The 115,343-nt window shown below is 70.3% G+C and carries 98 protein-coding genes and 3 pseudogenes (2 of these 101 running past the window's edge); 50 read left to right on the top strand and 51 right to left on the bottom strand.

Translation table 11 applies throughout. The annotated features are described in order from the left end of the window. Window positions 1-953, top strand: partial view of a ricin-type beta-trefoil lectin domain protein gene (locus tag HJC40_RS27095; protein ID WP_250005002.1) — the 3' portion only. 307 nt of this gene lie to the left of the window's left edge; only the last 953 of its 1,260 coding nucleotides appear in the window; the start codon falls outside the window, past its left edge; it ends in the stop codon at window positions 951-953. A gap of 75 nt (window positions 954-1,028) precedes the next feature. Here the strand turns inward: HJC40_RS27095 and HJC40_RS27090 are convergent, their stop codons facing one another. The 4 genes from HJC40_RS27090 to HJC40_RS27075 form a co-directional block, all read right to left on the bottom strand. Next, complete coding sequence (locus tag HJC40_RS27090) at window positions 1,029-2,009, bottom strand: aldo/keto reductase (protein ID WP_250005001.1); 981 nt, start codon at window positions 2,007-2,009, stop codon at window positions 1,029-1,031. A gap of 206 nt (window positions 2,010-2,215) precedes the next feature. Further along, window positions 2,216-2,545 carry a DUF1330 domain-containing protein gene (locus HJC40_RS27085; protein WP_250005000.1) on the bottom strand — a complete coding sequence of 110 codons (330 nt, stop codon included), beginning with the start codon at window positions 2,543-2,545 and terminating at the stop codon, window positions 2,216-2,218. Between the two features lie 241 nt (window positions 2,546-2,786). Continuing rightward, window positions 2,787-3,659 (bottom strand): helix-turn-helix domain-containing protein, encoded by an 873-nt coding sequence (locus HJC40_RS27080; RefSeq protein ID WP_250004999.1) that lies wholly within the window; start codon window positions 3,657-3,659, stop codon window positions 2,787-2,789. 135 nt (window positions 3,660-3,794) lie between these two features. Further along, a complete protein-coding gene (locus HJC40_RS27075) occupies window positions 3,795-4,016 on the bottom strand; it encodes a hypothetical protein (protein WP_374272827.1) in 222 nt (73 codons plus the stop codon). Between the two features lie 227 nt (window positions 4,017-4,243). Here HJC40_RS27075 and HJC40_RS27070 point away from each other — a divergent pair, with 227 nt between their 5' ends. After that, entirely contained in the window at window positions 4,244-7,111 is a 2,868-nt protein-coding gene (locus HJC40_RS27070; protein WP_250004998.1) for a S8 family peptidase, read from the top strand. A gap of 578 nt (window positions 7,112-7,689) precedes the next feature. Then, entirely contained in the window at window positions 7,690-8,814 is a 1,125-nt protein-coding gene (locus tag HJC40_RS27065; RefSeq protein WP_250004997.1) for an FAD-dependent monooxygenase, read from the top strand. A 211-nt stretch (window positions 8,815-9,025) separates the two neighbouring features. Here the strand turns inward: HJC40_RS27065 and HJC40_RS27060 are convergent, their stop codons facing one another. Both HJC40_RS27060 and HJC40_RS27055 read right to left on the bottom strand, forming a co-directional pair. Then, window positions 9,026-9,805, bottom strand: a complete 780-nt coding sequence (locus HJC40_RS27060) for a hypothetical protein (RefSeq protein WP_250004996.1) — start codon at window positions 9,803-9,805, stop codon at window positions 9,026-9,028. Next, a complete protein-coding gene (locus HJC40_RS27055) occupies window positions 9,802-10,353 on the bottom strand; it encodes an RNA polymerase sigma factor (RefSeq protein WP_250004993.1) in 552 nt (183 codons plus the stop codon). The genes HJC40_RS27060 and HJC40_RS27055 overlap by 4 nt, the downstream gene beginning before the upstream one ends. 51 nt (window positions 10,354-10,404) lie before the next feature. Here HJC40_RS27055 and HJC40_RS45510 point away from each other — a divergent pair, with 51 nt between their 5' ends. Both HJC40_RS45510 and HJC40_RS27050 read left to right on the top strand, forming a co-directional pair. After that, window positions 10,405-10,527 (top strand): hypothetical protein, encoded by a 123-nt coding sequence (locus HJC40_RS45510; RefSeq protein ID WP_284043782.1) that lies wholly within the window; start codon window positions 10,405-10,407, stop codon window positions 10,525-10,527. 11 nt (window positions 10,528-10,538) lie between these two features. Beyond that, window positions 10,539-10,712, top strand: coding sequence for a hypothetical protein (locus HJC40_RS27050; RefSeq protein WP_250004990.1), 174 nt, complete (start codon window positions 10,539-10,541; stop codon window positions 10,710-10,712). Window positions 10,713-10,927: 215 nt separating this feature from the next. On the opposite strand, the gene HJC40_RS27045 is transcribed toward HJC40_RS27050, so the two are convergent. Further along, window positions 10,928-11,326, bottom strand: a complete 399-nt coding sequence (locus HJC40_RS27045; protein WP_250004988.1) for a MerR family transcriptional regulator — start codon at window positions 11,324-11,326, stop codon at window positions 10,928-10,930. Between the two features lie 53 nt (window positions 11,327-11,379). Between HJC40_RS27045 and HJC40_RS27040 the strand changes: the two genes are divergently transcribed. Further along, window positions 11,380-12,087 (top strand): SDR family oxidoreductase, encoded by a 708-nt coding sequence (locus HJC40_RS27040; RefSeq protein ID WP_250004985.1) that lies wholly within the window; start codon window positions 11,380-11,382, stop codon window positions 12,085-12,087. Window positions 12,088-12,210: 123 nt separating this feature from the next. After that, window positions 12,211-13,293, top strand: a complete 1,083-nt coding sequence (locus tag HJC40_RS27035; RefSeq protein WP_250004982.1) for an alpha/beta fold hydrolase — start codon at window positions 12,211-12,213, stop codon at window positions 13,291-13,293. An 89-nt stretch (window positions 13,294-13,382) separates the two neighbouring features. Here HJC40_RS27035 and HJC40_RS27030 read toward each other — a convergent pair whose 3' ends face one another. Further along, window positions 13,383-14,312, bottom strand: a complete 930-nt coding sequence (locus HJC40_RS27030) for an AraC family transcriptional regulator (protein ID WP_250004978.1) — start codon at window positions 14,310-14,312, stop codon at window positions 13,383-13,385. A gap of 121 nt (window positions 14,313-14,433) precedes the next feature. Between HJC40_RS27030 and HJC40_RS27025 the strand changes: the two genes are divergently transcribed. From HJC40_RS27025 to HJC40_RS27010, 4 genes are all read left to right on the top strand, one after another. Continuing rightward, on the top strand, window positions 14,434-14,916 hold the full coding sequence (locus HJC40_RS27025; protein ID WP_250004976.1) for a cupin domain-containing protein: 483 nt from the start codon (window positions 14,434-14,436) through the stop codon (window positions 14,914-14,916). 261 nt (window positions 14,917-15,177) lie between these two features. Further along, window positions 15,178-16,734, top strand: a complete 1,557-nt coding sequence (locus HJC40_RS27020) for an FAD-binding oxidoreductase (protein ID WP_250004974.1) — start codon at window positions 15,178-15,180, stop codon at window positions 16,732-16,734. A gap of 164 nt (window positions 16,735-16,898) precedes the next feature. Next, window positions 16,899-17,711, top strand: coding sequence for an ester cyclase (locus HJC40_RS27015; protein ID WP_250004971.1), 813 nt, complete (start codon window positions 16,899-16,901; stop codon window positions 17,709-17,711). 66 nt (window positions 17,712-17,777) lie between these two features. Continuing rightward, window positions 17,778-18,344, top strand: a complete 567-nt coding sequence (locus HJC40_RS27010; RefSeq protein WP_250004968.1) for a VOC family protein — start codon at window positions 17,778-17,780, stop codon at window positions 18,342-18,344. Between the two features lie 136 nt (window positions 18,345-18,480). On the opposite strand, the gene HJC40_RS27005 is transcribed toward HJC40_RS27010, so the two are convergent. Next, a complete protein-coding gene (locus tag HJC40_RS27005; RefSeq protein WP_250004965.1) occupies window positions 18,481-19,509 on the bottom strand; it encodes a hypothetical protein in 1,029 nt (342 codons plus the stop codon). 264 nt (window positions 19,510-19,773) lie between these two features. Next, window positions 19,774-21,963 (bottom strand): GDSL-type esterase/lipase family protein, encoded by a 2,190-nt coding sequence (locus HJC40_RS27000; RefSeq protein WP_250004962.1) that lies wholly within the window; start codon window positions 21,961-21,963, stop codon window positions 19,774-19,776. A 448-nt stretch (window positions 21,964-22,411) separates the two neighbouring features. Here HJC40_RS27000 and HJC40_RS26995 point away from each other — a divergent pair, with 448 nt between their 5' ends. Beyond that, the gene (locus HJC40_RS26995) at window positions 22,412-23,053 is read left to right on the top strand and encodes a class I SAM-dependent methyltransferase (RefSeq protein ID WP_250004959.1); all 642 of its coding nucleotides are present in this window, start codon (window positions 22,412-22,414) and stop codon (window positions 23,051-23,053) included. A gap of 37 nt (window positions 23,054-23,090) precedes the next feature. On the opposite strand, the gene HJC40_RS26990 is transcribed toward HJC40_RS26995, so the two are convergent. Beyond that, window positions 23,091-23,477 carry a helix-turn-helix domain-containing protein gene (locus tag HJC40_RS26990; protein ID WP_250004957.1) on the bottom strand — a complete coding sequence of 129 codons (387 nt, stop codon included), beginning with the start codon at window positions 23,475-23,477 and terminating at the stop codon, window positions 23,091-23,093. A gap of 109 nt (window positions 23,478-23,586) precedes the next feature. On the opposite strand from HJC40_RS26990, the gene HJC40_RS26985 reads away from it, so the two are divergent. Beyond that, window positions 23,587-24,339, top strand: a complete 753-nt coding sequence (locus HJC40_RS26985) for a TetR/AcrR family transcriptional regulator (protein WP_250004954.1) — start codon at window positions 23,587-23,589, stop codon at window positions 24,337-24,339. A gap of 43 nt (window positions 24,340-24,382) precedes the next feature. Here the strand turns inward: HJC40_RS26985 and HJC40_RS26980 are convergent, their stop codons facing one another. From HJC40_RS26980 to HJC40_RS26960, 5 genes are all read right to left on the bottom strand, one after another. Further along, window positions 24,383-25,021, bottom strand: coding sequence for a helix-turn-helix domain-containing protein (locus tag HJC40_RS26980; protein WP_250004952.1), 639 nt, complete (start codon window positions 25,019-25,021; stop codon window positions 24,383-24,385). A gap of 189 nt (window positions 25,022-25,210) precedes the next feature. After that, on the bottom strand, window positions 25,211-26,020 hold the full coding sequence (locus tag HJC40_RS26975) for a hypothetical protein (protein WP_250004949.1): 810 nt from the start codon (window positions 26,018-26,020) through the stop codon (window positions 25,211-25,213). After that, window positions 26,017-32,154, bottom strand: a complete 6,138-nt coding sequence (locus HJC40_RS26970) for an RHS repeat-associated core domain-containing protein (RefSeq protein ID WP_250004946.1) — start codon at window positions 32,152-32,154, stop codon at window positions 26,017-26,019. Before HJC40_RS26970 ends, HJC40_RS26975 begins: the two co-directional genes overlap by 4 nt. A gap of 23 nt (window positions 32,155-32,177) precedes the next feature. Beyond that, a complete protein-coding gene (locus HJC40_RS26965) occupies window positions 32,178-35,777 on the bottom strand; it encodes a LamG-like jellyroll fold domain-containing protein (RefSeq protein WP_250004943.1) in 3,600 nt (1,199 codons plus the stop codon). 50 nt (window positions 35,778-35,827) lie between these two features. Next, a complete protein-coding gene (locus HJC40_RS26960) occupies window positions 35,828-38,872 on the bottom strand; it encodes a hypothetical protein (protein ID WP_250004940.1) in 3,045 nt (1,014 codons plus the stop codon). Between the two features lie 469 nt (window positions 38,873-39,341). On the opposite strand from HJC40_RS26960, the gene HJC40_RS26955 reads away from it, so the two are divergent. Then, window positions 39,342-40,094, top strand: a complete 753-nt coding sequence (locus tag HJC40_RS26955; protein ID WP_250004936.1) for a FadR/GntR family transcriptional regulator — start codon at window positions 39,342-39,344, stop codon at window positions 40,092-40,094. Here the strand turns inward: HJC40_RS26955 and HJC40_RS26950 are convergent. The 6 genes from HJC40_RS26950 to HJC40_RS26925 form a co-directional block, all read right to left on the bottom strand. Beyond that, window positions 40,028-41,110 (bottom strand): aldo/keto reductase, encoded by a 1,083-nt coding sequence (locus tag HJC40_RS26950; protein WP_250004934.1) that lies wholly within the window; start codon window positions 41,108-41,110, stop codon window positions 40,028-40,030. The two genes, HJC40_RS26955 and HJC40_RS26950, sit on opposite strands and share 67 nt — an antisense overlap. Continuing rightward, complete coding sequence (locus HJC40_RS26945) at window positions 41,107-41,943, bottom strand: amidohydrolase (protein ID WP_250004930.1); 837 nt, start codon at window positions 41,941-41,943, stop codon at window positions 41,107-41,109. Before HJC40_RS26945 ends, HJC40_RS26950 begins: the two co-directional genes overlap by 4 nt. Further along, window positions 41,940-43,094, bottom strand: a complete 1,155-nt coding sequence (locus HJC40_RS26940; protein ID WP_250004927.1) for a mandelate racemase/muconate lactonizing enzyme family protein — start codon at window positions 43,092-43,094, stop codon at window positions 41,940-41,942. Before HJC40_RS26940 ends, HJC40_RS26945 begins: the two co-directional genes overlap by 4 nt. A 28-nt stretch (window positions 43,095-43,122) precedes the next feature. Further along, entirely contained in the window at window positions 43,123-44,034 is a 912-nt protein-coding gene (locus tag HJC40_RS26935; protein ID WP_250004924.1) for a carbohydrate ABC transporter permease, read from the bottom strand. A 5-nt stretch (window positions 44,035-44,039) separates the two neighbouring features. Next, window positions 44,040-44,885, bottom strand: coding sequence for a carbohydrate ABC transporter permease (locus HJC40_RS26930; RefSeq protein WP_250004921.1), 846 nt, complete (start codon window positions 44,883-44,885; stop codon window positions 44,040-44,042). An 83-nt stretch (window positions 44,886-44,968) separates the two neighbouring features. Then, a complete protein-coding gene (locus HJC40_RS26925) occupies window positions 44,969-46,345 on the bottom strand; it encodes an ABC transporter substrate-binding protein (protein ID WP_250004918.1) in 1,377 nt (458 codons plus the stop codon). Window positions 46,346-46,802: 457 nt separating this feature from the next. On the opposite strand from HJC40_RS26925, the gene HJC40_RS26920 reads away from it, so the two are divergent. Together HJC40_RS26920 and HJC40_RS26915 are read left to right on the top strand one after the other, a co-directional pair. Continuing rightward, window positions 46,803-49,148 (top strand): RICIN domain-containing protein, encoded by a 2,346-nt coding sequence (locus HJC40_RS26920; RefSeq protein ID WP_250004915.1) that lies wholly within the window; start codon window positions 46,803-46,805, stop codon window positions 49,146-49,148. 60 nt (window positions 49,149-49,208) lie between these two features. Continuing rightward, window positions 49,209-49,519, top strand: a pseudogene (locus HJC40_RS26915) (cellulose binding domain-containing protein); the annotation flags it as partial. Between the two features lie 64 nt (window positions 49,520-49,583). Here the strand turns inward: HJC40_RS26915 and HJC40_RS26910 are convergent. Next, a complete protein-coding gene (locus HJC40_RS26910; RefSeq protein WP_250004913.1) occupies window positions 49,584-51,533 on the bottom strand; it encodes a PAS domain S-box protein in 1,950 nt (649 codons plus the stop codon). A gap of 141 nt (window positions 51,534-51,674) precedes the next feature. Between HJC40_RS26910 and HJC40_RS26905 the strand changes: the two genes are divergently transcribed. Continuing rightward, window positions 51,675-51,878: a hypothetical protein gene (locus HJC40_RS26905; RefSeq protein WP_250004911.1), complete on the top strand. Its 204-nt coding sequence runs from the start codon at window positions 51,675-51,677 to the stop codon at window positions 51,876-51,878. Between the two features lie 927 nt (window positions 51,879-52,805). On the opposite strand, the gene HJC40_RS26900 is transcribed toward HJC40_RS26905, so the two are convergent. Beyond that, entirely contained in the window at window positions 52,806-53,327 is a 522-nt protein-coding gene (locus tag HJC40_RS26900; protein ID WP_250004909.1) for a hypothetical protein, read from the bottom strand. 378 nt (window positions 53,328-53,705) lie between these two features. Here HJC40_RS26900 and HJC40_RS26895 point away from each other — a divergent pair, with 378 nt between their 5' ends. Further along, complete coding sequence (locus HJC40_RS26895; RefSeq protein ID WP_250004907.1) at window positions 53,706-54,521, top strand: hypothetical protein; 816 nt, start codon at window positions 53,706-53,708, stop codon at window positions 54,519-54,521. Window positions 54,522-54,625: 104 nt separating this feature from the next. Here the strand turns inward: HJC40_RS26895 and HJC40_RS26890 are convergent, their stop codons facing one another. The 6 genes and pseudogenes from HJC40_RS26890 to HJC40_RS26870 form a co-directional block, all read right to left on the bottom strand. Continuing rightward, on the bottom strand, window positions 54,626-55,690 hold the full coding sequence (locus HJC40_RS26890; RefSeq protein ID WP_250004905.1) for a permease: 1,065 nt from the start codon (window positions 55,688-55,690) through the stop codon (window positions 54,626-54,628). Between the two features lie 257 nt (window positions 55,691-55,947). After that, on the bottom strand, window positions 55,948-56,292 hold the full coding sequence (locus HJC40_RS46680; protein WP_374272814.1) for a hypothetical protein: 345 nt from the start codon (window positions 56,290-56,292) through the stop codon (window positions 55,948-55,950). Between the two features lie 29 nt (window positions 56,293-56,321). After that, a pseudogene (locus tag HJC40_RS46675) lies at window positions 56,322-56,465 on the bottom strand (SDR family oxidoreductase); the annotation flags it as partial. A gap of 358 nt (window positions 56,466-56,823) precedes the next feature. After that, window positions 56,824-58,104, bottom strand: coding sequence for a hypothetical protein (locus tag HJC40_RS26880; RefSeq protein WP_250004903.1), 1,281 nt, complete (start codon window positions 58,102-58,104; stop codon window positions 56,824-56,826). Window positions 58,105-58,303: 199 nt separating this feature from the next. Beyond that, window positions 58,304-58,830: pseudogene (locus tag HJC40_RS26875) on the bottom strand (transposase); the annotation flags it as partial. A gap of 354 nt (window positions 58,831-59,184) precedes the next feature. Then, the gene (locus HJC40_RS26870) at window positions 59,185-59,562 is read right to left on the bottom strand and encodes a transposase (protein WP_250004900.1); all 378 of its coding nucleotides are present in this window, start codon (window positions 59,560-59,562) and stop codon (window positions 59,185-59,187) included. Between the two features lie 336 nt (window positions 59,563-59,898). Here HJC40_RS26870 and HJC40_RS26865 point away from each other — a divergent pair, with 336 nt between their 5' ends. The 5 genes from HJC40_RS26865 (at window position 59,899) to HJC40_RS26845 (ending at window position 65,830) form a co-directional block, all read left to right on the top strand. Next, entirely contained in the window at window positions 59,899-61,020 is a 1,122-nt protein-coding gene (locus HJC40_RS26865) for a ricin-type beta-trefoil lectin domain protein (protein ID WP_250004896.1), read from the top strand. Between the two features lie 3 nt (window positions 61,021-61,023). Next, window positions 61,024-62,658 carry a ricin-type beta-trefoil lectin domain protein gene (locus tag HJC40_RS26860; protein WP_374272811.1) on the top strand — a complete coding sequence of 545 codons (1,635 nt, stop codon included), beginning with the start codon at window positions 61,024-61,026 and terminating at the stop codon, window positions 62,656-62,658. Next, window positions 62,655-64,475, top strand: coding sequence for a family 43 glycosylhydrolase (locus tag HJC40_RS26855; RefSeq protein WP_250004893.1), 1,821 nt, complete (start codon window positions 62,655-62,657; stop codon window positions 64,473-64,475). The genes HJC40_RS26860 and HJC40_RS26855 overlap by 4 nt, the downstream gene beginning before the upstream one ends. A 123-nt stretch (window positions 64,476-64,598) precedes the next feature. Then, complete coding sequence (locus HJC40_RS26850) at window positions 64,599-64,910, top strand: hypothetical protein (protein ID WP_250004890.1); 312 nt, start codon at window positions 64,599-64,601, stop codon at window positions 64,908-64,910. A gap of 86 nt (window positions 64,911-64,996) precedes the next feature. Beyond that, the gene (locus HJC40_RS26845; protein WP_250004887.1) at window positions 64,997-65,830 is read left to right on the top strand and encodes a hypothetical protein; all 834 of its coding nucleotides are present in this window, start codon (window positions 64,997-64,999) and stop codon (window positions 65,828-65,830) included. A 6-nt stretch (window positions 65,831-65,836) separates the two neighbouring features. On the opposite strand, the gene HJC40_RS26840 is transcribed toward HJC40_RS26845, so the two are convergent. The 3 genes from HJC40_RS26840 to HJC40_RS26830 all read right to left on the bottom strand — a co-directional run bounded on the left by HJC40_RS26840 (window position 65,837) and on the right by HJC40_RS26830 (window position 68,840). Continuing rightward, window positions 65,837-67,039 (bottom strand): EAL domain-containing protein, encoded by a 1,203-nt coding sequence (locus HJC40_RS26840; RefSeq protein WP_250004884.1) that lies wholly within the window; start codon window positions 67,037-67,039, stop codon window positions 65,837-65,839. 102 nt (window positions 67,040-67,141) lie between these two features. Beyond that, entirely contained in the window at window positions 67,142-67,984 is an 843-nt protein-coding gene (locus tag HJC40_RS26835) for an alpha/beta hydrolase (RefSeq protein ID WP_250004882.1), read from the bottom strand. A gap of 301 nt (window positions 67,985-68,285) precedes the next feature. Continuing rightward, a complete protein-coding gene (locus HJC40_RS26830; protein WP_250004880.1) occupies window positions 68,286-68,840 on the bottom strand; it encodes an RICIN domain-containing protein in 555 nt (184 codons plus the stop codon). Window positions 68,841-69,226: 386 nt separating this feature from the next. Here HJC40_RS26830 and HJC40_RS26825 point away from each other — a divergent pair, with 386 nt between their 5' ends. The 8 genes from HJC40_RS26825 (at window position 69,227) to HJC40_RS26790 (ending at window position 74,703) form a co-directional block, all read left to right on the top strand. After that, window positions 69,227-69,538: a hypothetical protein gene (locus tag HJC40_RS26825; protein ID WP_250004877.1), complete on the top strand. Its 312-nt coding sequence runs from the start codon at window positions 69,227-69,229 to the stop codon at window positions 69,536-69,538. Between the two features lie 2 nt (window positions 69,539-69,540). Then, window positions 69,541-69,936, top strand: coding sequence for a nuclear transport factor 2 family protein (locus HJC40_RS26820; protein WP_250004874.1), 396 nt, complete (start codon window positions 69,541-69,543; stop codon window positions 69,934-69,936). A 46-nt stretch (window positions 69,937-69,982) separates the two neighbouring features. Next, window positions 69,983-70,450, top strand: a complete 468-nt coding sequence (locus tag HJC40_RS26815) for a MarR family winged helix-turn-helix transcriptional regulator (RefSeq protein ID WP_250004871.1) — start codon at window positions 69,983-69,985, stop codon at window positions 70,448-70,450. 109 nt (window positions 70,451-70,559) lie between these two features. After that, complete coding sequence (locus HJC40_RS26810) at window positions 70,560-71,264, top strand: alpha/beta fold hydrolase (RefSeq protein ID WP_250004869.1); 705 nt, start codon at window positions 70,560-70,562, stop codon at window positions 71,262-71,264. 129 nt (window positions 71,265-71,393) lie between these two features. After that, on the top strand, window positions 71,394-72,539 hold the full coding sequence (locus HJC40_RS26805; protein WP_250004867.1) for a low temperature requirement protein A: 1,146 nt from the start codon (window positions 71,394-71,396) through the stop codon (window positions 72,537-72,539). 157 nt (window positions 72,540-72,696) lie between these two features. Continuing rightward, complete coding sequence (locus HJC40_RS26800) at window positions 72,697-73,629, top strand: ABC transporter ATP-binding protein (protein ID WP_250004865.1); 933 nt, start codon at window positions 72,697-72,699, stop codon at window positions 73,627-73,629. 10 nt (window positions 73,630-73,639) lie between these two features. Further along, entirely contained in the window at window positions 73,640-74,359 is a 720-nt protein-coding gene (locus HJC40_RS26795) for an ABC transporter permease (protein ID WP_250004863.1), read from the top strand. A 35-nt stretch (window positions 74,360-74,394) separates the two neighbouring features. Further along, a complete protein-coding gene (locus HJC40_RS26790) occupies window positions 74,395-74,703 on the top strand; it encodes a GNAT family N-acetyltransferase (protein ID WP_250004860.1) in 309 nt (102 codons plus the stop codon). A gap of 16 nt (window positions 74,704-74,719) precedes the next feature. Here the strand turns inward: HJC40_RS26790 and HJC40_RS26785 are convergent, their stop codons facing one another. Further along, window positions 74,720-75,628, bottom strand: a complete 909-nt coding sequence (locus HJC40_RS26785; protein ID WP_250004858.1) for an alpha/beta hydrolase — start codon at window positions 75,626-75,628, stop codon at window positions 74,720-74,722. Window positions 75,629-75,725: 97 nt separating this feature from the next. Here HJC40_RS26785 and HJC40_RS26780 point away from each other — a divergent pair, with 97 nt between their 5' ends. Continuing rightward, on the top strand, window positions 75,726-76,157 hold the full coding sequence (locus HJC40_RS26780) for a MarR family winged helix-turn-helix transcriptional regulator (RefSeq protein WP_250004856.1): 432 nt from the start codon (window positions 75,726-75,728) through the stop codon (window positions 76,155-76,157). Between the two features lie 22 nt (window positions 76,158-76,179). Beyond that, window positions 76,180-76,938 (top strand): MerR family transcriptional regulator, encoded by a 759-nt coding sequence (locus HJC40_RS26775; RefSeq protein WP_250004854.1) that lies wholly within the window; start codon window positions 76,180-76,182, stop codon window positions 76,936-76,938. A 17-nt stretch (window positions 76,939-76,955) separates the two neighbouring features. Here HJC40_RS26775 and HJC40_RS26770 read toward each other — a convergent pair whose 3' ends face one another. Then, entirely contained in the window at window positions 76,956-77,723 is a 768-nt protein-coding gene (locus HJC40_RS26770) for an SDR family NAD(P)-dependent oxidoreductase (protein ID WP_250004851.1), read from the bottom strand. 109 nt (window positions 77,724-77,832) lie between these two features. Between HJC40_RS26770 and HJC40_RS26765 the strand changes: the two genes are divergently transcribed. From HJC40_RS26765 to HJC40_RS26740, 6 genes are all read left to right on the top strand, one after another. Next, entirely contained in the window at window positions 77,833-78,450 is a 618-nt protein-coding gene (locus HJC40_RS26765; protein ID WP_250004849.1) for a TetR/AcrR family transcriptional regulator, read from the top strand. A gap of 128 nt (window positions 78,451-78,578) precedes the next feature. Continuing rightward, window positions 78,579-79,475, top strand: coding sequence for an ABC transporter ATP-binding protein (locus tag HJC40_RS26760; protein ID WP_250004847.1), 897 nt, complete (start codon window positions 78,579-78,581; stop codon window positions 79,473-79,475). Then, a complete protein-coding gene (locus HJC40_RS26755) occupies window positions 79,472-80,221 on the top strand; it encodes an ABC transporter permease (RefSeq protein WP_250004846.1) in 750 nt (249 codons plus the stop codon). Before HJC40_RS26760 ends, HJC40_RS26755 begins: the two co-directional genes overlap by 4 nt. A gap of 82 nt (window positions 80,222-80,303) precedes the next feature. Continuing rightward, entirely contained in the window at window positions 80,304-81,458 is a 1,155-nt protein-coding gene (locus tag HJC40_RS26750) for a sensor histidine kinase (protein WP_250004843.1), read from the top strand. Continuing rightward, window positions 81,455-82,108, top strand: coding sequence for a response regulator transcription factor (locus tag HJC40_RS26745; protein ID WP_250004841.1), 654 nt, complete (start codon window positions 81,455-81,457; stop codon window positions 82,106-82,108). The genes HJC40_RS26750 and HJC40_RS26745 overlap by 4 nt, the downstream gene beginning before the upstream one ends. Before the next feature lie 81 nt (window positions 82,109-82,189). Continuing rightward, window positions 82,190-82,612, top strand: coding sequence for a MerR family transcriptional regulator (locus tag HJC40_RS26740; protein ID WP_308200951.1), 423 nt, complete (start codon window positions 82,190-82,192; stop codon window positions 82,610-82,612). A gap of 44 nt (window positions 82,613-82,656) precedes the next feature. On the opposite strand, the gene HJC40_RS26735 is transcribed toward HJC40_RS26740, so the two are convergent. Together HJC40_RS26735 and HJC40_RS26730 are read right to left on the bottom strand one after the other, a co-directional pair. Beyond that, complete coding sequence (locus HJC40_RS26735; protein ID WP_250005144.1) at window positions 82,657-85,389, bottom strand: AAA family ATPase; 2,733 nt, start codon at window positions 85,387-85,389, stop codon at window positions 82,657-82,659. A 132-nt stretch (window positions 85,390-85,521) separates the two neighbouring features. After that, window positions 85,522-85,956, bottom strand: coding sequence for a MarR family winged helix-turn-helix transcriptional regulator (locus HJC40_RS26730; protein ID WP_250004838.1), 435 nt, complete (start codon window positions 85,954-85,956; stop codon window positions 85,522-85,524). Between the two features lie 52 nt (window positions 85,957-86,008). Here HJC40_RS26730 and HJC40_RS26725 point away from each other — a divergent pair, with 52 nt between their 5' ends. Continuing rightward, window positions 86,009-86,731 (top strand): hypothetical protein, encoded by a 723-nt coding sequence (locus HJC40_RS26725; protein ID WP_250004837.1) that lies wholly within the window; start codon window positions 86,009-86,011, stop codon window positions 86,729-86,731. On the opposite strand, the gene HJC40_RS26720 is transcribed toward HJC40_RS26725, so the two are convergent. The 5 genes from HJC40_RS26720 to HJC40_RS26700 all read right to left on the bottom strand — a co-directional run bounded on the left by HJC40_RS26720 (window position 86,709) and on the right by HJC40_RS26700 (window position 91,128). Continuing rightward, a complete protein-coding gene (locus HJC40_RS26720) occupies window positions 86,709-87,401 on the bottom strand; it encodes a class F sortase (RefSeq protein WP_250004836.1) in 693 nt (230 codons plus the stop codon). The two genes, HJC40_RS26725 and HJC40_RS26720, sit on opposite strands and share 23 nt — an antisense overlap. A gap of 6 nt (window positions 87,402-87,407) precedes the next feature. Next, window positions 87,408-88,220: a hypothetical protein gene (locus tag HJC40_RS26715; RefSeq protein WP_250004835.1), complete on the bottom strand. Its 813-nt coding sequence runs from the start codon at window positions 88,218-88,220 to the stop codon at window positions 87,408-87,410. Between the two features lie 97 nt (window positions 88,221-88,317). Next, window positions 88,318-89,985, bottom strand: coding sequence for a serine/threonine-protein kinase (locus tag HJC40_RS26710; protein WP_250004833.1), 1,668 nt, complete (start codon window positions 89,983-89,985; stop codon window positions 88,318-88,320). A 118-nt stretch (window positions 89,986-90,103) separates the two neighbouring features. Continuing rightward, window positions 90,104-90,718 carry an ECF RNA polymerase sigma factor SigK gene (sigK, locus tag HJC40_RS26705; RefSeq protein ID WP_308200950.1) on the bottom strand — a complete coding sequence of 205 codons (615 nt, stop codon included), beginning with the start codon at window positions 90,716-90,718 and terminating at the stop codon, window positions 90,104-90,106. 212 nt (window positions 90,719-90,930) lie between these two features. Beyond that, entirely contained in the window at window positions 90,931-91,128 is a 198-nt protein-coding gene (locus HJC40_RS26700) for a hypothetical protein (RefSeq protein WP_250004831.1), read from the bottom strand. 57 nt (window positions 91,129-91,185) lie between these two features. Between HJC40_RS26700 and HJC40_RS26695 the strand changes: the two genes are divergently transcribed. Further along, a complete protein-coding gene (locus HJC40_RS26695) occupies window positions 91,186-92,349 on the top strand; it encodes an epoxide hydrolase family protein (RefSeq protein ID WP_250004830.1) in 1,164 nt (387 codons plus the stop codon). Window positions 92,350-92,390: 41 nt separating this feature from the next. Here HJC40_RS26695 and HJC40_RS26690 read toward each other — a convergent pair whose 3' ends face one another. Beyond that, window positions 92,391-93,737 (bottom strand): FAD-dependent monooxygenase, encoded by a 1,347-nt coding sequence (locus tag HJC40_RS26690; protein WP_250004828.1) that lies wholly within the window; start codon window positions 93,735-93,737, stop codon window positions 92,391-92,393. A gap of 182 nt (window positions 93,738-93,919) precedes the next feature. Here HJC40_RS26690 and HJC40_RS26685 point away from each other — a divergent pair, with 182 nt between their 5' ends. After that, window positions 93,920-95,167: a sorbosone dehydrogenase family protein gene (locus HJC40_RS26685; RefSeq protein ID WP_250004826.1), complete on the top strand. Its 1,248-nt coding sequence runs from the start codon at window positions 93,920-93,922 to the stop codon at window positions 95,165-95,167. A 241-nt stretch (window positions 95,168-95,408) separates the two neighbouring features. Then, window positions 95,409-96,452: a hypothetical protein gene (locus HJC40_RS26680; protein ID WP_250004824.1), complete on the top strand. Its 1,044-nt coding sequence runs from the start codon at window positions 95,409-95,411 to the stop codon at window positions 96,450-96,452. Window positions 96,453-96,590: 138 nt separating this feature from the next. Here HJC40_RS26680 and HJC40_RS26675 read toward each other — a convergent pair whose 3' ends face one another. From HJC40_RS26675 to HJC40_RS26660, 4 genes are all read right to left on the bottom strand, one after another. Continuing rightward, window positions 96,591-96,953, bottom strand: coding sequence for a VOC family protein (locus HJC40_RS26675; RefSeq protein WP_250004823.1), 363 nt, complete (start codon window positions 96,951-96,953; stop codon window positions 96,591-96,593). Beyond that, window positions 96,950-98,575, bottom strand: coding sequence for an MFS transporter (locus tag HJC40_RS26670; RefSeq protein WP_250004821.1), 1,626 nt, complete (start codon window positions 98,573-98,575; stop codon window positions 96,950-96,952). The genes HJC40_RS26675 and HJC40_RS26670 overlap by 4 nt, the downstream gene beginning before the upstream one ends. After that, the gene (locus HJC40_RS26665; protein ID WP_250004819.1) at window positions 98,572-99,357 is read right to left on the bottom strand and encodes an alpha/beta hydrolase; all 786 of its coding nucleotides are present in this window, start codon (window positions 99,355-99,357) and stop codon (window positions 98,572-98,574) included. The genes HJC40_RS26670 and HJC40_RS26665 overlap by 4 nt, the downstream gene beginning before the upstream one ends. Before the next feature lie 61 nt (window positions 99,358-99,418). Next, entirely contained in the window at window positions 99,419-99,790 is a 372-nt protein-coding gene (locus tag HJC40_RS26660; RefSeq protein WP_250004817.1) for a hypothetical protein, read from the bottom strand. Window positions 99,791-99,886: 96 nt separating this feature from the next. Between HJC40_RS26660 and HJC40_RS26655 the strand changes: the two genes are divergently transcribed. Continuing rightward, window positions 99,887-101,539, top strand: coding sequence for a thiamine pyrophosphate-dependent enzyme (locus tag HJC40_RS26655; protein WP_250004815.1), 1,653 nt, complete (start codon window positions 99,887-99,889; stop codon window positions 101,537-101,539). 48 nt (window positions 101,540-101,587) lie between these two features. Here the strand turns inward: HJC40_RS26655 and HJC40_RS26650 are convergent, their stop codons facing one another. After that, the gene (locus HJC40_RS26650) at window positions 101,588-104,926 is read right to left on the bottom strand and encodes a BTAD domain-containing putative transcriptional regulator (RefSeq protein WP_250004812.1); all 3,339 of its coding nucleotides are present in this window, start codon (window positions 104,924-104,926) and stop codon (window positions 101,588-101,590) included. A gap of 152 nt (window positions 104,927-105,078) precedes the next feature. On the opposite strand from HJC40_RS26650, the gene HJC40_RS26645 reads away from it, so the two are divergent. Together HJC40_RS26645 and HJC40_RS26640 are read left to right on the top strand one after the other, a co-directional pair. After that, entirely contained in the window at window positions 105,079-107,397 is a 2,319-nt protein-coding gene (locus HJC40_RS26645) for an NmrA family NAD(P)-binding protein (RefSeq protein WP_250004810.1), read from the top strand. 78 nt (window positions 107,398-107,475) lie between these two features. Continuing rightward, complete coding sequence (locus tag HJC40_RS26640) at window positions 107,476-108,453, top strand: AfsR/SARP family transcriptional regulator (RefSeq protein WP_250004809.1); 978 nt, start codon at window positions 107,476-107,478, stop codon at window positions 108,451-108,453. Here HJC40_RS26640 and HJC40_RS26635 read toward each other — a convergent pair. Next, window positions 108,340-109,740: an aldehyde dehydrogenase family protein gene (locus HJC40_RS26635; protein ID WP_250004806.1), complete on the bottom strand. Its 1,401-nt coding sequence runs from the start codon at window positions 109,738-109,740 to the stop codon at window positions 108,340-108,342. The two genes, HJC40_RS26640 and HJC40_RS26635, sit on opposite strands and share 114 nt — an antisense overlap. 212 nt (window positions 109,741-109,952) lie before the next feature. Beyond that, entirely contained in the window at window positions 109,953-111,962 is a 2,010-nt protein-coding gene (locus tag HJC40_RS26630; protein WP_250004804.1) for an ATP-binding protein, read from the bottom strand. Between the two features lie 68 nt (window positions 111,963-112,030). On the opposite strand from HJC40_RS26630, the gene HJC40_RS46255 reads away from it, so the two are divergent. The 4 genes from HJC40_RS46255 to HJC40_RS26610 all read left to right on the top strand — a co-directional run bounded on the left by HJC40_RS46255 (window position 112,031) and on the right by HJC40_RS26610 (window position 114,823). Continuing rightward, window positions 112,031-112,684 (top strand): response regulator transcription factor, encoded by a 654-nt coding sequence (locus tag HJC40_RS46255; RefSeq protein WP_250004802.1) that lies wholly within the window; start codon window positions 112,031-112,033, stop codon window positions 112,682-112,684. Between the two features lie 127 nt (window positions 112,685-112,811). Continuing rightward, window positions 112,812-113,477, top strand: a complete 666-nt coding sequence (locus HJC40_RS26620) for a DUF998 domain-containing protein (RefSeq protein ID WP_250004798.1) — start codon at window positions 112,812-112,814, stop codon at window positions 113,475-113,477. Window positions 113,478-113,501: 24 nt separating this feature from the next. Continuing rightward, a complete protein-coding gene (locus HJC40_RS26615; RefSeq protein ID WP_250004796.1) occupies window positions 113,502-114,644 on the top strand; it encodes a DMT family transporter in 1,143 nt (380 codons plus the stop codon). Continuing rightward, entirely contained in the window at window positions 114,539-114,823 is a 285-nt protein-coding gene (locus HJC40_RS26610; RefSeq protein ID WP_250005142.1) for an ester cyclase, read from the top strand. Before HJC40_RS26615 ends, HJC40_RS26610 begins: the two co-directional genes overlap by 106 nt. 70 nt (window positions 114,824-114,893) lie before the next feature. On the opposite strand, the gene HJC40_RS26605 is transcribed toward HJC40_RS26610, so the two are convergent. Further along, a protein-coding gene (locus tag HJC40_RS26605) for an epoxide hydrolase family protein (protein ID WP_250004794.1) crosses the window boundary here: on the bottom strand, window positions 114,894-115,343 show its 3' portion. 681 nt of this gene lie beyond the right edge of the window; only the last 450 of its 1,131 coding nucleotides appear in the window; the start codon falls outside the window, past its right edge — the gene reads right to left on this strand; its stop codon occupies window positions 114,894-114,896.

Raw genomic sequence — 115,343 nt, 5'->3', positions numbered from 1 at the left:
CCTGCCAGTTCACTTCCGGCCGCATCCAGACGGCCGGCAAGTTCACCCAGCAGTACGGGCACGTCGAGGCTCGCATCCAGGTCCCCAACGGCTCCGGCCTCTGGCCCGCGTTCTGGATGCTGGGCGGCGGCAACTGGCCGACCGACGGCGAGATCGACATCATGGAGGTCGTCGGCCGCGAACCGAACCAGCTGTTCGGCACGCTGCACGGCCCCGGCTACTCCGGCGGCGGCTCCTTCGGCGGCATCCTCAACGCCGGCTCGCCGTGGTATGAGGCCTTCCACACGTACGCCGTGGACTGGTCGCCCAACCTGATCGTCTGGACCGTGGACGGCCGCGAGTACTTCCGGGCCACGCCGGCCTCGCTGGCGGCGGCCAAGAACGGCGCGCGCTGGGTGTTCGACCACCCGTTCTTCATCATCCTCAACCTCGCCGTGGGCGGTAACTTCGGCCAGGGCAACCCGGCCGGCCTGCCCAACGAGAGCCGGATGCTGGTCGACTACGTGCACGTCAACACCACGACCGGCACGACGCCGCCGGCCGCCACGACGCCGCCACCCGCGACCGGGGGCGGCAACGCGCTCAAGTCGAGCCTGAGCGGTCGCTGCATCGACATCCCCGGGGGCAACCCGGTGGACGGGGCCCGCCTGCAGACGTACGACTGCAACGGCACCGCGGCGCAGCAGTGGGCAGCCAACGGCGACGGAACGATGCGCTCGATGGGCAAGTGCATGGACCCGGCCGGCGGAGCCCTCACCAACGGCACCCCGATCCAGCTGGTCGCCTGCAACAACAACGCGGTGCAACGGTTCACCCTGTCGGCCTCGGGCGACCTCCGGAACGTCTCGGCCAACAAGTGCGTCGACGTCAAGGACCGCAACACCGCCAACGGCGCCCAGCTCCAGCTGTGGGACTGCACCGGCGGCTCCAACCAGAAGTGGGCGCGCGCCTGACCCGCTGCACGACCCGGAACGCCGGCAGCCCTGGAGGCTGCCGGCGTTTTCGTGCTCAGGCCCGGCCGGTTCCGGTCAGCGGTCGATCGCGGACATGGTGGCCTCGTCGTGGCGGTCACCGGCGGCGGGTTCCAGCGAGTCGAGACGCTTGAGCTGGTCGGCGCCGAGTTCGATGCCGTCGGCGGCGGTGTTCTCCTCGACGCGGGACACCCGGCGGGTGCCGGGGATCGGGGCGATGTCGTCGCCCCGGGTCAGGATCCAGGCGAGGGCGGTCTGGGCCGGGGTGGCCCCGATCTCGGCGCCGATCGCCCTGACCTCGTCGACGAGCGCGAGGTTGCGGCGGAAGTTCTCCCCGGTGAACCGCGGGTTGGTCTTGCGCCAGTCGTCGTCGGCGAAGTCGTCGACGGTACGGATCCGCCCGGTCAGCAGGCCGTGCCCGAGCGGCGAGTACGGCACGAAGCCGATGCCCAGTTCGCGCAGCAGCGGCAGGATCTCGGCCTCCACGTCCCGGGTCCACAGCGAGTACTCGGTCTGCAAGGCCGTCACCGGTTGCACGGCGTGAGCGCGGCGGATGGTGTCCGGCGCGGCCTCGGACAACCCGAAATGCAGTACCTTGCCCTGTCTGATCAGGTCAGCCACGGCACCCGCGGTCTCCTCGATCGGAGTGTCGCGGTCGACGCGGTGCTGATAGTAGAGGTCGATGTGATCGGTGCCGAGCCGCTTCAGGGAGCCGTCGACGGCGGCCCGCACGTTCGCGGCGCTGCTGTCGGTCACGCCGGGCCCGCCGCCGGCGTGCGACACCAGCCCGAACTTGGTGGCGATCCGCACCTGGTCGCGGCGGCCCCGGACGGCTCGGCCGACGATCTGTTCGCTGAGGAACGGGCCGTAGATCTCCGCGGTGTCGAGGTGGGTGACGCCGAGGTCGAGGGCGCGGTGGATCGTGCGGATCGACTCGGCGTCGTCGAGACGGCCTTCGCTGGTGTAGGTGCCGGCCATGGTCATCGCGCCGAGGCCGATGCGGGAGACCTCCAGGCCGGCGAGGTGGGCGTTCTTCATGGTGACTCCTGGTGCTCAGGCCTGGTGGTGGAGAGGGCAGGCCGCTCAGGCGTTGTCGGAGGTCTGCCGTGCTCCAGACAACCGCCGTTCGCGCACGGGGAGAAGTTGCTGCCGTCAGGTGTACTGCCGGCCCACCCTTGAAGCGCGGGCCATCGCTCTCCGCCCGTCGGGTGACCGTGCGGGGCCGGACCCCGCACGGTCACCGCTCAGCCGCGCGTCGGGGCGACACCGGGCAGGAAGATCACCCGGCGGCGCAGGGCGGTCGCGGCGATCTCGCGGGCCGGGGCGTACTCCGGGGAGTCGTACCAGGCCTGCAGGGTCTCCATGTCAGGCCATTCGACGACCGCGACCACCACCCCGGCGTCCCCCTCGACGACCGTGGGTGAGGCTCCGAGGACGACGAAACGGCCGCCGAACTTGTCGACCGCGATCGGGGTCAACTCGGCGTAGCGCTGAGCGCCCGCCGGGTCGAGAACCTCGAGGACTTCGGTGATGCTGTACGCCGGCGTGCGGCCGGCGGTGGTGACGTCAGACATGGGTGTCTCCTCTGGTGTCCGTGTGTTCGGCTCGCGATCTCGGCCCAACTTCGATGTCGTTCAACATCAAACTTATAATGTCGCTTAACATCATTAAAAGTCAAGCCGGCACCGGCGGCAGAAGCCCCCGACCAGGCGGCGGCGCTGTTCTCCCGGACGATCGACGCACTGATCACCGGGCCGGCTCGACTTGGGGCGAACCGGCCCGGTGCGCCTGCCGGCCGTGCTACCCGCGCCGGCCTCAGGACTCGGGGGTCACGGGATCCCGGTCGCGGGTGGCGTCCCAGCTGGCCAGCATCCGCAAGGCGTCGTCGGCGGCGGAACCGGCCGGGGCGCTGAGCACAGTCATGGACAGGCCGGGGTCGGCGGTCAGGTCCATGGTCTCGAAGTTCAGGTCGAGCTCGCCCACGACCGGGTGGCGGAACTGCTTGATCCCCGTGCTGTGCAGCCGCACGTCGTGGGCGGCCCAGCGGGTCCGGAACTGCTCGCTACGGGTGCTCAACTCCCCCACGAGCTCGGTCAAGGCCTTGTCGTACGGGTCCCGGCCGGCTTCGGCCCGCAACATCGCCACGGTCGTGGTGGCGATCCGCTCCCAGTCGCGCCAGAAGTCCCGCGCCCGAGGGTTCAGGAATGCGAAACGGGCATGGTTCGCCGGACGGGCAGCGTCGTCGAACATCGGCGCGTACAGAGCCCGCATCAGCGAATTGGCGGCGATGACGTCGCCCCGGCCGTTGCTGACGAACGCCGGCAGGTCGGTCATCAGCTCCAGCACCCGCGCCACGCTGGGGCGGACCTGCCGCGCTGACGGCTTCCGGCGGGTCCGGGGGCCGGGACCGGCCGCGCGGGCCAGCGCGGCCAGGTGCTGCTGCTCGGCCTCGTCGAGACGCAGCGCGCGGGCCAGCGCTCCCAGGACACTGTCCGAGGCGCCGGCGAGGTCACCCCGCTCGAGCTGGGCGTAGTACTCGACGCTGACCCCGGCCAGATCGGCGACCTCGCTGCGGCGCAGCCCGGGCACGCGACGGTTGCGGTTGTAGCTCGTCAGCCCGGCCTGCTCGGGAGTGATCTTTGCCCGGCGGGAGCTCAGGAAAGCCTTGACCTCGTCGCGGTTGTCCATGCTCCCCACGGTAGGCCGGATCGCGCGGGCGAGTGGTGGGCTGCCGGTACACCCCTGGCGCACCGTGCGGCTCCGCGACACCGAACCCGAAGGCGCCTCCGTTGCCGCGATATCCATCAACGGCTGCGCATATCTCTACCTGTCGGCGGCCGGCTGGGCCGAGGTCACGACCAGGGGGGTGCCCTGCTGGCAGGTCGTGACCAGATCGGGCACGACCCGGCCCGTCACGGTGATCCGCAGGCCGGCCCGGACCACCGTACGATCGCCGCCCACCAGCAGATATCCGTCGAGCAGGAGACATCCGGGCTCGACTCCGGCCGTGACGGTCCCGGTCAAAGTGCGCAGATTCGTGGCCATGTGCTCATCCTCCGTCCGTACGGGAATCGACGCGACATCTTCCGGCGCATCGATGAAGACGCATAGGCTCCGGCCAATGTGAACGATTGTTCGCACCCCGGAGGATGCTCGTGTCAGCAAGAAGATCCGTTCAGATCGCCATAGCCGTCGCCGCGTCGGCAGCCCTCGTGGCCACCGGAGCCGACGTGGCCCGGAGCGCACCGGCGCCATCAACCAGCGTATATATCGTGCAGTTGGCGGCCCCGCCGGTCGCCGCGTACACCGGCGGCGTCTCGGGCATCCCCGCGACCCGGCCGGCGGCGGGCGCGAAGGTCAACTTGCGCAGCAGCGCCGCCCAGGCGTACCGGGCCCACCTGAAGACCGAACGGCAGCGGTCCCAGAAGCGGGCCGGCCTGTCGACCGGCGGCGCCATCTACGAGTACGACGTCGCGTTCAACGGCTACGCGGCGCAGATGTCGGCCGGCGCGGCCGACGCGCTGCGCCGCAGCCCGGACGTGCTGGCCGTCTCGAAGAGCACCGTGCACAAGGCCGACACCGTGTCCACGCCGGAGATGCTGGGGCTGACCGGCCGCAGCGGCGTGTGGCAGCGGCAGTTCGGCGGCCCGTCCAAAGCCGGCCTGGGCGTCATCGTCGGTGTGATCGACACCGGCATCTGGCCGGAGAACCCGGCGTTCGCCGCCCTGCCCAGCCCCCGCCCGGACCAGCGCACCATCGACGCGAAGTGGCGCGGCACGTGCCAGCAGGGCGAAGGGGCCGACCCGGCACGCAGGGTGACCTGCAACAACAAGCTGATCGGGGCCCGTTACTACACGCAGGGCGCGCTCGACGAGACGAACCCGGAGGAGTTCCGGTCGCCGCGCGACTACAACGGCCACGGCTCCCACACGGCCGGCACCGCCGTCGGTAACAACGGCGTGACCGCCACCGTCGACGGCCGCGACGTCGGCGACGCGTCCGGCATGGCCCCGGCCGCCCGGCTCGCCGTCTACAAGGCCCTGTGGGATCAGGGCTCCGGAAGCGGCAGCGGCACCACCGTCGACCTGGTGGCGGCCATCAACGATGCCGTGGCCGACGGCGTCGACGTCATCAACTACTCGATCTCCGGCTCCGCCTCGTCGTTCGTCGACCCGGTCGAGCTGGCGTTCCTCAACGCCGCCAACGCCGGTGTGTTCGTCGCCGCGTCCGCCGGCAACAGCGGCCCGGCCGCCAGCACGGTCGCGCACAACTCGCCGTGGATCACCACCGTCGCGGCCAGCACCCACGACCGCGGGTACGAGAAGTCGGTGACGCTCGGCAACGGCGCCACCTACGAGGGCATGGGCCAGGGACCGGCCGTCCCGTCGTCGCCGCTGATCGACTCGGTGCAGGCCGGGCTGGCCGGCGCCCCGGCCACCGAGGTCCAGCTGTGCTATTCGGGCCGGCTCGACCCGGCCAAGGTCACCGGCAAGATCGTGCTGTGCCTGCGCGGCGGCAACGGCCGTACGGACAAGAGCCTGGCCGTACGGCAGGCCGGCGGCGTCGGCATGATCCTGTACAACAACCCCGACAACTCGGTCAACGCGGACTACCACTTCGTGCCGACCGTGCATGTCAACAGCGCCGCCGGCTTGGCGATCAAGGCGTACGCGGCCACGGCCGGCGCCACCGCCGCACTGTCGGCCAGCACCCAGATCAAGGTCCGGGCCCCCGAGATGGCCGCCTTCTCCTCCCGCGGGCCGGCCCTGGCCGGCAACGGCGACCTGCTCAAGCCCGACATCACCGCACCCGGCGTCGATGTGGTGGCGCCCGTCGCGCCGCCGAACAACAACAACCGCACCTGGGACGCGTACTCCGGCACCTCGATGTCGAGCCCGCACATCGCCGGCCTGGCCGCGCTGATGATCAGTGAGAACCCCGGCTGGGCGCCGATGTGGGTCAAGTCGGCGATGATGACCACGGCCGGGCAGACCGACAACACGGGTCAGCCGATCCAGCGGGCCGGCGCGGCGGCGACACCGCTCGACTTCGGCGCCGGGCACGTCCGCCCGGCTCCCGCCTACCGGCCGGGCCTGGTCTACGACTCGTCCTACCCCGACTGGATCCGCTTCATCTGCGGCACCGGCAACACCGGCTCGGCCTGCGACCAGTACGGCTCGAAGGACCCGAGCGACCTCAACTACCCCTCGATCGCGGTCGGCGACCTGGCCGGCCGGCAGGTCGTCACCCGTACGGTGAAGAACGTCAGCAAGCTCCCGGGCATCTACGAGGCCAAGATCCAGGCCCCGGCCGGTACGACGGTGACCGTCTCGCCGAAGCGGTTCGTCGTGCTGCCCGGCAAGTCGGTGTCGTACAAGGTGACCGTCACCCGCACCGACGCGCCGGTCGGCCAGTGGTCGTTCGGCTCGCTCACCTGGGTCAACAAGGCCGGCGCGGGCGGCATCATCTCGTCCGACGTGCGCAGCCCGATCGCGATCCGGCCGGTGGCGATCGCCGCCCCGGCCGAGGTGGACGCGACCGGCGTCAGCGGCTCGACGGCGCTGGCGGTCACCCCCGGCTACACCGGCACGCTGACCGCCGCCCCGGCCGGGCTCGTCCCGTCCACCGTCGACCGGCTCCACCTGGTCGGCGCGGAGAGCGACTTCGACACCACCGCCCCCGCCACCGGGCCGGCCGTCGGCAAGGTGACGCTGACCGTGCCGGCCGGCACCCGGCTGGCCCGGGCGGCGACCTTCGACGCCGACCATCCGGCCGGCACCGACCTGGACCTGTTCGCCTATCAGGCCGGCACCAACACGCTGGTGGCGTCGAGCGGCGGCGGGACCGCTGAGGAGCAGATCCAACTGCCGCCGGGGTCGTACGACATCTACGTCGTGCAGTTCGCCCTCCCGCCCGGCACGACCGAGCTCGACGTCATCCACCACTCGTGGGTCGTCGGCGACGCCGCCGCGGGCAACCTGACCGCCACCCCGGCGAGCCAGGCCGTGACCCGGGGCGAGCCGGCCACGGTGACCGCGTCCTGGACCGGTCTCACCGCCGGCTCCCGCTATCTGGGTCTGGTCGCGTACGGCGACGGCACCGCACGGATCGGCCAGACGATCCTGCAGATCACCGCCTGATGTGATGCGGGGACACAGCCGATACCGGCTGTGTCCCCGCCCCGACCTCGCCCGCGGCGGCCCGACGGCCACCGCGGGTTTTCCGTGCGCACCGCGGACAGCGGCGCTGACTCTTCGTCGCCCGTCATTCCCCCATCGCCGAAGTCGGCCGATGAGAACGCGAGCACCATTGTGGTCCCCCCGGGAGGTACGCCAGAACCTGTCCGTCGCGGCCGTCATCCCTCCTTTGAGGAGAGGACTATCGGCGAGCGATCGAGATCTACCAGCGTCACGGCGCCCCGGTCCAGGCGGCCAGGTCTCTGCGTTCGCTCGGTGAAGTGTTCAGCCGGGCGAAAAGGCTGGAGGAAGCCGCGACGACCTCTCGGCAGGCGCTCCTGCTCGTCTCCGCCGTCGACGGCCCCAACGCCGACCAGCTCGCCCGCGCGCTGAACCGGCTCCTCGCCGGTGTCCGGACCCGCTGGACGGCGAACGTCGTCATGGCCGGTTCGGCTGGTCCTACGGTCAAACGTGCCCACCCTCGGTGAGGGTGCCCGGGTTAGCGTCGGAGGCGTTCCCCGTACGTGATCAGGAGGTCCCGGATGGCTGTGTCCACCAAGCCGAACGGTCGAATCATCGAGGCCGACGCCGGACGGCACGCCGTTGTCGCCGGGGCTTCGCTGGTCGGGCTCACCGCGGCGCTGGCGCTGGCCGGTCGCGGCTGGCGGGTCACGGTGCTGGAACGGTCGCGACAGAACGCCGACGGCATGGGGATCAGCATCGACCGCGCGCTGCTGGCCTCGATCACCCGGACGGACGTCTCGCGGCTCCCGACGATGGATGTCGGGTGGACCTCCACCGGCTGGGGCCTGCTGCACACGTTCCTGTCCGAGGAGGTCGCCCGGCGACCCACGATCACCGTGCGCCGGGGCGTCGCTGTCCGGCGCGTGACCAACGGCGCGCGTGGTGCCGGTGCGCTGGTGCACTCCGACCACGGCGACACGACCGCCGATCTGGTGGTCGGCGCCGACGGCGCGGCCTCGACGGTTCGCCGGTTCGTCGCGCCGGACGCGCCGGACGCCGTCTTCAGCGGCCTGGTCCTGTGGCGCGGCGTCGTCCACGAAGCCGACACCACGGGCGGCTTCCGGGCCGCGGATCTGAACTTCACCTTCCGGAGCGCACGCCCGGGAATGGTGGCCACCTACGGCATCCCCGGCACGGACGGCGGTACGGCAGCGGGGGAACGCCGAGGCGTGTTCATCGTCTTCGACGCGACCCGCGCGAGGCTGCTGCGGAACATCGGCAAGCTGGAGGGCACGCTCGTGCGCGGCACGGTGGGTGGCGGTGAGGTCGGTCCCGATCTGGTGGAGGAACTCGCCTCCGCCGCCGGCCGGTGGCCGAACCGGTGGCCCTCGGCGGCGGCGACCTTCCGGAGCAGAGCGTTCATCGGCACCCCGCTGGCCGAGTACCGGCCGGAACGGCTGAGCCGGGGAAGCGTGGTGATCGTCGGCGACGCCGCACACGCCGTCGGACCGACAACCGGCGCTGGGTTCCACAACGGGATGCTCGACGTCCGGACGCTGGCCGAAACCCTGACCGGTCCGGGGTCCGAGGATGTCCCGGCCGCGTTGCGGCGGTACGAGAAGATTCGGCTGGGGCCGGCGCAGGACCTGGTCGCCCGTTCCCAGCGATGGAGTCGCAGCCTCACCGCAGGCGCCGTCGAGTGACCGCTCGCTTCCAGGGTTCGGGGTGGGGCCGGGTCGTTCCGCCCCCACCCCTCTGTCGTTCTGCCGCCGTCAGCAGAAGAAGCGCAGAGAGCTCACAACGTCGTTGTCCTGCGGGTGCAGGTTCGATGCTCGACCGGGTGGTTGCGGGACTCGGCCGGCCTGGCCGCCCGACGGTGTCGGACACGGCGACCAGGCCGGCCGGTGCGGAGTCTCAGTCCCCCGGTGTGAGCTGAGACGGCTTGTAGTCGGTGGTGCCCTTCGCGGTGTGCACCCGCACGGTGAAGGCGTCCACCTGGCCCGCGGCCGGGCCCGGCCACCAGGCCCCCCACCACGTCGCCTTGGCGGTGGTGCGGATCACTGTGCCGTCGCCGAGGATGACGTCCACACCGGTGACCGCCGGGTCGATCCGGCCGACGACCGACGAGTACTCGTCGTCTCCTTCGCCGCGTGAGCTGTACGTCTCGATGGTGATCGGCTTCGCCGCGGTGGCCGGGCGTGACTCGTCCATCGCCATCGATGCCAGCGGCCGGTCGGTGTCGACGACCAGGCACTCCGCCAGGGCCGCGCCCTGCTTCACGATCAGCTGGGTGGTCACGCCGCGCTGGTCGGCCAGCACCACCTGGTCGGGAGTCACCGCTCCGGCGTTCAACCCCCCGACGCCTCCGCCGGCGCACGCTTTGGCCTGCGGCAGTACGGCGGCACCGGTCAACGAGCCGGGCGTCGGCATCCAGTCGGCGACCGCCCTCTCCGCGGTGCTGGGGAACAGCGCGGGCACGCCGACCACCCCGGTGACCGCGACGGCGGCCGCCGCGACCAGGCCGACAGCGAACCGGCGGGACGTCAGCACCCGGGCCCGCTGAGCCGGCTCTTCCCCGTTCATCATCCGCTCCACGGCCTGGCGGGACCGGTTCCACTCGGCCTGGCTCGGTTCCCGCTCCGCGGCCGGGTCGAGCGCGGTGAACTGCTGCAGATCGCTGAGATCAGTGTTCATGATTGCCCCTTGATGGCCTGCGGACAGGTGATGGACAGCACCGCATCGTCGGACGTGCCGACGTACGCGCTCAGCAGGCGCCGGCGCGCCCGGCTGAGCCGCATGGCGAAGGTGGACACGCGGACGCCGGCCACCTCGGCGGCCTGCTCGACGGTCAGGCCGTCGAACAGCACCAGAGCCAGGACCTCCCGGTCGGCCGGCCGCTGCGCCCGCCAGGCGCGCTGCAGATCGACCCGGCTGGCGGCCGCACCGGAATGGTCGTCCGCCGGGCCGTCCTCGGCGACCATCCGGACGTCGAGCGCCCGGCGCCGCAGCCAGCCGCGCGTCTGGTTGGCCAGCACCCCGCGGGCCACCCCGAACAGCCAGGGCCGCGCGTCGTCGGGCAGGTCGTCGTAGCGACGCCATGCGGTGAGGAAAACCGTCGAGACGATGTCTTCCGCTTCGGCGGGTGGCACCCGCCGTTCCACGAACCGCAGCAGATCGCCGTACGTCTGCGCGTGAAGCTGCCGGAAGCGTTCCTTCCGATCGTCGTTTGCCGTTGCCGTCATGCCCCCTACCTGTCCGGACCCCCAGCAACCATCACACCCCACTTCACCCGAATGTGCCGGCGCTCGCGAAGGGGTGCGGTCGAGCTGCACCTGTTCCCCGGCGCCGACCACGCCCGGATCAGCCCCCGCGAGCTCGACGAAGAGGTCACCGTCCTGCGCCGGGCACTGACCTGAGGGGTTGAGCCATGCCGGCCGGCCCGCTCGAACCCACCGGCGGCCGGATGATGTACCGGATCAACAACGTCTTCCGCTACGACGACCAGGGAACCCGGGCCGGGGAATGGGCCCAGTACGACAGCCGGCTCTTCCTCGAGACCCTCGGCGTCCGCCTGGTCCCGGCCTGGCCACAGGCGTCCTGACCCGTCCGTGCCGAAAGCCACGGGGAGTGGCCGGAACTGGGAGCTCACCTGGGACGGCCCCGTGCTGCGCGGGGTCGGCCAACGCCGCGGCGTGGTCGTCACCCGTGACCTCTCCGGCCTGTCCGGCGGCGAACCGGACGCGCTCATCATCCGTACCCGGGACCGTCTGGGCGTCCCGTTCAGCTGGAAGACCTATGAGCACGACCGATGTCATGTCATCGCGCGAGAGCTGTTCCCATCGCGAGGCGGCACTCCTGCGCCGACCGGCCCTCGGCCGAGGCCGCCGCGATCTCCCGGAGCTCGGCCAGCCGGTCGCGCGCGAAGACCATCTCGTCGATGCCGCGCTGGATCCGGTCGTGCTCGTCGGCCATGCGCTCCTGCATGGAAGGCGTCGCCACACCCGTGTCGAGGAAAGGCAGGATCTCCAGAATCGCACGACTCGGCAGACCGGCCGCGAACAAGCACTGCACGAACCGCACCCGGTCGACGGCGCACTGCTCGTACTCCCGATGCCCGCCCGACGTGCGGTCCGCCTCGATCAGCCCCTGCTGCTCGTAGTACCGCAGCGACCGCACACTCACCCCGGCACGCCGCGCGACCTCACCGATGCGCATGTGAGTCTCCTCAACTTGATTCTGACACTGATGTCAGGTTCTACCGTACCGGCATGCAGATCAACGGAGCCACCGCGCTCGTCACCGGAGCCAACCGCGGCATCGGCCGCCACCTCGCCGCTCAGCTCGCCGAGCGGGGCGCGAAGGTCTACGCCACCGCCCGCCGGCCCGAGACCATCGACCTCGACGGAGTCGAAAAACTCGCCCTCGACATCACCGACCCGGAATCCGTCACGGCCGTCGCCCGTGCCGCACAGGACGTCGATCTGCTGGTCAACAACGCCGGCATCAACACCCTGACACCACTGCTGGGTGACCTCGACCAGGTGCACGCCGAGATGAACACCAACTTCTGGGGCACCCTGTCGATGGCCCGCGCCTTCGCCCCCGTCCTGGCCACCAACGGCGGCGGCGCGATCGTCACCATCGCCTCCGGAGCCTCCTGGATGGCCATGCCCGACGCCGGGGCGTACGCGGTCAGCAAGGCCGCCGCCTGGAACATGAGCAACGCTCTGAGGTGGGAACTGGCCGGCCAGGGCACGTCGGTGATCTCCGTACACCTCGGCGCCACCGACACCGACATGGGCCACGGCACCCTGGACAAGAACGACCCGGCCGACGTCGCCCGCGCCGCGCTCGACGGGGTCGAGCAGGACGACTACGAGGTCGTCGTCGACGCACAGACCCGGATGGTCAAGGAGTGGCTGGCCAAGGACCCGAAGGGCTTCTACGCGCTGGTGACCCAGCTCCTCCGTGCCTGATCTCCCTGACAACACCGCCGTCGGCCGGACGTTCAAGGCCGAGTACGACGTCTGGCGCACCTTTCGACGCTCAGTCAACCAACCGCGAATTCTCCGGACGCGCCGGCAAGAAAGGCTGTACACATGTCTGGCAGTTTCTCCTCCTCTCCCCTGACCCGCCGTTCCGTGCTGACCGCGGGCGCCGCCATCGGCGCGCTCGCCGCGATCCCCGGCTCGGCGTCGGCCTCGACCGGCGATCGGGCTCCGGCCATCCCCGGCGTCCGCTATCGACACGTCGAAGTGGACGGCCTGCGCTTCCGTCTGGCCGAGGCCGGGTCCGGCCCGCTCGTGCTGCTGCTGCACGGATTCCCGCAGACCTCGTACGCCTGGCGGCATCAGCTGGTGGCACTGGCCCGGGCCGGCTTCCACGCGGTCGCGCCCGACCAGCGCGGTTACCCGGGCAGCGCGGCGCCGTCCTCGGTTCTCGACTACTCGATCCATCACCTGGCCAGCGATGCGGTGGGCATCATCAATGCCCTGGGCGCCAAGAACGCGGTCCTCGTGGGGCACGACTGGGGAGTCGCCGTGGCGCAGGCCGTGGCCCTCAACCGACCCGATCTGGTACGGGGGCTCGCCGCGCTGTCCGTACCGCTGGAGCCTCGCGGCGACGGCCCGCCGATGGCCGAGCTCCGCGCCGCGTTCGGCGACAACTTCTACCAGCTCTACTTCCTCAAGCCCGGTGCGGCCGAGCGGGAGTTCGAGCGGCGTACCGAGGACGTTCTCCGCAAGGCGCTCTTCCATCTGTCCGGGGACGCGCCGCAGGTCTCCGACCTCATCGTCGACTCCCGGGGCCTGACCGGCTCCCTGCCCCTGCCGAGGCGACTGCCACGCTGGCTGACCGACAAGGACATCCAGGTGTACGCGGACTCGTTCGCCCGCAGCGGCTTCACCGGCCCGCTCAACTGGTATCGCAACCGGGACCGCAACTGGGGCCAGACCGGGTCCTGGGCCGGCGCCCGGATCACCCAGCCGGTCCTGTACATCGGCGGCGACCGCGATCCCGTGGCCTACCTCTACGGCCTGGAGAACCTGCGCGGGGTGGTGCAGGCGGTGGCCACCGACGTCCGGTCCTTCACCGTCATGCCCGGCGTGGGCCACTGGATCCCCGAGGAACGCCCGGCCGAGGTCAGCGCCGCCCTGACCACGTTTGCCGCGGCCGTCAGCTGACCGGCACCGGCTCGGCAGCGGGACGCCGGTCGGACGTGGACGCACCGGCGTCCCGCCACAGCGGCGATACCGACCACCCTTTGAGCTTGTCACGCCCGGCCAGCGGTCCGCTCCAACCGATAACGGGACGGGGAGCGTCCTGTCACCCGTTTGAACGTACGGATGAAGGAGCTCTCCGATCCGAAGCCGAACTGGTTGGCGACCGCGCTCACGGTGCGGTCGGTGGACCGCAGCGCGCGGCCGGCCGAGCGAACCCGCCAGCGGATGAGGTAGTCCAGCGGCGGCATCCCCACCGTGGCCCGGAAATGCACCGCGAAGGCGGTCCGGGACATGGAGGATGCCGCGGCCAGATCGGCCACCGTCCACGGGCGGTCGGGACGGCCGTGAATGAGCTGCAGGGCCGGACGAAGCCTGCTGTCGGTCAAGGCACGCAGCCAGCCCGGCGAGTCGGTGTCGCCACGCTGCAGAACTGCCCGCAGAGCCTGGACGAACAGCACGTACGTGAGGTGCTCGCGCAGGGCCCGGCCGCCGGGGAGCTCGGCGGCCGTCTCCTGGGCGAGCAGCTCGAGCGTCGGGCGCAGCCCACGGGCTTCCGGCGTGCCACCGTGGATGACGGCGACCGGCGGCAGGTGGTCGAGCAGCAACGGGGCGATGCCGTCGTCGAAGGTGATGGCGCCGCTGATCGCCACCGTGTCCGCAGTGGCCCCGGCCGTCAGGTTGTGGCGAACCGGGTCCGGCCACACTGCCGCGAACACCGCCGTCCCGTCGGCGGGCTTAAGGCCGGGATCAGAACCGATGACGTACGGCAGTCCGCTGGTCAGCAGGTATCCCTCACCGGCACGAAGGGGCAGCGGCGCCGATCCGCCCGGGGTGAGCCACATGGCGCCGGAGAGCACCAGGCCGACCCGGATGTGCCGGAACTCGGCGAAACTCATGGCCCAGGCGCCGCCGGTCTCCAACCGGCAGGGATGAGCGGCTCTCACGTCGAGAAAATCCAGCGCGGCCGTCAGCGGGTCCACGTGTCCTCCTTCGCGGCCGAACGATATGTCAACTCAGCCGAACGCCGGGGCATGGCACCTGGTCCGGCTCCGCTCCACCATTGTCTGCAGTTCAGCAATTCACTTCTGGGAAAGGCTTCACGTGAGCATCGACGTACCCGGTCTCCACTTTCCGGCTTCTTCGGGAACTGACGTCTGGTTCAACGGGGACGTGCTGACCGTCAAACTGACGGCGGCCGACACCGGCGGCCGCGTCGGTCTGGTCAAGGCCTCGGTGCCTCCGGGGGGCGGTCCGGCGCCGCACCAGCACGCCGGGACCGACGAGACGTTCTACCTGATCGACGGCGAACTGGAGTTTCTCGACGGGGACCGCGTCTTCGCAGCCGGCCCGGGCGATGTCGTCTTCATCCCCCGCGGGACGACACATCGGTTCCACAACGCGGGCACGGCTCACGCCAGCATGGTGTTCTTCTATACCCCAGGCGGCGCCGAGCAGTTGTTCGTCGAAGGCGGCGACAAGGCGCAGCCGGGCGTGCAGGTGCAGCCGTGGGGGCCGGAACGCATCGACGACCGGCTGCTGGGCCTGCTGGAGAAGTACGACACCCAGCTGCCGAGCCCGAGCTGATTCGCGAGCGGGCCGGCGGACCGTCATGCCGTCCGGCCCGCATCCGGCCGAACCGTCCGTCCGATGACGACCTCGTCCAGCACGGCCATCAGCGTCGTCGGCCAGCCGCTCGGCGTACAACCCCAGCCTCCCCGACCCTCACCCGTCCGTCACGGTCGGCGGCGTGACGCTTCCTTCTGGCGCAAAGTGCCGGACCAGTCCGGCGGACACGCCAAAGGTTAGAGAGCCACCTGCTTGCGGGCTTGAACGCGCGCGCCAACAGTGACCTGTCGGCCCGCTTACACGGAGGATTTCAGCTGTGACGATGTCGGCGTCGTCACACTTCGCCGCCTGGCGCAGGCGTTCAATGCCGGAAGCACGTCGTTCCTTAGCTTTGGGTCAGTTGCCGCCGTCGGATCGGCGGCTGATCACCAACGCAAAGGACTCACAGCGATGGCTGTCCCGATCGATACGGCTGAGCTGTCCGGGGCTCTCACCGGTCCCACCTTCGTACCCGGACAGGTCGGATACGACGAGGAATGCTCGACCTACAACTTGCTGACGCCGCTGCGTCCTGTTGTCGCGGTGGGCGCGGCCACCGTCGCCGACGTCGAAAAGGCGGTTCGCTTCGCGGCCGCCAATGGTCTCGCCGTGGCGATCCGAGGAGGCGGCCACATCGTCGCCGCTCCTTCCGACAACAGCCTTCTGATCACCATGCGAAGGATGAGCGGCGTCTCCCTCGATGTCGAGGCCGCTTCCGTACGGGTCCAGGGCGCGGCGTTGTGGCAGGACGTCCTCGACGCCGTCACCCCGCACGGTCTGGCCCCGATGAGCGGCTCGTCCTCCACCGTGGGAGTCATCGGCTACCTGCTCGGTGGCGGCCAGAGCCCCACGCTGGGACGCCACCTGGGCTGGGCGGCCGAACACGTGACCGCCATCGAGATCGTCACCGCCGACGGCCGGGCCCGGCGTATCACCGCCGACAGCGACCCGGACCTGTTCTTCGCCGTCCGCGGCACGAAAGGCAATTTCGGGGTGGTCACCGCCGTCGAGATGCGGGTCTTCCCGATCACCCGCGTTTTCGGTGGCGGCCTGTGGTTCTCCGGTGACGACCTGCGCCCGGTGCTGAACGGCTGGCGCCGATGGGCCGCCACGGTCCCGGAAGAGATGACATCGTCCATCGCCATCCAGCGCCTGCCCCCGGACCCCGCTCTGCCCGAGCCGTTGCGGGGCGTGTTCGTGCTGCACACCCGCATTGCTTTCCTGGGGTCGGCCGCCGAAGGCAACCGGCTGATCGAGCCGCTACGCCGGCTGGCCCCGCTCATCATGGAATCGGTGGCCGATCTCCCGTACGCCCAGGCAGCGACCATCCACATGGACCCGCCCTCACCCATACCGTATGTCGACCGATCGATCGGTCTGCGAGAGCTGAATGCGGAGACAGTCGAGGCGTTCTACGAGGTGGCCGGCCCCGGCTCCGGCAGCACGCTGGCGAGTGTCGAGATCCGCGCGCTCGGCGGCGCCTTGTCCCGCGAGCCGCTGACCGCGGACGCCATACCGGCCCGAGCGGTGCCCTTCCAGGTCTTCGCCTTCGGCGTCGGCCCGCTGGAGCAGGCGCCGGCCAACCGGGTTGCCTTGGCCGAGCTGATCGACCGGCTGCGCCCGTGGGGCCACGAACGCCGCATGGTCGCCTTTCTCTCGCCCGACGAAGCAACCGATCAGAGCGCCATCCGCTTGTTGTACGGAGAAGACCTCTACGCACGCCTGGCGCAGCTCAAGAAGGTCTACGACCCGGCCAACATGTTCCGCATCAACCACAACATCGCCCCGGCGACGTAGTCCGGCAACGAGGCAGCGGCCGGCCATCGTCGCACAGCGACAGGTCGAGATCTTGCTGGCCTGCCGCCCCAGGTTGCTCGAACCAGGCTGTGGTGCAACCGAGTCTGACAGCTTTGGGTAAGGCGTTGAGCAGCGCATCCGTACAACTAGGCAAAGGAAAAGCGATGAACAGCACCGTCGATCGCACCGACATTGTCGACGCCCTCATCCGGGTCGGACAGCAGGGAATCGCCGGCGGCGACGAAACCGTCCTCGACGAGTATTTCGGTCCCGGCTTCGTCTTCCACGGCCCGGACGGCGACGCCGATCTGGCCGGGCTCAAGACCTTCTGGGCCGCCATGCGGGCTGCCTTCAGCGATTTCGCCGTCACTCGCGGCCACATGGTGGTCGAGGGTCAGTGGGTCGGCGCGCAGACCCGCATGTCGGGCCACTTCGACCAGGAGTTCACTGCGTCTCCGGTCGGAGTCCTGCCGCCGACCGGCCGGCCGTTCGCCCTCGACCTGCTCAACATCTTCCGCTTCGACGACGACGGCAAGCTCGTCGAGGAGTGGTGCCTGTACGACGTTCGCGGCATGCTCGCCCAGCTCCAGCCGGCGCCGCAGACCGACATTCCCGCGCTGTACCAGGGCTACATCGATGCCCTCAACGAACGTCGCGTCGGCACTCTGAGCAAGTACGTCCACGACCCGGTGATCGTGAACTCCACGCCCACCCCGCTGGCCGACTACATCGCGGTGATCGAGTCCAACATCGACGCGGTCCCCGACTTCCACTGGGGTATCGAGAATCTCCAGATCCAGGACGACGTGATCGCGGTCCGGTTCACCGACACCGGCACAGCGGTCAAGACCTGGTTCGGAATCGAGCCGACCGGACGCCCGTTCCGCATGCCGGAGATGGCCTTCTACCACGTCCGGGACGGCAAGATCGGCTCCGTCGAGTTCCTGCTCGACCTCGACGCCGTACGCGCCGCCTGACAACTGACCCGAGCGTCGCCGTCCAGCGCCGGGCATGACTTGCACCACCCGATCAAGGAGGCACCCATGCCCGACACCGTCGAGAGACTGACCGCGTTCGACCTGGCCCGCCCGGCGACCAACCAGCTGGCCCAGGGATTCTTCCAATGGTGTGTGGTCGCACCCGACCTGCAAGCCAAGTGCGCCGAGTTCGAGAAGGTCTACGGCCCGGCCGGGTTCTGGATCCTCGATAACGCGCCACTGCTGGAGACGACGCTGCGCGGCAAACCGATCGACGTACGCGTCGACATGGCCCTGGGCTACATCGGCGACACCAACATCGAAGTCATCAGTCCCCGCCCCGGCGGCGATCCCAACCTCTACACCGAGTTCCTCGATGAACGACCGGCCGGCGGATTCCACCATCTCGGCTTCCAGGTGTACGACTTCGACGCCGCGGTCGCCGATCTGACCACCGCTTTCGGCCCGATCGAACAGGCCGGAAACTTCTCGACCGGCGGCACTCATTTCGCTTATTTCGACTCGCGGCCGCTGACCGGCATCTACACCGAGATCCTCTGGTTCGACAACGCAACGATCGCGGCCATGGCCAACCTACGCGCCGGAAACCCTCCTTCGGTCCAGAAGCCCTGACACGATCCCGCACCCTCAACCAAGTGGCACAAGGCTCAACTCAAGGCCTACCTTGCGGCCGGGCAAATCAAGCCCGGCCGCAAAGCTTCGGCGGACATGCCGGCCGCGACACTCGCTCAGCGGGCCACGGCCGTGATTATGCGGCCATGTCGATGACCTCGCGGTGAAGCGCCAGTAATGCCGGCACGGTCTCGGGTCGGCGTCGACCGAATCCACACTCCGTCGCGACTCCGAAGTCCCCGGCAAGTGCGCGGGCGGCATCAATACGTCGCAAGGCTCCTTGCACGCCATCCGAAATGTGCAACAGACCGAGATACAGTTCGTCGAAGTGGGCGCGGGGCAAGGAGCCTAGAGGGCGAAAGTACTCTGCATCATCGCGATCGACGGGAACCGGCAGATGAAGCCACTGAACGCGACGATCGACCTCCGGCAGGAACGCCGTTGCCAACTCGACCATCAATCCAGTGTCTTTCGGCTGAATGAAGTGCCGATGGGCGACGTCCCCGTAGCAGAAATGAAAACCCAGTTCAACGTTCGGTGGGACGACGTCCGCCAGTGCCGACAATGAGGTAGCCACCTCTGATACCGGAGTGCGGCCCGCACGTGGCGGCGCGTTCCCACTCAGGAGTGCGACCCCCTCCATCGCAGCGAACTCCAGGGCCACATCCCACTGAATCGCAAGTTCGGCGTGTGGGATCCGGTCCGCGATCTCGTGTAACTCCCGGATCAGAGCTTCCCGGTACAAGGGCTCGAGGACTTGTTGGTCGGCCTCGTCCGGCAGCAGCCCGCCCATTGTCGCTCGAGGCGTCGGGAGGCTGACCTGGAAGCGCACATCCTGCTTGATCAGGCCGGCGGTCTTCAGCATCGCGAAAATCTGGTAAGAAGTGGTCGCGGCCTTCGCATAACCCAGCTCACCGAAGTGCACCTGCCCGACGTCCGCGCCGGCACGCACTCGGAACTGCGGCAATCCCGATACCACGAACTGCTCGAAGGTGTCCTGTGCGGCAAAAAGCGGGACTTGCCATCCGACCCACATCGCGCGGGGGCCGGTCTCGCCATCAGGTAGGCGCTTCAAAGCGTCGCTCAGCGTTCCAGCGGCGGCCCGGAAAACATCCTCGGCCGAAGCCAACGGTACGCTTCCCACCAAATGCGCGGACTTCTGCATTCATACCATCCTTGTTCACGGCGAATGGCGATCGCCGACTCATCGGGTTTTGTCAAGACGGATACGCCCGTGATCTCACTGTCAGCCAGATCTGCCGAAGCGCACGGGAGCACCCTGGCCGATCGGGGTTGCTGCAGGCCGGTGCGGCCGGCCCGGCCTGGGGAGACGTCGGCCGCTTCCGGCAGCGCCCCGCGGTGCGGGGAGGCGAAGTACCCTCCCCGCGCCGCGGAACCCAGCGCCCCGGCAGGGCGTCTGGGGCAGCGGTCAGCCCCGGTCGCCGCCGTTGTTCATCCAGGCGTCGACCGAGCCGTTGCTGCCCACGATCAGGTAGTCGTCGAGGCCGTCGCCGTTGACGTCGGCCAGGCGCAGGGCTCCGTCGAGACCGCTGGCGATGCGGCCCATCGGCGCCCAGCCCGGCAGACCGGACGAGTCGGCGCCGCCGAGGTTGCGCCAGCCTTCCATGGCGTTCTGCGAAGAGACGACCAGGTAGTCGTCGAAGCGGTCACAGGTGACGTCGGCGAACATGATGCGATCCTGGATGCCGCCCACTCCGGTCGCGATCTGGCCGCGGGGGTTCCAGCCGGGCACCCCGTTCTGGTCGCCGCCGACGTTCTGCCAGGCAAGCACGGCGGTGGACCGGTCCACCAGCAGGTAGTCGTCGCGCTCGTCACCCTTGATGTCCGCGAACTCCAGGATGCGGCCGCGAGCTTCCGGTACACCGGTGGCGATGCGGCCCTGCGGCACCCAGCCCGGCCGACCGACGGAGTCACCGCCGGTGTTGATCCACGCGTCGACCGAACCGCCTGACCCGACGACCAGGTAGTCGTCCTTGCGGTCACCGTTGATGTCGGCGAAGCGCACGGCGGTCGACGGGACGCCGACGCCTGCGGCGATGGGGCCGAGCGGGTTCCATCCGGGGACGCCGTTCTGGTCGCCTCCGGTGTTGCGCCACGCGTCGACCGAACCGTCGGTGTTGAGAACGAGGTAGTCGTCGCGGGTGTCACCGTCGACGTCGGCGAAGCGGATGTTCGGGCCGGGCCCCGTGCCGGAGGCGATCCGGCCCCGCGGCAGCCAGGCGCCGCCGGGCGCGGGGCAGGGCGACTGATCGCCGGCCGACGGTTCCTTGAGCCAGCCCCTCCTCCCCGCGGCCTGGATGCCCTCGAAGAAGGCATCGCCCATCTTGTCGTACCCGCGGTCGTTGGGGTGCAGACCGTCGGCCAGGTCGGCCGTGGTGACCGAACCCAGGTCGACGAGGCCGATCCGCCGGCCTTCGCTCTCGCGCTGGCGGACCAGCGCGCGGACACTCTGGTTGAAGGCGGCGGTACGGGCCTGGCCCGCGCTGTCGGCCATCGGCACCAGGGTCGCGACGACGACCACCGCGTCCGGGGCGTCGCGCTGGACCTGATCGACCAGCGCCGCGAGCCGGGACGGCGCACCGGCCGGGTCGATGTTGCGGGCCATGTCGTTCGTGCCCGCGTGCACCAGCACGACGCTGGGCCGGAACGCGGGTACGAACGAGCGGGCGGCGCCCGTGATCTCGTTGATCACCCAGCCCGAGTGCCCTTCGTGCTCCGGGTCGCCCAGGTTGCCCGATCGCACCGACCCGACGAGGTCCGTGCGGTACCCCGCGCCGGAGAGATTCTGCCGCAGCCTGGCCCGATACCCGTTGCCGGTGGAACTGCCGACGCCGTCGGTGATCGAGTCACCGAGGGGCATGACGCGGACGGCGACCACCGGGTTGCTCTGGCTCGGCCCCACTCCACTGGTCCGTTGAATCCAGTCGGCGACGTCCTCGATCGGCACGGCGAAGGCGACCGGGTCGTCGTCATCGGCGGCGACATACACGGCGAAGATCAGTGAGCCCGCCTTGACGCCACCACCGGAGTCGCCCGCCTCCGGATAGCCCTGATTGATGTCGTCCAGCGACAGCCGTGCGCCCTCCTCGCCATCCGGGTCCCGGGTGTCTCTGACCCGGAACGTCGCCACCTGCAGCGGCGACCGCATGTCCTCGGTGTCGGAGCCCCAGCCGCGCAAGGAGACGTTCTGGTTCACGGCGGGCACCCCCAGTCCGTACTCCTGGACCCAGGCCGGGTTGCTCACCGGGTCCTCGAGCTGCACCAGGGCGACGTCGGTGTTCGGCTCGAGATGAATCGACTCCAGCGTATGAGGCTCGCCCCGCCCGCCTTGACGATCCCCGATCAGAAACCCCGAGTTGGCCTCCGTCGCACCAGTGGTCGTGAAGCAGTGCTTGGCGGTCAGGACCCACTCCCGGCTGATGAGCGTTCCCCCGCAGGTGAACTCGGACGGATCGCCGATCCGCCCGCCTTCGGACACATAGAACTGAACTTGACCGTCCAGCGTGGCGGAGTTCTGACCGCCTCGGATGGCGTTGGCCGCCGGAGACGTCACCACCTCGGCCCCGGCCAGCACCAGGCCGACCGACAACACCGCCACGGCTCTGCCGCGGCGTCTTCGTGAAAGCTCCATCGTCAATCCCATTCGTCGATCGACGCGCGACCATTGCCGCGGCGTCGGATAGCGGCGTCCCCGCCAGTCCTTCATTTCCGATGACCCATGGTTCGGCCAACCGTCGCGACAGCAATTCCCTCATGGAGATTGGCCCTTGCGGGCGGCGGCGCAGCGGTGATCGGGTGGACGGGATTCCCCGTCCAGTTCTTGAAGGCTAAGCATCCTGAGATCGCCTGACCTTGTACGGGAGCGCCAACTGTCGTGAGAGAACGAACGATGTGGACAGTAGAATAGGTCTCGGCCGGCTGATGCCACAACGGCCGGCCGGCGAGACATCGCCATCCGATATCGGAGTCATGATGACAATGGCTCGAAACCGCAATTATGGGCGCAAGCACTCCATTCCGCGACAGCGCCGTTTATGGTTCGTCCCATGCATGGTTCCGAAGATCTCGACGCCATTCCGATGCTCGATGACGCCGACCAGGCCGAGTCGTATCTCGACGTCTATGACGGCCCCCCGCCACCGTGGGAGATCGGTCGTCCGCAGGGGGCGTTCCGCCGGGCGGCGGAGCACGGCCTGCTGACCGGCCGCGTCCTCGACGTCGGCTGCGGCACCGGCGAGCACGCGTTGCTGGCGGCTTCGCTCGGGCTGAACGCGACGGGTGTGGACATCGTTCCGACCGCGATCGCCATCGCAAAGCAGCGCAGGGCGGAACGCGGGCTGGACGCCCGTTTCCTGGTCGGCGATGTGCTCGACCTCCCGGCGCTGGGCGAGACCTTCGACACCGTCGTCGACTGTGGCCTGTTCCACGTTCTGAACGACGCCGACCGCCGCAAGTTCGTCGGCGTCCTGAATGCCACGGTCCCGGCCGGCGGCCGTTACCTGATGCTGGGCTTCAGCGACCGGATGCCCGGCGACACGGGGCCACGACGGTTGCGCCGCGAGGAGCTGACCGACACGTTCGCCGAGGGGTGGCAGACCCGGTCCCTCGAGGAAGACGTCATCGAGACTCGGTCACCCACGCCGGTGCCCGCCTGGTTGGCCGTCTTCTCGCGGACAGCCCCGTACTGAAGGGTTGAGTGCCCGACCACCCGCCGTGCAGTCCCGGCTAGGCGGCGGACGCCTGGGCACGGACGTACTCGGTGGGAGTCTGTCCGTACTTGCCACGGCACGCGCGGGCCAGGTGGCTGCTGTCGGCGAAGCCCCAGCGGGCGGCGATCTCAGCCACGTTGAGGCACCGCTGCGGGTCGGCCAGGTCGGCCAGCGCCCTTTCCAGGCGCCGCCGGCGGACGTACGCCATCAGGGGCTCGCCGTTCACCGCGAAGGCGCGGTAGAGCGTGCGGGTGGAGATGTTGAGCGCCTGGGCCACCTGCTCGGGCGTCAGCGTCCGATGCTCGAGGTGCTCGTCGACGAGCCGCTGAGCGGCGCCGGTGAGCGCCAAGGCGTACGACACACAGGTCAGGCGGGCGACCACCGTGAGCCGTGAACCCGTCATGACCTCACTCCCCGAGCATAGTGACGATAGCGCCTAGTCGTTTCGACGATACGATCGACCGTAGCACGGTCGCCCGATCGCCGCTATCAAGGCGTCATATCATTGATTCATGACTGATCAGGACGCGAGTACGCTGCGGCGGCGCCGTGGCGCCGTCGGGCCGGCCGACGACGCTGCCGTCCGGGCCGCGCTCATCGAGGCGGCCGAACGGCAGCTCGTCGCGTCCGTGGAGGGTGACATCGCCACCCGGGCGGTCAGTGAGGAGGCCGGCGTCACCCAACCGGTGCTGTACCGGCTCTTCGGCGACAAGCGGGGGCTGCTCGACGCTGTCGCCGATTCCGGGTTCGAGCGCTACGCCCGGCGCAAGGCCGAGCTCGAAGTCACCGACAACCCCGTGGCCGACCTGCATGCCGGCTGGGACGACCACATGGCCTTCGCGGCCGGGCAGCCCGTCCTCTACCAACTGATGTTCACACCGCGGCCGCAGTCCGCCGCGACCGCGTACGAACGCATTCTGGAACTGCTCGAGAAGACGCTGCTGCGGTGCGCCGCCGTCGGCGCCCTGACCACCACACCGCGGCGGGCCGCCCAGCTGATCCTGCCGGCCAACATCGGAGTGGCCCTCGGCCTCATCACCCGGCCCGCGCTGTTCGACGACCCGTCGCTGTCGCACCGCGCCCGCGACGCCGTCTTCGCCGCCGTCCTCGCCGAACCGGCGACGCCGACCGGGCCGGACCCGATCCGCGCCGCCGCTCGCCGGCTGCACTCCCAGCTCGTGCTCACGGGCACCGACCGCCTCGAACCGGCCGAGACAGCCCTGCTCAACCGCTGGCTCGAACGCATGGACGACCCCGGCCGATAGCGGCCCGTCGCCCGTCCTCGCCGACGTCAGGATCGTCGACGGCTCACATCGGCCGGCCGACGTGGGCGCGCACGTACTGCGTCGGCGTCTGGCCGTAGACCTTGCGGCACACCCGGATCAGGTGGCTGCTGTCCGAGAATCCCCATCGAAACGCCACTTCGGTGACGCGGGACTGCGGCTGCTTCCGGACGAGGTCGGTCAGGGCACCCTCGAGCCGCCTGCGTCGGACGTACGCCATCAAGCTCTCCCCCTCGTCGCGGAAGGCCCGTTGCAGCGTTCGCTCCGAGACACTCAGCTCCCGGGCCACCCACTGCGGCGTGAGGTGCGCGTCAGCAAGCGCCTCGTCGACGATCTGCCGGGCCGCGACGGCCAAGGTGGGCTCCGCCGCCGAAGGCACTTCGCCGGCCGCATCGGCCAGGACACCCTTGGCCAGTTCGACCGCGGCGTCACTGGCAGCCAGAACCGCCGCGGGCTGTAGCTCGGTGAGCACCGCCGAGAGCATCTCCAGATGAGCGGTCAGAATCCGCAGTGCCGGAGAGGTGGCCTGCTCGGTGCGCGCCGAGCCGAACGCCCGGCCCACTCGCACAACGGGGTGACATGTGTGGGCTTTCGTTCCCGAGCCACGGACCATGGCCGTCCCCGGCGCCACGTCGTCCTTGATCCGCCTATGGGTCATCGCCATCGGTACGGCTCCTCGGGGTTCTCAAGACAGCGTCGATCAACAGACGCGCTGGGTTACCCGAGTTGTTGCCCCCGTCGACCAAGAACTTTGCGTCAAGGATCGATCACCGGCGGAGGGTTCCGGACGCGTTGGTCGGCCAGGAGGAGATCGCAGCGGAAAGGAGAGTCTGAACCGGCGCGGAGGCCGCTCTCAGGACAGGAGGCTGCCGAGCCCGGGGCCCGCATGAGCCCGGAGCAGCGGGTTACGGGCGGCCTCCGCGACGACCTCCCCCAGGTGCGGGCGCAGCAGCGCAGCCATGAGCGGGTCGGCCAGCATCGCCTCGACCGCGGCGGCCGACTCCTCGCTCGGCTCAGGGTCGCCCAGCTCGGCTGCCGCCTCGCCCGCCTCGGGCAGCAGGCCCCGTAGGAAGGCCTCGGAGAGGTAGCGGCCGGGCGTCATGGCGACCAGCGACATCGTCGCCCGCACCTCGGCCCGCTCGGCGATCAGCACATGCGAGCGCGTGCCGGGCACCCGCTCCCACAGCCACGACCGGACGGCCCACGCCGCGGCGTCCGGCCGCCCGTCGCCCACCCACGCCGGCGACCCGTTCGGGTCGCCGGGCGGCAGGTAGGTCGGATCGGCATGACTGACCGCCAGCTCCTCACGGGTCAGCGGGCCGGCGTACGCCCGGTAGAGGTCACCGAGCGCCGCCGACTCGCCGGTCTTGCTCAGCACCCGGATGCGCACCAGGTCGACCAGGTCGGCGTCGCGGCCGGCCAGCATGTCCTCGACCAGAGCGATGCACCGTCGCGCGAGCTCGATGTCGCCGCTCTCGGCCGCGGCCAGCAGCACCGGGCGGAAGAACGCGTTGGACATGAACCGGTAGGCGGTCAACACCCTGGTGTCACCGGATGATTCGACCTCCGACAACTCCTCGCTGAGGATGTGCTCCCGGGATTCCGGGAGCACATCCCACAAGTAGTCGCGGAACCCGAAGTAGACCGGGATTCGCTCGCTCATGCCATCGGGACGTCGCTTCCGGGGAAGGTGCACATTTCGGGGAAGTAGGCGCAGTAGACCGCCTCCGGACCGTACACGATCGCCGCCCCCACCGCGGCTCCGCCCTCGACGATGTTGGCTCCCCGGCCGACGCCGCCGACCCCGCCCCTGGGCACGTGCGGGCTTCCACCTCCGGTGCCCGGCTTCGGTTCCGCCGGCGGCTTCTGGTGGCGCGGCATCTTGAACTGGTTGGACTCGTCGAATTTCTCGCCGGTGATGTCCCGGACGCCCCACTTCGACTTGACGTTCTCCATGACGCCCTCGATCTCGGCCTTGACCACCGGCTTGGAGTCGGTGTCGGCCGTGACCGCCCCCGCCTCGTCGGTGGCGTGGATCGCGTCCCACAACTCCTTGGCCTCGGCCTTGGCCAGCTTGACCTCGTCCGGTTCGAGCGTCGCGGTTTGCTCGCCGTCGGTCAGTTTGGTCATACCCCGGCTGCCCTTGAGGGTCCGCTTCTCGTAGTCGTCGATCAGGTTGGCCAGGCCGCCCATCAAGTCGACCACGTCCTTGTGGTGGAAGGTCGCACTGGCCCCGACCCCGGATTTGAGGCCGGTCCGCTTCTCGTGCAGCAACGCCTCGCCGGCTTTGCCACGGCCGACCCAGCGGGTGTTGTTGTTCTTGGCCGAATACACGTCGTTGAGCAACCCCCGCAACCGCTTGTTCTTGACTGTCGGCGGCTGGGCGGGCCTGGCCGGCGGGACGTGGGGATGGATCATCCGGCAGTTGTCGTCGATGCAGGCCCGCTTGCCGGTCGGGTCGGTCTGGGTCATCGGCGCGTTGTTGGAGTACGCATAGCCGTGCAGCTGTTGCGGGTCCTTGGCGTCGGTGATCGGGTCGGCCGACAGGAACCGCCCGATGAGCGGGTCGTACTCGCGGGCGCCGATCGAGATCAGTCCGGTCCCGGGGTCATTGACCCCGCCTACGAACGTCCGGTCGTCCGGCCACCGCACCGCGGTGCCGCCGCGCGGAGAACCGAACGGGGTCTGCTTGCGCAGGATCAGATCACCGGTGGCGACACCGATCGCCGCCTGGCCCGTCCCGTGGTGGTCGGGCATGACGAGGAACGAGGCGGCCGCGGTCTGCGAAACGGTCAGGCCGTTGGTCAGCGGCACCTGGCGGACGCCGGTCACCGCCTTGCTCGTCCGGTTGAGCCGCAACTCCAGCACACCCAGGTAGACCGTGGTCGACACCGGGTCGACCCGGGCGATGCGGCCGCCGTCCGCGCCGTACACGTAGCTGGTGGTCGCGTCGGGCGCGCCGCCGGCGCCCTTCACCGTGGCCGAGGCCAGGTTGCCCTCGGCATCCCAGGTCAGCTCCTGCCGGGCCCCGCCGACCGCGCGCACCTTGGTGCTGCCGCGCTCGTCGTACTCGTAGGAGTCGACCGCCTGCCCCGCGGGCGTGGTGGTGGTCACCGACTTGAGCAGATGCGGCTGAGCGGCGCCGGCGTCCGCGTAGTCGTAGGCCCGCTCGACGACGCTGCCGTCGGTCCCGCGGACCGTCTCGGTCTCCCGACTGCCGGCCTTGTCGTAGGTGTACGCGTGGTCGTACGGCGCCGGGCCGCCCACGCCGGTGACCTCGGTGCCGCCCGGGCAGTCCTGGGCCGTGCCGGTCGCGGTCGTCCAGGCATGCGTCATCCGGCGCAGATAGTCGTAGCTGAGACACTGGATGTCGCGCTTGCCGCCGGCCGGCTCGTCGGCCACGGCGGTCACGTTGCCGACCGCGTCGTAGCTGAAGCGCTGATCGATGTCCACGGCGGCGACGGTCTCGCGGTCGAGCCGGGAACGCGTCAGCCGGTTGGTGCCGCGCTCGTGCTCGTACGTGGCCCAGGCCTTCTTGCCGCCCGCGTTCAGCGTGACCTGGTTGACCTCGCCCGTCTGGGCGTAGTCGACGTCGGTCACGTAGGTGGTGGCGGTGCCGGTGACCTTGGTGATCCGCTCGACGCTGTCGTAGGTGTAGGTCACCGCCTCGGCCGGCAGGCCACCGGCGGCCGGGAAGCCCGCGCCCTGCAGCGTGTCGTCCCGGTTGTAGGTCGTGGTGAAGTCGTACGTGCCCTTGAGCTCCGCGCCCAGCGAGTCCGGCACGATGTACCGGGTCAGCAACGGCCGGTACTGGTCGTCCATCTGCATGGTCGCCGTGGCGAACATCTTCCCGCCGACCAGCCGGGCCGCGTAGTACAGCTGTCCCTTGGCCTTGGTGTCGTACTCCCAGGCGGCCAGCTTCTCGCCGGTGGCGTCCAGGCCGCGGTGGGTCGCGGTCTTGCGGCCCACCGCGTCGTAGGCGAAGAAGACCGACTGGTTGCGGGCGTCCTTGATCGTGATCTGCCGGTCGAGGCTGTCGTAGCCGTAGTCGGTGCGGCCCGCGTCCGGGTCATCGGTCCGGGTCAGCCGGCCACGCTTGTCGAAGGCGTACCGCCAAGTGTTGCCGGACGAGTCGACGACGCTGTCCTTCTGCCCGGCCGGCGTGTACGTGTACCGGGTCGCGTCGTAGGCCCCGGTCGGCCCGGCACCCTGGTACTGGCGCAGCTCGACCAGCTGGCCCCGGGCGTTGAGGACCTGCGAGGTGGGCGTGCCCCCGGTCGGCGGGTCGAGGTCGACGCGGTCGCCGTGATAGGAGCTGAGCGTCCGCCACTTCTCGTTGCCGGAGACCGCGGCGACCTCGGCCACGAGGCGGTCGGCCCCGTCGTAGACGTACTTCGTCTGCCCGTCGACCGAGCCGTCGGCGGTCTTCAGCAACGTGTCGTCCGGCGCGCCGGCGGCGAAGTAGGTGGCGTTCACCTTGGCCGTCTTGCCGGTCGGCGTGTAGAACGTCTCGCCGACCAGCCGCCCGTTCTCCGGGCCGGGAGCCTGGGTCTGGCGCGAGCGCAGCCAGCCGTCGTACAGCTCGTATTCGGTGCTGTAGCTGCCGTCGTTGCGCACCCGCTGCGTGCTGACCGCGACCGGCTTGTCCTTCTCGACCCGGTAGCCGTACTTCAGGCTGGCGGTCTGGCCGCCGAGCTTGGACCGGTCGGGCTGCCACACCGCGGTGAGCCGGCCCATCGGGTCGTACGTGAAGTCGATGCGCTTGTCGTTGGGGTCGGTCTGGTACTTGGGGCTGCCCCAGGCCGGCTCGTAGACGACCGTGTCGACATGGCCGAGCGCGTTCTTGGTGGTGCTCGACGTGGTCAGGCCGGCCGTCTCGGCGTACGTGGTGGTGGTGCTGACCGCCCCGTCCGGGCCGGCCACGGTGAGCACCCGGCCGTACTTGTCGAAGGTCGAGCGGGCGGTCGGATAGAACGATCCGCCGTTGTCGAGCTTGCGCACGAGGGTGGCGTTGCCGGTGGTCGGCGCCGGGTAGGCGGTGGTGCCGGCCACGACGGCGTCCAGGGTGGCGCCGGTGACGTCGTAGTAATACTTCTCGTGCTGCATCAGATCGGCCGGCCGGGACGGTGTCCTGGCGCAGTTCACCGTGGCCGTCTCGAGCTCACGCGGCAGGTCTCGCAGCCACGTGGTGGTGTTGTCGGCGTACGTCGTGCGGGTGCACCGGTCGTCGGCCGCGGTCGAGGTGTCGGCCAGGTCGTCGACCTGGGTCTCCCGGCCGAGCGAGTCGTAGGACGTGACCGACTTGGTCTCGCGCCACTTCCCGCCGTCCAGCGCGATCAGCTCGCGGGCGGTCTGCGGGAGCAGCCGGTACGCGCGGTCGGTGCCCCAGCTGTTGACCTGGCTGCCGGTCTCCTGCAGCAGCGGCGAGGTGAGGGTCTTGGTGACCACGTCGTCGCCGTTGTAGGTGACCGTCTCGTACTCGAAGCCGGCCAGGCCGTCCTGGTCGTTGTAGGTCACCCCGGTCGAGTCGGTCCGCTTCACGTCGCGGGTGCCGCCGGCCGGCAGCTTGTCACCGTCCATGCCGCGCAGGTAGTTGTGCTCCACCTTGGTGGTCATGGTCTGGCCGTCGCCGCCGCGCACCACGACCTGCGGGTAGCCGCGCCACTCGCCCCAGGTGAGGTACTTGTCCTCGGTCAGGCCGTCCGGCGCGGGCTTGCGCCAGGCCGCGTCACCGACGTACTCGTAGGACGTCAGCTGGTCGGGTGCGCCGCCGACCCGGTCGGTCTGGACGACCGAGGTGACCACGTACTTCAGGAACCAGTCGGTGACCGGCTCCTCCTCGCCGTTGGGATGCCAGCGCACCGGGAAGCACCGCTTGGTGCTCTCCCCCGCCTTGGGCAGCGCGCCGGCCGTGCAGTCGGGCTTGGAGTACGAGACGTCGATCTGGCCACCGGTGTCGGTGTAGATCGCGGCCACCCGGAATCGGACCAGCGCGGCCGTGTTGTCGCCGGGCACGTCCACCCGGTTGGGCAGCTGCTGGCCGGACAGCTCGGTCACCGGCAGCGTCTGGGTGCCGCCGATGAGCCCGGTGTGGGCGATCTTGTTGAGCCACAGGGTGCGGCTGCCGTCACCGTTGTTGGTGAACAGGTGGTCCAGGCTCCACCGCTCGACCGGCGTCCAGTCGCTGCCGACGCGGATCTGCGGGGTGATCGTGCTCAGCCGCTTGCGGGTCCAGAAGGTGGGTGCATTCTGGTTCGCCTTGCACTTGGCGCCGGACGCGCAGTTGCGGTCCCACGGCACGTCGGGCCAGTTGAGCGCGGTGCTGTCGGTCAGCTTGCCCGGCGCGCAGTCCATCGTGCTGGTCGGTTCGCAGCGCTCGGCCTCGCCGAACACCACCCGGGCCGGGGCGGGCACCGTGAAGATGGTGTCGCTGCGCTGACCGTAGTCGACCCGCTTGAGCCAGCCGCCGCGGTGGTAGGCCGTGCCCGTGACGTCGGTCTTGTTGTTCTTGGCGTAGTGATTGGTCTCGCGGCCGTAGAAATACGTGATGACGTTGCCGTGGACGTCCTGGACGTGGTCGAGATTCCAGCGCCAGGCCTGGGTGCAGGCCGAGTCGGCGAACGCGGCCTTGTGGCACGGCTCGTCGGCGTCGTCACCGTAGACCGGCACCGACCACGTCGAGTCGGTTTCGTCGGCGCCGGCCGTCCACCCCGGCAGGCGCTGCTTGCCGAACGTGTACTGGGTGCCGTCGGTCGTGGTGATCCGCCAGTGCTCGCCGTCGTTGTCGCCGTTGGTGGCGGCGTCGAGCTTCTCGACCTTGGAGCCGTCGTCGTCGGCCGGCCGCCAGGTCTTGTCCTTGCCGATGAGCCGGGTCGACCGCCCACCGAGGACCAGGAACGCGTTGTCCGTGCCCCAGCACAGGTCGCCGTTGTACTTGTGACCGTCCTGGCTGCACGCCTTGTAACGGCGCTCGATGTAACCGGGCTCGTAGGTGAAGCCCTCGCCGACCCAGGAGCCCTGGTTGTTCGTGGTGCTGGTGCGCCCGTCGACGGTCTGCGAGGAGTAGGACAGCGCGATGCTGGGGTTGAGCTTGCCCGGCACCGGAGGCGTCCGGATGGGGTAGTTCCAGCTGAACCCGCCCGTGGACGGCGAGACGCCCCAGCTCGAGGAGGGCGCGAGCGCGGTAGCCGAGTAGTCGCCCTGAGCCGAGGCGTCCGTCGCGGTCAGCGCGAGCAGCAGTGACCGCTGTCCGGCGGGCGCGGCGGTCAGGTCGGCCGTGACCGTGTCGGCCGCGGTGTCGTTCCGGGTGGGCAGCGGGACCGGGCGGCACGCGGCCGCCTCGGGGGTGCGCAGGGCGCACTCGGGGATCAGGGACAGCTGCAGCCGCGAGCCGAAGTCGCCGCCGCGGGCGCCGGCCACCGAGGCGTACCCGATCTCGACCTCGGCCGTGCGGTCCAGCCGCACGACCGGCCCGGCCACGCCCAGACGGTCGCTGGTGGCCCGGTCGAACGTCTCGACCTGGGCCGCGCCGCCGACGGCGACCGGAAGGCCGCCGACGGTCGCCTTGCCGGTGACCAGGGTCTTGGCCGCCTTGGGCCAGGACACCTGGGCCGGGGCGGTGGCCGTCTCGGCCGGATCGGCCCGCCGGGGCCGGACCGGCATCGGGGTGCCCTTGGCCGGCTTGCGGTCGGCCTGGATGGCCGGTCGCTCATGAGCTTCGGCGGGCCGGCTCGTCACCACCAAAAAGGACGTGACAGCCACGAGGCCGGCCAGGGCCAGTCTGGACAGGGAGCGCATGCGGGGTCCTCCCGGACGGGCGGTCACAGCGAGGCCTGCTCGGTCGGCACGGCCAGCAGCTGAACAGTCGGGGCATCGGCGACGCCGCTGTAGATGCGGACGTCGTCGACGGCGCCGGCGAAGTAGTCGCCGAACACCCCGGCCAGCAGCGACCGGCCGACCTGAACGCCGCCGGCGCCGTTGAAGCCGCCGCGGTGCGTGGCCGTGCCGGTCTGGGCGACCTGGCCGTTGACGTAGAGCGTCACCGAGTCGCGGAACGCGTTGTAGACCAGGGCCAGATGCTGGCCCGACGAGTCGTTGCTGGGCAGCGCCTGATTGTCGACCACCTTGGTGACCGGGGAGGCGTCGGTGTCGCCGGTGGGCAGCAGCGCCTCCCACTGGTTCTGCGCGTTGCACCGCAGCACGAAGTCGCTGGTGCGAACACCCGCCTCGGACAGAGCGGCCATCGTGCGGGTGCACTGGGCGCCGGCCAGCCGGACCCGCACCGACACGGTGAAGCTGCCCTTGGGCAGGGCCACCGGCGACGCCGTCCGGGCGTGGTCGTCGACGCCGTCGAGGACCAGGTGGCCGGAGCCGACCAGAGGCGGTTCGGCGAACGGATCGGCCTCGTAGTCGGGCGCGTAGAGCGACGCCCCGCCGGCCAGCGACATCTCCTGCCCGGCGTCGTTGTACTGCGGGCTGAGGTTGTCCGAGGCGTCGTTGAGCGGCCAGTAGGCCAGGCGCAGCGGCCGCAGGCTGGACAGCTGCTGCACCTCGGCCGGCACCACGATCCGGTCGAACACGGCCACGTCGGCGATCGCGCCCTTCCAGTTGTCCTGGTAGCGGCCGTTCTCCAGGCGCCGGCCGAACTGCGTGACGCCGTACGCCGTGAACGCCGAGCGACGTGCGGCCTCGGTCGCGGCGCCGCCGTTGACGTAGAGCCGCAGGACCTGCTTGACCGGGTCATAGGTGGCCGCGAGGTGCGTCCACTTGCCGATGGCGGCCGCCGCCGAGCTCGACACCGTGAACTCGCCCAGCGAACGCACGTCGGTCATCGGCACCCGCAACACCCATTTCTTCGAGGTGCCGTCATAGCCGAGCGAGAACCCGGCCTGGCCGGTGCCGTCCTGGCTGACCACGGTGCGGTCGGCCGCGCCGTCGGTCAGCTTGACCCACGCCGCCACACCGAAGCCCCGCCCGGTGTCGACCAGCGCGGCCGTGCCGGTGGCCAGATAGGCGTCCGCTCCGCCCGAGAAGCCGACGGCCCGGTCGACCTGACAGGTGTCACCGGTCTCCTGACACCCCGGGCCCGGCGTGCCGAACACGGCGCCGGCGCCCGGCGTGGCCGGGTGCTCCGCGCCGCCGTCCATCGCCGACTCCGAGCCGGCCGCCTCGCCCAGGCTCCAGTCGACCGGGCGGTGGTTGCCGACCCGGAAGGTGCAGCTGGCGATCGCGCTCTTGCGCTTGGCCCGGTCGATGGCCTGGACGTTGACCGTCACCGGCCCGTCCTCCTGCGGCATCCAGTCGATGCTGACCGGACCGCCGTCGGCCGTCGGCTTGAGCGAGTTGTTCGGCGACGGGTTGGTGTCGAAGCCGTACTGGTACTCCACGACATCGGTCGCCGAGGAGTCGAAGACGAACTTGCCGTACATGCCGACCGAGCCCAGCGGCACGTCGGCCGGCTCCGGGTCCTCCGCGGTCGGCGGCTTGGACTCGACACACGCCGGCTTGGCGTCGGCGGCGTCCCACGGCAGGTAGAGCGAGGAGTCGACGTCCGGCGCGACCGGTGTGGTCGCGTCATAGATGAACTCACACCGGGTCTGGTCGCCGTAACTGCTCCAGTTGCCGTAGACGGTGCCGTCGTAGGCCCGGACCTCCCAGCCGATCGTCACGTTCTGCGGGATCCCGAGCCCGGTGGTGCTGTAGGAGAACGTGCTGCCGCTGTTCTTCTCGCCGGTGAGGTAGGTGACCTCCTTGGTCGGCGCCTCCGAGGGCCAGTACACCTTGAACTGCGCCTTGAGCTTCTCGGCGTGCGCGGACGAGTGGTCCGGGTCCTTGAGCACGGCCTTGAGCACCGGCGGGACGTCCACGTAGGGCCGGTTGGCGCCGTAGACGCAGACGCCGCCCGGGTCGTTGGTCAGCTGGCTCTGCACCGGCGTGCTGGGCGCCCGGTTGTACCGCACCTCGAGGATCGCATTGCCACAGAACCGCTTCCACGCCGTGTGATCGCTCTCGCTGTCCGCCTTGAGGGCGAACGTGGTGCTCGCCCAGTTCTTGGACGCGGCGTCGGTGACGATGCTCTTCACGTTGAACCGGACGTTCTGGTTGTCCGGCGTGCACGAGCCCTTGGTCGCGGTCGGGCTCTTGGTGTCCTGCTTCGCGCCCAGCGCGGGCTGGTTGTTCCAGTTGGTGCCGGAGCTGATACCGGTCTTGGCGTGGTAGGCCGAGACCGCCTTGGCCGAGTCGTTGTAGGTGTGCGTCATGGTGACGGCCAGCTCGGCGCTGAGGATGGACTTGCCGCTGTACGGAGTCGGCAGCGCGTAGAAGATGCGCTTGACCCCGCTGCCGTTGCAGTAGCCCGAGGAGACCGGGCACTCGCCGACGCCCTCGGTGTCGGAGAACTTCCAGTACTCCTCGGCCGCGAAGCCGCTGGCCACCATCGTCCAGCCGCTGTTGCGGGTGTCCTGCCAGATCGGGTCGATGTAGACCGGGAAGGTAGTGGCCGGGTCGGCCAGCATCTCCCGGTCCGGCGTCAGGGTGAGCGTGTCGCCGGCCAGCTCGAGGCCGAGGGTGGCCCGGTCGGCCGAGGCCGGGGGTTCCTCGCTGGCGGCGAGCGGCTTCGGGTCGACCAGCTTGCGGGCGGCCGGGGCGGTGGCCGGCTCGCCGGAGTCCCACATGACCGGCTCGCGGGCCTCCAGCACGGGCGAACCGGTGGAGGCGTCGACCGCGGTGAGGCCGCCGTCCGGGGACTCGGCGACGTTCAGGTCGTTCGTCTTCAGACCGAACTCGAGCTCGGCCAGCTCGGGGTTGGCGGCGGCCGCGGCCGACTTGACCACCAGCACGTGCGAGAAGGACGAGACGCCGACGTTGACGACCAGGTCGACGTCGGGCAGGACCTCGGCGTACGTGGCCCGATCGCCCTGGACCACCGGCTCGGGCAGGGCGCCCGGCCAGCTCAGGTCCAGGGTCCGGCCGGCCCGGTCGACGCTGACCAGCGGGCCGGCGCCGCCGCCCGAGAGGGTCAGGCCGAGCGTGGCCGCCTTCGGGGCGTACGTGCCGTCGGGGTTGGCGGCCAGGGTGGCGTCGACCGGGACCCAGCGGCCCTGCCGGACGACGCGTACCGGCTGGGCGTACTCGCGGGCGGTGAGGGTGCCGTCCGGGTTGGCGAACACCGAGCGGGTCTCCGTGCGGAAAGCCTCGATCTCCACCCGGTCGCCGAGTCGTGCGGCGTACGTGACAGCGCCCTGCTCGGTCGGCCGGATCGGGTCCTGGCCCGGCGCCTGGTGAACAGCCTTCGCCTGGTCGACGGCGGCGGCCGCCGCGGTGGGGTGGCCGGCCACCGCGTACCCGGCGAGCAGAGCGGCCAAGCCGGCCAGCAGGCCGGTGCCGCGCAACCCCCGTCCGAGGAGCAATCCTTGTGTCATCGCCGATCCGGCCTTTCCCCCGTTGTGCTTGCCGCTCTGTGTCTGTCCCATCAGGACACCGCCGTGCCGAAGGCGGCGGCGCCGTCGCCCGCGTTCCAGGTGCCACCGGCGGTCAGACCGGCCCATGGGTACGCCGTGACCGTGCCGCCTCGCGGGTCGGCGACATAGAGGTTGCGGTCCGACGAGCCGAGATACGCGCCGATCGCCTGCTGGGCATCGGTCCCGCGGGTCACCTCGGCCGGCGTCACCGCCGCGGCCGGCCCCGGGAAGGAGAAGACCGCACCCGCGTCGAGGACACCGTCCCGGTCGGCGCCGGGGGCGCCGGCCGCCGCCACCGGCGCGGTGCCGCCGGCGATCCGCACCTGCTCGCCGAAGTAGTCACCGGCGGCCGCGCCGGGCCGGCTCACCGAGGCGATCGGCGTCCACGTCGTGGCCGTCACCACCCACCGGTACACCTTTCCGGCGTCCGCGGTGGCGCCGACGTCCTTGCCCGGCGCACCCGCCAGCAGCAGGGACGCGCCGGTCCCGCCGGCCGGATAGGCCGTCATGGCCAGCGACTTGCCGACGGTGTCGTTGGCCACGACCGGGTCGCCCGTCTCGGCCGGGTCGTCCGCCAGCACCTGCAGCAGCTTGAGCTGGGTGCCGCTGATCTCGTGAGTGAACACGACCGCGGTGCCGGCGAACACGCTGGCGCCGATCGCCTCGCCCGGCGAGCCGACGGCCAGGTGGTACGGCGTGGCGGCCAGCGAGTAGCCGAGCTGGTCGTCGTTCTCGGCGCTGCCCGGCACGCCGGCACCGCCCCACATGGTCGCGTTGGTCGTGCCGCGCTTGTAGTGCACGATGCCCGCATCGGCGCCGGCGCCGATGTCCTCGCCGGGGGCGCCCACGGCCAGGAAGGGCTCACCGGCCGCGGTGGCGCCGGCCGCCAGCGACCAGCCGAACCGGTCACCGCCCTCGACGTCGTCAGCCCAGCCGGCCGCGTTCTGATCGACCCACAGGGCCGCCGGACCCTTGGACAGCCCGGCCGGCGAGCCGAGGAGCACCATCACGGCGCCGGACTCGAGAGCCGTGCCGACCGCCTCGCCGGGCGCGCCGACGGCCAGATCGGAGCAACCGTCGCGGTTGGCGTCATAGCTCGCCAGCGAGTAGCCGAACCGGTCGTCGGCCTCGGCCCCGCCGCCGACCCCGTCCACGCCCTGCTGGACGAGCTGGGTCACACCGGTTCCGCCGTACGAGACGGTGACCGAGCCGGCCCGAGCCTGAGCGCCGATCGTGGCGTCCGGGTCGCCGACGGCCACGTCGGCGACACCGTCACCGTTGTAATCGTTGGAGATTCCGGCCGAGCCGGGGCAGCCGTTGGCCGGCGGCGCGGTCACCCAGGTGGTCATCTCACAGAAGGACGACCAGGTGGAGCTGCCGGACACGCCGTCGCCGGCCTGGACCCGCCACTTGTAGCGGCCGCCGTCTCCGAACGCTCCGGCGGGCACGGTCACCGTCGTCGCCGTGCCGGTGGCGACCCCGGTCAGGGTCTGCCCGCCGATCTTGGTGTTGGTGTCGACCGACCACCACTCGTACGCCACCGACAGGGCGTTGTCGGCGTCGGCCACGGTGGCCTTGAGCTGCGGCGTGAGCGTGTTGATGAGGGGCCGGGCCGCGCCCGAGGCGCAGGCGGTGGCGGGCACCGTCGAGCGCGCGGTGACGGTCGGGTAGGCGTTGTAGGTCACCGACGCGGTCGGCACCTCGTCGGCCGCCTCGCCGTCCTTGCTGCGGAACTGCTTGAACGCGTCCAGGTCGGTCTCGTCGGTGGCCTTCACCGCCATGTAGGCCCGGGTCGTGGCCGCCGTCGCGAAGTGCTGGAAGAACGCCCGGCCGTCGATGCTGACGAACTGGTCGGAGCAGGGGCTCGGCCCGCCCTGCGTCTGGCTCGACGAGGCGGACGGGACGGTGCCGACCACGGCCGGCTGGTTGCTCCACACGGTGGTCGGCGTGGCGCTGGCACTGGGCCAGATCGACCACGACTTGGCCGTGCACACGTTGGACCAGAAGTTGAAGAACTTGACCGTGCTCGCGGTGATCTGCTTGCCGGCCAGGACACTGGAGTTCCACGTCAGGAAGGACCGGGTGATCTTGCCGCTGAGCAGGCCGACCTGCAGGTCGTTGGTGGTGTCGTTGGCCGTGCCGACCCCTTCCTTGACATAGATGTCGAAGGTGTCGGCGATCGTGGTGACGGTCGGGTCGAGCACCACCGGGTAGGTCGTCCGCGCGTCGCGCATCCAGGCCAGGTCCGGGGTGAGGGTGAACGTCGCCCCGCCGGAGCTCCGGGCGACCGCGGTCTTGAGCACGGCCGTGCGGGTCGGGGTGCCGGTGGCGTCCCGGGCGGCGTCCCACATGAGGGGCTGAGCCACGGTCGCGGTCACCTTGCCGGCGGCCGACGAGAACGTGGTCGCCCCGCTGCCGTCGCGATGGAACCGGGTCGCGCCCGGACCGGTCAGCGGCAGCTTGACGTCTCGCAGACGCCCGGCCGCGGCCCGGCTCTTCACGACCAGCGACTGGGCGAACCCGTCCCGGGTGGCCCGGACCTTCAGATCGACACCGGGCAGGACCTCGGCGTACGTCGCCTCGGCGCCCTTCACCGTCGGAGCCGGCAGACGGCCGGTCCAGCGCATCGCGATCCGTTCGCTGCCGGTGCCGACCACCGCGAGGTCGTTCGTCCCGGCCCGGCGGGCGCCGGAGAGCACGAGTCCCTTCGGGTGCGCGACGGGCTCCACCCGGCCCTGGACGGCGCGCAAGGTCAGGTCGACCGGCACCCAGTCGCCGTCGCGGCGGACGCGGACGGCGCCGACGCTCAGGTCGGCCCGGAAGTCACCCTCCGGGCGGGCCCACACCTCGGTGGTCTCGTCGGTGAGCGAGTCGACCCGTACGGGACGGCCCAGCTCCTTGGCCTGACGGAGCGCGCGGGACTCCGCGCTGACCCCGTCGCCCAACGCCTCGGTGCTGATGCCTCCATCGGATCGGGTCAGGACGGTGATGCCGCCCGTGACCGCGAGAGCGGTCACCACCCCGCCGACCAGTACGGCCCGGCGACGCCCCGACAACCATCGATGAATAGCACCCGTCGCAGTCCAGCGACCAGTAGCCACTCGGCCCTCCCCCGTGAAACGCCTGTGGATCAAGGGTTGCGAAGGTATTGACGGGCCGCGTCTCGTGTCAACAGAAGATGAACCCGCTGCACATCACCCACGGTAACCGCTCATCGAGCGCCGATGGCATTCATGGACGTAAAATTGATAACGATGAAATAACAGCGGCAGGCCAGGTCATCAGGCAAGCCGCCGCTGCCGAGACCGACGCCGTTGACGCTCCGCAGCCGACCGACCGCACGCCTCAACCTTTCGGCCAGCCAAGATCACCGTCACGGATCATCGATGTCTGCCCTGGATCTCCCAGCAGGGCGAGGTCCGGCCCCCACTCCGGGCCGGCCCGCTGCCTGACGGTCGGCCCCGAGCCGGCGCTCCCGGGCGGATCATCCGGTCGGCCGGGTCCGGCCGTGGGTAAGGTACTGCCATGACCGCCGCACCGGACAAATTCGCCTTTCCCCCACGCCGGCGGGCCGAGCGGTTGAGCGTGGCGGTCGTCAGCGAACTGGTCGAGCTCATCGTCACCGGCCAGCTGACCGAGAACGAGCTGTTGCCCCCGGAAGGCCCGCTCAGCGAGCATTTCGGGGTGAGCCGGACGGTCATCCGGGAGTCGGTCAAGCGGCTCGAGGAGAAGGGTCTGGTGATCGTCACCCAGGGCCGCGGCACCCAGGTCGCCCGGTCCGGCTCGTGGAACATGCTGGACCCGCTGGTGCTCTCGGCCCTCATCGACAACGACGAGTCGCTCGGCATCCTCGACGAGCTGACCATCGTGCGGGGAAGTCTCGAGTCCGCGATGGCGGGCGCCATGGCCGCCCGGCGCACCCCGGAGGAACTGACCCGTATCGAGCACGCGCTGCAGGTGATGCGGGAGACCCAGCACGAAAGCGATTCCTTCCGGCAGGCGGACGTGGTCTTCCACCTGACCGTGATGGAGCTGTCCCGCAACCATCTCGCCGAGAACATCGCCAAACGCCTGTACCTGCACGCGCTGGAGAGCAACCGATTCCACGGCATGGGCTACGAGAACGCGTTCCAGTCGACTCTCGACGAGCATGCCGCCGTCGCCGACGCGATCGCCCGCCAGGACGTCGCCGCGGCGGAGCAGTCGATGCGTCACCACATCGTCTCTTCGTGGCAGCGGCGCCGCTTCGAACCCCCTCGCAAGGATCCGGACGACTGAGGTCCGCCCTCGCCGGGCTGCTGTTCGACCGGGACTGTCCCGGCCTCGATCAGACCTTCCGTGACCAGGTCGCGCCAGACGCCGTCCGGGATGTCGGTGTCGAATCGGCGCCGGTTCTCCTCCACCTCGTCCGGTGAGCGCATGCCGACGGCGACCGCGACGACCGCGGGGTGCAGCAGAGGAAAGGCCAGCGCGACCGCGGGCAGGTCCACGCCGTGGCGGTCACAGACGGAGGCGATGCGGTGGGCCCGCTCCACCATCTCGGCGCTCGCGGGACCGTACTCGTAGGTGGCGCCGGGCCGGGGACGCGCGGTGGCGAGCAGGCCGGTGGCGAAGACGCCGGCCGCGACCACGGCGACCCCGGCCCGCCGGGCGGGGGTGAGGACCGGTTCGAGGCCGGTGTGGTCGAGCAGCGAGTAGCGGTTGGCCAGCATGACGACGTCGACGAGACCGTCCCGGATGATCTCGGCGAGCCCGTCCGTGGCGTTCGTGCCGATGCCCACGGCCTTGACGACACCGGCCTCCTTCAGCCGGGCCAGGGAGGCCAGACCCTCCCGGGCCGCGCCCGCCCACGCCTGGTCGGGATCGTGCACGTACGCGATGTCGACCGCGGCCAGACCCAGCCGCGACAGACTCGCCTCGAGGGAACGTTCGACTCCCGACGGCGAGAAGTCCCACTGCCGTCTCAGGTCGCCGGGAACGGCGAACCCTTCGGTGTCCCACGCGGCGGGATTCGCCTCCGGCACGAGCAGGCGACCGACCTTGGTCGACACGACGAACTCCTCGGGCGGGTGGCGGCGCAGTTCGGCTCCGAGGCGGCGCTCGGAGAGCCCGAGACCGTAGTGCGGGGCGGTGTCGAACCAGCGAAGACCGCATTGCCAGGCGCGCTCGGTCGTCCGCGCGGCTTGGTCGTCGTCGACCGCCCGGCCGAGGTTGCCCAGCGCTGATCCGCCGAGGGCGAGGACGCCGCGCCCGGATCGGCCCCGAGCCGGCAACCGGCGAAGGCCCTCTGTCATGGCGCGACCCGGTAGAACGCCGACCCGGTGCCGGACAGGATCGCTTCCCGCTCCGGCCCGCTCAACTCGGCGAGGAGCTCGTCCACGACGGCCCGCCAGGTCGCCGCCCCGACGCCGAGCTCGGCCACCGGCCAATCGGATCCGTACATGAGCTGGTCGGGCCCGAAAGCCTCGAGCGCCACCCGGACGGCGTGCCGCAGGCGGCTCGTCCTGGTCCGTTCCGGGCCGGCCAGGGTGGCCAGTCCGGAGATCTTCGCCCACACGGTGGGCAGCCGGGCCAGTTCCCGCAGCGCGGTCTCCCACCCGGCGACGTCGTCGGCCTCGGCCACGCCGCCGAGGTGGTCGACGACGAAGCGCACGTCCGGGCGCGCCTTCACGACTCGCGCGGTCAGCGGCAGCTGCCGCCATCGCAGCACCAGATCGAAGCCGAGGTCGTGCTCGGCCAGCCGGCCGAGGCCGGCGCCCACGGCCGGCCGGGTGAGCCACTCCGGGTCCGGGTCGAGGTGGACCAGATGACGGACGCCCACCAGCCGTCGCCGGTCGGCCGGGTCCAGCCGGTCGAGCTGGGGTCCCGGGTCGGTCGTGAGGTCGAGCCAGCCCACCACCCCGGCGATGCGCGGGCTCCGGTGGGCCAGCAGGCGCCGGGTCTCGGCCGCGCTGTTGCTCGATTGGACGACCACGGCGGCTGCCATGCCCGTCGCGTCCAGCATCGGCGCGAGGTCGGCGGGCGCGAAGTCGCGGTCGATCGCCGTCATCGCCGCCGGGTCGATCCAGGGCTGCGGGTCGGTGGACCGGTCCCACAGGTGCACATGGGTGTCCAGGGACCGGCTCACACCGGGAACCGGACCTCGTCGGGGACCAGCCGCAGGCCGGCCCGGACGGGGCGCACGTGCGGGCCGGCGACGGCCGCTCCCGTGTCGGTGGCCCGCAGCCGGTCGATGTGGTCCTCGTCGACCCGGATGCCGAGGCCGGGCTCGTCGCCCAGGACGATCCCGCCGTCCGCGTACTCCTGGTCGACCTGAAGCCCGATCGGCGCGGTGAGCCCCTGGACCTCGAAGGCCAGATGGTTGGGCACCGCCGCGGCCGCGTGCGCCACCGGGTTGGTGTGGTAGGCCACCGGGCTGACCGGCAGATCGCGGGCGTGCGCCACCGCCGCCACCCGCAGGAAGTGCGTTATCCCCCAGACGTTGCCCACCTGCACGACGTCGACCGCGTCGGCGTCCAGCAGCGGCCGGTACTGTTCCAGGCCGGTGAGGTTCTCGCCGGTCGCGACGGCGGCGCGGATGCCGCGCCGCACCGAGGCGAGCCCGGCCGCGTCCCAGCGGCGCACCGGCTCCTCGACCCAGGTGAGGTCGACCCGGCGTTCTAGGGCCGTGATGAACCGGACGGCCTGCGACCGGTTCCACGACTCGTTCGCGTCGAACATCAGGGCGGGACGGGCCGAATCGCGGCCGAGGACGTCCCGTACCGCTTCCAGCCGGCGCAGGTCGTGCTCGACGTCGTGCCCGCCCTTGAGCTTGGCCGAACTGAAGCCGCGGTCCGCGAATTCCTCGTAGAGCCGTACGAGGGCGTCGTCGTCGAGGGCGATGTCGAGCCCGGACGCGTAACCGGGGACGAACCGGTCGAGCGCGCCCAGCGTGCGCCACAGCGGCTCGCCGGCCGCCTTGGCCTTGAGGTCCCACAGGGCCATGTCGATCGCGCCGACGGCGCCGAAGGTCGCCCCCGAATGCCCGGACTTGAAGACGTGGTCGAGCATCCGGTCGTAGAGGGCCGAGACGCCGCGCGGGTCCTCGCCCTCGACGGCGCCGAACACCCGGTCGATCTCGCTGTGGGCCCCGACGCCGACCCCTTCGAGGCCGTTGTCGGTCTCCAGGATCAGCACGTGGACGTCGGTGAGCGGGGACGTCATCACCCCGTTGGCGTCGCCGATCAGCCGGCCCCAGTCGTGCTTCGTGGTCAGGCTGCGGTATCCGGTGACCTTCACCCGTTCTCCTTCTGTACGCGTTCCCGGCTCACTCCTTGGTTCCGCCCGCCGTCATGCCGGCGACCAGGAACCGTTGGGAGAAGAGGAAGACGATCAACACCGGCAGCACCGAGATGACGGTCGCCAGCGCGAGCGTCGGGAGCTGGATGGACTGCGTGCCGGCGGAACTCGGGTTGAACGCCGGGGTCGAGGCCAGCAGGGAGGTCAGTCCGACCTGGATCGGATAGCCGTCGCTGGACGGCAGCATGACGAACGGCAGGAAGAAGTTGTTCCAGCTCTGGACGAAGCTGAAGAAGGCGACCAGGGCCACGATCGGCGCGGCCAGCGGCAGCGCGATCCTGGTGAACACCTGGAACTCCCGGCACCCGTCCACCCGGGCCGCCGCGAGCAGGTCGCGAGGAATGCTGGTCGAGAAGTAGATGTAGGTGAGGTAGACCCCGAACGGGAAGAACGACATCGGCAGGATCACCGACAGCGGGCTGCCGATCAGCCCGACCGTGTTCAGCTCGAGAAAGATCGGCAGCACCAGGGCGGTGTTCGGGATGAGCATGACCACCAGGGTGAGGATCAGCAGCAGGCGCCGGAACCGGAACCGGGTCAGGGCCATGGCGTAGCCCGCCGGGATGCTGGCGATCAGGGTGATGACGAGGGCGCCCACCGCGTACAGCGCCGAGTTGCCGACCCAGGTGGTGACTTCCCCCTCGCCGAAGCCGAACAACGCCTCCGAGTTGGCGGTCAGCCCGCCCAGGCTGCCCGGCGCGAACGGATTGTCGACGAGGAGACCGCGCGCCGATTTCGTCGAGGCCAGCAGCAGCCAGACGATCGGGATCGCGAAGAACAGCACGAAGACCAGGACGACCACCGCCATGATGGTGCGACCGCTCCACCCGCTGACGCTTGCCCGCCGGGTGCCCGGGCGAGGGACCTGCCGTGTCGTCATGAGGCTCAGTCCGTCTCGAACAGGCCACCGCGCATCACGAAGAATGCCGACAGCACGAGGGCGATGACGAGCAGCAGCAGGGAGATGGCCGCCGCTCCGTTGAAGTCGTTCTGCTGGAACGCGTACTGGTAGGCCAGCTGGTTGAGCGAGTAGTCGTTGGGCACGACCGCGTTGCTGGCCTGGGACAGCAACTGCGGCTCGACGAACAGCTGAGTTCCGGCGGCCAGGGACATGATGCCCATGTACGAGATCCACTTGCGCAGCAGCGGCAACTGGATGCGCCAGGCGATCTGTGCCGGGCCGGCGCCGTCGATCCGGGCGGCCTCGATCACCTCCAGGCTGATGTTGTTCAGCGCTCCGTACATGATGACGATCCAGCCGCCCGCGCCGGTCCAGAACGCGATGATGGCGAAGATCGGCGGAAGGTTCCCGGGCACGATCACCTGGACGAAGCTGTCCAGGCCGAGGAACCGGAGCAGGCCGCCGACCGGGCTCGCCGTCGGGTCGAGCACGAACAGCCAGAGCAGGACGCTCGACGCCCCGGCCAGCGCGCCGGGCAGATAGAAGACCAGCCGCAGGGTGCTGCTGAGCCAGCGCCACCGGATCGTGTGCACGACCAGCGCCAGCAGCGTGACCAGGACAACCAGCGAGACCAGCCAGATCACCAGGTAGAACGCGACGTGCCCGACGGCCGGCAGGAACCGGAAGTCGCCGATGACCTTGGTGAAGTTGTCCAGCCCGGCGAAGCCGCCCTCGCCGGTGGTGAAGGCGAGGTAGACCGCGTACAGCGTGGGCAGGATCCCGAAGGCGACAGTCAGGGCGGCATAGAGGGCGACGAAGCCGTAGCTCATCGCGCTTCGCCCGCCGCCGGGACGCGCACCGCTCGGCCGGGGGCGCGGGACGGCCGCCGGCCGGGCGGTCTGCTCTACCGCAGTCACTTGACCGTGTAGCCGTCGACCTGAGCCTGGTTCTTGATCGCGGTCTGCCATTGCGGGAGCAGATCGACCAGGTTCTTGCCGCCGGCGATGCCCGGGGTCATCGTCTTGGCCCAGATGGCTTCCTGGCTGAAGATGCCGGAGCCCCAGCCGTCCCAGATCTCTGTGCCGGCCTTGACGATCGGCTGCAGATCGGTGGCGTAGTACCCGCTCGATTCCTGCTTCTTGATCCATTTGGTAGCCGCAGGCGCGTACGCGGGATAGCCCGGCGCCAGGTCGACCTGGTAGTCGTCGGCCGTCGTGACGAATTGCGCGAACGCCGCGGCCGCCTTGAGGTTCTTGGAGTGGCTGCTGATGAACCAGGTGCCGCCTCCGACGTTGCCGGTCACGGCCGGCTCGCCCTGCCACGCGGGCGGCGCGGCCACGCCCAGCTCGCCCTTGGGGACGTTCAACGACTGGGGGTTGTTGAAGATGGCGCCCGCATACCAGGCCGGCCCGGGCATGGCGAGCACCTTGCCCGAGTACTTCTTCACGAACTCGGGCGTGAAGACGCTGACGGCGGGGGTCGTGCCGTTCTTGATCAGTGTGTCCAGCATGGACGCCGCCCGTCGGCACTCCGGGGTGCCGGTGTTGACGGTGACCGACTTCGGGCCGGTGATGGAGTTGGCCTGGCACTTGCTGGCCCAGAAGAAGACCTCCGGGGTCCAGGCGTCCCCGACCGTGCCCACGATGTGCCCGGGGTGCTCGCGAGCCACCTTCTCCCCCAGCGCCTGGTAGTCCTGCCAGGTGGTGGGCACGGTGTAGCCGAACTTGGCGAGCAGGCTCTTGTTGTACCAGAGCACCGCCTGGGCGAGGTCGTTGCGCAGGCAGTAGACCTTGCCGTCGACGGTGCACGGGTTCAGCGAGCCGGGGGTGAAACCGTCCAGCGTGGCCTGGGGAACGAGCCCGTCGCCGAGGACGGCCGCGAACGCCTGCTTGCCGTTGCTCTTCTGGCTCGCCCAGGCCGCGTCGTTGTTCTGGGTGGAGAAGACGACGTCGGGCCAGCCGTTGCCGGCCCGGTCGAACAGCTGCATCTTGGTGCGGAACGAGTTGGATCCGTTGGCCGAGCCGTCGTAGGTGACCACCTTGATCGGAACGCCGGGGTTGGCCTTCTTGAACGCGTCGGCCGCGCCGGTGCGGTCGGCGTCCACCCAGACCGTGATCTCGGCCTTGTCGTCCTGGGTGGCCTGCTCGAAGCCGTAGGTGCCGGCTGAGGCATCGTCGTCACCACCGCCGCTGCCGCAACCGGTCAGGGCGAGAGCGATGGCCAGGGCAGCGGCCCCCCCGATCGACGTGGGTCCTCGGCGGGTGCGTCCGGATCGCGTGTTTCCAACCATATCGGTGTCCTTTGTCAGTCCGACCCCATTGACGCGCTGTTCATCGCGACGAAATATAAGGGCATACGTATGATGTTTGCAACAGCCGTGATACACCGAGGCACTCCGGCTCGACACCTCGGACCTCCCGGGTTCGCGGCTGCCTGGGCTCGTTGATGTTAACCTTCACAACTGCATCGCCCGAGGCCTGTCCGAACGGCCGGACTTTGCACCACCAGCAAAGTGGCACGTCGCCGGTTCACCGGAAACTGTTACGCGTCAGGTGGCTCGGAAGCCCCGCAGATCGCGCCCGGCGATCCAGCCCCGGCCTTCCACTGACATCGATGAACGTCATTGACGCTGCCAATAGTTAACGCTAACTTCACGGCAACGAAACCACCGCGAGTGCGTTGGAAAAGGAGCCCCGGTGTCCGTACCGTCATCCCCCTCAGCGCCCGGACCCAGACTCATCGCGACCGTGTCGGCGGCTCTGACCACCCTCGCCACGGCCGCCGCCGTTGCTGTCGCCGGCCCCGCTCACGCCGCCGCAGCCGTGCTCTACGCCGCCCCGGGCGGAACCGGCACGAGCTGCACCGCCGCCCAACCCTGTTCGCTGACCGCCGCCCAGACCGCAGTGCGTTCCCTGAACGGCTCGATGTCCGGCGACGTCGTCGTCCAACTGGCCGACGGTGTCTACCGCCAGTCGTCGCCGCTGCGGATGACCGCCGCCGACTCCGGCTCCAACGGCTACCGCGTGGTGTGGCAGGCAGCCCCCTCGGCGCGTCCGGTGATCAGCGGCGCCCGGCCGGTCACCGGGTGGTCGCAGGTCGACGCCGGCCGCAACATCTGGCGAGCCTCTGTGGGCGCCGGCCTCGACAGCCGGCAGCTCTACGTCGACGGCGCCGTCGCGACCAGAGCCCGCACCCAGGTCAACCGGGCCGACTTCACCGCGGACAGCACCGGTCTGAGGTTCACCAACGGCGCCCTGGGCTACCTGAACAATCTGGCCGGCCAGAGCCGCATCCAGATGGAGAGCATCAATTCCTTCACCGACCGGTACGTCTCGGTGCAGCGCATCAGTGGCAACCAGATCACGATGCAGCAGCCCGGGTGGAGCAACAACAATTTCGGGTACGACACGTTCACCCAGCCACACCGGGCCGGGCCGCTGTATCTGAGCAACGCGTACGAGTTCCTGGACAGTCCGGGCGAGTGGTACCTCGATCCCGGAACCGGTGCGCTGTCGTACATCCCGCTCGCCGGGCAGAACATGGCCACCGTCAGCGTGGAACTGCCGGCGCTGCAGTCGCTGGTCCAGGTCGGCGGCACCTACGACGCGCCCGCGCACCACCTCACGTTCAGCGGGATCACCTTCACCGGCACCAGCTGGCTCGCTCCCAGCGGCAGCCAGGGCTACGCCGATCAGCAGACCGGCGCCTACATCTCCGGCAACTGGAGCTGGCCGAGCTTCAGCTCCTGCCACAACGGCTGCCCCCAGTTCGAGGCCACCCGGCCGAACTGGCTCCAGTCCCCCGCCGCCGTGCAGGTCTCGGCGGCCAACAACGTCACCTTCACCGACTCGCAGTTCGTGAACCTCGGGCAGACCGCGATCGGCATCGGCAACGACGTCAGCGCGCACGGCAGCGGGGTCGGGCTGGGCGCGAGCGCCATCACGGTCACCCGCTCGGAGATCGCCCGGAACGTCGCGGGCGGCATCGTGGTCGGCGGTGTCCGCGCCGACGCGCACCATCCGAGCGACGCCCGCATGGTGAACCGGAACATCACGATCAGCAACAACCGCCTGCACGATCTCGGGACGGACCACCGCGGCATCGTGTCGGTGCTCGCCACCTACGTCACCAACGCCGTCATCTCGCACAACGAGGCCTACAACCTGCCGTACACCGGCATGTCCATCGGGTACGGCTGGGGCTCGAACGACGCCGGCGGCAGCAACCACTACGCCGACCGGGGGCTGTACAACTATCAGCCGCGCTACAGCACGGCGACCACCGCGTCCGGCAACCAGCTCGTCGGCAACTACGTGCACGACGTGATGCAGCAGATGAACGACGGCGGATGCATCTACACGCTGTCGGCCAACCCGGGCGCACTGATCAGCGACAACTACTGCCTGCGGACCAACGGCTATTTCGGGATCTACTTCGACGAGGGCTCGCGTTACTACACCGCCCGCGCCAACGTCTTCTCCTCCACCGGCACGTGGGCCACCGCCAACTACTGGTTCGCCGAGAACATGGGCAACTTCACCGTGACGAACAACTGGTCGACCAACAACAGCACGAACGTCACCAACGGCGACCGGGGCAACGTCGTGTCCGGCAACGTGACGGTGTCGAACGGCAACTGGCCCTCGGGCGCGCAGGCCGTGATGTCGGCCGCCGGACCCCGGTCCGGGGGAGCCGAGCAGACGGCGCAGCTGGTCGGCACCCAGTCCAGCCGCTGTGTCGAGGCCACCGCCGCCACCAACGGCGTCCAGGCACAACTCGCCGACTGCGGGACAGCGACCGGCCAGCGCTGGACGTACACCTCGGGCAAACAGCTGAGGGTGTACGGCAACAAGTGCCTCGACGCGTCCGGCCAGGGCACCGCCAACGGCACCGCGGTCATCGTCTGGGACTGCGGCGGACAGACCAACCAGCAGTGGAACGTCAACGCCAACGGCACCATCTCCGGTGTCCAGTCCGGGCTGTGCCTCGACGCCCCCGGCAACGCGACCGCGGCCGGCACCAAGCTCAACCTGTGGGCCTGCAACGGCGGCGCCAACCAGCAGTGGACCTCCCGCAGCGGACTCCGGTCATGACCGGCAGCGTGAAGGTGTCCCGGCTCTCCCGTGGCCGTTCGACAACCTGACCGTCACCCCTGCCGGGTCGAGGCCACGGTCAACGCCTGGAACACCGGCCTGACCGAGGACCTCGTCATCACCAACACCGGTACGAGCGCGGTCAACGGCTGGTCGCTGGCCTTCACCCTGCCCCGTGGGCAGTCGGTCACCTCCGGCTGGAACGCCACCTACTCCCCCACGTCCGGCGGGTGTCAGCCAGAAACGTCGCCTACAACGCCACCATCGCCCCGAATGCGTCGGTCGGCGTCGGCTTCCAGGCCACCCACACCGGCAACACGGCCGTCCCCACCGCGTTCACGCTCAACGGCGTGGTGTGCACCGTCGGCTGAAGGCACGGCGCGGTGGATGGTCCTTTGGACCGTCCACCGTGCGACGACGTACGCATCGGCCGAGCTATCCCCAGGCGCGCGGCCTGGCCGAGGCGAGCGTGTTCAACAGCTCGTAGGCGGTGAAGGGCTTCTCGATGAAGGTGATGTCCTCGTCGAGAACGTGGGTCTTGCCGAGAAGACCGTTGCTGTAGCCGGACATGTAGACCACGGGCAGACGTGGGTCGTGCTCGTGAAGGAGCTCGGCGAGCCGGGGACCGGACATCCCGGGCATGATCACATCGGTGAGCAGCATGTCGCAGCCGAAGGTCTCGTACATTTCCAGAGCCTCCGCGCCGTTCGCGGCCGAGAGGACACGGTATCCGCCCTTGGCGACGATGCGATTCACCACCCGGGCCAGGGCAGGTTCGTCCTCGACGACCAGGACGGTGCCGCCGTCCCCGGACGGTGGCGCATGGTGGCCGGTGGGCGCTTCGATGACGGCCGCGGTGGTCACGAGCGGCAGGTAGACCCGGAAGGTCGTACCGATGTCGAGCTCGGAGTACACATTGATGCTGCCGCCGGCCTCGGTGACGATGCCGTACACGGTGGCCAGGCCGAGCCCGGTTCCCTTGCCGTGCGGCTTGGTGGTGTAGAAGGGCTCGAAGATGTGAGCCGCGGTGTCGGCCGACATGCCATGGCCGGTGTCGCTGACCACCAGCCGGGCGTAGGTGCCGGCGGGCAGCGCCGGCTGCATGTTGATCTCTTCGCCGTCGAGCGTGGTGACGTTGGCTTCCAGGACGAGGGTGCCACCGTCCGGCATCGCGTCACGGGCATTGATCGCGAGGTTGAGCAGAACCTGCTGGATCTGTCCCGGATCGGCGTGCACGACCAGCGGCTGCGCAGTGGGGAGGGCGATCAGGCTGATGTCCTCGCCGATGGTGCGCTGCAACATGGCGTGCACCTCGGCGATCGAGGAGTTGAGGTCGACGTCGCGGGGCTGGATCGCATCGCCGCGGGTGAAGGTGAGCAACTGCCGGGTCAGGTTGGCGGCCCGCTCCACCGCGGTGCGGGCCTGTCTGAGGTCAGCTTGCACCTGCGGCTTGTCAGCTGTCTCCTCGATCGCGAAATCGGTGTAATTGCCGATGATGGCGAGGATGTTGTTGAAGTCGTGGGCTACACCGCCGGCCAGCTTGCCCAGGCTCTCCATCCGCTGCGCCTGGTTGGTGCGGTCCTCGACGGCACGCTGGCGCGCGATGGCTTCCTTCGCCGCGGTGATGTCCCGCGCGATCACCGAGACCCCGATCACCGCCCCGGCCTGGTCCACGATCGGCGTGACGGTCAACGCCAGGTCGACCGGAGTGCCGTTCTTCCGCTGCCGCCGGGCCTCGTACGACCGGCCGCCCTCACCGTTGCGGATGCGAGCCAGGACGTCCTGCTGCTGTTCGACCCCCGCCTCGTCGGCCAGCATCATGGCGGGCAGGCCGAGAACCTCCCCGGCCGGGTAGCCGAACAGCTTCTCGGCGCCGTGGTTCCAGGCCGTGATGAGACCTTCCGGGGTCAGCCCGACGATGGCGTCGTCGCTGTGCTCGACCACCGTGGCCAGGGTGGCACGCTGCGCTTCAGCAAGATCTTGGGCAGCCCGTTCGCGGGCCGCCGCCTGATCCAGCCGGCGCTGTCCCCACGGGTCGACATAGATCGCCCCCTGACCCAGCAATACTCCGTATCCCCGGCGCAAACTCCAGTAGTAGACACCCACGGCGGCCGTGCCGGCGTCCCACAGAGCCGACGTCCACGACCATCCTGCGCCGTGCCCAGGCAGGTGTGTCGCCGGCGCGTCGACGATCGTCTGATAGGCCATGACCGCGTGCAGGGCATGTCCCACGGCGCAACTGAAGAAGATCATCGACGTGGCCACAGCCAGCTTGTTGGTGCGGAGCTGCCCGGCCTTGGTCACCGGGATCACGACTGCCACGGTGATCGACGCGTACGCGACCGTGATGACCAGATTCGCCAACAGGAACATCTGATCCGGCATAGTCCCCACTTCGGCCGTAGATCACAGATGCTGAGACCTGCGCTGCCGGTGGGTCGGCCCGGGCCTGGCGGGCCTTCAGCCGGCCTCGAAGGTGATCAGAGCCTTGCGGGTACGACCGCGAAGAGCGGGTACTCGCCACTCATGACTCTGCCGAATCACGATCGCAGCAGCATCGCGGACCCCGGTTCCATGGACACCGACGCGATGACCGAACCCGACAACGGCAACCCGGGAGACCTGGACGAGGACCACCGCGACCTCGCCGACACCAGCGGTCCAGGTGTCCCGGGAGAGGCCGCCGACAGCCCGGCCAGCCAGGGCAGCCCCGTCGGCCCCCCCGACTGACTGGGGTCGCATCGCTCTCCGACCATCGACGTCACCGAACCGGCCCGCGACTCCAGCTCCGAGGACCTCGGCCTCCACCTGGTGGAGGCGACCGACCGGATCCTGCCGGAGGCCACCGCGGGAGCTGGGCGGTGGGTCGTCCGGTCCCTACGGTCTGACCTGCGCGTCGGGCACCGAGGACGACCCGGTGCCCGGCGCGTGGCTGGATCAGGAACGTGCGCTCAACGCACTGCGGCGAGCGTGACCGGACATCTCCCGATGTTTGCCATGACCGCAATGGAAATTGTCGTTCCCTCGGTGGCGGCGCACTGTCGTGCCCGGAGGTAGCGGAATCATGACCAACTCGCTGTTCTTCGGCGGGTTGCTCCTGCTCGGCGGGCGGCTCGGTGACATGCTCGGTTACCGGCGCAGCTCATGACCGGCATGGTGGGCTTCGCCGCCGCGTCGGTGCTCGGTGGTCCCGCTCCTGCTCGCCGTCCGCATCCTGCAGGGCAGCAGCGCCGCGCTCATCGCTCCCGCCGCCCTGGCCCCGAAGCTCTTGCGGGAGTCGCCTCGCCGGCCCGGACTTGTCGAAGTCCCCGGCACCATCACCGGTTCGCTGGGGCTGGTCGGCCTTGTCTACGGCCTCACCCGACCTGGTGAGGGGGACGGCTGGGACGACCCGGCAACCATCGCGACCCTGACCGTCAGCGCGGCTCTGCTGTTCGTCTTCGTTCTGATCGAGCGGCGAGCAGGTGATCGGCGCGATGACCGCAGCGCTGCCCGGCGATCCGGCCGCCGTGCAGCGAGCGCTGGTACAGGCGAGCTTCGCCGTGCCAACGGGAGGACTTGTGCTCGCTGTGGAGGTCGCGCCATACGATCCGTCGTAGGTGACCGGCTGCATCGACGGTTCGAAGAAGACGGTCGGAAAGACCCGCGTCGAGTGGGTCACACCTCGCGTTCGATCCCCTCAACGCGCCCCTGGAACCTCGGGAGCATGGCACCGTTGTTCGCTTCCGTACGAGATGTTTCGGCATTGCTGTTCCCGGCCGGGGATCCGGTGCCGTCTGCCGATCGATCGGGTAGCAACAGCAGGATCGACAGGACGAGGATGCCGCCGAGGCTCACCACGTTGCCGACCCTGTCGATCAGCGGAAACATGTCCAGGTGCAGCAGGTGCCAGAGGAAGTGCTCGGCGTTGAAGATGGTCCAGGCGGCGCCGGTCATGCGCACGGCGGCGACCGTGGGCCGTCGCCACGCGTACGTGCTGAGCACCAGCAGGGCGAGGTAGAGGCCACCCACGTCCCGGACGAGATGCTCGCTGTAGGGGCCGAGCGTCGAGACCCAGTGCCGGCCCGGGGACGGGAAGTCGTTGTAGAACGACACGGGGAAGGCTGCCGCCCAGACCCCGACGATCGCCGCGGACACGGCCAACAGCAACACGATGATGCGCTTCGCGCTGAGACTCATGCCGTAGGGACGATCGATCGCTGACGAACGTGACACGACCCGGCGGTCGGGCTGCGGCTGACCGGCTCGCCCCGTTGGCGTCTCCGTGACTCGAGGCACAACCGCGGCGCGAGTGTCACATCGTCCGCCGGATCGACGTCCGTTATCCAGGACGATCCGGCGCGAACCACGTCGGCCGAGGCTCCACCTGCGAGAAAGGGAAATGACATGTCCGACCAGCTTGCCGTCATGAGCACCGATTACGAGCGCTTCCGGCTGTCGAGGCGGACGATCGCGGAATGGGAGGACGGCGCCCGTACCGACGACCGGTCCGGATCCTACGAGTGGTGGTATTTCGACGCCCACCTCGCCGACGGCGCCAAGGTCGTGGTGGTCTTCATGAACAAGGACCTGGGCGCGGCGACCGCACCACTGTCGCCGCAACTACGGGTCAATCTCGAACTGCCCGATGGCACCATGTCCAACCACGTCATCGCGGTGCCGGCCGATCAGTGGTCCTCGGAACGCGACCACACCGACGTCCGCATGGGCCCGGGAAACCGGTTCTCCGGTACGGGCCTGCGCGAGTATCAGATCCAGGCGACCGCGGGCCCGGTGCGGCTCGACTTCACCCTGACCGCCGACGTCCCGGCCTGGCGCCCGGCAACGGGGCACATGCTGTTCGGCCCGAGCAGGGACCTCGAGTTCAACTGGCTCCCGGCCGTGCCGCAGGGGGCCGTGCGCGGCGCGTACACAGTCGGCGGTGTACGGCACGAGACGACCGGCGTTGGCTATCACGACCACAATTGGGGCAACATCGGGATGCAGGAAATCATCCACGATTGGTACTGGGGCCGGGGGCTGGCCGGGCCGTACACGGTCATCGCCTCGTTCATCACCGCCGCCCCGAAATACGGCTACGACGAGATCCCGATCTTCATGCTGGCCCGCGGCGGGCGGATCATCGGCGACGACCCCGCGAAGGTGACGTTCGATCCGCGGGAGATCTACACCGACGACCAGACCGGCAAACCGGTTGCGAACATCGTCCGGTACCGCTACGTCGACGCTGAGGACACTTACGTGGTCACCTTCAATCGGCAGCGGGACCTGGCGCGCGCAATCCGCTCACCAAGGACCTGCCCTTCGCCAAGCGCATGGCCGCCCGGCTGGCCGGGTTCGATGGGGCCTATCTGCGGTTCGCCGGCACCCTGACCGTCGAACACCTGAAGGCGGGCCGGTCCGTCGAGGAGTACACCGAAGAAGCGATCTGGGAACTCATGTACTTCGGGCACGCCCGAGCCCGGGTGCAGAAGTGATCACGCGCTGAGGAGAAACAGCAGACCGGCACCCAGCACCCCGCCGGCGGCGGCGACACCGGCCGTCGCCACGGTGACCCGCCATCCGAAGGCCCGCCCCACCATGATCATCCCTGGCAGGCTCACCGCCGGCAGGGTGACCAGCAGGGCGCCGACGCCGCCCAGGGACAGCCCGGCCAGCGCGAGCCCCTGGGCGACCGGGATCTCGCCGGCCGTCGGCACGACCAGCGCGGTGCCGACGAGGGCGGCCATGAGCACGACCACGATGCCGGAGCTCCCGCCGAGCGGCAGCAGCCAGCCCCGGAAGGCGCCGATCAGCATGACCACCACGAGGTACTCCGGCACGAGGATCACCGACGACCGGAACAGCGCCCGGCCATAGCGGCGCAGCGACGGCGGCGGGTCGTCCTCCTCCTCCGGCGCCACCAGGCCGGCGGGCGGTCGTCGGTCAGCCAGCCGGGCGACCAGCGCGGCACCGCCCACGACCACCACGAGCCCGGCCACCGCCCGGGTCACCGTCCACTGCCACGGCGCGACCAGCAGCAGGAACACCAGGACGGCGGGATTGAGCAACGGGTTGCCCAGCCAGTACGCCACCACCACCGCCGCGGTGGAGGCGCCCCGGCGCTTGAGCCCGACCGCCACGGGCGCGGTGCAACAGGTGCACATCATCGACGGGGTGCTGGCCAGCCCACCGGCGAGCGCCGACCGCAGCCGACCGCGCCGGTTCAGGACCCGCAGAAGCCAGGCCCGGGGAATCAGGGTCTGCAGGGCCGCGCTGATCAGCAGGGCGGCCACGAGCGCGCGCCAGACGGCCTGCGCGTACGCCCAGGTGAAACTCGTCCCGGCCGACCAGGACGGGGCGTCTCCGGGGCGCACCCCACCGACGCCGAGGATGTCCTTGCCCGGCCAGGCGCCATCGGCGGCGAGACCGGGAATCCGGCCGGCGTAGGGCAGCCACTTGGCCCACGTCAACAGCGCCACGGTGAGAACCGACGCGACGACCACACCCACCACCAGCCGGCTCCGGGGACCGGCCACTTCGGATTCGCTCGCCTGCGTCATGCACGCTCCAAGGTCAGCCGGCGCAGCCGCGACTACCCGGCGAGTCCAGCCACAAAACCGGCTTCTCAGGGTCGGGAGTACGTGAAGGCCGGAATACGCCGCGTGCCGATCTGACTCGCTCGACCTCCGGGCCAGTTGGACGTTCGTCAAGAGGCCGCCCACCGACGGGCCCGGCCCAAGTTGGCTGCACGTCTACAACCATCACCGTCACCACACCACCCTCGGCGGGCCACCACCCGCCTTGCGCGTCACCAAACTCAGTGGTCAGTACAGCTAGGCAGTATCGCGAGCTGGAACTTCAGTTTGAGCGCCGGCTCGGCGGTATCCACGTCGGCCAAACACGTTGTGGGCGCCGGCGCGACGATGCAGCACCGTAAACCCGCTGTCTCCCGCACCGGAGCTCGCGCCGGACCCCTGCCGGTGCCTCGCGACCCTCCTTGGTGCCCGAACGGATCGGGGCCGTTGACGGGAGTGCGACGAGTGGAGGTGAGGGCCGCAGGCGGGGATCCGCCGACGACGGTGATGTTCTCCCCGGTGATGTATCCGGCCGCGTCCGAGGCGAGGATGGCCACCACTTCCGCGATCTCCCGCGCGTTGCCCACGCGTTGCCCACGCGTCCCAGCGGAATGTCAGCGCCGTAAGTGGCCGGCGTGGCTTCCAACTCCTGCGGCGCGATGCCGAGCTTGGTCCAGATCGGCGTGTGGACCGCTCCCGGGCTGACGGCGTTGACCCGGATGCAGCGCGGCGCGAGTTCCAGGGCCAACGGAGGCACCATGGCCAGCAGCGCGCCCGGCTCGCCGCCGTCGCCGCGCCGCCCACCACGCCGCGGGCCGTGCCCACCCGGACGGTGAAGATGACAGACCCACAGTCCCGCAGCATCGGCAGCATCCTGGACAGGGTGAAGGAGCGCTCTTGGTGTTGACGGCGAACAACTCGTCGTAGACCACCTCCTGGAACGTTTCGGTCGGGCCGGGGCGGGTGATGCCGGTGATGAGGTCTGTCGGTTTACCGCCAACTCGCCCAACCGGCAACCCACTGAACCGACGCCCGCAAGTCCAAGAATTTGGCGGACGCGACAATGCTGCAGCCTACTCGCGGGTAAGGCGCACACCGCGAGCTTAGGTCCGCCCGGGTCATCGGGAACTGCGGAACAGCAGTTCGGAGCCGTCCCGGCAGTCAGCCTTGGCCTGACGGACCGCAGCGATCCGAGCCAGGGCCTGCTCCTCGGGCAGCGTTTGCAGTTCCTGCCACAGCGCGACGGCGCTGCGGTTGGCCCCAGGGCTCTCCCCGGTGACGCCCGGGATGACACCGACGGCCGAAACGGGCTCGCGGCCGAGCAGGTAATAGGCGGCGGCGCGTTCGACCCCGAGGTGCCGGTGGTCGCAGAGACCCTGGAGGGTGACCCCGAGCGAGCCGACGACCATGGGTACGACCGAGTCGGGGTAGGCCAGCTCACCGTGTTCGTCCACGGTGACCTCGAGCAGGACGACCTGGGTCTCCGCAGGCGCCGGCGTCCGCCAAGCGCCGTACGGCTTGATGTCCTCGTGTACTTCGGCCGGTGTGCCCGGCAGCCGGTTGAGTACGGCCAGGCCTTGACGGGCCAGTGGTGTCAGCTCGCCGAGGACGCCGGCGTGGACGCGGCTGACGCAGATGGTCGGGGCGTCGTCGGTGCAGACCAGTGCAGCGGCCGACGGGTCGATCGGCGCCTCCAGCGCGGCCCGGTCCCGGGGGACGATCGCGACCGCGAGGCAGATGCCGATGAGGGCCGGCAACGGTGCCGCGGCGCGCAGCCATCGGGTATCGGCGACGAGGAGCACGGCGCCGGTGAGCGCGAGGGCGGCCATCCAGATACAGAACGCGGCGCTCACCCGGGCGTCGATGGTCTGGTACAGATAGTTCTGCATGGTGCCGTACATCGGTGAGAGCACCGCGCCGAGCCACAGCGGGTCGACGATCGCGGTGTAGGTGACGAACACGGCACCCGCGACTGCGAGCAGGGGAGCGGTGGCCGGTGTGGGCACCAGCCGCCCTATGCCGAGGCCGAGCCAGGCGGCGGCTACGAGCGACAGCGCGCCGACGGCGGAGATGACGAGGAAGTCGGTCGGGAAGTAGCGCGAGGGCGAGAGAAGAGAGACCGCGCCGGCGACGAGGATCAGCACGTACGCCAGCGAAGTCGTCGCGGCGATGGCAATGAGCAGTGGAAGCATACGGCGTGCGCGTGAGCGGGGGGTCGTGGCGAACAGCTCGGTCACGTTGGTGCGGTGCTCTCGGCGGCCTTGCTCCGCGCCCACCGCGAGGGCCAGCGGCCACAGCAACACGGTGTAGCTGCGCGCGGTCAGGGCCAGCGACATCCATCCGGTCGACCACTGGCCTGGGTTGACGTAGAGGGCGACGATCCCGACGAGCGCCACCATCGCGGCCCCGAGTGCACATGAGCGCCTCAGTTCGAGTCCGACGAGGCTGGCGCCGGGCGCTGGTCCGTGTCTCATAGTCGTTAGGACGATGGCTGCATCGAGTTCGGATCTCGGACGCCCCGTGACGAGTGTCACGCGATACCTGGCTTTCTGAGAGGACGTCTGACTAACGTATTTTGTGGTGTTATGTGGTTTGGGGGTCCTGCCAGCTTAGGGCGATTTCGTCGGTGAGTCGGCGGGCGAGGTTGTCGATCATGGCGATGGTGATCATGCTGTCGGTGATGATGCCGCGTTTGCGGCCGACGATCTTCTTGCCGGCATCGATGCCTTGGGTCTCGGTGGGCACGTTGGTGGATGTCTTCACGCTTTGTGTGTCCATGATCGCCGCGGTCGGTTCGACGGTTCGGCCGTGGTGGTCGCGGACGAGTCCGGTGAGCCGATAGTTGAGTTCGGTGAAGATCCCTTCTTTGCTCCATAAAGCGAAATAGCCATAGACCGTCGCATGTGGAGGGAGTCGTGGGGCAGGTAACGCCAGGCGATATCGGTGCGGTTGACGTACAGAATCGCGTTGAAGATCTCGCGCAGGTCGTGGGTGGGGGTGCGGCCCTTGACACCGATGCTGGTGCGGGCATCGGTGCGGGCCTGGCGCCAGGCGGTCAGCCGGGGTGCGATCAAGGCCCAGCAGGCGTCGGACAGGTCGGACGGGTACGCGCGGCGGTCGCTCATTCTCCTGGCATATGGTGATGTCAGGCTGTCCTGAGGACGCTGAGTCCGTCGATTCCGGGCAGAAAATCAATCAAACACGATCGAGTTACTAAAGGCGCAGATCATCGCAAATACGAAGCGGTTGACAATGCGTAATTCGACTGGATGCCAAGCTGAAGCTACTCCACCACTGCCTTCCACTCAGCCGTAACGCCATAAAGGCTAATGAAACGTCTACTCACTGAGTGTTTTAGAGGGTGGTTGCTCGGGCTTGTTGGAGGGTGGGGCGTTGCTGTCGAGTGGCGGGCTTGCCGCGGGTGGCGGCCCAGTCGAGCAGCCGGCCGGCGAAGCCCTGATCGGCGAACACACACCGGATCACCGTGAACAGATAGACGCTCGGCAGCGCCGTCTTGGCGCCGTCGCGGTCCTGCCACGACGCGGCAGGACGGTGACGCTGACCAGCAAGCCAAGGGTGTCGGTGACGATGAATCGCTGTTCCTCAAGGATCCGTTCGGCGACACCGCGAGCTTTCCACCGCTGGAACCAGCCGTAGACGGTTTGCCAGGGCGGGAAGTCCACTGGTAGCTGCCGCCAGGAACACCCGGACCGGTCGAGGTACAAAATCGCGTCCACGATGTCGCGGAACGATGCTTCGGGATCCGCCCCGGGCTCTTTGATCAACGGGAGCATCGGCTCGATGGTCTCCCACTGCTGATTGGTCAGATCCGATGGATACACGCGTTGACGACCCACCCGGACACCGTCTCGCAGCCTGGAAGATCACCGCGGACACGCCGTCCCACACCCCTCAGAAACACTCTCTTCAGAGGCGAGTCCGTCCCAGTCAGCATGCGACTTCAGTAGACCTACCGGCGTAACACTTTCAGCCGCACCATTTTCGCACCCTTTCCGGCCGTCCGCCGATGACACCCCTGAAGCGACCGACATTCGCCCTCTTGAATACGTGAAGACATTCTGGCAATCTGGCGACAACATGCTGTTAACGTTCACTTACCGCCCGGGACGGCCGTTGCGGCCGGCATGGGCTGGCGCGCCGCGACGAACCGCCGGCCGCCGGGAGGAGCACCTATGCACAAGCGAAAAGGCTGGTTTCTGGCCGCCGCCCTCGCCCTGGGACTCTCGCTGACCGGTGCGGCCGCCCCCACCGCGGCCGCCGCGGCCGCCGCGGCCGAATCGAACGGAGGGGTCCGGGTGATGCCACTGGGGGACTCGATCACCGAGGGAACGCAGGTTCCCGGTGGTTATCGCATCGGGCTCTGGCAGCGGCTGTCCGGCGCCGGCTACCGGGTCGACTTCGTCGGCACGCAGGTCAACGGTCCGGCGGCCCTCGGCGACCACGACCACCAGGGTCACCCGGGATGGCGGATCGACCAGATCGACGCCAACATCTCCCGCTGGCTCGGCACCGCCAACCCCCGCACGGTGCTGCTGCACATCGGCACCAATGACATCCTGCAGAACTACAACGTCGCGTCCGCGCCGAGCCGGCTCTCCGCCCTGATCGACCGCATCACCGCGACCGCTCCCGCCGCGGACGTGTTCGTGGCCACGATCATCCCGCTCGCCTCGGCCGGTCAGGCGGCGTCCGCCCGCACCTTCAACGCCGCGCTTCCGGGCATCGTGCAGAGCAAGGTGAACAGCGGCAAGCGGGTCCACCTGGTCGACATGCACGCCGCCCTGACGACCGCGGATCTGATCGACGGCGTCCATCCCACCGCCGGCGGCTACGACAAGATGGCCGCGACCTGGTACGCCGCGCTGCGCTCGGTGCCCGGCGTCATCGGCGACACCACCGGCACCCCCGGCACCCCCGCCGCCGGGGCGCTGGTCGGCGCCGGCTCCGGGCGTTGCCTGGACGTGCCGGGCAGCAACAGCGCCAACGGCACCCAGCCGGTCATCTGGGACTGCACCGGCGCCGCCAACCAGAGATGGACCGCCTCCGGCCAGACCCTGCAGGCCCTGGGCAAGTGCCTCGACTCACCGACCAACGCCGGCGCCGGCACCAAGGCGCAGCTCTGGGACTGCTCCGGGGCGGCCAACCAGCGCTGGAACCGCAACGCGAACGGAACCGTCAGCAACGTCGCGTCCGGCCTGTGCCTGGACGTCAGTGCCAACGCCACCGCCGCCGGCAGTCTGGTCCAGCTGTGGACCTGCACCGCCGGCGCCAACCAAGTTTGGACCGGTCGATAAGCCATGAGACGCCTGAAGACCATGCTCGCGGCGGGCCTGCTGCTGCTGTCGGGCACCGCGTTCGCCGCCACCGCCACGCCGGCGCAGGCCCTGGACAACGGGGTGGGCCGCACCCCACCGATGGGGTGGAACAGCTGGAACACGTTCTTCTGCGACATCAACGAGTCGCTGATCCGGGGAATGGCCGACAGCATCGTCAGCACCGGCATGCGTGACGCCGGTTATCAGTACGTGGTGGTCGACGACTGCTGGATGAACCCGAACCGTGACTCGAGCGGCAACCTGCAGGCCGACCCCACCCGCTTCCCCAGCGGGATGCGGGCGCTCGGCGACTACATCCACAGCAAGGGCCTCAAGTTCGGCATCTACCAGGCCCCGCTGGACAAGACCTGCGCGCAGTATTTCGGCACTTACCCGGGTGCGACCGGCAGCCAGGGCCACGAGACCCAGGACGCCCGGCAGTTCGCGGCCTGGGGCGTCGACTACCTCAAGTACGACTGGTGCTCCCCCGCCGGCACCATCAACGAGCAGGTCGCCACGTTCGCCAAGATGCGCGACGCCCTGGCCGCCACCGGCCGGCCGATCCTCTACAGCATCAACTCGAACAGCATCCACTCGAAGACCGGTCCCCAGCGTGACTGGGGCGATGTGGCCAACATCTGGCGCACCACCGAGGACATCCAGCTGGTCTGGAAGACCGACCAGGTCAACGGTTACCCGATGGGCGTACAGAACATCATCGACGTCAACGTGCCGCTGGCCGGGTACGCGAAGCCGGGTGGTTTCACCGACCCGGACATGATGGAGGTCGGCCGGGGCACGCTGACCGACACCGAGCAGCGGTCACACTTCGCCATGTGGGCAGTCATGGCCGCTCCGCTGATCGCCGGAAACGACCTGCGCAACATGTCCGCGGCCACCCAGACCATTCTGAAGAATCCCCGGCTCATCGCCATCAACCAGGACACGCTCGGCCGGCAGGGAGCCCAGATCGCGGGGGACGCCAACCAGCGGGTGCTGGCCAAGCGCCTGGCCAACGGTGACGTCGCGGTGGCTTTGTTCAACCAGAGCAACGCGACCCGTACGATCTCGACCACGGCCGCGGCGATCGGCAAGACCGGCGCGTCGTCGTACTCGCTGGTCGATGCCTGGACCGGCGGCACGACCACGACCGGCGGGGCGATCAGCGCGAGCGTGCCGGCCCATGGCACGGTCGTCTATCGGGTCAGCGGCGGCACCACCGGCGACCCGCAGACGCCGGCCTCGGCCGCCCTGGTCAGCACCTCGTCCGGACGCTGCCTGGACGTGCCCAACAGCAACACCACCAACGGCACCCAGCCGGTCATCTGGGACTGCAACAACGCCGCCAACCAGAGATGGGCCACCTCCGGCCAGACCCTGCAGGCGCTGGGCAAGTGCCTCGACTCGCCGACCGGCGCCACGGCCGGGACGAAGGTGCAGCTGTGGGACTGCAACGGCGGCAGCAACCAGCAGTGGACCCTGCAGTCCAACGGCACTCTCCGCAACAACCAGACCGGCCTGTGCCTCGACGTCAACAACAACCAGACCGCCAACGGCACCCTGACTCTGCTGTGGACCTGCACCGGCGCGGCCAACCAGCAGTGGACCCGTCGATGACCGCCCGGCTCCGGCAAACCCTCGCCGCGGTCGCCGCGATGCTGTGCGCGATCACACTGACAGCCTTCGCCCAACCGGCCCGGGCCGACAACCCGATCGTGCAGACGATCTACACCGCCGACCCGGCGCCGCTGGTCCACAACGGCCGGGTGTATCTGTACACCGGCCACGACGAGGACAATTCGACGTACTTCACGATGAAGGAATGGCGGGTGTACTCCTCGGCCGACCTGGTGAACTGGACCGACCACGGTTCCCCGATGAGTGTCGCCACGTTCAGCTGGGCCAGCGCGGACGCCTGGGCCGGCCAGGTCGTCAACCGCAACGGCAAGTTCTACTGGTACGTACCGGTCAAGAACCGGACGACCGGGCGGATGGCGATCGGCGTGGGCGTCTCGACCAGCCCGACCGGCCCCTTCACCGACGCCATCGGGCGCCCCCTGGCCGAGAACGGCGAGATCGACCCGACCGTCTTCATCGACGACGACGGCCAGGCCTATCTCTACTGGGGCAACCCCAACCTGTGGTACGTCCGGCTGAACAGCGACATGATCAGCTACAGCGGCGGCGTGACGCAGATCCCGCTCACCACCGCGGGTTTCGGCACGCGCACCGGCAACACGAGCCGTCCGACGCTGTACGAGGAAGGGCCCTGGGTCTACAAGCGGAACGGCTTGTACTACAACGTCTTCGCCGCGAAATGCTGCTCCGAGTTCATCGGCTACTCCACGGCGCCGGGCCCGACCGGCCCCTGGACCTACCGCGGCACCGTCATGCCCACCCAGGGCAGCAGCTTCACCAACCACGCCGGAATCATCGACTTCAACGGCGGGTCGTACTTCTTCTACCACAACGGCGCGCTGCCCGGAGGCAGCGGCTACACCCGCTCGGTGGCCGTGGAGAAGTTCACCTACAACGCCGACGGCACCATCCCGACAATGACGATGACCACTGCCGGCGCCCCGCAGAACGGCACGCTCAACCCGTACGCCCGGCAGGAAGCCGAGACCATCGCCTGGAGTTCCGGAGTCGAGACCGAGCCGTCGTCCGAGGGCGGTCTGAACGTGGCCAACATCGAGAACGGCGACTACGTCAAGGTGAAGGGCGTCGCCTTCGGCGGTGGCGCGACCTCGTTCACCGCCCGGGTCGCCTCGGCCACCAGCGGCGGGCGCATCGAGGTACGCACCGGCAGCCCCACCGGCGCCCTGGCCGGGACCTGCACCGTGCCGGGCACCGGCGGCTGGCAGGCCTGGACCTCGGTCTCCTGCACGATGACCGGCCTGTCCGGCACCCAGGACCTGTATCTGAGGTTCACCGGCGGCGGCGGCTTCCTGCTCAACGTGAACTGGTGGCAGTTCGGCGGAACCGGCACCGGCGGGAATCTGCTCACCAACGCGGGGATGGAGGACGGCGCCACCGGCTGGCAGGTGAACGGCAGCGGCACGCTCACCGCGGGCACCGCCACCGTGCGCAGCGGCACCCGGGCCCTCACGATCGCCGGTCGTACCGGATCGTGGAACGGCCCGGCCCAGGACGTGACCACCCGGCTCACCAATGGCCGGAGCTACACCACCAGCGTGTGGGTGCGCACCCAGGGCGGCACCCCAGCCGCCAAGGCCACCCTGGCCCTGACCGCCGGTGGCACCACCAGCTACCTCCAGCTCACCCCGGCCACGACGGTGAACGCGAACGGCTGGACGCTGCTCTCCGGCACCGCCACCCCCTCGTGGAGCGGGACGCTGTCCCGGGCGCTCCTCTACGTCGAGACCGCCGCGGGAACCGACAACCTCGTCATCGACGACGCCTCGTTCCAATAGCCGACGAACGGCACTCTTGGGTGCGGCCCGCTGTACCCAAGAGTGCCGGATCTGCTGCTCCAGCGCGCAACGGCGACGGTGTGGCGACTCGGTCAATGATCGACTGACTGGTACATTTCGGGCATGGCAATCGGTACCCGGCGCAGTGTGCTGCGGGCGTTGCCTGTTCTCCTGGTCATGGTCCTGGCGCTGTTCGGCGCGACTCAGGGCCTGGCCGTTCCCGGTGTCGCCGGATCCGTCCGCAGCTGCGCGGCCACTGCCGCGCAGCACGCCGTAGCGTCGTCCGCTACCGCGCCAGCCGACGTCGAGCCGGATCGTCCGACCGCCTCTCCCGCACCTGCCGAGCCCGGCGCCGCCGACCGCTCCGTTGCCCTGTCCGACCAGTTCCTCGCGGTTGTCCGCAGTTCCCGCGCCCCGCCCCCGGCCGTCGCCTGACCGTCCGCGCACCAGACGACGCGGAGGTCTCAGCACGCCGGGCGCACCTCTGCGACGGCGATCGACGACGCGGATGGATTGCTGTCATGAACGTGGTTGCGAGAATGCTGCTGACCGAGCCCACCCCCCTGATCATCTGGGGGACGTTGCTGGCCCTGACCGTGCCGGCGGTGTTGCTGCTGGGCAGCCCCGAGATCCTGCGAGAGCCCGGGCGCGCCCTCCGGGAGCTGTTCGCCGCCCTGCGCCGCACCACGCCGCGCGCTTCCTCGGACGAGGCCGCCGGGGCCGCGCGGTTCAGCACCCTGCGGCGCGGGCCGGCCCGCCCCACCTCGCAGGAGGCGATCGACGCCGTGCGGTTCGCGACGGAGGTTCAGGTCGCCGCCGACCGGGCGACCGCCGCCGCCGACCAGTGGCGCCGGCGGTGGGAGCAGGCCGACCAGCAGCAGACCGAGGACTGGCAGGCGTGGATCGACGCCGACGCGCGGGTGCGCCACAGCCTGGCCGCAGCCGCGTTCCGTAGCCCGTGGTCCGCGCCGACGTGCGAGGAGTACGCGGCCCGGGAGCGTTTCCTGCACCGGACGGTGGCGGCCGCGGTCGAACGCGGCGACCTGCCCGCCGCCGCGATGGCCGACGCCCTCGCCGGCCGCCAGGGCTGGGACGCCCGGCTGCACGCGGTCGAGCAGCAACTGGTCGTCGACCGGGCCACCGCGGCCTACCGGCGCCGGCGCTACGAACTGTCCGCCCAGGCCGAGCAGGCGGCCTGGCGCGACGCGGGCTCGGCCGAGCACGCTGCCCGCGTCCTGCGGGGCACGGCCGCGCAAGCCGCCGTACGCGCCACCGAGCTACGCCATCTGCTCCCGGCCGGCGATCGGGCCGGCCGTCGCGCCGGCACCCGGCTGGTCCCCGCGCCGGCCATGTGACGCGGCCTAGGGTGCCAGCCGCTGGAGCAGCACGCGTCCGATGGCGGCGACCGTGTTCCGGGACTCGGTGACGACCAGGCCGGTCCTCGGACGCCGGCACAGAGCGGCGGCATGGCCCGGTGCCATGACGACCAGGCTGCTCTCACCGGGAAACGGCTCGGGCGACGCGTCCGGCCGCAGCACGCTCGTGTAAATCGCCTGGCGGGTGACCCGCTCGATGTACGGAAGCCACTGGGCCACCTCGCCGGGGTCGCAGTACGAACCCAGCACGACGGCATGCTGCTCGCCGGTGACCGCGGCGCTCATCCGCTCCAGGGCGGGCACGATCGCCGTGTCCGGCGCCGGGCCGGCCGCACCGGCGACGGCCACGTCGAAGGGGCTCCCGACCGGCTGGTGCAGTCCCGGGCGGGCCTCGCGTATCGCCGGCACCGGACCACCGGCCGGCAACCGGAGATCGGCCGCCTCGACCGGCCGGCCGAAATGCCATCCCTGTCCCCACGTCGCGCCGAGTGTCCGGGCGACCTCGACGTCCGCGCTCGTCTCGATGCCCTCGGCGAGCACCACCGCACCGGTGCACCGCGCGGTGGCGGCGACCACCGCGCACACCTGGGCGGTGGACGGCGCGGAGGGGTGACGCACCAGGTGCATGTCGAGCTTGATCACGTCGGGCTCGATGAACGGCAGGAAGGCCAGCGACATCGGATCGGCTCCGACGTCGTCCAGCGCGATCCCGTTACCGATCCGATGAGACTGACCGGCGATACGCAGCAGAGCGGCGGGAAAGCTGGACAGCGCCCGCTCGGTGTACTCGGTGACGATCCGGAACGGCAGATCGCTCAGCAGCAGCTCGAGCAGCCGCGCGGAGATCGGCCGGTTCAGCGCGGCCGGCTCGGCGTTGACGAACAGCATGGGCGGCGCGATCACCGCCTCCAGAGCACACTCGATGGCGCGCTCGACGCAGAGCAGATCCAACGACCCGAGCAGCCCGTCCCGCGACGCTGCGGCGAAGAGCTGATCGGGCCGTTCGAGGGCGGAGCCGGCCGGCCCGCGGGCGAGCGCCTCGACCGCCACAACCGCCCCGGTGGCCAGATCGACGATCGGCTGGAACACCGGCGTCACCAGTCGGTGCTGCACGATCGTCGCCACGTCGAGGGGCCGGTCGTCGACCTCCGGCACGACGATGGCGTCCGCCGGCCTAAGCCTGCTCATCCGCAATCCTCCGGACCGTCCGACTCGCACCGCGTAGGGCGGCTCGTCGTCCTATCGACCGTTCGAAGCCAGGACTGAGGCCTCGGCGGGCAGCAGGCGCGGTCAGCCGGCCGGCAGGAACCCTTCCGCGCCGAGCCACGCCTCGCAGGCCTGAGCCCAACGGGCCGTGTGGGGAATATGAATGGCACCGTGCTCGCCGTAGGCAACTCCGTTGGCCAGGCCGAGGCCGTGCCATCCCCGCGGATAGACGTGCAGCTCCACGGGGATGCCGGCATCGAAAAGCGCTTTCGCGTACGCCAGGGCGTTCGGGAATCCGGGCGGGTCCTCGGCGGTGGCCCACAGGAAGGTCGGACAAGTGTCGGCGTCGATGGCGCACGCCGGTGACAGTTCCTCGCGCAGCTCCATCCGTCCGTCGAGAATCCATCGCACCGGCTCTTCCGGCAGGAGGCGCAGATCCGCCGCCGGGTACGCGAGAATCGCGAAATCCGGCCGCGGCGGCGGCCCGACCAGCCGTTCCGTCGACAGCACGGTACCGGTGGCCAGCAGCCCGGCGAGGTGCCCGCCGGCACTCGAGCCGATGACGCCGACGTGCTCGCCGACGTTCAGCCCGTGCTCGCCGCCGCGAATCCATTCCAGGGCGGCGCGGCCGGACTCCAGCGGCGCGGGGAAACGGTGGTCGGTCATCAGCGGGTACCGCAGGACGAACGCGTGCAGCCCGGCACCGCTCAGCCACCGGGCATAGCCTTCGCCCTCGTGCTCGGTGTGGAATCGGTATCCCCCACCCGGCAACACCAGCACGGCCGGTCGCGGGCCGGGAAAACGCGTGTCGGCCGGGTAGGAGGTGATGTCGGGCTCGCCGACGGGGTGGTCACGCCGTACGCCGGCAGGGTCGTCCCCCACCGCATCCTGACGCGCAGCGGTGGCACTGATCTGGTCGGTGTTCATAGGGTCCTTCGCATCGTCGGTGATGACGACGGAAGCAGCAACGGACAGCCGGAAAAACGGATGAGCGAGGAGCCGGCGTAGCGCACGCCTCAACGGCACACCGCACGATTCACCAGCGTCGAGCCATCGACGGCGGGTGACGTGAGGTGACGTGAGAACTGGATAGGCTCGACCGGCAAGCGACGCGAGGAGCGCGCCGTGGCTCAACGGCTGCTGTAGGTGCTGCCTCCATCGTGTCGGCCCATCCGGGGCACGACAACACCTTAGCGCGTCGGTGGGCTCATGGGGATCCCGCGACGGCTCACACCACGTAGATCTTCTGCCAGCCCTGGTTCAACCCTCCGGTGCAGGCGAACTGACCGGCGACCGCGCCGGCCGCGGTGCTCGCGTCATAGATTCCCAAGCAGAGTCCGCTGCCACGGTTTCTCAGCTCGACGATGGAGCCCGACCTGGGGACGACGAGCCAGTCCTGGTTGAAGGCGCCGCTGCCGTTGGCCAGGATGGCCTTCGCGCCGGGCAGTGTGTTGCCGCGGTTGATACCCAGGTTCAAGCCCGACCTGACGTGCATGAAGGTGCGGTACTGGCCGTCCACGACCTCTTGGAATTCCTGGTAGCCGTTGGTGTTGCGCGGATGCTGCGAGACGTCGACGCCGTTGCTGATGCTGCCGGAATTCTGCAGGTACAGCTTGGACCAGTTGTTCCTGATCCGGAAAGACGAGGCCAGAGACCGCAGGGAGCCTTCCGATACGGACTCCCCTCGGCCGGTCGTCGTGCCCGCCTGGGCGCCGGCCGGGCTCGCCGAGACCACGATCCCCATCGTGAACAGCACCAGCAGGGTCGTTGTCGTTCGTTTCATGCTTGGCACACCTTTCCCCCGTGAGGTGCCGGCAACCCGGATGCGCCGCGGATCGATCGATCGCCGATGCCGCCGGGCGACCGGCGCAGATCAAAACCCAACAGGCCTGACGGTACGCACCACCGGTCGCCCCGGTTGTCGCCGAAGCGACGCCATGCAGAACGGGCGAGTTCGGGCACGGCCGCGACGTCACCGAGATCACCTCGCCCTTGCTTGACCCTGTTCCGACAACACGGTGTGGCATATGACGAAACCGAACGGCGAACGAGTGACTTGGCTCCCAGGGTCTTGCGCCGGAAGCCATCTGAGTTGAAACTTCAACCCGACCGCTGAGTTGAGAGTTCAACTCAGGCGTGCAGGCGGTCGTCGATTCCGAAGGATGTGCAATGACTACACAGTTGACAGGCCGGAGCTACCGCTTCGATCTCGGCGATCTGCAGGTGCGGTTCACCTTCGACTCCGCGACCCAGGGCAGCTTCGTCGTCGTTCAGGGCGCCGGCCTGGCCCCCGACGGTCACACCGAGACGGTGGCGCTGAACCTGCGGGAAATCCGTACGGGCGTCTATCTCAACTCGTGGACCGAGGCGAGCGGGGCGACAGTGACCCACCTGGAGGACTTCGAGAACGGGACGGTCTATTCCAACGTGACCGTCGCCGGCAAGCTCCACAACTTCGTCGGAACCATCAAGGAAGTCTGATCATGACTCAGCAGCCGGCTCCGCAGGACACCCAGGCCGAGCGGAACACCGCGATCGTGCTCACCGCGATGCGGGAGCTGTTCACCGACAAGGACCTGACGGCAATCGATCGGTACTGGGCCGAACCGTACGTTCAGCACAGCCCGCAGATGCCCAACGGGCTGGACGTGCTGCGCACGGTCGTCCCGGGACTGGAAGGCTTCTCGTGGGAGCCGCAACGGGTGGCCGCACAGGGCGATCTGGTCTTCACCCACAGCATCGTCCATGGCTGGGCGGCAGGCCCCGTCGTCATCGTCGACATCTACCGGTTGGAGAACGGACGCATCGTCGAACACTGGGACGTCGTCCAGGACCTCGTCGCGACCGAGACCACTGCCAACGGCAACGCCATGGTGTAGGCCCGGCAGGTCGACAGGCCGGTGCGCCGGCGCAAGTATGGGCATCGTGACGAAGCGACGTGACGACGACCTCGACCGGGACGCCGTGTGGCATGACCTGGTGCTGGCCACCCACCTCCTCGAGGTCGCGCTGGAACGGCAATCCCAGCGTGACGGCGACATCGCCCATGGGCATTTCAAGGTGCTGGTCCTTCTGAACGCCGCCGAGAATCAGACGCTCGGCTTGAAGACGATCGCCGGCATGCTGTGCTTCTCGCTCAGCCGCGTCAGTCACACGATCGCCGTTCTGGAACGCCAGGGCCTGGTCACCCGGGGCCGCGTACCGGTGGGACGGCGTGCCTACGAGGCCACTCTGACCCCGCAAGGCCGGCTGCTCGTCGTACGGGTGCTTCGCGGGCAGCGCAAGGAGATCCGGGACGTCCTTCTCGACAGCCTGGGGGATGCCGACATCGCCGCGCTCGGGAAGATCAGCGCGCGCGTCGTCGAAGTGCTCGACCAGCGGGACTACTCATGACCGTAGCCACCACGTGCGCGGCCCAGAGGCTTGACGCAGTGGCTCGAGAGGGCCGGGGACGGGATCCGCCCGGCCGCCGGCTTGTTCACCATCGATGAGAGGAACTGCCATGAAACCCACCATCGTCCTGGTCCACGGCGCCTTCGCCGAGTCGGCCAGCTGGAGCGGCGTGATCGAGCGGCTGCACGCCGACGGCTACCCGGTCGTCGCCGCGCCCAACCCGCTGCGCAGCCTGGCCGGGGATGCCGCCGTCGTCTCCAGCATCCTGACCACGATCGACGGGCCCGTCGTGCTCGTCGGCCACTCCTACGGTGGGGCGGTCATCTCCAACGCCGCCGTCGATCACGACCACGTCAAGGCGCTGGTGTTCGTCGCCGCCTTCGCCCCGGAGGCCGGCGAGAGCATCTTCGAGCTGTCCGGCAAGTTCGCCGGCAGCACTCTGGGCAAGACCCTCAGCGAGGTGCCCCTGCCCGACGGAACGGTCGATCTGTACATCCAGCAGGACAAGTTCCACCAGCAGTTCGCCGCCGACGTCCCGGCCGGGCGAGCCGCGGTCGACGCGGCCGCGCAGCGCCCGCTGAACGACACGGCGCTGAACGACAGCTCCGGCGAACCGGCCTGGAAGACGCTGCCCTCCTGGTTCCTGTATCCGGAGCTGGACTACAACATCCCACTGGAAGCGCACCGCTTCATGGCCGAGCGCGCGGGCGCCCGGTCCAGCGTCGAAGTGCCCGGTGCGTCGCATGCGGTCCCCGCCTCGGAGCCGGCCGCGGTGGCCCGCATCATCCTCGAGGCCGCCACGTCGATCGGCTGACGTCCGGACGAGGCGCCGGTCCCTGACCGGCGCCGTACCGGATGCCGGTCCGGTGACCAGGACCCCGAAAACCTCGAGCGGGCGGAATCTGACATGAGCGGGCAGTCACAGCGTAGATGGCACACCCCGATGCGGGCGCGTTCGGCCACGGAGCCGCATCGGACGGCTACCCCGCTGGAGCTCTTCTTCGACCTCTGTTTTGTCGTGGCGGTGGCGCAAGCCGCGTTGCCTTTGCACCACGCGATCGCCGAGGATCACGTGGCGCACGGCGTCGGCACCTACCTGATCGTGTTCTTCGCGATCTGGTGGGCGTGGATGAACTTCACGTGGTTCGCGTCCGCTTATGACACCGACGACGACGTCTACCGGATCACCACGCTGGTGCAGATCGCCGGCGTCCTGGTGCTCGCCGCCGGTGTCGAGGCGGCCTTCGAGGACGGCAACTTCACCGCGGCCGTCATCGGCTTCGTCATCATGCGGCTGGCGTTGGTGGCCCAGTGGGTGCGGGCCGCCCGCAGCGACCCGGATCACCGCAGTGTGGCTGTCCGGTACGCGTTCGGCGTCGTCGTCGTGCAGGTGCTCTGGCTGGGCTGGCTGACCGTGCCGGGGTCCTGGTCGGTGCCCCTGTTCGTGGTGCTCGCGCTCGCCGAACTGCTCGTCCCGGCGCTCGCCGAATACGCGCCGGGCGGACCGACGACCTATCACCCGCACCACGTCGCCGAGCGATACGGGCTGTTCACCATCATCATGCTGGGCGAGGCGGTCGCGGCGACGACGATCGCCGTCAAGACCGGGCTGGCGGAGGGTGAGCACCTTGTCGAACTGGCCGCGGTGGCCGCGTCCGGTCTGGTCCTGGTCTTCGCGCTGTGGTGGCTGTACTTCGACCGGCCCGCCCGCCGCCTGACGAGCACGCCACGCGTCACGCTCGTCTGGGGGTACGGGCATTACCTGATCTTCGCCGCGGCGGCCGCCGTCGGCGCGGGGCTCGGGGTCGTCGTGGACTACGAGACCCACCATGCGGAGGTCTCCGGCGTGGTCGCCGGGTACGCGATCGCCGTGCCGGTCGTGGTCTTCCTGCTCGCCGTCTGGCTGCTGCACGTGCGGCCGGCACAGACCGGGGCCTGGCTGTCCACGTACCCGATCACCGCCGCTCTGGTGCTGCTGGCGCCGCTCGGACCAGCACCGGTCACCGTGATCGCGCTGCTGCTCGTGGCCCTCGTGGTGCTCACCGTCTCCGGCAGCCGCCGCGGCGTCGTGACCGCCGGGATCGGGTGAAGCGCCCGCGGCCGGATCCGGCCCGGCGGCGGCGCGACGGCAGCGGTGAGCTTGCCGACTACCGCCTTGACTGTGTTCCGGGAACACGGTCTGCACTGGTTCCCGCCGGACGAGCAGACCGGATCGAAGACGACCATTCAACGAAGGCAGGGCCGACATGGAACAAGCGGAGAGACCACCCGGCGCATCGTCGCGGCCAGTCATCGAGGTGGACCGGCTGAGCGTCTCGTACGGCGACTTCATTGCCGTCAAGGACCTGAGTCTCCGAGTCGAGCAAGGCGAACTGTACGCGTTGCTCGGCACCAACGGAGCGGGCAAGACGTCGGCCCTGGAGGTCATCGAGGGGCACCGGAAAGCGTCGTCGGGCACCGTACGGGTCTTCGGTGAGAGCCCGGCCGACCGGCGGGCGGTACGGCCCCGGATGGGGATCATGTTGCAGGAGAGCGGATTCTCCGCCGACCTCACCGTCGAGGAGTCCGTCCGGCTGATCGGCCGGTTGTCCGGCCGGTCGGATTCGGTCGATCGCCTCCTGGGCGTCGTCGGCCTCACCCACAAGGCCGCGACCCGGGTCGGGCAGTTGTCCGGCGGCGAGAAGAGACGACTCGACTTCGCCACCACCGTCTACGGGCGACCGGAGCTCGTCTTCCTGGACGAGCCGACCACGGGGCTGGACATCCAGTCGCGCGACGCCCTGTGGGAGGCCGTGGAGGAACTGCGCGGCCACGGCTCCACCGTCATCCTGACGACGCACTACCTGGAGGAGGCGCAGCAGCACGCCGACCGCATCGGGCTCATGCACCGGGGCACCCTGCGCACCCAGGGAACAGTGCCCGAGCTGACCCGGGCCCTGCCGGCCGCGATCCAGTTCTCGCTGTCCCCCGGCACTCCCGCCCCGCCGCTCGGCGTGGCCCAGCCTGGCGGCTCGGCGTACCAGATCGAGACGTTCGAGCTGCAAGCGGATCTCAAGCGGCTGCTCGACTGGGCGGACCTGCACGACGTCGGTCTGCACGGGCTCTCCGCCGCACCGACCCGGCTGGACGACGTCTTCCGCGCCATCGAGACCGACCCGGTTCCCACCCCGACACGGTAGAGGCAACGACATGCTCCCCATCGCGTACAGCGAATTCGCCCAGATCTTCCGCAATCGCGCCGTGCTGATCTCCAACCTCATCATGCCGCTGGCCGCCAGCGCCTTCTTCATCTTCCGCCGCGACACGTTCGCTCAGATCGGCAGCCTGGGCTACATCGCCGCGGTCCTCGTCTTCACCGTCGGCGCGTTCAGCCTCTACACCACGGCGGTGACCACCCTGTCGGCCCGCCGGCAGGACCTGTTCCTCAAGCGGCTGCGCTCCACCGCGGCCAGTGACCCGGCGATCCTGTCGGGCCTGACCCTGCCGGTCGCCTTCACCGCCCTCGTTCAGGTCGTGGTCATGCTCGGGATCTTCGCCGCGGTGAGCGGCGGCCCGGCCGAGGTCGCGCTCCTGGTCGTGGCGATCCTGGCCACCTTCGTCATGATGCTCGCCCTGGCCATGGCCACCGCCGGCCTGACCGGCTCGCCCGAGCAGGCTCAGGTCACGACGCTGCCGGTCAGCCTGGTCACCATCGCCGTGGCCAGCTGGGTCGGCATCACCGGTACGGAAAGCCTCACCCTGCTCAAGCGGTTGCTCCCCGGCGGCTCGGCCACCGAACTGATCGTGAACACCTGGAACGGCGGCGTACCCTTCGCGGAATCGTTGCCGTTGCTGGCCCCGACGCTCGCCTGGGTCGTCGTGGCGATCGTGCTCGCTCTGCGGCTCTTCCGGTGGGAACCCCGCCGGTGACTTCCGTCCCGATAACCGATACGCATGGAGGACAGATGGCAGTGGAAGTGAAGGACGTTCCCGGAGCCAAACGGTACGAGGCCCGGGCACCGGGACGATCCGAGGTCGCGGGCGTCGCGGAATACATCCGTACGGCGGAGCTGGTCGCGTTCGTCCACACCGAGGTCTCGCCGGCGTACGAAGGCCAGGGAGTGGGAGCGGCACTGGCCCGCGCAGCCCTCGACGAGGCGCGCGCCGCGAACCTGCGAGTCCTGGCGGTCTGCCCGTTCATCGCGGGGTGGATCGCCCGGCATCCCGATTACCAGGACCTGGTGTATCAGTCCCGCAGCCGGGTGACCGACTGAACAGCCGGGCCGTTCGCTAGAGGTTGTTCTCGTAGAACTTGGCGAGGCGGTCGACGGCGGCGTCGACGTATTCCGGTACGTCGTACATCTCGTAGTGGCGGGCGCCGGCGACCACCAGGCGGTCGACGGGGTTCGGCGCCAGGGCCCAGAGCCGCTCGGCCGATTCGTCGAAGCCGGTGCCCTCGAGGTGCTCGGCCAGGACGAGCTGCAACGGCTGGGTCATGAGCTGGTCGACCAGGTGGTACGCGTCGAAGCCGAGCAGCAGCGCGTCGCCGCGGGAGAGCCGGCGGTTGGTCGAATGCTCGTTGCCGCCGCGTCCGGTGCGGTAGTAGGTAATCGCCTGGAGAAGGTCGACGTCGTCGACACCGGCCGCGGCGGCCTCCTCGAGGGTGTCGGGCAGCCAGTTCTCCCGCGTCAGCACGCCGGTCCCGGCTTCCCGGAGGCGCGCGTCGGCCAGGGCGTCGAGCGCGGCCGCCGGTCCGCCGGGCTGGAACCCGCGGAACGCCGTGCCGATGTTGCCGGGATCGACCACCCCGACCGCCCTGATGCGGTGATCGGTACGGGCGGTGTGGACGGCGTATCCACCGCCGGCGCAGATGCCGAAGACGCCGATGCGGTGCGGGTCGATGCCGGGGATCGTGCTGAGCGCGTCGATCGCATACGAGATGTCCTCGCCGCGACGGTACGGGTCCTCGAGGTCGCGGGGCTCGCCGCCGCTCTGCCCCTGATGGGCGGGGTCGAAGACCAGGGCCGCGATGCCGCGGGAGGCGAGGCGGGACGCGTAGTTCGCGCCGATCTGCTCTTTCACGCTGCTGCCGGGCGTGGCGAGCACGACGACCCGCAACGGCGTGGCCTCGTCGAGGTCGCCGGGCAGGTGCAGGTCGGCCGCGAGCTCGATCGGTCCGCGCGGGATGGTGATGTGCATCGGGAGAACCCTTCGCGTAAAGTTGCGGTTAGTACTTTTCTGCGATATTTCGAACCTGAGATAGTTCGAGACCGAACTAGTACGTAACCGTACCACCTTGGAAGGGGTCCGCGTGGTGGTGGACGCCGCACGGCTGTGGACGCTCAACCACCGTCTGCTGACCGTGGTGCTCGACGCCTGCACCGATGAGCTGGCCGAGCTGGGACTCGAGACGAAGGAGTTCTTCGTCCTGGCCGAGGTGGCCGCGTCGCCGTACCCGGCCGAGCTGGCCGCGAAGCTGGTGATCTCCAAGGCGAGCATGACCGGCTACGTCCGCAACCTGGTGGCCAAGGGCTTCCTGCGGCGCGAGATCGACGACGCGGACCTGCGGCGGCAACGCCTCGTCCTGACCACCGAAGGCGTGACGGCGCGCGACAAGGCCCTCGCGGCGCTCGCGGCCGGCTTCGACCGCAGACTGGCCAGGATCACCCCGGCCGATCGTTCCGAGCTGCAGCGCATCCTCCTCGCCCTGCTCGAGCCCGCGAACTGACCGATCCAGAAAGGGGCTCGACATGGCCTGGAGCACCCGAGAGCTCGCCGCGATCGCCGGCACCACGGTGAACACCATCCGGCACTACCACGGGCTGGGTCTGCTCGAGGAGCCGGACCGCCGGCACAACGGCTACAAACAGTACGACGTCTCGCATCTGATCTGCCTGCTGCGCATCCGCCGCCTCGTGGAGCTCGGCGTGCCCCTGTCCGACGTCGGCATGGCACAGCCGGCCGGGGACGTACCCCCGGAGGTCCTGCGTCAGGTCGACGCCCAGCTCGCCGCCGAGATCGAACGCTTGAGCAGCGCCCGATCCGACATCGCCGCCATTCTGCGCGACGGCGCGCCGGCCGACACCCCGGCCGGCTTCGAGTCGGTCGTGCCCCGCCTGTCGGCCGCCGACCGCTCGCTGATCCACGTCTACACCCGCCTGTACGACGACGACGCCATGAAGGACCTGCGGCGCATGGCGGAAACCGACTCCGAGCCCGTCAACGCCGAGATGGAGGCCCTGCCGGTGGACGCGGACGAGGCCACCCGGCAAAGTCTCGCCGAGAAGCTCGCCCCCGTCATCGCCCGGAACCTCATCGACTACCCGTGGCTGAGCGATCCGGCCGGGCATCTGTCCACAAGCGAGCAGTTCACCAAGCAGACCTTCCTCGAGGCCGTGGTGACGCTCTACAACACCGCACAGATCGACGTGATCGGCCGGGCCAGCATCCTCGCGCACCAGCAGGTGCGGCCGGCTCGCCCGGCCGACGACGGCACCAGCACCGGCTGACCTCCGCCGGGGCCCGCTCAGAGCGCGGTGCCGCCCGAGGCGTCGATGACCTGGCCGGTCACCCAGCGCCCCTCGTCGGAGGCGAGGAAGGCGATGATGCTGGCCACGTCGTCCGTCTCGCCGAGCCGGCCGAGGGCGACGCGCGCCGCCTGCTGGGCCGCGAGTTCCGGGTTGTCGACCAGGTATTGGCTGTTCCGGGTCATGACGATGCCGGGTGACACCGAGTTGACGGTGATCCCGCGCGGGCCCAGATCCAGCGCCATGTCATAGCCGAACCAGTTGAGCGCCGCCTTGCTGACGCCGTAGGCCAGCAGATCCGGGCTGCCGACCCGGGCCGCGGTGCTGGAGACGTTGATGATCCGGCCGCCGTCGCGCAGTCGCGGCAGCGCGAGCTTCGTGATGAAGAACGGCGCCTTCACGTTCACGGCCATCACCTGATCGAACTCGTCCTCGGGGAGGTCGGTCAGGCGGGCGAAACTGCCCTTGGCGGCGTTGTGCACGAGGATGTCGATCCTCCCGTCGGGCACGAGCTCCCGGCCCGCCTCGTCGAAGGCCGCCCAGAACCGAGCCGCGTCGCCGGGCGTGCCCAGCTCGGTGCGCACGGCGAAGGCCCGTCCGCCGTCCTTGCGGATGCGCTCCACCGTGTCGCGGGCCGCCTCCTCGTCGTGGCCGTAGCCGACGGCGACGGTCGCCCCGTCGCGGGCGAACCGCTCGACGGTCGCCCGGCCGATCCCGTGACTGCCGCCGGTGACGACGGCCACTCTGTCCCGCAGTGCTTCTGACATGTCCCGCTCCTTTGTTGAATGACCGCTCAACAAGCAACGTAGCTCGTTCTTGAGCGATCGGTCAACAAGTCGTCCGCCTCACTTTGAGCGATCGCTCTAGAATGGGGTCATGGACACACCGGAAGCCCGGCGAGGCCGGCCGCCATCTTTCGACCGGGCGGCGGCGCTGGCCGCCGCCACCCGCCTGTTCTGGCAGAACGGGTACGAGGCGACCTCGATCAACGACCTGACCCGGGAGATGAACATCCGGCCCGGCAGCCTCTACGCGGCGTTCGGCGACAAGAGGGCGCTGTTCAACGAGGTCGTCGAGGCGTACGGCCGCTCCCCCGCCGGGACGTTCGTCTGGGCCGCCATGGCGCGGGAGGCCACGGCCTTCGACGCCTTCCACCGCATCCTGCTCGATGCGGCGGCGATGTACACCGATCCCGAGACACCGGCCGGGAACCTGCTCTGCAGCGCGGCCGCGGCCGACACCGATGTCGCCACCTACATGCGCGACCTGCGCAACGCCAGCGTCGGCACCTTCGAGGAGCGCCTGACCACCGCCCGGCACGACGGCGAGCTACCGGCGACAGCCGACCCGGGCAAGCTGGCCGCGTACTTCACCGCCGTGATGCACGGCATGTCGCAGCGGGCACGGGACGGCGCCACGGTGGCGGAACTCACCGATACCGCGGAGCTGGCCATGGCCGCCTGGCCGGCGTCCCCACCGGCTCCGGCCGATTGACCGACCGCATCCACGGCCTCAGCGCCCTATGTGGAGAGTCATCCGGTATACCTGGGTACCAGGGCCGGCGCGGAAGAGTCGACCGAGGTACCACGATCCCGGGGTCACGCCGGCCTAGCGTGGTGAGCATGATTCAGGTACGTGAAGTGACCAAGCGGTACGGAGCGAAGACGGTCGTCGACCATCTGTCCTTCACCGCGCAACCGGGCCAGGTCACCGGATTCCTCGGGCCCAACGGCGCCGGCAAGTCGACCACCATGCGGATGATCGTCGGTCTCGACGCCCCGACCTCGGGCGACGTTCTGGTCAACGGCAAGCCGTACGCGTCGTCGAAGGCCCCTCTGCACGAGATCGGCGCGCTGCTCGAGGCCAAGGCCATGCACCCCGGCCGCACGGCGGTCAGCCACCTTCTCACGCTGGCCCGCACGCACGGCATCTCCCGCTCGCGGGTCGACGAGGTGCTCGGCCTGGTCGGTCTCTCGGCTGTCGCTCACAAGCGGGTCGGCGCCTTCTCCCTGGGCATGGGCCAGCGGCTCGGCATCGCCGCCGCGCTGCTCGGCGACCCGGCCGTGGTGATGCTCGACGAGCCGGTCAACGGCCTCGACCCCGACGGTGTCCTCTGGGTGCGCAACCTGCTCACCGGTCTGGCCGCCGAAGGCCGCACGGTGATGCTGTCCTCGCACCTGATGAGCGAGGTGTCCCTGATCGCCGACCACCTGGTCATCATCGGCCGGGGCCGGCTGCTGGCCGACACCACCGTGGCCGACTTCGTCACCGCCGAGGGCGTCCGGGTCGTCACCGCGGCCCCCGACGATCTGCGGGCCCTGATCGCCGGGCCCGGCGTCACTGTCACGTCGACGGGCGCCGAGGAACTGTTCGTCGCCGGCACCACCGCCCGGGCGATCGGGCTGGCCGCGGCCACCCGCGGCATCCCCCTGTTCGAGCTCACCCCGCAGAACGCCTCGCTCGAAGAGGCGTTCATGGACCTGACCCACAACGCTGTCGAATACGAGGCCACCCGATGAAGATCACTCCTGGTGGCGTCGTCGCCGCCGAGTGGACCAAGTTCTCCTCCCTGCGCTCCACCTGGATCACCACCGGCATCTCGGTCGTGCTCCTGATCGCCTTCGGCGTGATCGCCTCGGCTTCCTTCACGGGCGACAACCTGTCGGCCGTCGATCTGGCCCTGTCCGGCAGCACCCTGGCCGCCCTCGCCGTCGGCGTGCTCGGCGCGCTGCTGGGAGCGGGCGAATACACCACCGGCATGATCCGGGCGACCCTGGCCGCGGTGCCCCGCCGGCTGCCGGTGCTGTGGTCCAAGAGCCTGGTGGCCGGGGCGGCCGCCCTGGTCACGATGACGGCCGGCGCCTTCGCCGCCTTCGCGCTGGGCTCGGCCGTGCTCAACGACGGGGTCGGCAGTGTCGGCCTCGGCGACAGCGGTGTGCTGCGCGCCCTGCTCGGCGCCGGCCTCTATCTGGGCCTGGTCGCGGTGCTCGGCGTCGCGCTCGGCATGCTCGTGCGTTCCAGCGCCGGCGCCATCGCGATCCTGGCCGGCGCGTTGCTGATCGTGCCCGGCCTGGCCGCGCTGCTGCCGGACTCGGTCTCCGAGGCCATCACCCCGTACCTGCCGAGCAACGCCGGCAGCGCCGTGATGGCGCTGACCCAGGGTGAGAACACCTTGGCGCCGTGGACCGGTCTCGCGGTCTTCGCCGGCTACGTCGTCGTCTGCCTCGCCGCCACGGCCTATCGCCTCAAGAAGACCGACGCGTAAGGCTCGAGAGACCGACGCGTAAGGCTCAAGAGACCGACGCGTAAGGCTCAAGAAGACTGACGCGTAAGAGGAGAATCGGGTGATGAGCACGCAGGGATGGCTGGTCGACCGGCAGACACGACTGCGGGCGTTCGACAGGCGACAGCCGTGGGTCATGGACACCCTGGTGGCCGTGCCGATCGTGATCTTCAGCATCCCGAGCCTGATCGAGAAGCCGGTGCCGGCCACGATCGCGACCCTGGTGCTGCTGCCGCCGCTGTACTGGCGGCGACGGTACCCGTTCCGGATGTTCCTGGTCACCGCGGCCACCGACCTGGTCCAGGGGATCCTGAACGCCGGGGTGGGCGCCGGGGTGATCCTGCTCGTGATGCTCTTCGGGGTCGCCTCCCGGGGAGCGTGGCGCTCCCTCGCGTGGGCCTCCGGGATCACCGCCGCGCTGCTGTTCGCCCAGATCTACCTCTTCGGGCCGGTGACGGAGAACCTCGCGCTCACGTCGTTCCTGGCGCTCGGCATGTCGGTGGCCGCGGTCGCGTCCGGCGTCGCGGTGCGCACGCGCCGGGCGTACCTCATGGCCCTGGAGGACCGCGCCACCCGCCTGGAGGTCGAGCGGGACCAGCGGGACCGCCTCGCCGTCGCCGACGAGCGGGCCCGGGTGGCCCGCGAGATGCACGACATCGTCGGCCACCACGTGTCGGTGATCGTCGGCCTGGCCGACGGCGGCACCGCGCTCGCGACCTCGCGCGACGAACAGACCGCCGAACCCCTGCGGCTGATCGGGGAGACCGGCCGGCAGGCGCTCGCCGAGCTGCGCCGGGTGCTCGGTGTGCTGCGCGAGGAGGACGCCGACCCGCAACTGAGCCCGCAGCCCGGTATCGACGATCTCGACCGGCTGCTGCCCAGCGTGCGCGCGGCCGGCCTGCCGGTCACCTACTCGACGTCGGGCGACCTGCACACCCTGGGCCGGGGAGTGCAGCTCGCGGTCTACCGCATCGTGCAGGAAGCGCTCACCAACACCCTCAAACACGCGGGCCGGGGTGCGGCCGCGGACGTCACGCTGGCCGCCTCCGACGGACAGGTACGCGTCCGCGTCCGCGACAACGGCCGCGGCGAACCCGCCGCCCCGAGCCACGGCCTGCTCGGCATGCGGGAGCGCGCCGCCATGTACGGCGGGGTGGTAACCGCCGGCCCGGCCGGCAGTGGCTGGCTGGTCGACGTCGTCCTCAAGGAGCCCGCATGACCACCGTGCTGATCGCCGACGACCAGCCGTTGCAGCGCCTGGGTTTCAAGATGCTGCTCGACGGCACTCCCGGCCTGATCGTGGTGGGCGAGGCCGCCACCGGCGCCGAGGCCGTACGGATGGTCGATCAGACCCACCCCGACGTGGTGCTGATGGACGTGCGCATGCCCGGCATGGACGGCATCGAGGCCACCCGGCGGATCACCGCGGCCGGACCCCGCACCCACGTGCTCATCCTGACCACCTTCGACCTGGACGAATACGTCTACGCCGGACTGCGCGCCGGGGCGAGCGGCTTTCTGCTCAAGGACGCCCGCCCGGACGAGCTCCTCGCCGGCATCCGCGCCGTCGCCGACGGAGAATCGGTGGTGGCGCCCAGCCTGACCCGCAAACTGATGACGGCCTATCTGCACGACGCGGCGCCGCTCCAGCAGGATCGCCGGTTGGCCACGCTGAGCGAGCGGGAGCGCGAGGTCCTCGAGGCGATCGGCCAGGGGGCCACCAACACCGAGATCGCCGAACGGTTCCGGCTGACCGAGTCGACCGTGAAGAAGCATGTCGGACGCGTACTGGCCAAGATCGGGGCGCGGGACCGTATCCAGGCGGTGATCTTCGCGTACGACAACGGCCTGGTCCAACCACGCGCCTGAGCCCAGCCCCGATGGCAGCACGGGAGAACGCCCGTCGCCCCCGGGAAGCCGTTCCATCCAGCCACGCACGAGGAGACGACCGTGCCCTGGAGCACACGTGAACTTGCAGAACTTGCCGGCACGACCGTGAACACCATCAGGCACTATCACCGGCTCGGCCTGCTGGACGAGCCCGAGCGCCGGCACAACGGATACAAGCAGTACGGAAATCGGCACCTGGTCAGGCTTCTGAGCATCCGGCGCCTCGTCGAGCTGGGCGTTCCCCTCGCCCTGGTCGGCGAGGCCGGCACGGACGGGTCTCTCCCCCTGGAAACCCTCCGGGAGGTCGACGCCGGGCTCGCGGCGAACATCGCACGTCTGGCCCGGGCCCGCTCCGACATCGCGGCCATTTTGAGTGACGGCGCAGCGGCCGACCCGCCGGCGGCGGTCCGGTCCGTCACCTCACGGCTGTCCGCAGCCCACGGTTCGCTCGCTCCACGCCGGCAAACAGCTCTACGACGATAGGGGTCTCCCCCGCCCGAGCAGTCGACCGGGCCGCATCGGCCCGGTCAAGGGAGGTGGAGTTCCTTGAGCTCGCGGCGTGACGTGATGCCGAGCTTGCGGAAGATGTTGCGCAAGTGGGTCTCGATGGTCCGCGGGCTGAGGAACAGCTGGGCGCCGACCTCACGGGAGGTGACCCCCGTTGCCACCAGACGTGCGATGTGCAGCTCGTGGGCGGTGAGCGCGTCGGCGGGCCGGGCGTTCCGTCTGCTCGGGTGCTCGCCGGTGGCCCGCAGCTCACGGGCGGCGCGCGCCGCGAACGCCTCGGCGCCCATGTCGGAGAGCAGCTTGTGGGCAGTGCGGAGCTGGTCGCGGGCATCCTGGCGGCGACCTTCACGACGGAGCCATTCGCCGTAGACCAGGTGGGTGCGGGCGAGGTAGACGGCCATCCGGCAGTTGCTGAGCCGCTCGATCGCCTGGCGGTAGTGCTCCTCGGCGGCCGGGCCCGTGGTCAGCAGCGCACGGGAGCGCGCGGCCAGTCCCAGCCCGAACGGCGTCCCACTGGCGCGGGCCCGGGAACTGAGTTGCTCCAGCGCGGCGGCCGCGCGTTTCGGCTCGCCGGCCCGGGAGGCCGCTTCGATGAGCTCGGGCAGAGCCAGGCTGCTGTACGCCATGTCGTCGTACTCCCACGGCGGCTGCGCGGCGGCGAGAGCCTCGTCGTAGTTGCCCAGACCGTTGTGCAGCGCGGCCAGCGTGGCCTGAGCCAGGCCGACCGTCGCACCCTCGCCCCGCCCCGTCGCCTCCTCGACCATGGCTGCGTACAGCTCCAGGGTTTCCGGTTGCCGGCCACGCCAGGCCGCCAGCATGAGCCGGGCGTTGGGCAGCGGCGGAGCCCCGGTCGCCTGCGTGATCGCGGTCTCCTCGGCGGTCAGCTCGGCGGCCCGGGCGAGGTCGCCGGTGAGCACGAGCACCGAGGCCACGGTGTTGAGCGCGGCCGGGAGCATGGACAGCGCGCCGGCCTCGCGGGAGAGCCGGACCGCACGCTCGGCCAATACGTACAGTGCCTCGTCATCCCACAGCATCGCCGCGACATGGCAGGCCAGCCACAGCCAGCGGCGGTCGCCGTCACCACCTCGGGAGCCGTGGTCGCGGAGCGCCTCGAGGGCCCGCTGCAACGGGGTGACGCTTGCCTCGTACCCCTGTGTGAACCTCGTGGCCAGCCCGTCCAGCAGCAGATCGACCGGCTGTGGCGGCGCCGACGGCGCGGGCGCGCCGAGTGCGGTCTCGGCCGCGTCGAGCAACCCCCGGCCGCGGGCGAGGCGACCGGCGTGGATGGCGGCATCGACCGCGTGCAGATAGGTCTCGCGGGCCAGCGCCGGGTCCAGCGGGGCGAGTGTCCTGGCCGCGTCGAGCAGCATCCCCGGCACGTCGCTGCCCCGGCTCTGGTCGAACGCGATCTGGGCGCGGAGCAGCCCGAGGCGGGCGCGGGGCAGGGCGTCCAGGGGCCCGGCGGCCGCCACCGCCAGCAGTTCCAGGGCGGCCGGGGTCGCGCCGGCCTCGTGCTTGGCCTGCGCGGCGTCCAGTGCGCGTTTCGCGCGAAGCGCGGGCTCCGGCGTCAGCTCGGCCGCGCGCTGCAGGAACGCGGCCGCGGCGGCCACACCGCCGCGAGCTCGCGCCCGTCCGGCCGAGCGCTCCAGCCCTTCGGCGGCTTCCTCGTCGACTCCGGGCACCGCCTGCGCGCGCTGCCAGGCGCGGCGGTCCGGGTCGGCCTTCGGGTCGGTCGCGTCGGCCAGCGCGCCGTGGGCCCGGCGACGGTCCGGCGGCGTGGCTGCCTGATACACCGCCGACCGCACGAGCGGGTGGCGGAACCGTACCCGGACGCCGATCTCCAGCAGACCGGCGACCTCCGCGGGCGTCGCAGCCTCGCGAGCGAGGCCGAGCCGCGCGGCCGCGCGCCACAGCAGCGCCACGTCGCCCGTCGGTTCGGACGCGGCGACCAGCAGCAGAAGCTGCGTCTCGGGTGGCAGGCTGGCTGAACGGCGCCGGAAACCCTCCTCGATGCGGTGCGGGACGCCGAGCACGCCGGGCAACTCGAACCCGCCGGCGAAAGTGGCCGGCCGCAGGGTGCGGGGCAGCTCCAGCAGCGCCAACGGGTTGCCGCACGCCTCGGCGAGGATCCGTTCGCGCACCTCCTCGTCCAGTGGTGTCCGTACCGCGGCGCTGAGCAGCGCCCGGGCATCGGCCGCGCCGAGCGGCTCCAGAGGGAGCTCCGGCAACCCGGCGAACGGGAGGAGGTCACCTCCGTCGCCGTCCCGCAGCCCGAAGACGAGGGCCAGCCTTTCGGCCCCGACCCGCCGGGCCACGAACGCCAGAACCTGCGCCGAGGCCTCATCGAGCCACTGGGCGTCGTCGACGAGACACAGCAGAGGCTGCTCCTCGGCGACCTCGGCCATCAGGTTGAGGATGGCCAGGCCGACCAGGAACCGGTCCGGCGCGGCGCCACCGTGGAGCCCGAACGCCACCCCGAGGGCGGCCTGCTGCGGCTCGGACAGCGTGCCGGTGCGATCCAGCAGGGGGGCACACAGCTGGTGCAACCCGGCGAACGCGAACTGGGTCTCGGACTCGACACCGCCCGCCGACTCCACCCGGAAGTCCGCGGCGAGCGCCGTCTGCCGAGCGTGCTCGAGCACGGCAGTCTTCCCGATCCCGGCTTCACCGCACACCACAAGGGAGCCGCTGCGCCCGGACCGAGCCAGCGAGAGAAACTTCTCGACCGCTGCACGCTCGGCGCGCCGGCCCACAAGATCCACCGGAGATTCTCCCCCTCAACCCCTAGATCGGATAGCCGACACGGTAGTCGTCCGTGACGTGGGGTGCGACAGCTCCGATCATCCGCTCTCACCTGCGAGTTCCTCGGTGGCGCCACCGTCTCGTCAGCGGGCGTGCCGGCGATGCAGCCGGGCCAGGCTCATGAGCGCCGCCGCCACCTGACGGCGCTGATCGGGCGACAGGCCGGCCGACGCCCGTTCGAGGTCCTCAGCCAGCGGCTGAAGCTCCCGAAGCAGGGTCTCCCGGGCGTACGCGGTGGTCGTGAGGACCTGACGTCGCCGGTCGGTGGGGTGGGGTTCGCGGCGGACCCAGCCGGCTCGCTCGAGGCGATTCGCCAGTCCGGTGGCGGCTCCGGAGGTCAGACCGAGCAGACGACCGAGCTCCACCGGGCCGAGCGCGTCGGCGACGAGCAGGTGTTTGAGCGCCAGGAAGTCGCCGGCGCTCAGCTGAAGCCGGCGGGCGATCGCCGTGTCCAGCTCGGCCGCGGCAACGGCCAGATGATGCAGCGCCCAGGACAACTCGTGCGGTGCCTGTTCCAATCGACCCTCCCCGGGTAGCTTAGTTTCTAAGTTACCTGAGGAGGAGCACGCGATGGACACGACCCGCTCCCTGGCTCTGGCCGGTGCTTGCGCCGCTTTCGTCGCGGTGCCGAACCTGGGCGCGCTGCTCGGCGAGGGTGAGCAGACCAAGCGGTACGACACCGCGATCACCCCGCCCGACTACGCCTTCGCCGTGTGGGCCCCGATCTTCGCCACCTGCGTCGCGTCGACCGTCGGCCAGTGCCTCCCGTCCGGGCGCGGCGATGCGGTGAGCCGGCGGACCGGTTGGCCCCTGGCCGGCGCCTATGCCGTGAACGCCGCGTGGTCGCTGGCGGCCCAGCGTGACCGGTTCGCGCTCACGCCCTATCTGCTGCCGGTGGCCGCCGCCCTGGCCGCGACCGCACATGCCCGGTTGCAACAAGCGCCGCCGACGTCCGGCCTGACCGCGGTCACCCCCGTCAGCACCGGCCTGCTGCTCGGCTGGACGACCCTGGCCAGTGCCGTCAACGTCGTCGCGGCCCGGGATCGGAACGCGCCACGGACGACCGCCGCAGCCTCGGCCGGGCTGCTCACGGTGGCCGCCGCAGTGGCCGCGGGAGTCGCGAGGAGTCGTCGGGGCGGGCTGTCGATCGCCTTGGGGACGGGCTGGGGTCTGGGCACCCTGGCCGGCATGCGCACCCGCCGGCCCGCCGTACGCCTGGCCGCGGCCCTGGGCGCGGCCGCGATCGGCGTTGCCGACCTGGCCGGGAGGTTCAGCCACGGGAGGCGTGGCTGAGGGTGGCGTAGACGACGATGTTGTCGCGGTAGTGGCCGGCGGTGTTGTCGAAGTCGCCGCCGCAGGTGATCAGGCGTAGTCCGGCGTGGTCGATAGGTCCGTAGACGGCGTCGGACGGGAACCGGTTCTTGGCGTAGCGCTCGGTCCTGGCGACGGTGAAGACGGCCGTGCTGCCGTCCTGGCGGGCGATGCTGATGGTGTCGCCGCGGGTGAGATCGACGAGGTGGGCGAACGTGCCCGGTTGCTTCTTGTAGTCGACGTGTCCGGCCAGGACCGCGGGGCCGAGCGATCCGGGCGTGGGGGCTTTGGTGTACCAGCCGATGGTTTTCGCATCGTCCGGAACCTGCATGCTGCCGTCGGGCTGTTGGCCCAACCCGATGACCGGCACCTCGACGCGCAGGGCCGGTATGGCGATGCGAGTGGGCGGTGAGGTAGGCATCAGGGTTCCGCTGGTCAATGTGCCGGTCGTGGCGCCGGGTTGAGGTGTGCCCGTCGTTGCATCGGGTGCCGCGGCGGCCATCCCGGCGGTTTCGGGTGGCTCGCTGCTGTGCCGGAGCGCGGCGGTGGTGATGAAGGCCGCGCCGATGATCGCAAGGACGGCGGTGACCGCCAGCAGCGCGAAGCGCGTGCGGCGGCCACCGGCCGTCGGCGAGGTTCCGCCGTCGGTCATGTCAGGTCAGCTCCGCTCACGCAGCTCGCGCGGGGCGACGAAGGACCGCCGGCGGCTGATCACGAACACGCCGAGCGCGCCGAGCAGGGCCAGGCCGCCGAAGCCGTACAGCGGGGCGGCGCTGCTGCGGGCGCTGCCGTCGCCGGTGGCGACACCACCGACGGGCACGGAGCCGGCGGCCGCGCCGGAGACCATGCCGCACACGGCCGGGTCGGTGGCCTCCTCGGGGATGCCCTTGAGACCGGCGGACTCGGCCAGGGTGGATTCGCCGAGGGCGTCCATGTCGTACTTGCCGTTGTTGTTGGCGTCGATGCCGTGCTCGACGACGTGCAGGTCCTTGAGGTGCTCGAGGGTGCCCTCGGGCAGGTCCGCGGCGGCGATGGTGCGGTCGTAGGACAGGTCGCCCTGGGCGTCGGCGGTCGGCATCCGGTCGACAGCCAGGCCGCTGGCCTTGGTGGTGTCGCCCTTGGTGGTCAGCGAGATGAAGATGTCGCCGTACATCGGCACACCTTCTTCGGTGCTGACGAAACCGTTGCCGTCCTTGTCGGCGGACATGTCCGGGCAGTGGAAGTCCATGCCGTTGGTGGCGCCGTGCATGTGCTGGGCGTGCGGCGAGTTCGGGACCAGACCCTTGGAGCGGATGCTGACCTTCAGATCCCCGTTGTCCATCGCGGTGAGGGTCGCCGTGCCCGAGGCACCGGACTTGTTCAGCGCGTCGAGCTGGACGTGGACGCTTTCGTCGGCGAACGCAGCCGTAGGGACAGCGAGCAGGATGGCGGCGGCCGCCGGGACGACGAGCAGGGTTCGGCGCAGTTTCACAAGCTTCTCCTTGTCGGTCGGGTGTCGCCAGGCATTCGGTGCGACAGACGCGGCGGATGGCTCATAGATCCAGGCTTGTCACTGAGTAGCCGAGTTGTCACTGGGGTGCGGGTACGGCCCAGGTCGGCTTGGTGCTGGACGGATCGCGGAAAGTGGCCAGCAGATCCCGCTGAATTTCGAGACCAGCGGTCCAGTCGCGATCAGCGGTGGTCCACGACAGCTCGAACGGGCGGGCCGCACCCGCGGACAGCAGCACCTGGCGGGCGTGTAGTCGCGGACCCGCTGCCGGTTGCCACGAGTACTCCCAATCGGCCCCGCCGCCGGTCACCAGCAACACACCCATGGCGATCCTGCGGTATCCCGGCAGCGTTCCGCCGCTGAGCGCTGCCTTCTCAGCGGTCTGCCACCATCGCAGCGGGTCGGCGACGTCGCCTTGGCGGCGGTTGACCGTGAAGGTCGTGGAGCCGTCCGGTGTACTGAGGCAGACGACGGATGCTTTCTGCGAGCGGGTCCAATCACGAGGAGTGGCGACCACGAATCCGGTCGGGTCACGGTACGACCGCCACCCGGCCGGGACGGCAACTGCCGCCGGTTGCACGGGTGCGGTATCCAGCGGTTGCCGGTCAGCCGGTTCGCAAGCACTGATGGTATCGGCGGCTGCGGTCGTGGTGGGTGCGGCCGTGCTGCCCGGCTGGGCGAGGTTGTGCCGGCCGTCACCCAGGCTCGAAGCTGCCACGGCACCGGCGGCGGTGAGCACCACGGTGGCGGCGACCAACGCGACGACGATGCGCTTACGCCGAGCACGGCGCGGGTCAGGAGGCGGCTCGTCCAACGCGGCGGAGAAAGCCGGCCATGACGGTGCTGCCGCCTCTGGCACTGCGACAGCGGCTGGACTGAACTGGACATCGTCCGGCCGTCGGCCTGGCGCCGGAACCGCGAAGACGCCCATCGCCGGGTGCGTTGTGGCCTGTAATGCCTGATGCGCTTGCGCTGCGGTGGTTCGTGCCGCCGGGTCCCGCGCCATCAGCGCCGCGATGACCGGATGAAGCGGGCCGGGATGCTGTGGCGGATCCGGGTTCTCGACGAGGGCCGCGGCGAGGGATTCACCGACACTGGACCGGTCGAACGGTGGACGGCCTTCCACCGCGGTGTAGAGAGTCGCGCCGAGCGACCACAGATCGCTGGACACGGTTGAGGCAGCGCCGCCGCGCAGCCGTTCCGGTGCGACATAGTGCGGCGAGCCGAGCAGTGGCGCGGTTCGCGTGTCGTCGCCGATCGGAACGGCATCCAGGGTGGCCAGGCCGAAGTCGGTGAGCATGATGCGGCCGTCGGCAGCCAGCAACACGTTCGCCGGCTTGACGTCGTGGTGCACCACACCCGCGGTGTGGGCCGCCCGTAACGCCTGCAGCATGCTCAGACCGATCCGGGCCGCGTCCCGGTGTGAGAGCGGCCCGTCGCGGATCATCCGCTGCTGCAGTGACTCCGACTCGACGTACTCCATCACGATCCACGTACGGCCGGTGACGTGCAGCACGTCGTAGATGCGCACCACGCAGGGATGTTCCAGCCGCGCCGCGGCCCGCGCCTCCCGCATCGTCGGCAATTGCGCGGTACGCCGGGCACCGACCGGAAGCCCGGCGGGCGGCACCAATTCCTTGATGGCGACCACGCGATCGAGGAGCTCGTCGCGTGCCTGCCAGACCCGGCCCATTCCCCCGGATCCGACAAGCGTCAGCAGACGATACCGGCCGGCGACCGTCAACACGCCCGTCGTCCGAGCCGTACCTACCTCGCCCTCGGAGACCACGCCGCACCGTCCCTCACCGAAATCGCATCCACGGCGGTGATTCGGAACAGATCTGGTGGCGGCTTGGTCCACCTCGTTATCGGGTAGCAGCCAAGCGTGGCCGTTGACGAGGACCGATGCGGGCGGACGGCACGACGGGCTCATGGCCGGACCCGAGACAGTCGCGGAGCCGGATCAGTCCGTCACGCATGCGCGTCTTGACCGTCGGCAGGGCGACGTGCAGCAGATCGGCGACCTCACGGCAGGAGTGCCCGCGGTAATACGCCAGCAGCAACGCCTGCCTCTGCAGATCGGTCAGGCACTCGAGGCAGCTCCGGACCTGCCGGTGGCGCACACGGTCGTCGATCGCCTCGGCCACCTGGTCGTACGCGATGCCGGCCGAGGCCACACCGGCCTTCACCAGGCGGTTGGTATGGGCCTGCTCCGCGCGCACCCGATCGACCGAGCGGCGGCGCGCGATGGTCAGCACCCACCCCAACGCCGACCCTCGAGCCCCGTCGAAACGGCCGGCGGTGCACCACACCTCGGCGATCACGTCCTGGGTGACCTCCTCGGCCAGCGCCCAGTCTCGCAGCACCCCGACGGCAAGCCCGTACACGCGGGGGGCGATGACGGCGTAGAGCCGGCCGAACGCGGCCTCGTCGCCACGAGCCACGGCACCCATCAGCGCTCCGGCATCGAATCCGTCCACCGGTCCGGCCGACGCCGACAGGTGTGCGGCCTCAGGGTGATTGCCGGACTGCGCCACGTCAGATGCCCTTTGCTGGTCGTCATCCAGGCCGTCGCGTCAGGACGTCATCGCCATCGCCGAACGCCGACGGCAATGCCCGGGCCGTACACCTCACCCTAGACCGCATTCTTCGCTTTGGGCGGTTATGGGACGGTTGACTCCCCGTCAGTGCGTCAGCCGCCGGTCGCCTTGTGGGCCGCTGGGCGTTCGTCACGACTCCGGGCATCGAGGATGTCGAGGAATTGCCGGAACGCCTGCTCGGCGCGAGTGGTATCGGCCGTGGCGTCCAGGTCCAGGAGAAGGCCGCGGATGACGGCGAGCAGGAGGGTCGTGAGCTCCGGGCAGCCGATGGTGTTGAGGCCGTCCTGCACCGCATCGCCCGGACATCAGGACAGGAAGTGGCCTGATCCACCCCTAGCGTCGCCCGCATGACGAACAGCCAGCCGGGTCTCCACCCGTTCCGTATCGACATCGCGCAGGCGCAACTCGACGACCTGAACACGCGTCTGGCCAATACCCGGTGGCCGGACGAGCTACCCGGAGTCGGTTGGAGCCGCGGTGTTCCCGTCGCCTATCTGCGGGAGGTCGCTGACTACTGGCGCACCGGCTATGACTGGCGGGCCCAGGAGGCGACCCTCAACCGGCACCCGCAGCACCTGACCACCATCGACGGTCAGAACCTGCATTTTCTGCACGTGCCCTCCCCCGAGCCGGACGCCACGCCGCTGCTCCTGCTGCACGGCTGGCCCGGCGGGGTGGTGGACTTCCTCGACGTCATCGGGCCGCTGTCCGATCCTCGGAGCCACGGCGGCGACCCCGCCGAGGCCTTCCATCTGGTGATCCCGTCCTTGCCGGGATTCGGGTTCTCCACCCCGCTGGCCGGGCCGGGGATGAACGCGGCCCGGGTGGCCGGCATCCTCGGGACGCTGATGAGCCGGCTCGGGTACGACCGGTACGGCGTACACGGCTATGACTGGGGTGCCTGGATCGCCCCCGGCGTGGCCCGGTGGGATCCGGACGGGGTCATCGGCGTCCACGTCGCCGCGATGGTCACCCTCCCGGCCGGAGCCGACGGGGAGCTGGACAGCCTCAGCGAGGCCGACCAGCGACGCTGGCAGCGGATGCAGCACGCGAACGACGGCTACTTCCATTGCAACAGCAAACGCCCGCAAACCGTGGGGTACGCCCTGACCGACTCGCCGGTCGGCCAGCTCGCCTGGATCGTGGAGAAGTTCAAGGAGCACACCGATCCGGAGGACGCCCTGCCGGAGGACAGCATCGACCGCGACCGCATCCTCACCGACGTGTCGATCTACTGGCTGACCGGCACCGCCGCCTCCGCCGCCCAGATCTACTACGAGGAGATCTCGGCGAGCCCGCGGGGCAGCGACGACGGGGCCGGCAGCCGGCGCGGGACCGTGCCCACCGGCGTGCTGGTGTCCGGTCAGGACACCACGATCCGGCCGTGGGCCGAGCGGGACCACCACGTCGTGCACTGGACCGAACTCGGCCAGGGCGGGCACTTCCTCGCCATGGAAGCGCCCGAGCTGCTGGTCGACGACCTCCGGACGTTCTTCCGAAAGCTACGGTGACGAGATTTCATCGCGGCCGGCGGCCGGCGGCTCGCCGGCCGTCAGCCCGGCACGCCCGGCGACGCCGACCGGTGCACGCGGGCCGCCAGAGCCGGGTCGAAAAGCGACGTGATCGGGGCCAGCATGTTCGCCACCTTGAGGAAGGCCGCGCCGACTCCCGGGTCGGTCGCGGCGGCGGCACGAAGCTGATCCAGGTACTGCCCGGCCTGCTCGTCCTGCGTGCTGCGCACGCCTTCGACCCCGGGGAAACGGAGGTCGCTGCCGGTGGCCAGAGCCCACGGTTCGGCCAGCAGCTGGGCGGCCCCGGTGAAGTATCGCCGGGCCAGCTGGCCGGTCCCGTCGCGCAGCAGCGACTCGAGCAGTTCGGCCTCGATCACGGCCACCGTGATGCCCTGCCCGTAGAGCGGGTTGAAATTGCCCATCGCGTCGCCGACGACCAGGTATCCCTCGAGGAAGCGGTCCAGCTTCTCGAAGTGCTTGAGGGAGCTCGCCGGGTTGCGCATCTTCGCGGCTTCGTCGATCGGCGCCGCCGTGCGCAGCACCTCAGCGATCTCGGGGGCGGCCAGCGTCGACGCGAACGCGAGCATGCCGGCGTCGTCGGTGGGCGGCTCGTCGCCGAGGATGCCGGCCAGGAAGACGGCGATCTGGCCGTTCTCCTGCCGTACGGCCGCGCCGCTTCGGGGATTCGCCGGGAAGGCGCCCGACACCACGGCCTGGCGCCCGCCCGGCTGGCCCGCCTCCTGCCGGAAATGACGGGTCACGTAGACGACGTTCGTCCGGACGACAGTCTCGTCAGGCGTGGGATAGCCCAGCTCGGTCAACCAGGTCACGGCCCGTGAGCCTCGCCCGGCGGCGTCCACGACCAGGTCTGCCTCGAGGTCGCTCTCGGCGTGCTCCGCGCCCAGCGGCCGTACGCGTACCCCGCCGACCCGGCCGTCGGCGGTGAGCAGACCGGTCACCTCGGTCCGGTCCTCGATGGTCACATTGCCCAGGGAGCCGGCGCGGTCCCGGATCAGGCTCTCGATCAGTGGCCGGGTGGCCAGATAGTTGGGGGTGTCCGCCAGCGCCCGGGCCAGTTTGTGCCCGTCGAGGTAGTAGTGATAGTCGGCCAGGGCGTCGGCGCGCGGGGCCCCGGCCGCTGTCAGGTCGCCGAGAAAGCCGGGGAACAGTGCCTCCAGACCGGCGGCTCCCCGAGCGGTGACGCCGTGCACGTGCCGGCCCTGGGGGACCCCGCGCCGGGCGACCGGACCGGCCGGAAGCGCGTCCCGGTCGAGGACCGTCACCCGCTCGTACGAGATGCTCAACGCGCGGGCCGCGAGCAGTCCCGCCACACTGCCGCCGATGACGACCGCGTGCCGGCCGGAACCGGATCCAGATCTGTTCTCCATGACACCATGTCTTCCGCTGGTCGGCCGATGCACATCGACGGTGATCGGGACCGTGCCGATCGCCCTCACTGCTCCAGACGTCCCGGCCGCCTCGTAGTTCAGGCTTCCCACATAGGCGTGCGTCAATGTACTGTGGGAGCGCTCCCGAACCGCGTCCGCCACTCTGCCCCGAGGAGTCGAACATGCCGCGAGGGCGTAATCGCACGCTCACCGTGCTGGCCGGCCTGCTCGTCCTGGCCCTGTCCGCGCCGCTGTCGACCTCGGCGTCGGCGGCCGGCGTCGCCGACGCCGGCCCGTCCCGCGCCCGCCCGGCGCCCCTCACCGAGTTGACCGTGGTGTCCGAGCAGGTGGCATCCGGTCTTCGGCGTCCGATCGCGATCACCGGACTGCCGGACGGCCGGATGCTGATCGCGGAGAAGAACGGCACCGTCCGCGCCTATCACCCCGACACCGGCTTGGCCGCCGACCCGGTGCTCGACCTGACGGCCCGGATCGACACCTCGGACAATGAGCGCGGCCTGCTCGGCATCACGCCCGCGCCCAACTTCGCGCGCACCGGCATGCTGTACGTGGCCTACACCAGCCTGCCGGCCGGCGCGCTCACCCTGGCGCGGCTGCCGATCAGCGCCCCGGAGCGGCTGCAGGTGCTGCTCACTCAGGAGCACGCCGAGTACGGCAACCACAACGGCGGCCAGGTGGCGTTCGGACGCGACGGCTACCTCTACTGGTCCACCGGCGACGGCGGCCACGCGAACGACCCGTACAAAGCCGGTCAGGACCTCGGCACCCTGCTCGGCAAGATCGTGCGGATCGACGTCAACCGCGCCTGCGGCACGAGGCCGTACTGCGTGCCGGCCGGCAACCCGTTCGTCCGCACACCCGGAGCCCGGCCGGAGATCTGGCTCTACGGGCTGCGCAACCCGTGGCGGTTCTCCGTCGACCCGATCGACAACTCGCTGTGGATCGGCGACGTCGGCCAGGGTCTGGTCGAGGAGATCAACCACGTCCGCTCCTGGCAGGGCGGGGCGAACCTCGGCTGGTCCTGCAAGGAGGGCACCCCGGTGTTCGACCCGGCGCAGTGCCGGCCCGGCGTGCGATACATCGACCCGGTCTTCGAGTACGAGCACTACCTCACCGAGAACTGCTCGGTGACCGGCGGCGTGGTCTACCGGGGATCCCGGACCCCCGAGGCCCGGGGCACCTACATCGCGAGCGACTACTGCTCGACTCTCGCGTTCGCCGTGCGCCCCAAGCCCGGAGGCGGCTACGAGTCCGCCACGATCGGCAACTTCCCGACCCAGCCGTCCGCCTTCGGCACCGACGTGCACGGCGAGCTGTACGTGCTCAGCGACCTCCCGGGCGGGCTGAGCCGGGTACGGTTCGAGCGGGTCGCGCCACCCTCGGGCGGCGTGCCGGCCGCCCATCGCTGAACCCTCCGTACGAGCACTCCAGCACCCACCTCGCCCGCCGAGACCCGGATCGTCGATCACCTCCCGGCACAGCGACAAGCGATCGGCCGATGCCCCAGGGTCACTGTGCTGTGGGATCTTGATGACGAGTTGTGGGCGTCGACCGAGCCGGTGCTGCCGCCGGGGTGGAAAATGCGCCGGGGCCCGCATCGGCGCCGTTGATCGGGGTCGGCGGACGTGTCATCACGATATGGAGATCGGGGTGACTGGTGTGCCGGCGGTCCTGCGAACCGCTGAGGCACGGCTGCTTCGGGCCGAGTTGCGGGGCGACGATGACGAGCGCGACCGCATCCTGGGCACCGAGTTGTCCGATGGCTGGTGGCCCGAGGTGATGCCGGTCGCCTTCGCGATTGCGGCGTTGCGGCGGTTCGGCCAGTTCGGCGACCGGCGCCTGGTGACCGCCTTCGCGCGTCGTTTCGTCGAACGGGCTCCCGGTGCGCAGGGTTTCGCTGCCCGCACGGTGGAGGCGGTGGTGCGCGGCTCGATGAGTGAGGCCTGGCTGCTCGGTGCGGTCGACCCGGTCCGGGCCGGCGAGATCATGTATGCCGGGTTGTTCGCCTTGGCTGACGACCTGGAACTGGACGACGACCAGGTCGATGGCCTGCTGGCCGAGGCGGAAAAGGTAGTGTCGGCGGTGGCACTTCCGGCCGGTGGCGAGGGTGCCGCCTTGCTCGAGATGCGAACGTGCCGCCGTACCGGGCAGCGTTACCTGACCGACGCGGATCGCCTGCCCGATCTGACCCGCCGGATGCGCTCGCCGTGGCGCCCGCCGGCCCCACCCCGCAGCCGCAAGGCTCAGCGGCGGCAGCCACCCGCACCGGAGCCGTCGACCGTCGTCGGCCGCTATCTGCGGGCGTTGGCTCTGCGTGAGGAGGGGCCGGACCGGACCGTTGAGACGGACGGTACCGAGTTGATGACGCTGGCGTTGTGTGTGCTGGTCCTCATCGTGCGGCAGTACCTCCCGAAGGCGCCGGACCAGCGGGAGATCAGCGCCCTGACCCGGCGTGCCTGGGAGACTTTCCGGCCGCAGACCGATCCGATCACGATCGAACACATGGTGCGCCGGGCCCTGGGCGAGGACATCCCGGTCGACGACATCAGTGCGTACGACCGGTATGGCTCCGCCGTGCTGGTGCTCGGCGCGATCGCCGACGACTGGAATTCCGACGCCCGGGCCGTCGGCGCGGTGATCGCCGAGGCGGAACAGACGGCCATCGACGAAGGCCGGACGCTGACCCGGGCCTGAGTGGTCGAAGGCACAAGGTTTCGGGGCGGGCGTGATCAGTCCACGCCGCCTGCGGTCGCGCCTTCGCCTGCTGCGCGACGATCGGCTTGCCCTGTGTCGGTCCACCGTAGACAGTGGTTCGATCAGGCCAGGACCACCTCACGTCGCCGGCTGCCGGACGCCGATCAGGTTGCCGAAGGGGTCGAGCAGCTGGCAGAGCCGCTCGCCCGTCATGATGGTCTTGGGCCCGCGGTGGGCGGTCGCGCCGTACCGGACCCACTCCGCGACGACCGCGTCGACGTCCTCGACGTCCCAGTAGGCGACGCAGCCGCCCGGCCCGCCGGTGTTGAACTCGTCGACCTGGTGCAGGGTCAGGCTGCTCGTACCGAGGTCGAAGCGTGCCAGCTGAGCGGCCTGCAGGGCGGGCGCGAGGCCGAGGCGGTCGGTGTACCACGCGGTCGCGGCGGCCAGGTCGGGCACGAAGCAGAAGACGTCGGCGACGGTGGTGAACGGGCTTGTCATGCGTGCTCCCCCAGATTTCGTACGACGTCGTGCCCGTGATGCGGGACGGCGACGGTCAGCAGGCGCTGCCAGGTGACCGTGTCGGCGAGCGCCTCGACCCGCCGGCGTATCTCGTCGTCGAAGGGCGTCTGCCGGTTCGTGAGCTGGTCGAGGAACTCGGTCCAGGAGGCCACCCGGTAGCGCTCGACCAGCTGATCCGCGTCGACGGCGTCGCTGAGCAGCACCCACTGCGTCGCCCCGGTGCGCAGCCGGCTGGTCCGCAGCTCGGCGATCGCCCGGATGAAGTCGTCCCGGTGCTCCGGCCGCACGCGATAGCGGACCAGGACCTCCACCGGGTCGTCCGGTGAGACCGCGCCCACGAACGTCGCCTCCGGCAGCACCCCGGCCGGGACCGCCGTCCGGTCGCCGATGTCGGTGCGGCGCAACGGCAGCCACACCCCGGCGATGGTCGTGGCGACCAGCAGGACACCCGCGCCGGCGAAGGTACGGCCCAGCCCGGTCCACGTTGCCACCGCGCCCCAGAGGGCAGCGCTACCGGCGAACGTCGCGAACAGCACCATCTGGTAGACGGCCAGCGCGCGGGCCCGCACCCAGTCCGGCAGGAACGCCTGCACGCCGGCGTTGAGGCCGGCGATCACGGCGATCCAGGCGACGCCGACCGGCACCAGCAGGACGACCGCCACGCCGACGTCGCGGACCAGGGACAGCCCAATCAGTCCGGCGCCGTACACCGCGCCCGCGACGGTGAGCCTCGCGGACGCCGACAACCGGTCCTGCACCAGGGGCATCAGGACCGCCCCGGCGACCGCCCCGGCCCCGGCCGCGCCCAGCAACACCCCGTAGCCGGCGGCGCCCAGTCCGAGGCGGCCTTCGGCCAGCGGCGCCAGCAACGCCCACAGCACGTTGGCGGGCAAGGCGAACAGCACCAACCGGAGCAGGATGCGGCGTACCGCGGGCGAGTTCAGCACGTACCGGCCACCCGCCTCGAAACTCGACAGCGAGGCGGCCGTCATCGCCGAGCCGTTCGCCGGCCGCCCGCCGGGGGTGAACAGCAGCGCGACAGCGAAGAGCAGAAAGCTGACCGCGTTCAGGGCGAAGAGCCACGGCACCCCGAGGTGGGCCAGCAGCAGCCCGGCGACCGCCGGGCCGACCGCCCGCGCGAGGTTGACGCCGAGCGAGCTGAGCGACGCGCCGGAGCCGAGCTCGGAGCGGGGCAGCAGGTCGGACACCATCGCCTGGTAGGCCGGCAACTGGGCGGCCGCCCCGCAGCCCAGCAGGAAGGTGAACAGCAGCAGCACCTCGGGCGACGTGCGCCCGGCCGCGGTGAGCAGGGCCAGGATTCCCGCGATCACCGCCTGCACGCACTGGGTGGCCAGCAGAAGCCGCCGGCGGTCGAGGAAGTCGGCGACCACCCCGGCCGGTATCACCAGCAGCAGCACGGGCACGCTGGAGGCGCTCTGCACCAAGGAGATCAGCAGGCTGGAGCTGTGCTGCTCGATGAGCAGCCACTGCCCGGCGACGGTCTGCATCCAGGTGCCGACGTTCGCGACGAAGGCGGCGATCCACACCGCCCGGAACACCGGATGCCGCAGCGGCGCCCAGGCACCCGCCGCGGTGGTCATGCCAGAGCCTGCCGCAGGAAGGCCAGCGTGCCCTCGACGGCGTGCTCCAGGTAGCCCTCGGCGTGCTTGGTGCCGGGGATCAGCTGGAGCGTGCTGGCCACCCCGACGCCGGTGAGCGCCTGCTGCATCGCCACCGGATCGCTGACCGGGACGAACTCGGCCAGCGAGTTGGCCAGGTAGACCGGCCCGGCCGACGCGACGGCGTGCCGGACGGTCGAGGCCTGGGGCAGCAGGGACCGGTCGCCGCCGACCTCCTGCAGGATGCACCAGCGCAGGAAGGCGTCGTCCCTCCCGGTCTGGTTGATGTCCGCGCTGCGCATGGCGTCCAGATCCTGGGTGGTGGGTGTCGCCGCCACGGTGGCGTCGGTCGCCTCGATGAAGGCCTCGAGGTTGAAGATGCCCGACCAGCTCGCCGCCGGCCGGCCGGTGGCCAGGCCGGCCTCGACAGCCAGGTTGCCGCCCGCCGATCCGCCGAGGAAGGCGAGCCGGTCACGGTCGAAGGCGTACCCGGAGGCACGGGCCCAGTCGGTGGCGGCCAGGATGTCCTCCCGGCCGGCCGGGAACGGGTGGTCCGGGGCGAGCCGGTAGTTGGGCACGAACACGACAAAGCCCGCGTCCACCAGGATTGTCGCCAGCTTCTGTTCCTTCGACTTGTCGCCACGGAACCAGCCGCCACCGTGCACGAGCACGACGGCGGGGCGGGTGCCGGCCGGGTCCCCGTACACGTCCAGGACCTGCTGCTCGGCCGAGGCGTACGGAATGTCGTAGTGGATCGAGGGCATTCCTCACCCTCGCTCCCCGGGCGGGCATGTTGAATCCGTCGAACGACTGCACGAGCCCCGGTCATCGCCAGCTGGAGCACGGACCGACGCACACAAAGCGCGCCCTTGTGCGCTCATCAACGCGCTGTTGACGGACGCGGCGCAGGCGCTCCGCCATCACCAGATCGACCACATCGAGGAGCCGACCATGGCCAGCACTCTCATCGTCGAAGGCTTGAGCGGGACCGGACGCGCGCTGGCCCAGTACTGCACTTCTCCGTGCCGAACTCGCCGTCGGCCGGGTGAATTCTCTGCGCTTCGACGTCGAGGACGAAGCCCCGCCGTGGGTGCCGGTGGCGCCGCCGAACGACGGACCGGCGCCGAGCGCCCACGAGGTTGTCGAGGCCTGCGTTCCCTGTTGAAGCGTGAAGACGCCGACGGACTCGACCTCCACGTCGGATCGTCCCCCGGACGTTGAGCCGCCGTTGACGCGGCCGCGGTCTGCTCGTCGTGCCGCCCTCAACGGGCGGTACGACGAGAAGGATCACCAGTGAAACTGCACGCAGCACTCGCCCGCGCCTTGGCCGGACACGATGTCCAGACGATGTTCGGCCTCATCGGCGACGCCAACATGTTCCTGACACACAGTTTCGTGCACAGTGAGCGCCGCGCCTACGTGGGCGCCGCACACGAGGCCGGCGCCATGTTCATGGGTTTCGGCTACGCCAGCCTCACCGGACAGCTGGGCGTGGTGACCGTCACCCACGGTCCGGCCCTGACCAACACTGTCACCGGGCTGGTGGAAGCCGCCCGGGCCCGGTTGCCCCTGCTTCTGATCGCCGGGGACACGGCCACCCGCAGCCGCACGAACATCCAGGACATCGCTCAGCGCGATGTCGTCCTGCCGACGGGCGCGGGTTTCGAGCAGGCGCGCACACCGGACACCGCTCTCGAGGATCTGGCTGTCGCGATCCGCCGGGCTGTCGTGGAGCAACGCCCGATCGTCTTCAACCTGCCCGCCGACTTCGGCCGGCAGGAGGTGGAGTACCAGGCAATTCCGCTCGGTCTGCCGGTCGATCAGCGGCTGCGCCCCGATCCCACCGCCGTGCGGTACGCGGCGCGCCGCATCGTGAGCGCCGATCGGCCGGTCGTGCTGGCTGGTCGCGCGGCGATCCCGGCCCGTCGGGCGGTGCTGCGGCTGGCCGACCGGATCGGCGCCCCGGTGGCAACCACCCTCAAAGCCAGGGACCTGTTCCGTGGCGAGCCCTTCGACCTGGGCATCGCCGGGGGCCTGGCCGCTCCCGTCTCGGCCGAAGTGCTCGCCGCGTCGGACCTCGTGATCAGCTTCGGGGCCGGGCTGAACGACTACACCACTTCCAAGGGCGCCTTGCTGAGCGATCGCGGTGTCATCGCCGTGGCCAGTGGGCCACAGCCGGGATCCGGGACTTTCGATGCCATAGTGAGCGGGGATCCGGAACTGGTGGCCGACGCCCTCGTCGACGCGCTGGATAGCCTGGCCACCCGCGCCGGCGGCTGTCGCCCCTCAGCCGGCCTTCCCCGGCCGGCCGCGGGCGGAGTGCGCGACGAGAATCTGGCGCGCCGGCTGTCCGAGCAGTACGTCATCGCGCCGCGACCGGCCACCGCGCCCGGGACCGTCGACGCGGCGTTCGTCTTGCGCCGCCTCGACGAGCTGCTGCCGGCGAAACGAGTCGTGGTCAGCGACGGCGGGCGTTTCATGATGGAGTCGCTCCGCCACATCCAGGTCCCGGACCCGCAGTCGTTCATCTTCCCGGAGAATTTCGGCTCCATCGGCACCGGGATGGGCGCCGCCATCGGCGCGGCTGCCGCGCGCCGCCCGCGGCCGGTCGTCCTGGTCTGCGGCGACGGCGGCTTCATGCACGGCGGTGTCGGCGAGTTCAACACGGCCGTCCGGCTGGGCCTCGACGTGATCGTCGTGGTCTGCAACGACGGTGGCTACGGCGCCGAACACGTCCAGTTCACCGACCGGGGCCTCGACCCGTCGCTGTCGCTGTTCGACTGGCCGGATCTGGTGGCCGTCGCCGAGGCTCTCGGCGGCGACGGCGTGACCGTACGGCACCTCGACGACCTGCCGCTGGTCGCCAAGGCCATCGACACCCGCAACCGGCCGCTGCTCATCGACCTGCGGCTGGACGTCAACCACATGACACCTATGCCGCATTGAGGACGGAACGGGGAGGCACCCCGGGGCCTCGGCCGTCTGCCTGCTACCTCAGGGGCGGAAGCTGTCCGGGTGGCGTCGAAGCGCCGACAGCCTCTGCTGGGCGCGCCCCAACCAGGTGCTGATCTGCGCCGACCGGTTGCGGTCGACGGCTCGTCGGTACGCGAGCCGGGCGCCCTCCAGGTCGCCGAGCACTTCGCGGCCACGTCCGATGAAGTATTCGACGGAGCCGAGGAAATGGGTGGAGCCGGCGACCGCGAACTCGTCGCGCCACGGCTCGATCCGCTCCAGCGCCGTCCGCAACTGCGGGCCGGGCCCAGCCAGCGCCAGCACGTCGACGCGGAGGCAGTCCGCGTACATCGACGAGTAGTGCCAGTGCCCGTCCGGTGCGGGCGGACCGAGCACGACGACCGCTTCCTCGACACGTCCGGCCCACGCCAGCCCCGCGCCGACGAAGGCCCGGAAGGCGGGACTGGCATTGCCCGTCGCGAGGGTGACGGCGGACTCGGGAGTCGGCGCGCCCTCACCCGCGGAGACCATCTGGGCCATCGCCTCCAACTCGGGCAGGGCCACGATCTGGCTCCGGCGATGCCGTTCGACGATTTCGTCCGACAGCCGGATCACCAGCGCCTGATCGCCCTTGGCAACCGCCCGGAAGTAGCGCCACCAGGCGATCGGTACGTCGGCGCCGGTGTGCCGCAACCGCCGGGTCAGCTCGGTGCAGCGGGTCATCTCCCGGTCGGCGGCCACGGCGTCACCACGTTGCAGGTGGGCCGCGGCCGCGCCGAACCGGGCGTACAGCTCCTGTTCGCGCGACAGCGGCAACCGCAGCACCTCGGCGGCCAGGTCGAGGCGCTGCGCCGCCGCACCGGGGCGGCCCCAGAGCACGAGCATGCGCATCGCCACGACGTCGGCGAACAGTTCGGTGTCGCCGAGGGGCCGGGCCATGTCGACCGCGCGCGCGGCGATCGCCTCGGCCTCCGGCGAGCACCACTCGTGCGTCAATTCCATGGACAGGCTGGCCAGCACTCGGGCGAGCAGCGGCCCGGGTGGCAGAGCTTTCGCCGATTCGCGCAGAACGGCGACCATCGTCGGATCGCCCGGGCCCACCTCACGCCAGCGCCAGACGCCCGCGCCCCGGAAGCTCGACGCGGCCTCCGCGATCAAGACGATGTCCCCGAGCTCGCGACCCAGCCCGACGGCCGCGTCCAGCGCCTTGCGGGAGCCGGCCACCTCGCCACGGCGGTGCCGGGCGCGGCCGAGGCCGAGCAGGACGTCGTAGCGGCGGCGCGGATCCGGTGACGGCGCGAGCGCCTCGGCGGCGCCGGCTCGTTCCCAGTGCTTGAGGGCCTCGTCCAGGGCGCCGCGGCTCTCGGCCAGCCGGGCGGCAGCCATCGCGTGCCGCACGGCCGGCTCGGCCAGTTCGGGCCGGATGGCCGCGCCGAGCACGAAGTGGTGCGCCACCGCGGTGACCAGATCGGGGTCGAGGCGCAGCCGGCGCTCCAGGGCCACCGCGACGGACGCGTGCAGCAGACCCCGGCGGGTCAGCGACAACGAGGCGACCAGGGTCTCCCGGACCAGGGCGTGGGTGAACCGGTATCGTCCGGGCTGCTCGCCCTCCTCGACGCAGCGGGCGCGCACGGCCTCGTCCAGTCCGTCGATCAGGTCGTCCAGCGACTCGCCCGACAGCTCACCCATCACATCGAGGTCGAACTCGCGTCCGATCACCGCCGCCGTCCGCAGCAGCCGGCCGGTCGGCCCGGACAGCCCGGCCAGCCGGAGCCGGAGCACGTCCTGAATGCCGTGGGGCGCCGGGACATCGCGGGCGCCGGCACCGTGCAGACGGTGTTCGGCCGCCAGCAGGCGAACAAGCTCGATCACGAAGAACGGGTTGCCGTCGGTGCGCTCGGCGACCACGGCGGCGAGTTCGTCGTCGGCCGCCCCGCCGCCCAGCACGTCGACCAGGCTGCGGACGTCCTCGGCGGCCAGCCCGCGCAGGGCGATCCGGCGAGCCTGCTGTCGTCCCAGTGCGCCGAGACAGGCGTCCAATGCCTGATTGTTCCCCACCGGTTCCCGCAGAGTCGCGACGATCATCACGCGACTCCGGGCGAGCGCCTCGGCCGCGTAGGAGAGCAGTCGCAGCGACGACATGTCGGCCCACTGCAGATCGTCGATGACCACGACCAGGGGCCGCTCGTCGGCTTGCCGGGCCAACAGCATCGACACCGCGGCGTAAGTCCGCAGTTCGGCCGATCCGGCATCCCCGCCGAGCGGCGTGTCGGCCGGGGACAGCAGGGCAGCGACCGGCGAATCCGGTCGCACCGGCCCGAGCTCGCGCAGAATCGGCAGCCACGGCCAGTAGGCGGGCGAGAAGTCGGCCTCGTGACAGCGTCCCCAGAGCACCTTGGCGCCCTGCGCGGAGGCCAGCCGATCGAGTTCGGTGACCAGCCGGGTCTTCCCGATCCCGGCGTCGCCGCTGATGAGCGCCGTCTCACCGTGACCGGCGAGGACGCGTTCCAGCCCGGCTCGCAGGTCGGCGACAGCACTCGAGCGGCCGACCAACGCGGGCTCAGCGGCGCCGGGGACGATGTCGCGCACCGGCGCGGCTGGGACGGCACCGGGGTGACCGGCCACGGACTGGGCGAGCACGTCGGCTTCCAGCTTCCGTAGCGCGGGCGACGGGTCGATGCCGAGTTCGTCGGCCAGCACGTCCCGAGCGCGGCGCAGCGCCGCGAGCGCGTCGCCCTGGCGGCCGGAGTGGTAGAGCGCCAGCACGAGCAGTTCCCACAACCGTTCCCGGAACGGGTGAGCCAGCACGAGCGACTCCAGCTCACCGGTTGCCAGTGCGGGACGGCCGAGCCCCAGCAGCGCCTGACTCCGCAGCTCGCGGGACCGCAGACGGAGATCGTCCAGACGCGCGGTCTCGGCCCGGATCACGTCGGCTTGGACCGTCTCGCCGAACGGCAGGCCGGCCCAGAGCTCGGCGGCCTCGTCACACAGCCGCAGCGTCTGATCGGGCCGGCCGGCCGACAGTTCCGCGTCGGCGTCCAGGACAAGAGCAGTGAACTGTTCGAGGTCGACGGTCTCCGGTGGCGCCAGCAGCACGTAACCGGAACCGCTGGTGACCAGGACGGCGGGCTCGGCGCCCTTGGGCCGGTCGGGCTCGATCAGCGTACGCAGCCGGCTGATCGCCACCTGCAGGGAGCCGGGAGTGCTGTCGCCCGCGTCGTCACCCCAGATGTCCTCGATCAGCCGATCGACCGGGACGACCCGACGGCGGGCGGCGAGCAGGAGAGCGAGCACGGCTCGTTCGCGCCGGCCTCTGATGCGGACCTCGACCCCGTCGACGACCAGGCGGACCCGGCCCAGGGCGAGAAAGGAGATCCGCATTTCCATGACGGTATCTCATGGCGCCGCGCCGGCCGGTTTCCGCGATAAGCCCACGGTAAGTGGCGGCCGAGACGAGGCAAGAAAGGGGTCAGCGGGTCCCGGCACAGTTTGGTCCGGAAAGCACTACACCTGCCAGGAGATGAGAACCAGCGATGATTTCCAAGGACCGAAACGCCGCCCTGCGCGAGCTCGCCGCCCTGCTTCCGGGACAGGTGACCGTGGCCGGCGATCCGGGTTGGGACGAGGCGCGGCTGGGCTGGGTCCGCTCGGTGGACCAGCAGCCCGGCGCGGTGGTGACCGTGAACGATGACGAGGACGTGGTGGCCGCCGTCCGCTGGGCCGCGCTCAACGGCTTCAGCGTCTCGGCTCAGCCGGTCGGGCACGGCGCCACTTCGGCGGTCGACGGCACGGTGTTGCTGCGGACCCGGGCGCTGTCCGACATCACGATCGACCTCGATCGCGGGACGGCACGGGTAGGGGCCGGGGTGAAGTGGGGCGAACTGCTGACTGCCCTGAACGGGTCGGGGATGACCGGCCTGGCCGGCAGCTCCCCCGACACGTCCGTCGTCGGTTACACCCTCGGCGGTGGGCTCAGCTGGTTCGGCCGGGCGTACGGCCTCGCCGCCCACAGCGTGGTCGCCGTGGAGATGGTCGATGCCGACGGTCAGCTGCGCCGGGTGACCGGCGCCACCGACCCCGACCTGTTCTGGGCGATCCGCGGCGGCGGAGGTGACTTCGGCATCGTCACGATGATGGAGTTCGTCCTGCATCCGGCCGCGCACGTCTACGGCGGACGGCTGCTGTGGCCGGTGACCATGGCCCGCCCCGTGCTGGAGGCATTCCGCGAGATCACCCGGACCGCACCGGACGAGCTCAGCCTATGGGGCCAGCTGGTGCGGGTCCCCGCCCTGCCGGAGATTCCGGAACCTCTGCGCGGCGGCAGCTTCGTCACGGTCGACCTGACCTTCCTCGGATCCGCCGACGACGCCGAGCATCTGCTCGCCCCGCTGCGGGCCCTGCCGGCTCCCATGGTGGACACGCTCGGCACTGTGGAACTGGCCGACCTCGGCGGCATCTGCGCCGAGCCGGTCGACCCGTTGCCGGTCAGCGAGCAGACCACCCTGCTGGACGGCTTGGACGATGCGGCGATCACCACGCTCCTCGGCGCTGTTCAGCACGGCCCGGACCTGGTGCTCGACGTGGTGCAGGTGCGGCACCTGGGCGGGGCCTTCACCCGGGCGTCGGCTGCGGACGGCGCGGCCGGCCCCATCCACGAGCCGTATCTGCTGGCGGCTCTGGCCGTGCCCGTGAACGCTGAGGTGGGCGCCCGGATCCAGAAGGTGTTCGCCGCCATCACGCAGGCCATGTCCGGCTGGCTCAGCGAGCGGACACCGTTCAACTTCCTCGGCGCGGACAGGGACCCCTCGCGAGCCCTCACGACCGCCGCCCTGGACCGGCTCGGCATGGTCAAGTCCGCCGTCGACCCGGCATCGGTGTTCCGCAGCAACCGGCCGATCCGGACGCCGTCGCGGGTCATCGCGGTGACCGGCGCGACCGGGGCCCAGGGTGGCTCGCTGATCCGGGCGATCCTGGAGCACCCGGAAAGCGGCCTTGTCCCGCGGGCCGTCACCCGGAACCCCGCCTCGGCCGCCGCCCAGGCCCTGGCCGCCCTCGGCGTCGAGGTGGTCCGCGCTGACCTCGACGACCGCAGCAGTCTCGAGGCGGCGTTCGCGGGCGTCCACGGCGCGTTCTGCATGACCAACTTCTGGGAGCACTTCGACGCCGACCGGGAAAAGATCCAGGCCGCCAACCTCGCCGCGGCCGCGGCCTCGGCGAAGGTGCGGCATGCGGTCTGGTCCACCCTGGAGGACACCCGTGACTGGATGCCGCTGTCCGACGAGCGGATGCCGACCATGCAGGGCGCCTACAAGGTTCCGCACATGGACAGCAAGGCGGAGTCCGACCACCACTTCACCGACGCCGGCGTGCCGACGACGTTCCTCATCGCGTCGTTCTACTGGGAGAACATGATCAATCTGGGTCTGGGGCCGCAGCGCGGCCCGGACGGCCTCGAACTCATCCTGCCCTTGGCCGATGCCGCGCTGCCCGGCATCGCCGTCGCCGACATCGGGGCCAGCGCGTACGAGATCTTCCGGGCCGGACCGCCGGCGGCCGAGGAGCGCGTGGGTATCGCCGGCGACCACCTCACCGGTACCCAACTCGCGGCGGCCCTCAGCGAGGCCCTCGGCGAAGAGGTCCGCTACCGCCCGCTGACGGCGGACGCCTTCCGTGCGCTCGGCTTCCCCGGGGCCGACGACATGGGCAACATGTTCCAGTTCATCGCCGACTTCAACGCCGACAACCTGGCCCTGCGCCCGCTGGCGGCCACCCGGTTGCGGCACCCGGGTCTGCAGGACTTCCCCACCTGGCTGGCCAAGAACGCCGCAGCCCTCCCCATCGCCGCCCGCTGACCGACGGCCCGGGACCCTTCGCCTGACGAAGGGTCCCGGGCCGCATGGCGCACATTCACTACCGAAAGTTGATCACCCATGGACACGACCGGCAACACCACAACGCAGCCACCCGCCGGGCTCCATCCGGACGGTGCCACACGATTCACCCTGCTCGGGCCCGTCCGAGCCTGGCGCAGCGGCGTCGAGCTGGCCATCGGGTCACGCCAGCAACGTACTGTCCTCGCCCTGTTGTTGTTGCGGGAAGGCAGACTCATCACCACCGACGAGCTCGTGGACGCCCTGTGGGGCGAGGAGCCACCGCGCGCGGCGGCGACCACGATCCGCACCTACATATCGCGGCTGCGCCGGATCCTGGTCTCCTTCAGCGGCGCCGATGCGCCCCGGATCACCTCGCTCGGAGGCGGCTATCAGCTCCGGACACCGCCGCCGACCATCGATCTCTGGCACTTTCAGGAGCACGCCGCCGCAGCGCGCCACGCAGCCCGGCGCGGCGACTACGACACAGCGGCGCTACGCCTGCGATCCGCCCTCGACCTCGACCGTGGCCGGCCGCTGACCGGAGCGTCGGGGCCGGCCATAGAGACGCAGCGCGACCGGTTGAGCAATCTGCTGTCCGCCGCCGCGGAGGAGCAGCTCAGCGTCGACATCGCTCGGGGCCGGCACGGGGAGGCGATCCCCGAACTCATCACCCTGGTGGCCCGGCACCCGTTCCGTGAACAGCTCCGCGAGTTGCTGATACTCGCCCTCTATCGGTGCGGGCGCCAGGCCGAGGCGCTGGCCCAATTCCAGACAGCCCGCCGGGTACTCGGCGAAGAACTGGGGATCGAACCGGGGCCGGGGCTATGCCGCCTTCAGGGGCGGATCCTGACCGGGGACCGGGACCTCCTGGGAAACGGCGGGTACCGCGAAGCACCCGAACCAGCTGCGCGGTGGTCGCCCTCAGCCGCGGGCGATGTGCACGACCTGCGGCTCGGTGAAGGCGAGCAGACCTTCCTGGCCGTTCTCGACGCCGATCCCACTCCACTTGCTTCCGCCGTACGGAATGTGAGGTAGCAGGGCGCCGTGAGTGTTCACGAACGCGTTGCCACACTCCAGGCGCTCCGCCACCGTCTGGGCAATGTCCAGGTCCGATCCCCAGACCGAGCCGCAGAGGCCGAAGGTGGTGTCGTTCGCCCGGCGGACGGCGTCGTCGACATCGCCGTATCGCAGGATCGGCAGCACCGGGCCGAACTGCTCCTCGTCCACGACTGCCATTCCTTCGCGTACGTCGGTCAGAATGGTCGGCTCGTACAGGTAGCCGGCGCCGCCGATGGCCTTGCCGCCGGTGGCCGCCTTCGCGCCGTCCGCGACCGCCTTGGCGGTCAGCTCACGGACACGTTCGAATTGCGGCGCCGTGGACAACGGCCCCATCCCGACGGATTGATCATCCGGCGGTCCGACCTTGATGCCTGCAGCCGCGGCCACGAAGGCTTCCACGGCCTCGTCGTAGCGGTCGTCCGACACGTAGATCCGCTTCGGCAACGCGCATGCCTGCCCGGAGTTGAAGAACGACAAAGCCGAGAGATGGGGTACGGCAGTGCTCAGGTCGACATCCGGCAACAGGATCGCGGCGTCGTTGCCGCCGAGTTCCAGTGTGAGCCTTTTGAGGTCAGCACCGGCCGCTCTCGCGATGTCCTTGCCTGCTTCGGTCGAGCCCGTGAACGACACCTTCCTCGGCACCGGATGCCCGATCAGGGCCCGCCCGAGCTGGTCGCCACCGGTGATGACATTGACGACGCCGGCCGGGAGCAGCCTGTTGATGATCTCGCCGAGCAGCAGCGTGGAGAGGGGCGTGAACGGCGACGGTTTCAGTACCACCGTGTTGCCGGCCCGCAATGCCGGAGCGATCTTCCAAATCGCGGTGGCCAGCGGGAAGTTCCACGGAGTGATGGCCGACACCACGCCGAGGGGCCGCCGCACCACCTCGATGCGGGCGGCCGCATCGTCCTGCAGCACCTCGCGGGGAATCCGCATGCCGGCGACGACCCGCAGCCAGGTCGCACACACCACCGGCTCGAACGCCGCCACGGAGGCGGGCTTGCCGGACTCGAGGGTCAGCGTCGTTGCCAGCTCCTGCTGAGCGTCGATGATCGCGTCGGCGAGGGTGAGCAGCAGCCTTTGCCGGCCTTCGTCGTCCGCTCGCCAGACCGTGCCCGCCGCGGCGGCTGCGGCGACGGCATCGTTCAGTTGTTCCGGCGTGCAGAGCGGAGCTTCGGCCGCCACCAGCCCGGTGGCCGGATTGATGACGCCGAAGGTGGACTTGGCCTCCACCGTGGACCCGTTGATCGTCATGCCTGCCATGAGGCTTCCCTAACATCGTTCGTCGGTTGTTGCGGTCAGCGCCGAGACGCACGTCGCTAGAGAACCCGCGTCGGGTCAACAACTGCTGGACAGAAGCGGGACGCGGAAGCAACCGGCAATCCGGCACGAACCGGCGACCGATCCTGACGGAGTGTCCCCGAGCCGGCGTCTTACCGATACGGCAACGTACCGACAAAGCAGGCGATCGACGGCTAACCGGGCGTGGTCAGCGGGAGGCGGCCCTCGACCCGGACGCCGGCGCCGGGCGCGGCGGCGATCTCCACCGTGCCGCCCACCGCGCCGAGGCGGTCGGCGATGCCGGTCAGGCCCGTGCCGTCACCGGGCTGCGCCGGGTCGAAGCCGGGGCCGTTGTCGGCCACGGTGAATCGCAACCAGCCGTCGTCGGCGTCGAACCGTACGGTGACGGCGGCGCCGGGCGCGTGCTTCATCGCGTTCTGCAGGGCCTCCAGGACGGCGAAGTAGGCGGCGAGCTCGACGTCTTCGCCCGGGCGGGCGCCGTCGAGGCCGGGGCCGGCGGAGACCTCGACGGAGGCCGGGGCGGCGCGGGCCCGGGCCTTGACCGCGGCGACCAGGCCACGGGTGACCAGCACCGGTGGATAGATGCCGCGGGCCAGGTCGCGCAGGTCCTGGATGCAGCGGTCGAGGTCGGCGCGGGCCCGGGTCAGCGCGGACGGGTCGGTCTCGGCCGCGCCGAGGCTGACGGCCAGCGCGACCAGGTGTTGCTGGGCGCCGTCGTGGATGTCGCGTTCGAGCCGCCGCCGGCCGCGGGCCTCGGCGGTGACGATGCGCCGCCGGCTGGCGATCAGCTCGGCCAGCCGTTGCTCCAGTCGTCCGGTGAGGATGACACCGCGCAGGGCGGGCCCGGCCTGTGCGGCGAGGTCCGCGAGCAGCCGCCGGTCGGCCGGCGACAGGGGCCGGTCCGGTGAGGATCGGACGGCCACGTCACCGACCACCTCCCCCAGGTGCCACACCGGCACCTCGATCAGGCCGGGCGCCGCCTGATCCGCCGGCGCGGCGGGGAACCAGGCCTCGCCCACCCGGTGACCCGGCACATCGGGGGTGTAGGCCCGGACCCGGGCGGCGGGCACGCCGAGTCCGAGGGCGAGCGCGCGAGCAGTACCCGGCAGCACGTCGGCCGGGGCGGGCGTGCGGGCGAGTTGACGGGGCAGGGCGGCCAGAGCCTCGTACGGCGTCGCGCGCACCCCCAGGACCATCCGCCGCGCTGTCCGGCTGATCCGTTCCTTGACCGGCGCGAACAGGACCGCCACGAGCACCGTCGCGACGACCGAGGGCAGCAGCGCCGGCGTGGGGCCGGTCGTGCCGGCGACCCGGCCGAAGGTGACCACCGCGCCGACGTACACCGCGGTGATGCCGACGGTCAGAGCGCCGTAGACGATCGAAGTCACCAGCACCTGATCGAGGTCCCACACCCGGTAACGCAGGGCGCCGGCGACCAGGGCGGCGGGCAGCCCGACCGCCACCGCGGCGACGAAGCCGGCCACGGCGACGTCCTGCAGGCCGGGCACCGGCTGCAGCAGCAGGAAGCCCGCGGCGAGACCGCCGGCGAGGGCCAGCGGGACCAGCCGCCGGCGATCCTCCCCGGTCGTCCGGGCCAGCCGGACGATGAGGTTTCCGGCCGCGAGCACCAGGAGCAGCAGGCCGAGCGACGTGACGATCCGGCTCAGCCCGGCCACCTGGTCGGCGGAGGCGGCGGGCAGCACGCCGGTCCACGGAATGTCGTACTGGAAGGTCTCGTCCGAGATCGGGCCCGGCCGGATCAGATTGAGGACGACGGCGACGACGGTCAGGACGAGGCCGATGGCCGGCACCGCTCGCCAGCGCCGCGACGGCAGGCGTCCGTCCGGGAAGAGCAGCACGAGCAACGCGATCGGCACCGGGAAGAACAGCGGGTCGAGGGCGAGACCGATCGCGGCGACGGCCGAGTGGTCGCGCGCGGCGTACACCCGGATCGCGAACTCGAGGGTGAGGGCGCCGCCGGCGGTGACCAGCAACGGCCCGAGGGGGTTGGCGGGACGCAGACCCGTCAGCAACGCCCCGGTCAGCCCGAACATCAGCCCCGTGCCCAGCGATGTGAGCACGAACAGGTCGGCGCCGGACCCGATCTCCAGAACGGCTCCGGCGACGGCCACCAGGGTCAGCAGGGCGGCACCGGCGATGCAGGCGCGCAGGCGGAGGGTCATGGCCCGCAGTCTGCCGGTCGCGGTCGCCGGAGCGCACTGGTGCGGGCACCACGATCTATTGTCGGGACGTGCCTATTCGGGTGATCGTCGCTGAGGACAGTCTGCTGGTTCGTGCGGGACTGCGCAGCCTGCTGTCCGGCCGGCCCGAGGTGGAGCTGGTCGCCGTCTGTGCCGATCTCGGCGAAGTCCTGGCCGCGGTGGCCGAGCACGACCCCGACGTGGTGCTGACCGACATCCGGATGCCGCCCACGATGACCGACGAGGGCATCCGCCTGGCGGCGCGTCTGCGGCGGGAACGGCCCTCGACCGGCGTGGTGGTCCTCAGCCAGTACGACGATCCGGAGTTCGCGCTGGCGCTGCTGGCCGACGGCTCCCCCGGCCGGGCGTACCTGCTCAAGGAACGGATGTCCGACCCGCGGGAGCTGGTGGGAGCGATCGTCGCGGTCGCCGCGGGCGGCTCCGTTGTGGACGCCAAGGTGGTCGAGGCGCTGGTCCGCGGGCACGCCGACCGGTCGCCTCTGGCCGGGCTGACCGTCCGCGAGCAGGAGGTGCTGGCCCGGATGGCGACCGGCAAGGACAACCGGGCGATCGCCGCCGGCATGTTCCTGACCGTGCGGGCGGTCGAGAAGCACATCAACAGCATCTTCGCCAAGCTCGGGCTGGGCGAGGAGCCTGAGGTGCACAAGCGGGTCAAGGCGGTGCTGCTGCACCTGGCCGGATAACCGGGGACAGCGCTGCGCCGGAAGGTGGTGCCTGCACCACCATCGTTCTCGTGTGCGCACCCTGGGGTGGAGGCGCCGGGTCCGTGAGTCTGTGGGAGCAGACGAAACCACGGAAGGACCACCACGAATGTCCACCCAGACCAAGACCCCCGAGGCCACCCATGGATGGCCGGTTCCGGCCCGCATCGGCGCCGCCGGGATCGCCACCTTCTTCGCCGCGTCGATCGTCACCGCGGCTCTCACTCCGGGCTACCGCTCGACCCGGGACCAGATCAGTGCGCTCGCCGCGCTCGACTCGCCGTACGCGGGCATCATGATCGCCGGTTTTCTGGCCGCGGCGGTCGGGCTGGTCTCGGCCGGCGTCGGTCTCGCCCGGCGGTACGGGGCCACCCTGTCGGGCCGGATCGCGGCCGGTCTGGTGACGGTCGCCGGAGCGTTGACGGTGGTCGCCGGGCTCGCCCGGCAGGACTGCTCACAAGCGCTGCCGAGCTGCGTCGATCACGGCGACGGGGCGCTCGCGTCGAACAGCTTCTGGATTCATCAGTACGCGTCCCTGCTCCTCTTCCTGCTGCTGGTGAGCGCCTCGTTCGTGCTCATCCGGGCGGTACGCCGCACCGAGGGCTTCGGCTTCCTCACCGTGGCGGCGCGGATCGTCGCGTACGGGACGCTGGCGCTGACCGTGGCCATGGTCGTGGTCGGCTTCGGTGACCAGGACGGGCTGGTGCAGCGGCCCTACCTGGCTGTCCTGTTCGGATGGCCGATCCTGGCGGCGGCCATCGCCCCGCGCCGCTGACCCGGACCGGACGGAGCCACCGCCATGTCACCGCTGACGGCCCGCGGCAACCGCCTCACCACGAGAGGACCGGTCGCGCTGACCGTGGTCTCGATGGCGAGCGTGCAGCTCGGCGACGCCTGGTCGGTCTCCCTGGTCGCCACCACCGGGGCGGCCGGCGCCGCCTGGCTGCGGGCCGGCTTCGGCGCGGTGCTCCTGCTCGTGCTGATCCGGCCCCGCGTCCGGTCGACGACCCGGCATCAATGGCGCTCCATCGCGTCGCTCGGAGCGGCCTCGGCCGTCCTGAGCCTGAGCTTCCTGGGCGCCTTGCACCATCTGTCGCTGGGCACGGCGGTCGCCATCGAGTTCCTCGGGCCGCTGGCCGTCGCGGTCGGCCGGGGGCGCCGGCGCGGCCTGGTCTGGGTCGTCGTCGCGCTGGCCGGTGTCCTCGTCCTCACTCAGCCGTGGCACGGGGCGGTGCCCCTCGTGGGCATCGTGCTGGCGGCGACCTCGGCGGTCGCCTGGGCCGCGTGCATCCTGCTGACCGGCCAGGTCGGCCGGCGGGTGCCCGGGCTGGACGGCGTGGCGCTCGCGATGCCGGTCGCTGCCCTGCTTCTGACACCGTGGGGAAGCGTCGCCGCGCTCGGTCACCTCGGGGCGGGCCCGGCCGTACAGGCACTGGGTCTGGCGGCATTGGTGCCGGCGCTCCCCTTCGTGCTGGAGACTGCCGCGCTGCGGCGCCTGCCACAAGCCGCCTTCGCGACGCTGATGTCCCTCGAGCCGGCCTTCGCGGCCGTCGTCGGGTCGATCGTCCTGCACCAGCCGCTCGGGTTCCCGCACGTCGTCGGCGGCCTCCTCGTCGCCGCGGCGGGAGCCGGGGCCGTCCACAGCTCATCGACTGCCGCCCATCGCAAGGAGTCCCCATGCTCACCGCCGCCGGCCCCGCTGCCCATGCTCTCGTCAACCGCCTGCTCGACCTGTGGGCCGCACCCATCGGCGACCCGGTCCAAGCGCTCGACCGGTTCTCCACCGTCTACACCGACCCAGTCATCCTCAACGGGATCGCGTTTCCGCTCACCGCACTGGTCGAACGGGCCGCGGCAACCCACCGGGCTCTCGAGCGCACGGGCGTCGAAGTCCTCGAGGTGGTCGCGCGGGACGACAAGGTGGTGGTCGCCTTCGCGATGACCGCCCGGCACATCGGCACGTGGGCGTCCGCGCTCGGCGAGGTACCCCCGACCGGTCGCACGGTGACCGTCCGAACGATCGACGTCCTCACGATGACCGGGGGGCTCGTCAGCGGGATCTGGGTGGTCAGCGACGAAGCCTCGCTGCTGGCCCAGCTGGGCGCGGCCCTCGAGGAATGAGCCCTTTCATCGTGCCCAGGTCGGGCGTGAGCGCGGTCGGCGGAGGTCATCACCTTCGGGTCGACTGCTGTCACCACCCATGGTCCCGGAACGCGTTTCTGATCTCCGTGACCAGCACCGCGGGCTGTTCCCAGCCCGGGAAGTGGCCGCCCCGCTCCATCTCGTTCCAGCTGATCAGTTTGCGGAACCGGCGCTCGGCCCATCGCCGGGCGATCGGGTACGGCTCGCCGGGGAACAGCGAACACGCCGTGGGAACCTCGACCGGACGGGCGTTCTCCGCCTCCGCACCGAGCGGTGTGTCGCGCCGGGCCTCCCAGTACCAACGAGAACTGGAAGCTCCGGTGCGGGTGAACCAGTACAGCGCGATGTTGTCCACCTGCCGTTGCAGCGGTACCCCGTCGTCGTCCGCGAACGCGGTCATCCTTTCACCCAGCCACGCGGCCAGCCCGGCCGGCGAGTCCAGCAGCGCATAGCCCATCGTCTGCGGTCTGGCACCGAGAACGATCGAGTGGGTGCCGTC

The sequence above is a fragment of the Actinoplanes sp. M2I2 genome, from assembly GCF_023544445.1.
Classification (GTDB): Bacteria; Actinomycetota; Actinomycetes; order Mycobacteriales; family Micromonosporaceae; genus Actinoplanes.
Note: the sequence above shows the minus strand (reverse complement) of the source record. Positions and strands in the feature narration are given on the sequence as shown.

What these genes read in the sequence shown, in the direction of transcription:
- HJC40_RS26865 (WP_250004896.1), top strand. Translation starts at nt 59,899, where the DNA reads ATGCACAAGCGAAAAGGCTGGTTTCTGGCCGCCGCCCTCGCCCTGGGA.
- HJC40_RS26800 (WP_250004865.1), top strand. Translation starts at nt 72,697, where the DNA reads ATGGAACAAGCGGAGAGACCACCCGGCGCATCGTCGCGGCCAGTCATC.
- HJC40_RS26620 (WP_250004798.1), top strand. Translation starts at nt 112,812, where the DNA reads ATGTCCACCCAGACCAAGACCCCCGAGGCCACCCATGGATGGCCGGTT.
- HJC40_RS45510 (WP_284043782.1), top strand. Translation starts at nt 10,405, where the DNA reads ATGTGCCGGCGCTCGCGAAGGGGTGCGGTCGAGCTGCACCTGTTCCCC.
- HJC40_RS26900 (WP_250004909.1), bottom strand. Translation starts at nt 53,327, where the DNA reads ATGAGTCTCAGCGCGAAGCGCATCATCGTGTTGCTGTTGGCCGTGTCC.
- HJC40_RS26990 (WP_250004957.1), bottom strand. Translation starts at nt 23,477, where the DNA reads ATGACGGGTTCACGGCTCACGGTGGTCGCCCGCCTGACCTGTGTGTCG.
- HJC40_RS26970 (WP_250004946.1), bottom strand. Translation starts at nt 32,154, where the DNA reads ATGCGCTCCCTGTCCAGACTGGCCCTGGCCGGCCTCGTGGCTGTCACG.
- HJC40_RS27045 (WP_250004988.1), bottom strand. Translation starts at nt 11,326, where the DNA reads ATGCGCATCGGTGAGGTCGCGCGGCGTGCCGGGGTGAGTGTGCGGTCG.
- HJC40_RS27040 (WP_250004985.1), top strand. Translation starts at nt 11,380, where the DNA reads ATGCAGATCAACGGAGCCACCGCGCTCGTCACCGGAGCCAACCGCGGC.
- HJC40_RS27060 (WP_250004996.1), bottom strand. Translation starts at nt 9,805, where the DNA reads ATGAACACTGATCTCAGCGATCTGCAGCAGTTCACCGCGCTCGACCCG.
- HJC40_RS26670 (WP_250004821.1), bottom strand. Translation starts at nt 98,575, where the DNA reads ATGACCACCGCGGCGGGTGCCTGGGCGCCGCTGCGGCATCCGGTGTTC.
- HJC40_RS26775 (WP_250004854.1), top strand. Translation starts at nt 76,180, where the DNA reads ATGGCCTGGAGCACCCGAGAGCTCGCCGCGATCGCCGGCACCACGGTG.
- HJC40_RS26930 (WP_250004921.1), bottom strand. Translation starts at nt 44,885, where the DNA reads ATGAGCTACGGCTTCGTCGCCCTCTATGCCGCCCTGACTGTCGCCTTC.
- HJC40_RS26860 (WP_374272811.1), top strand. Translation starts at nt 61,024, where the DNA reads ATGAGACGCCTGAAGACCATGCTCGCGGCGGGCCTGCTGCTGCTGTCG.
- HJC40_RS26770 (WP_250004851.1), bottom strand. Translation starts at nt 77,723, where the DNA reads ATGTCAGAAGCACTGCGGGACAGAGTGGCCGTCGTCACCGGCGGCAGT.
- HJC40_RS27050 (WP_250004990.1), top strand. Translation starts at nt 10,539, where the DNA reads ATGCCGGCCGGCCCGCTCGAACCCACCGGCGGCCGGATGATGTACCGG.
- HJC40_RS26630 (WP_250004804.1), bottom strand. Translation starts at nt 111,962, where the DNA reads ATGACCCTCCGCCTGCGCGCCTGCATCGCCGGTGCCGCCCTGCTGACC.
- HJC40_RS26760 (WP_250004847.1), top strand. Translation starts at nt 78,579, where the DNA reads ATGATTCAGGTACGTGAAGTGACCAAGCGGTACGGAGCGAAGACGGTC.
- HJC40_RS26640 (WP_250004809.1), top strand. Translation starts at nt 107,476, where the DNA reads ATGGACACGACCGGCAACACCACAACGCAGCCACCCGCCGGGCTCCAT.
- HJC40_RS27010 (WP_250004968.1), top strand. Translation starts at nt 17,778, where the DNA reads ATGCCCGACACCGTCGAGAGACTGACCGCGTTCGACCTGGCCCGCCCG.
- HJC40_RS26795 (WP_250004863.1), top strand. Translation starts at nt 73,640, where the DNA reads ATGCTCCCCATCGCGTACAGCGAATTCGCCCAGATCTTCCGCAATCGC.
- HJC40_RS26835 (WP_250004882.1), bottom strand. Translation starts at nt 67,984, where the DNA reads ATGAACACCGACCAGATCAGTGCCACCGCTGCGCGTCAGGATGCGGTG.
- HJC40_RS27085 (WP_250005000.1), bottom strand. Translation starts at nt 2,545, where the DNA reads ATGTCTGACGTCACCACCGCCGGCCGCACGCCGGCGTACAGCATCACC.
- HJC40_RS26985 (WP_250004954.1), top strand. Translation starts at nt 23,587, where the DNA reads ATGACTGATCAGGACGCGAGTACGCTGCGGCGGCGCCGTGGCGCCGTC.
- HJC40_RS26925 (WP_250004918.1), bottom strand. Translation starts at nt 46,345, where the DNA reads ATGGTTGGAAACACGCGATCCGGACGCACCCGCCGAGGACCCACGTCG.
- HJC40_RS26685 (WP_250004826.1), top strand. Translation starts at nt 93,920, where the DNA reads ATGCCGCGAGGGCGTAATCGCACGCTCACCGTGCTGGCCGGCCTGCTC.
- HJC40_RS26995 (WP_250004959.1), top strand. Translation starts at nt 22,412, where the DNA reads ATGCATGGTTCCGAAGATCTCGACGCCATTCCGATGCTCGATGACGCC.
- HJC40_RS27035 (WP_250004982.1), top strand. Translation starts at nt 12,211, where the DNA reads ATGTCTGGCAGTTTCTCCTCCTCTCCCCTGACCCGCCGTTCCGTGCTG.
- HJC40_RS27065 (WP_250004997.1), top strand. Translation starts at nt 7,690, where the DNA reads ATGGCTGTGTCCACCAAGCCGAACGGTCGAATCATCGAGGCCGACGCC.
- HJC40_RS26975 (WP_250004949.1), bottom strand. Translation starts at nt 26,020, where the DNA reads ATGAGCGAGCGAATCCCGGTCTACTTCGGGTTCCGCGACTACTTGTGG.
- HJC40_RS26845 (WP_250004887.1), top strand. Translation starts at nt 64,997, where the DNA reads ATGAACGTGGTTGCGAGAATGCTGCTGACCGAGCCCACCCCCCTGATC.
- HJC40_RS27005 (WP_250004965.1), bottom strand. Translation starts at nt 19,509, where the DNA reads ATGCAGAAGTCCGCGCATTTGGTGGGAAGCGTACCGTTGGCTTCGGCC.
- HJC40_RS26750 (WP_250004843.1), top strand. Translation starts at nt 80,304, where the DNA reads ATGAGCACGCAGGGATGGCTGGTCGACCGGCAGACACGACTGCGGGCG.
- HJC40_RS26880 (WP_250004903.1), bottom strand. Translation starts at nt 58,104, where the DNA reads ATGGTGGCGCTCGTCGGGATCGTCGCCCTCTACGTCAACCCAGGCCAG.
- HJC40_RS26955 (WP_250004936.1), top strand. Translation starts at nt 39,342, where the DNA reads ATGACCGCCGCACCGGACAAATTCGCCTTTCCCCCACGCCGGCGGGCC.
- HJC40_RS26765 (WP_250004849.1), top strand. Translation starts at nt 77,833, where the DNA reads ATGGACACACCGGAAGCCCGGCGAGGCCGGCCGCCATCTTTCGACCGG.
- HJC40_RS26810 (WP_250004869.1), top strand. Translation starts at nt 70,560, where the DNA reads ATGAAACCCACCATCGTCCTGGTCCACGGCGCCTTCGCCGAGTCGGCC.
- HJC40_RS26665 (WP_250004819.1), bottom strand. Translation starts at nt 99,357, where the DNA reads ATGCCCTCGATCCACTACGACATTCCGTACGCCTCGGCCGAGCAGCAG.
- HJC40_RS26895 (WP_250004907.1), top strand. Translation starts at nt 53,706, where the DNA reads ATGAACAAGGACCTGGGCGCGGCGACCGCACCACTGTCGCCGCAACTA.
- HJC40_RS26615 (WP_250004796.1), top strand. Translation starts at nt 113,502, where the DNA reads ATGTCACCGCTGACGGCCCGCGGCAACCGCCTCACCACGAGAGGACCG.
- HJC40_RS27075 (WP_374272827.1), bottom strand. Translation starts at nt 4,016, where the DNA reads ATGGCCACGAATCTGCGCACTTTGACCGGGACCGTCACGGCCGGAGTC.
- HJC40_RS26720 (WP_250004836.1), bottom strand. Translation starts at nt 87,401, where the DNA reads ATGACCGACGGCGGAACCTCGCCGACGGCCGGTGGCCGCCGCACGCGC.
- HJC40_RS26935 (WP_250004924.1), bottom strand. Translation starts at nt 44,034, where the DNA reads ATGACGACACGGCAGGTCCCTCGCCCGGGCACCCGGCGGGCAAGCGTC.
- HJC40_RS26820 (WP_250004874.1), top strand. Translation starts at nt 69,541, where the DNA reads ATGACTCAGCAGCCGGCTCCGCAGGACACCCAGGCCGAGCGGAACACC.
- HJC40_RS26850 (WP_250004890.1), top strand. Translation starts at nt 64,599, where the DNA reads ATGGCAATCGGTACCCGGCGCAGTGTGCTGCGGGCGTTGCCTGTTCTC.
- HJC40_RS26745 (WP_250004841.1), top strand. Translation starts at nt 81,455, where the DNA reads ATGACCACCGTGCTGATCGCCGACGACCAGCCGTTGCAGCGCCTGGGT.
- HJC40_RS26790 (WP_250004860.1), top strand. Translation starts at nt 74,395, where the DNA reads ATGGCAGTGGAAGTGAAGGACGTTCCCGGAGCCAAACGGTACGAGGCC.
- HJC40_RS26950 (WP_250004934.1), bottom strand. Translation starts at nt 41,110, where the DNA reads ATGACAGAGGGCCTTCGCCGGTTGCCGGCTCGGGGCCGATCCGGGCGC.
- HJC40_RS26725 (WP_250004837.1), top strand. Translation starts at nt 86,009, where the DNA reads ATGGACACGACCCGCTCCCTGGCTCTGGCCGGTGCTTGCGCCGCTTTC.
- HJC40_RS26965 (WP_250004943.1), bottom strand. Translation starts at nt 35,777, where the DNA reads ATGACACAAGGATTGCTCCTCGGACGGGGGTTGCGCGGCACCGGCCTG.
- HJC40_RS27055 (WP_250004993.1), bottom strand. Translation starts at nt 10,353, where the DNA reads ATGACGGCAACGGCAAACGACGATCGGAAGGAACGCTTCCGGCAGCTT.
- HJC40_RS26910 (WP_250004913.1), bottom strand. Translation starts at nt 51,533, where the DNA reads ATGCCGGATCAGATGTTCCTGTTGGCGAATCTGGTCATCACGGTCGCG.
- HJC40_RS26635 (WP_250004806.1), bottom strand. Translation starts at nt 109,740, where the DNA reads ATGGCAGGCATGACGATCAACGGGTCCACGGTGGAGGCCAAGTCCACC.
- HJC40_RS27080 (WP_250004999.1), bottom strand. Translation starts at nt 3,659, where the DNA reads ATGGACAACCGCGACGAGGTCAAGGCTTTCCTGAGCTCCCGCCGGGCA.
- HJC40_RS26825 (WP_250004877.1), top strand. Translation starts at nt 69,227, where the DNA reads ATGACTACACAGTTGACAGGCCGGAGCTACCGCTTCGATCTCGGCGAT.
- HJC40_RS26690 (WP_250004828.1), bottom strand. Translation starts at nt 93,737, where the DNA reads ATGGAGAACAGATCTGGATCCGGTTCCGGCCGGCACGCGGTCGTCATC.
- HJC40_RS26890 (WP_250004905.1), bottom strand. Translation starts at nt 55,690, where the DNA reads ATGACGCAGGCGAGCGAATCCGAAGTGGCCGGTCCCCGGAGCCGGCTG.
- HJC40_RS26980 (WP_250004952.1), bottom strand. Translation starts at nt 25,021, where the DNA reads ATGGCGATGACCCATAGGCGGATCAAGGACGACGTGGCGCCGGGGACG.
- HJC40_RS27015 (WP_250004971.1), top strand. Translation starts at nt 16,899, where the DNA reads ATGAACAGCACCGTCGATCGCACCGACATTGTCGACGCCCTCATCCGG.
- HJC40_RS26785 (WP_250004858.1), bottom strand. Translation starts at nt 75,628, where the DNA reads ATGCACATCACCATCCCGCGCGGACCGATCGAGCTCGCGGCCGACCTG.
- HJC40_RS26830 (WP_250004880.1), bottom strand. Translation starts at nt 68,840, where the DNA reads ATGAAACGAACGACAACGACCCTGCTGGTGCTGTTCACGATGGGGATC.
- HJC40_RS27090 (WP_250005001.1), bottom strand. Translation starts at nt 2,009, where the DNA reads ATGAAGAACGCCCACCTCGCCGGCCTGGAGGTCTCCCGCATCGGCCTC.
- HJC40_RS26650 (WP_250004812.1), bottom strand. Translation starts at nt 104,926, where the DNA reads ATGCGGATCTCCTTTCTCGCCCTGGGCCGGGTCCGCCTGGTCGTCGAC.
- HJC40_RS26905 (WP_250004911.1), top strand. Translation starts at nt 51,675, where the DNA reads ATGACTCTGCCGAATCACGATCGCAGCAGCATCGCGGACCCCGGTTCC.
- HJC40_RS26805 (WP_250004867.1), top strand. Translation starts at nt 71,394, where the DNA reads ATGCGGGCGCGTTCGGCCACGGAGCCGCATCGGACGGCTACCCCGCTG.
- HJC40_RS26840 (WP_250004884.1), bottom strand. Translation starts at nt 67,039, where the DNA reads ATGAGCAGGCTTAGGCCGGCGGACGCCATCGTCGTGCCGGAGGTCGAC.
- HJC40_RS26695 (WP_250004830.1), top strand. Translation starts at nt 91,186, where the DNA reads ATGACGAACAGCCAGCCGGGTCTCCACCCGTTCCGTATCGACATCGCG.
- HJC40_RS26675 (WP_250004823.1), bottom strand. Translation starts at nt 96,953, where the DNA reads ATGACAAGCCCGTTCACCACCGTCGCCGACGTCTTCTGCTTCGTGCCC.
- HJC40_RS26755 (WP_250004846.1), top strand. Translation starts at nt 79,472, where the DNA reads ATGAAGATCACTCCTGGTGGCGTCGTCGCCGCCGAGTGGACCAAGTTC.
- HJC40_RS26855 (WP_250004893.1), top strand. Translation starts at nt 62,655, where the DNA reads ATGACCGCCCGGCTCCGGCAAACCCTCGCCGCGGTCGCCGCGATGCTG.
- HJC40_RS26645 (WP_250004810.1), top strand. Translation starts at nt 105,079, where the DNA reads ATGATTTCCAAGGACCGAAACGCCGCCCTGCGCGAGCTCGCCGCCCTG.